The sequence below is a fragment of the Serratia sp. GW822-FHT06D09 genome (genome assembly GCF_058799515.1).
The window spans coordinates 1-113,179 of record NZ_JBXALO010000013.1 but is presented as its reverse complement, the minus strand read 5'-3'; the positions used below and the strand labels follow the sequence as shown (position 1 = coordinate 113,179).

Annotated in this window: 108 protein-coding genes and 1 rRNA gene (1 of these 109 cut by a window edge); 61 read left to right on the top strand and 48 right to left on the bottom strand. The window is 55.4% G+C overall.

Translation table 11 applies throughout. From position 1 onward, the window contains the following. From AC1RKG_RS22800 to AC1RKG_RS22790, 3 genes are all read left to right on the top strand, one after another. A protein-coding gene (locus AC1RKG_RS22800) for a dihydrolipoyl dehydrogenase (protein WP_115060810.1) crosses the window boundary here: on the top strand, positions 1 to 483 show its 3' end. 966 nt of this gene lie to the left of the window's left edge; only the last 483 of its 1,449 coding nucleotides appear in the window; its start codon lies off the left edge, out of view; it ends in the stop codon at positions 481 to 483. A gap of 166 nt (positions 484 to 649) precedes the next feature. Then, complete coding sequence (locus AC1RKG_RS22795; RefSeq protein ID WP_122080447.1) at positions 650 to 910, top strand: toxin HicA; 261 nt, start codon at positions 650 to 652, stop codon at positions 908 to 910. Continuing rightward, entirely contained in the window at positions 897 to 1,223 is a 327-nt protein-coding gene (locus tag AC1RKG_RS22790) for a type II toxin-antitoxin system HicB family antitoxin (RefSeq protein ID WP_128865477.1), read from the top strand. The genes AC1RKG_RS22795 and AC1RKG_RS22790 overlap by 14 nt, the downstream gene beginning before the upstream one ends. A gap of 36 nt (positions 1,224 to 1,259) precedes the next feature. On the opposite strand, the gene argH is transcribed toward AC1RKG_RS22790, so the two are convergent. The 4 genes from argH to argC all read right to left on the bottom strand — a co-directional run bounded on the left by argH (position 1,260) and on the right by argC (position 5,765). Next, the gene (gene argH / locus AC1RKG_RS22785) at positions 1,260 to 2,633 is read right to left on the bottom strand and encodes an argininosuccinate lyase (protein WP_020837524.1); all 1,374 of its coding nucleotides are present in this window, start codon (positions 2,631 to 2,633) and stop codon (positions 1,260 to 1,262) included. A 78-nt stretch (positions 2,634 to 2,711) separates the two neighbouring features. Then, entirely contained in the window at positions 2,712 to 3,932 is a 1,221-nt protein-coding gene (locus AC1RKG_RS22780) for an argininosuccinate synthase (RefSeq protein WP_020837526.1), read from the bottom strand. A gap of 25 nt (positions 3,933 to 3,957) precedes the next feature. Next, positions 3,958 to 4,731, bottom strand: a complete 774-nt coding sequence (gene argB / locus AC1RKG_RS22775; protein WP_020837527.1) for an acetylglutamate kinase — start codon at positions 4,729 to 4,731, stop codon at positions 3,958 to 3,960. A gap of 29 nt (positions 4,732 to 4,760) precedes the next feature. Further along, a complete protein-coding gene (argC, locus tag AC1RKG_RS22770; protein WP_046374891.1) occupies positions 4,761 to 5,765 on the bottom strand; it encodes an N-acetyl-gamma-glutamyl-phosphate reductase in 1,005 nt (334 codons plus the stop codon). 216 nt (positions 5,766 to 5,981) lie between these two features. Between argC and argE the strand changes: the two genes are divergently transcribed. Both argE and ppc read left to right on the top strand, forming a co-directional pair. Then, complete coding sequence (argE, locus tag AC1RKG_RS22765) at positions 5,982 to 7,127, top strand: acetylornithine deacetylase (protein WP_164171170.1); 1,146 nt, start codon at positions 5,982 to 5,984, stop codon at positions 7,125 to 7,127. A gap of 387 nt (positions 7,128 to 7,514) precedes the next feature. Continuing rightward, complete coding sequence (gene ppc / locus AC1RKG_RS22760; RefSeq protein ID WP_046374890.1) at positions 7,515 to 10,151, top strand: phosphoenolpyruvate carboxylase; 2,637 nt, start codon at positions 7,515 to 7,517, stop codon at positions 10,149 to 10,151. 177 nt (positions 10,152 to 10,328) lie between these two features. Here ppc and metF read toward each other — a convergent pair whose 3' ends face one another. The 3 genes from metF to metB form a co-directional block, all read right to left on the bottom strand. Continuing rightward, positions 10,329 to 11,222, bottom strand: a complete 894-nt coding sequence (metF, locus tag AC1RKG_RS22755) for a methylenetetrahydrofolate reductase (protein ID WP_020837531.1) — start codon at positions 11,220 to 11,222, stop codon at positions 10,329 to 10,331. A gap of 226 nt (positions 11,223 to 11,448) precedes the next feature. Then, on the bottom strand, positions 11,449 to 13,884 hold the full coding sequence (locus AC1RKG_RS22750) for a bifunctional aspartate kinase/homoserine dehydrogenase II (RefSeq protein WP_493183750.1): 2,436 nt from the start codon (positions 13,882 to 13,884) through the stop codon (positions 11,449 to 11,451). A gap of 2 nt (positions 13,885 to 13,886) precedes the next feature. Further along, complete coding sequence (gene metB, locus AC1RKG_RS22745; protein ID WP_020837533.1) at positions 13,887 to 15,047, bottom strand: cystathionine gamma-synthase; 1,161 nt, start codon at positions 15,045 to 15,047, stop codon at positions 13,887 to 13,889. 317 nt (positions 15,048 to 15,364) lie between these two features. Between metB and metJ the strand changes: the two genes are divergently transcribed. Next, a complete protein-coding gene (gene metJ / locus AC1RKG_RS22740) occupies positions 15,365 to 15,682 on the top strand; it encodes a met regulon transcriptional regulator MetJ (protein ID WP_012147461.1) in 318 nt (105 codons plus the stop codon). Between the two features lie 77 nt (positions 15,683 to 15,759). Here metJ and rpmE read toward each other — a convergent pair whose 3' ends face one another. After that, the gene (rpmE, locus tag AC1RKG_RS22735) at positions 15,760 to 15,975 is read right to left on the bottom strand and encodes a 50S ribosomal protein L31 (protein ID WP_012147462.1); all 216 of its coding nucleotides are present in this window, start codon (positions 15,973 to 15,975) and stop codon (positions 15,760 to 15,762) included. A gap of 199 nt (positions 15,976 to 16,174) precedes the next feature. On the opposite strand from rpmE, the gene priA reads away from it, so the two are divergent. From priA to rraA, 7 genes are all read left to right on the top strand, one after another. Next, positions 16,175 to 18,370, top strand: coding sequence for a primosomal protein N' (gene priA, locus AC1RKG_RS22730; protein ID WP_020837534.1), 2,196 nt, complete (start codon positions 16,175 to 16,177; stop codon positions 18,368 to 18,370). Between the two features lie 288 nt (positions 18,371 to 18,658). Beyond that, the gene (cytR, locus tag AC1RKG_RS22725; protein ID WP_020837535.1) at positions 18,659 to 19,687 is read left to right on the top strand and encodes a DNA-binding transcriptional regulator CytR; all 1,029 of its coding nucleotides are present in this window, start codon (positions 18,659 to 18,661) and stop codon (positions 19,685 to 19,687) included. Positions 19,688 to 19,752: 65 nt separating this feature from the next. Continuing rightward, positions 19,753 to 20,694, top strand: coding sequence for a cell division protein FtsN (gene ftsN / locus AC1RKG_RS22720; RefSeq protein ID WP_020837536.1), 942 nt, complete (start codon positions 19,753 to 19,755; stop codon positions 20,692 to 20,694). Positions 20,695 to 20,796: 102 nt separating this feature from the next. Then, positions 20,797 to 21,327 (top strand): ATP-dependent protease subunit HslV, encoded by a 531-nt coding sequence (gene hslV / locus AC1RKG_RS22715; protein ID WP_012147466.1) that lies wholly within the window; start codon positions 20,797 to 20,799, stop codon positions 21,325 to 21,327. 12 nt (positions 21,328 to 21,339) lie between these two features. Then, the gene (gene hslU, locus AC1RKG_RS22710; protein ID WP_020837542.1) at positions 21,340 to 22,674 is read left to right on the top strand and encodes an ATP-dependent protease ATPase subunit HslU; all 1,335 of its coding nucleotides are present in this window, start codon (positions 21,340 to 21,342) and stop codon (positions 22,672 to 22,674) included. Between the two features lie 91 nt (positions 22,675 to 22,765). Then, entirely contained in the window at positions 22,766 to 23,683 is a 918-nt protein-coding gene (locus AC1RKG_RS22705; RefSeq protein WP_020837544.1) for a 1,4-dihydroxy-2-naphthoate polyprenyltransferase, read from the top strand. A gap of 80 nt (positions 23,684 to 23,763) precedes the next feature. Continuing rightward, positions 23,764 to 24,249: a ribonuclease E activity regulator RraA gene (rraA, locus tag AC1RKG_RS22700; protein ID WP_020837546.1), complete on the top strand. Its 486-nt coding sequence runs from the start codon at positions 23,764 to 23,766 to the stop codon at positions 24,247 to 24,249. Between the two features lie 56 nt (positions 24,250 to 24,305). Here the strand turns inward: rraA and zapB are convergent, their stop codons facing one another. Continuing rightward, complete coding sequence (zapB, locus tag AC1RKG_RS22695) at positions 24,306 to 24,545, bottom strand: septal ring assembly protein ZapB (protein ID WP_020837547.1); 240 nt, start codon at positions 24,543 to 24,545, stop codon at positions 24,306 to 24,308. Positions 24,546 to 25,084: 539 nt separating this feature from the next. Here zapB and AC1RKG_RS22690 point away from each other — a divergent pair. The 3 genes from AC1RKG_RS22690 to glpX all read left to right on the top strand — a co-directional run bounded on the left by AC1RKG_RS22690 (position 25,085) and on the right by glpX (position 28,624). Next, the gene (locus tag AC1RKG_RS22690; RefSeq protein ID WP_020837548.1) at positions 25,085 to 25,930 is read left to right on the top strand and encodes an MIP/aquaporin family protein; all 846 of its coding nucleotides are present in this window, start codon (positions 25,085 to 25,087) and stop codon (positions 25,928 to 25,930) included. Between the two features lie 43 nt (positions 25,931 to 25,973). Further along, complete coding sequence (gene glpK, locus AC1RKG_RS22685) at positions 25,974 to 27,482, top strand: glycerol kinase GlpK (RefSeq protein ID WP_020837549.1); 1,509 nt, start codon at positions 25,974 to 25,976, stop codon at positions 27,480 to 27,482. A gap of 131 nt (positions 27,483 to 27,613) precedes the next feature. After that, positions 27,614 to 28,624 carry a class II fructose-bisphosphatase gene (gene glpX / locus AC1RKG_RS22680; protein WP_493183749.1) on the top strand — a complete coding sequence of 337 codons (1,011 nt, stop codon included), beginning with the start codon at positions 27,614 to 27,616 and terminating at the stop codon, positions 28,622 to 28,624. 239 nt (positions 28,625 to 28,863) lie between these two features. Here the strand turns inward: glpX and emrD are convergent, their stop codons facing one another. Further along, complete coding sequence (gene emrD / locus AC1RKG_RS22675) at positions 28,864 to 30,048, bottom strand: multidrug efflux MFS transporter EmrD (protein ID WP_493183748.1); 1,185 nt, start codon at positions 30,046 to 30,048, stop codon at positions 28,864 to 28,866. 296 nt (positions 30,049 to 30,344) lie between these two features. Between emrD and AC1RKG_RS22670 the strand changes: the two genes are divergently transcribed. Continuing rightward, the gene (locus AC1RKG_RS22670; RefSeq protein WP_115060813.1) at positions 30,345 to 30,968 is read left to right on the top strand and encodes a helix-turn-helix transcriptional regulator; all 624 of its coding nucleotides are present in this window, start codon (positions 30,345 to 30,347) and stop codon (positions 30,966 to 30,968) included. Between the two features lie 3 nt (positions 30,969 to 30,971). After that, positions 30,972 to 31,718 (top strand): ferredoxin--NADP(+) reductase, encoded by a 747-nt coding sequence (fpr, locus tag AC1RKG_RS22665; protein WP_020837557.1) that lies wholly within the window; start codon positions 30,972 to 30,974, stop codon positions 31,716 to 31,718. A 16-nt stretch (positions 31,719 to 31,734) separates the two neighbouring features. Here the strand turns inward: fpr and AC1RKG_RS22660 are convergent, their stop codons facing one another. Next, on the bottom strand, positions 31,735 to 32,160 hold the full coding sequence (locus AC1RKG_RS22660) for a DUF805 domain-containing protein (RefSeq protein ID WP_041415101.1): 426 nt from the start codon (positions 32,158 to 32,160) through the stop codon (positions 31,735 to 31,737). 199 nt (positions 32,161 to 32,359) lie between these two features. Here AC1RKG_RS22660 and AC1RKG_RS22655 point away from each other — a divergent pair, with 199 nt between their 5' ends. Together AC1RKG_RS22655 and tpiA are read left to right on the top strand one after the other, a co-directional pair. Beyond that, the gene (locus tag AC1RKG_RS22655) at positions 32,360 to 32,950 is read left to right on the top strand and encodes a DUF1454 family protein (protein ID WP_020837562.1); all 591 of its coding nucleotides are present in this window, start codon (positions 32,360 to 32,362) and stop codon (positions 32,948 to 32,950) included. 127 nt (positions 32,951 to 33,077) lie between these two features. Further along, positions 33,078 to 33,845: a triose-phosphate isomerase gene (gene tpiA / locus AC1RKG_RS22650; protein ID WP_041415104.1), complete on the top strand. Its 768-nt coding sequence runs from the start codon at positions 33,078 to 33,080 to the stop codon at positions 33,843 to 33,845. A gap of 68 nt (positions 33,846 to 33,913) precedes the next feature. Here tpiA and AC1RKG_RS22645 read toward each other — a convergent pair whose 3' ends face one another. The 4 genes from AC1RKG_RS22645 to cpxP all read right to left on the bottom strand — a co-directional run bounded on the left by AC1RKG_RS22645 (position 33,914) and on the right by cpxP (position 37,975). Continuing rightward, entirely contained in the window at positions 33,914 to 34,903 is a 990-nt protein-coding gene (locus AC1RKG_RS22645; protein ID WP_493183751.1) for a sulfate ABC transporter substrate-binding protein, read from the bottom strand. Positions 34,904 to 35,095: 192 nt separating this feature from the next. After that, positions 35,096 to 36,058, bottom strand: coding sequence for a 6-phosphofructokinase (gene pfkA / locus AC1RKG_RS22640; RefSeq protein WP_020837567.1), 963 nt, complete (start codon positions 36,056 to 36,058; stop codon positions 35,096 to 35,098). Positions 36,059 to 36,290: 232 nt separating this feature from the next. After that, positions 36,291 to 37,193, bottom strand: coding sequence for a CDF family cation-efflux transporter FieF (gene fieF, locus AC1RKG_RS22635; protein WP_046374885.1), 903 nt, complete (start codon positions 37,191 to 37,193; stop codon positions 36,291 to 36,293). Positions 37,194 to 37,480: 287 nt separating this feature from the next. Then, the gene (gene cpxP, locus AC1RKG_RS22630) at positions 37,481 to 37,975 is read right to left on the bottom strand and encodes a cell-envelope stress modulator CpxP (RefSeq protein ID WP_041415106.1); all 495 of its coding nucleotides are present in this window, start codon (positions 37,973 to 37,975) and stop codon (positions 37,481 to 37,483) included. Positions 37,976 to 38,123: 148 nt separating this feature from the next. Between cpxP and cpxR the strand changes: the two genes are divergently transcribed. The 5 genes from cpxR (at position 38,124) to AC1RKG_RS22605 (ending at position 42,346) form a co-directional block, all read left to right on the top strand. Then, a complete protein-coding gene (cpxR, locus tag AC1RKG_RS22625) occupies positions 38,124 to 38,822 on the top strand; it encodes an envelope stress response regulator transcription factor CpxR (protein WP_004953234.1) in 699 nt (232 codons plus the stop codon). Then, a complete protein-coding gene (gene cpxA, locus AC1RKG_RS22620; RefSeq protein ID WP_020837572.1) occupies positions 38,819 to 40,192 on the top strand; it encodes an envelope stress sensor histidine kinase CpxA in 1,374 nt (457 codons plus the stop codon). Before cpxR ends, cpxA begins: the two co-directional genes overlap by 4 nt. A 63-nt stretch (positions 40,193 to 40,255) precedes the next feature. Then, positions 40,256 to 40,729 carry a tRNA (uridine(34)/cytosine(34)/5-carboxymethylaminomethyluridine(34)-2'-O)-methyltransferase TrmL gene (trmL, locus tag AC1RKG_RS22615; RefSeq protein ID WP_130016869.1) on the top strand — a complete coding sequence of 158 codons (474 nt, stop codon included), beginning with the start codon at positions 40,256 to 40,258 and terminating at the stop codon, positions 40,727 to 40,729. A 62-nt stretch (positions 40,730 to 40,791) separates the two neighbouring features. Then, positions 40,792 to 41,541 (top strand): CHAD domain-containing protein, encoded by a 750-nt coding sequence (locus AC1RKG_RS22610; protein ID WP_130016868.1) that lies wholly within the window; start codon positions 40,792 to 40,794, stop codon positions 41,539 to 41,541. Positions 41,542 to 41,674: 133 nt separating this feature from the next. Continuing rightward, positions 41,675 to 42,346 carry a DUF3313 domain-containing protein gene (locus AC1RKG_RS22605; protein WP_020837576.1) on the top strand — a complete coding sequence of 224 codons (672 nt, stop codon included), beginning with the start codon at positions 41,675 to 41,677 and terminating at the stop codon, positions 42,344 to 42,346. A 63-nt stretch (positions 42,347 to 42,409) separates the two neighbouring features. Here the strand turns inward: AC1RKG_RS22605 and cysE are convergent, their stop codons facing one another. From cysE to AC1RKG_RS22580, 5 genes are all read right to left on the bottom strand, one after another. After that, positions 42,410 to 43,231 carry a serine O-acetyltransferase gene (gene cysE, locus AC1RKG_RS22600; RefSeq protein WP_046374883.1) on the bottom strand — a complete coding sequence of 274 codons (822 nt, stop codon included), beginning with the start codon at positions 43,229 to 43,231 and terminating at the stop codon, positions 42,410 to 42,412. Between the two features lie 106 nt (positions 43,232 to 43,337). Continuing rightward, complete coding sequence (gene gpsA / locus AC1RKG_RS22595) at positions 43,338 to 44,357, bottom strand: NAD(P)H-dependent glycerol-3-phosphate dehydrogenase (protein ID WP_256814474.1); 1,020 nt, start codon at positions 44,355 to 44,357, stop codon at positions 43,338 to 43,340. Further along, positions 44,357 to 44,827 (bottom strand): protein-export chaperone SecB, encoded by a 471-nt coding sequence (gene secB, locus AC1RKG_RS22590; RefSeq protein ID WP_020837579.1) that lies wholly within the window; start codon positions 44,825 to 44,827, stop codon positions 44,357 to 44,359. Before secB ends, gpsA begins: the two co-directional genes overlap by 1 nt. A 59-nt stretch (positions 44,828 to 44,886) precedes the next feature. Continuing rightward, positions 44,887 to 45,135 (bottom strand): glutaredoxin 3, encoded by a 249-nt coding sequence (gene grxC / locus AC1RKG_RS22585; RefSeq protein WP_012147490.1) that lies wholly within the window; start codon positions 45,133 to 45,135, stop codon positions 44,887 to 44,889. 28 nt (positions 45,136 to 45,163) lie between these two features. Beyond that, a complete protein-coding gene (locus AC1RKG_RS22580; protein WP_020837580.1) occupies positions 45,164 to 45,598 on the bottom strand; it encodes a rhodanese-like domain-containing protein in 435 nt (144 codons plus the stop codon). Between the two features lie 298 nt (positions 45,599 to 45,896). Between AC1RKG_RS22580 and gpmM the strand changes: the two genes are divergently transcribed. The 3 genes from gpmM to AC1RKG_RS22565 are packed head-to-tail and all read left to right on the top strand — an operon-like array spanning position 45,897 to position 49,753. Then, positions 45,897 to 47,441: a 2,3-bisphosphoglycerate-independent phosphoglycerate mutase gene (gpmM, locus tag AC1RKG_RS22575; protein ID WP_493183747.1), complete on the top strand. Its 1,545-nt coding sequence runs from the start codon at positions 45,897 to 45,899 to the stop codon at positions 47,439 to 47,441. 9 nt (positions 47,442 to 47,450) lie between these two features. Further along, positions 47,451 to 48,785, top strand: coding sequence for a murein hydrolase activator EnvC (envC, locus tag AC1RKG_RS22570; RefSeq protein ID WP_493183746.1), 1,335 nt, complete (start codon positions 47,451 to 47,453; stop codon positions 48,783 to 48,785). 2 nt (positions 48,786 to 48,787) lie between these two features. Beyond that, entirely contained in the window at positions 48,788 to 49,753 is a 966-nt protein-coding gene (locus tag AC1RKG_RS22565; protein ID WP_493183745.1) for a divergent polysaccharide deacetylase family protein, read from the top strand. Positions 49,754 to 49,785: 32 nt separating this feature from the next. Here AC1RKG_RS22565 and tdh read toward each other — a convergent pair whose 3' ends face one another. Continuing rightward, the gene (gene tdh / locus AC1RKG_RS22560) at positions 49,786 to 50,811 is read right to left on the bottom strand and encodes an L-threonine 3-dehydrogenase (protein ID WP_044554904.1); all 1,026 of its coding nucleotides are present in this window, start codon (positions 50,809 to 50,811) and stop codon (positions 49,786 to 49,788) included. Between the two features lie 9 nt (positions 50,812 to 50,820). Next, the gene (gene kbl, locus AC1RKG_RS22555) at positions 50,821 to 52,017 is read right to left on the bottom strand and encodes a glycine C-acetyltransferase (protein WP_046374879.1); all 1,197 of its coding nucleotides are present in this window, start codon (positions 52,015 to 52,017) and stop codon (positions 50,821 to 50,823) included. A gap of 240 nt (positions 52,018 to 52,257) precedes the next feature. Between kbl and rfaD the strand changes: the two genes are divergently transcribed. The 6 genes from rfaD to AC1RKG_RS22525 are packed head-to-tail and all read left to right on the top strand — an operon-like array spanning position 52,258 to position 58,639. Further along, complete coding sequence (gene rfaD, locus AC1RKG_RS22550; protein WP_128865466.1) at positions 52,258 to 53,187, top strand: ADP-glyceromanno-heptose 6-epimerase; 930 nt, start codon at positions 52,258 to 52,260, stop codon at positions 53,185 to 53,187. 22 nt (positions 53,188 to 53,209) lie between these two features. Further along, positions 53,210 to 54,256: an ADP-heptose--LPS heptosyltransferase RfaF gene (rfaF, locus tag AC1RKG_RS22545; RefSeq protein WP_493183744.1), complete on the top strand. Its 1,047-nt coding sequence runs from the start codon at positions 53,210 to 53,212 to the stop codon at positions 54,254 to 54,256. A 2-nt stretch (positions 54,257 to 54,258) separates the two neighbouring features. Continuing rightward, entirely contained in the window at positions 54,259 to 55,224 is a 966-nt protein-coding gene (rfaC, locus tag AC1RKG_RS22540) for a lipopolysaccharide heptosyltransferase RfaC (RefSeq protein ID WP_020837592.1), read from the top strand. Further along, the gene (locus tag AC1RKG_RS22535; protein WP_130016863.1) at positions 55,221 to 56,384 is read left to right on the top strand and encodes a glycosyltransferase; all 1,164 of its coding nucleotides are present in this window, start codon (positions 55,221 to 55,223) and stop codon (positions 56,382 to 56,384) included. The genes rfaC and AC1RKG_RS22535 overlap by 4 nt, the downstream gene beginning before the upstream one ends. 28 nt (positions 56,385 to 56,412) lie before the next feature. After that, positions 56,413 to 57,651 carry an O-antigen ligase family protein gene (locus AC1RKG_RS22530; RefSeq protein WP_122080462.1) on the top strand — a complete coding sequence of 413 codons (1,239 nt, stop codon included), beginning with the start codon at positions 56,413 to 56,415 and terminating at the stop codon, positions 57,649 to 57,651. Between the two features lie 4 nt (positions 57,652 to 57,655). Further along, positions 57,656 to 58,639, top strand: coding sequence for a glycosyltransferase family 2 protein (locus AC1RKG_RS22525; RefSeq protein ID WP_493183743.1), 984 nt, complete (start codon positions 57,656 to 57,658; stop codon positions 58,637 to 58,639). Between the two features lies 1 nt (position 58,640). Here AC1RKG_RS22525 and AC1RKG_RS22520 read toward each other — a convergent pair whose 3' ends face one another. After that, positions 58,641 to 59,738, bottom strand: coding sequence for a glycosyltransferase family 9 protein (locus tag AC1RKG_RS22520; protein WP_142816212.1), 1,098 nt, complete (start codon positions 59,736 to 59,738; stop codon positions 58,641 to 58,643). 1 nt (position 59,739) lies between these two features. Then, entirely contained in the window at positions 59,740 to 60,696 is a 957-nt protein-coding gene (locus tag AC1RKG_RS22515; protein WP_493183742.1) for a polysaccharide deacetylase family protein, read from the bottom strand. 211 nt (positions 60,697 to 60,907) lie between these two features. Here AC1RKG_RS22515 and rfaQ point away from each other — a divergent pair, with 211 nt between their 5' ends. Genes rfaQ through AC1RKG_RS22500 form a run of 3 tightly spaced genes read left to right on the top strand, consistent with a single transcriptional unit; the run spans position 60,908 to position 64,214 of the window. Then, complete coding sequence (gene rfaQ / locus AC1RKG_RS22510; RefSeq protein ID WP_122080466.1) at positions 60,908 to 61,990, top strand: putative lipopolysaccharide heptosyltransferase III; 1,083 nt, start codon at positions 60,908 to 60,910, stop codon at positions 61,988 to 61,990. Next, positions 61,987 to 63,114, top strand: coding sequence for a glycosyltransferase family 4 protein (locus AC1RKG_RS22505; protein ID WP_122080467.1), 1,128 nt, complete (start codon positions 61,987 to 61,989; stop codon positions 63,112 to 63,114). Before rfaQ ends, AC1RKG_RS22505 begins: the two co-directional genes overlap by 4 nt. Before the next feature lie 2 nt (positions 63,115 to 63,116). After that, entirely contained in the window at positions 63,117 to 64,214 is a 1,098-nt protein-coding gene (locus AC1RKG_RS22500; RefSeq protein ID WP_493183741.1) for a glycosyltransferase, read from the top strand. A 32-nt stretch (positions 64,215 to 64,246) separates the two neighbouring features. On the opposite strand, the gene AC1RKG_RS22495 is transcribed toward AC1RKG_RS22500, so the two are convergent. Then, complete coding sequence (locus tag AC1RKG_RS22495; RefSeq protein ID WP_493183740.1) at positions 64,247 to 65,260, bottom strand: glycosyltransferase family 9 protein; 1,014 nt, start codon at positions 65,258 to 65,260, stop codon at positions 64,247 to 64,249. A 125-nt stretch (positions 65,261 to 65,385) separates the two neighbouring features. Between AC1RKG_RS22495 and waaA the strand changes: the two genes are divergently transcribed. The 3 genes from waaA to coaD are packed head-to-tail and all read left to right on the top strand — an operon-like array spanning position 65,386 to position 67,926. Beyond that, the gene (gene waaA / locus AC1RKG_RS22490) at positions 65,386 to 66,663 is read left to right on the top strand and encodes a lipid IV(A) 3-deoxy-D-manno-octulosonic acid transferase (RefSeq protein WP_048762411.1); all 1,278 of its coding nucleotides are present in this window, start codon (positions 65,386 to 65,388) and stop codon (positions 66,661 to 66,663) included. After that, complete coding sequence (locus tag AC1RKG_RS22485) at positions 66,664 to 67,437, top strand: glycosyltransferase family 2 protein (protein ID WP_020837608.1); 774 nt, start codon at positions 66,664 to 66,666, stop codon at positions 67,435 to 67,437. Positions 67,438 to 67,440: 3 nt separating this feature from the next. Then, positions 67,441 to 67,926 (top strand): pantetheine-phosphate adenylyltransferase, encoded by a 486-nt coding sequence (gene coaD, locus AC1RKG_RS22480; RefSeq protein ID WP_020837609.1) that lies wholly within the window; start codon positions 67,441 to 67,443, stop codon positions 67,924 to 67,926. Here the strand turns inward: coaD and mutM are convergent, their stop codons facing one another. The 4 genes from mutM to radC form a co-directional block, all read right to left on the bottom strand. Then, positions 67,927 to 68,736, bottom strand: coding sequence for a bifunctional DNA-formamidopyrimidine glycosylase/DNA-(apurinic or apyrimidinic site) lyase (gene mutM, locus AC1RKG_RS22475; RefSeq protein WP_122080471.1), 810 nt, complete (start codon positions 68,734 to 68,736; stop codon positions 67,927 to 67,929). A 79-nt stretch (positions 68,737 to 68,815) separates the two neighbouring features. Next, positions 68,816 to 68,983 carry a 50S ribosomal protein L33 gene (gene rpmG, locus AC1RKG_RS22470; RefSeq protein WP_002208990.1) on the bottom strand — a complete coding sequence of 56 codons (168 nt, stop codon included), beginning with the start codon at positions 68,981 to 68,983 and terminating at the stop codon, positions 68,816 to 68,818. Between the two features lie 11 nt (positions 68,984 to 68,994). After that, the gene (gene rpmB, locus AC1RKG_RS22465; RefSeq protein ID WP_004931195.1) at positions 68,995 to 69,231 is read right to left on the bottom strand and encodes a 50S ribosomal protein L28; all 237 of its coding nucleotides are present in this window, start codon (positions 69,229 to 69,231) and stop codon (positions 68,995 to 68,997) included. Between the two features lie 263 nt (positions 69,232 to 69,494). Beyond that, entirely contained in the window at positions 69,495 to 70,178 is a 684-nt protein-coding gene (gene radC, locus AC1RKG_RS22460) for a RadC family protein (RefSeq protein WP_020837632.1), read from the bottom strand. 180 nt (positions 70,179 to 70,358) lie between these two features. On the opposite strand from radC, the gene coaBC reads away from it, so the two are divergent. The 3 genes from coaBC to slmA all read left to right on the top strand — a co-directional run bounded on the left by coaBC (position 70,359) and on the right by slmA (position 72,869). After that, complete coding sequence (coaBC, locus tag AC1RKG_RS22455; RefSeq protein ID WP_493183739.1) at positions 70,359 to 71,576, top strand: bifunctional phosphopantothenoylcysteine decarboxylase/phosphopantothenate--cysteine ligase CoaBC; 1,218 nt, start codon at positions 70,359 to 70,361, stop codon at positions 71,574 to 71,576. Beyond that, positions 71,554 to 72,012, top strand: a complete 459-nt coding sequence (gene dut, locus AC1RKG_RS22450) for a dUTP diphosphatase (RefSeq protein WP_046374864.1) — start codon at positions 71,554 to 71,556, stop codon at positions 72,010 to 72,012. The genes coaBC and dut overlap by 23 nt, the downstream gene beginning before the upstream one ends. 260 nt (positions 72,013 to 72,272) lie before the next feature. Further along, entirely contained in the window at positions 72,273 to 72,869 is a 597-nt protein-coding gene (gene slmA, locus AC1RKG_RS22445) for a nucleoid occlusion factor SlmA (RefSeq protein ID WP_020837638.1), read from the top strand. A 47-nt stretch (positions 72,870 to 72,916) separates the two neighbouring features. Here slmA and pyrE read toward each other — a convergent pair whose 3' ends face one another. Together pyrE and rph are read right to left on the bottom strand one after the other, a co-directional pair. Next, positions 72,917 to 73,558 carry an orotate phosphoribosyltransferase gene (pyrE, locus tag AC1RKG_RS22440; RefSeq protein ID WP_020837639.1) on the bottom strand — a complete coding sequence of 214 codons (642 nt, stop codon included), beginning with the start codon at positions 73,556 to 73,558 and terminating at the stop codon, positions 72,917 to 72,919. Between the two features lie 93 nt (positions 73,559 to 73,651). After that, positions 73,652 to 74,368 carry a ribonuclease PH gene (gene rph / locus AC1RKG_RS22435; RefSeq protein ID WP_493183738.1) on the bottom strand — a complete coding sequence of 239 codons (717 nt, stop codon included), beginning with the start codon at positions 74,366 to 74,368 and terminating at the stop codon, positions 73,652 to 73,654. A 126-nt stretch (positions 74,369 to 74,494) separates the two neighbouring features. On the opposite strand from rph, the gene AC1RKG_RS22430 reads away from it, so the two are divergent. After that, a complete protein-coding gene (locus tag AC1RKG_RS22430) occupies positions 74,495 to 75,358 on the top strand; it encodes a YicC/YloC family endoribonuclease (RefSeq protein ID WP_020837642.1) in 864 nt (287 codons plus the stop codon). A 91-nt stretch (positions 75,359 to 75,449) separates the two neighbouring features. On the opposite strand, the gene AC1RKG_RS22425 is transcribed toward AC1RKG_RS22430, so the two are convergent. Then, positions 75,450 to 76,190 carry an SDR family oxidoreductase gene (locus tag AC1RKG_RS22425; RefSeq protein WP_122080475.1) on the bottom strand — a complete coding sequence of 247 codons (741 nt, stop codon included), beginning with the start codon at positions 76,188 to 76,190 and terminating at the stop codon, positions 75,450 to 75,452. A 336-nt stretch (positions 76,191 to 76,526) separates the two neighbouring features. Between AC1RKG_RS22425 and AC1RKG_RS22420 the strand changes: the two genes are divergently transcribed. After that, the gene (locus tag AC1RKG_RS22420) at positions 76,527 to 77,711 is read left to right on the top strand and encodes a NupC/NupG family nucleoside CNT transporter (RefSeq protein ID WP_020837645.1); all 1,185 of its coding nucleotides are present in this window, start codon (positions 76,527 to 76,529) and stop codon (positions 77,709 to 77,711) included. 31 nt (positions 77,712 to 77,742) lie between these two features. Here AC1RKG_RS22420 and AC1RKG_RS22415 read toward each other — a convergent pair whose 3' ends face one another. Continuing rightward, a complete protein-coding gene (locus tag AC1RKG_RS22415) occupies positions 77,743 to 78,177 on the bottom strand; it encodes a DUF3574 domain-containing protein (protein WP_020837646.1) in 435 nt (144 codons plus the stop codon). Positions 78,178 to 78,471: 294 nt separating this feature from the next. On the opposite strand from AC1RKG_RS22415, the gene AC1RKG_RS22410 reads away from it, so the two are divergent. Continuing rightward, on the top strand, positions 78,472 to 79,089 hold the full coding sequence (locus AC1RKG_RS22410; protein WP_020837649.1) for a trimeric intracellular cation channel family protein: 618 nt from the start codon (positions 78,472 to 78,474) through the stop codon (positions 79,087 to 79,089). 61 nt (positions 79,090 to 79,150) lie between these two features. Here the strand turns inward: AC1RKG_RS22410 and ligB are convergent, their stop codons facing one another. After that, positions 79,151 to 80,854 carry an NAD-dependent DNA ligase LigB gene (gene ligB, locus AC1RKG_RS22405; RefSeq protein ID WP_493183737.1) on the bottom strand — a complete coding sequence of 568 codons (1,704 nt, stop codon included), beginning with the start codon at positions 80,852 to 80,854 and terminating at the stop codon, positions 79,151 to 79,153. Between the two features lie 274 nt (positions 80,855 to 81,128). Between ligB and gmk the strand changes: the two genes are divergently transcribed. From gmk to recG, 5 genes are read left to right on the top strand one after another with little or no spacing between them, the layout of a single operon-like run. Beyond that, positions 81,129 to 81,752 (top strand): guanylate kinase, encoded by a 624-nt coding sequence (gene gmk / locus AC1RKG_RS22400; RefSeq protein WP_041415115.1) that lies wholly within the window; start codon positions 81,129 to 81,131, stop codon positions 81,750 to 81,752. A 54-nt stretch (positions 81,753 to 81,806) separates the two neighbouring features. Next, complete coding sequence (gene rpoZ / locus AC1RKG_RS22395; RefSeq protein WP_004953385.1) at positions 81,807 to 82,082, top strand: DNA-directed RNA polymerase subunit omega; 276 nt, start codon at positions 81,807 to 81,809, stop codon at positions 82,080 to 82,082. 22 nt (positions 82,083 to 82,104) lie between these two features. Further along, positions 82,105 to 84,216, top strand: a complete 2,112-nt coding sequence (gene spoT, locus AC1RKG_RS22390; protein WP_020837653.1) for a bifunctional GTP diphosphokinase/guanosine-3',5'-bis pyrophosphate 3'-pyrophosphohydrolase — start codon at positions 82,105 to 82,107, stop codon at positions 84,214 to 84,216. Positions 84,217 to 84,221: 5 nt separating this feature from the next. Further along, entirely contained in the window at positions 84,222 to 84,917 is a 696-nt protein-coding gene (gene trmH, locus AC1RKG_RS22385; RefSeq protein ID WP_493183736.1) for a tRNA (guanosine(18)-2'-O)-methyltransferase TrmH, read from the top strand. Next, positions 84,914 to 86,995, top strand: a complete 2,082-nt coding sequence (recG, locus tag AC1RKG_RS22380) for an ATP-dependent DNA helicase RecG (RefSeq protein WP_493183735.1) — start codon at positions 84,914 to 84,916, stop codon at positions 86,993 to 86,995. The genes trmH and recG overlap by 4 nt, the downstream gene beginning before the upstream one ends. 58 nt (positions 86,996 to 87,053) lie before the next feature. On the opposite strand, the gene gltS is transcribed toward recG, so the two are convergent. Further along, a complete protein-coding gene (gene gltS / locus AC1RKG_RS22375) occupies positions 87,054 to 88,265 on the bottom strand; it encodes a sodium/glutamate symporter (RefSeq protein ID WP_020837656.1) in 1,212 nt (403 codons plus the stop codon). A 242-nt stretch (positions 88,266 to 88,507) separates the two neighbouring features. Between gltS and AC1RKG_RS22370 the strand changes: the two genes are divergently transcribed. Together AC1RKG_RS22370 and AC1RKG_RS22365 are read left to right on the top strand one after the other, a co-directional pair. Continuing rightward, positions 88,508 to 89,908 (top strand): nucleobase:cation symporter-2 family protein, encoded by a 1,401-nt coding sequence (locus AC1RKG_RS22370; RefSeq protein ID WP_493183734.1) that lies wholly within the window; start codon positions 88,508 to 88,510, stop codon positions 89,906 to 89,908. Positions 89,909 to 90,040: 132 nt separating this feature from the next. Next, complete coding sequence (locus AC1RKG_RS22365) at positions 90,041 to 91,702, top strand: AsmA family protein (protein WP_201895889.1); 1,662 nt, start codon at positions 90,041 to 90,043, stop codon at positions 91,700 to 91,702. A 39-nt stretch (positions 91,703 to 91,741) separates the two neighbouring features. Here the strand turns inward: AC1RKG_RS22365 and fabY are convergent, their stop codons facing one another. The 5 genes from fabY to typA all read right to left on the bottom strand — a co-directional run bounded on the left by fabY (position 91,742) and on the right by typA (position 96,664). Next, positions 91,742 to 92,689: a fatty acid biosynthesis protein FabY gene (gene fabY, locus AC1RKG_RS22360; RefSeq protein WP_020837659.1), complete on the bottom strand. Its 948-nt coding sequence runs from the start codon at positions 92,687 to 92,689 to the stop codon at positions 91,742 to 91,744. Positions 92,690 to 92,712: 23 nt separating this feature from the next. Beyond that, positions 92,713 to 93,150, bottom strand: a complete 438-nt coding sequence (dtd, locus tag AC1RKG_RS22355; RefSeq protein WP_020837661.1) for a D-aminoacyl-tRNA deacylase — start codon at positions 93,148 to 93,150, stop codon at positions 92,713 to 92,715. Then, positions 93,147 to 94,037 (bottom strand): virulence factor BrkB family protein, encoded by an 891-nt coding sequence (locus tag AC1RKG_RS22350; RefSeq protein WP_493183733.1) that lies wholly within the window; start codon positions 94,035 to 94,037, stop codon positions 93,147 to 93,149. The genes dtd and AC1RKG_RS22350 overlap by 4 nt, the downstream gene beginning before the upstream one ends. Before the next feature lie 49 nt (positions 94,038 to 94,086). Further along, positions 94,087 to 94,677 (bottom strand): glucose-1-phosphatase, encoded by a 591-nt coding sequence (gene yihX / locus AC1RKG_RS22345; RefSeq protein WP_020837663.1) that lies wholly within the window; start codon positions 94,675 to 94,677, stop codon positions 94,087 to 94,089. Between the two features lie 163 nt (positions 94,678 to 94,840). Further along, positions 94,841 to 96,664 carry a ribosome-dependent GTPase TypA gene (gene typA / locus AC1RKG_RS22340; RefSeq protein ID WP_020837665.1) on the bottom strand — a complete coding sequence of 608 codons (1,824 nt, stop codon included), beginning with the start codon at positions 96,662 to 96,664 and terminating at the stop codon, positions 94,841 to 94,843. Between the two features lie 370 nt (positions 96,665 to 97,034). Here typA and glnA point away from each other — a divergent pair, with 370 nt between their 5' ends. The 4 genes from glnA to AC1RKG_RS22320 all read left to right on the top strand — a co-directional run bounded on the left by glnA (position 97,035) and on the right by AC1RKG_RS22320 (position 101,459). Beyond that, the gene (gene glnA / locus AC1RKG_RS22335; RefSeq protein ID WP_020837667.1) at positions 97,035 to 98,444 is read left to right on the top strand and encodes a glutamate--ammonia ligase; all 1,410 of its coding nucleotides are present in this window, start codon (positions 97,035 to 97,037) and stop codon (positions 98,442 to 98,444) included. A 309-nt stretch (positions 98,445 to 98,753) separates the two neighbouring features. Beyond that, the gene (gene glnL, locus AC1RKG_RS22330) at positions 98,754 to 99,803 is read left to right on the top strand and encodes a nitrogen regulation protein NR(II) (RefSeq protein ID WP_020837668.1); all 1,050 of its coding nucleotides are present in this window, start codon (positions 98,754 to 98,756) and stop codon (positions 99,801 to 99,803) included. Positions 99,804 to 99,811: 8 nt separating this feature from the next. Then, positions 99,812 to 101,224: a nitrogen regulation protein NR(I) gene (gene glnG / locus AC1RKG_RS22325; protein ID WP_041415118.1), complete on the top strand. Its 1,413-nt coding sequence runs from the start codon at positions 99,812 to 99,814 to the stop codon at positions 101,222 to 101,224. A 112-nt stretch (positions 101,225 to 101,336) separates the two neighbouring features. Continuing rightward, complete coding sequence (locus AC1RKG_RS22320; protein ID WP_139285489.1) at positions 101,337 to 101,459, top strand: YshB family small membrane protein; 123 nt, start codon at positions 101,337 to 101,339, stop codon at positions 101,457 to 101,459. Between the two features lie 35 nt (positions 101,460 to 101,494). Here AC1RKG_RS22320 and hemN read toward each other — a convergent pair whose 3' ends face one another. Both hemN and yihI read right to left on the bottom strand, forming a co-directional pair. Then, on the bottom strand, positions 101,495 to 102,868 hold the full coding sequence (hemN, locus tag AC1RKG_RS22315; protein ID WP_493183732.1) for an oxygen-independent coproporphyrinogen III oxidase: 1,374 nt from the start codon (positions 102,866 to 102,868) through the stop codon (positions 101,495 to 101,497). 182 nt (positions 102,869 to 103,050) lie between these two features. Next, positions 103,051 to 103,602 (bottom strand): Der GTPase-activating protein YihI, encoded by a 552-nt coding sequence (gene yihI, locus AC1RKG_RS22310; RefSeq protein ID WP_493183731.1) that lies wholly within the window; start codon positions 103,600 to 103,602, stop codon positions 103,051 to 103,053. A 752-nt stretch (positions 103,603 to 104,354) separates the two neighbouring features. On the opposite strand from yihI, the gene yihA reads away from it, so the two are divergent. Beyond that, complete coding sequence (gene yihA / locus AC1RKG_RS22305) at positions 104,355 to 105,005, top strand: ribosome biogenesis GTP-binding protein YihA/YsxC (RefSeq protein ID WP_046374857.1); 651 nt, start codon at positions 104,355 to 104,357, stop codon at positions 105,003 to 105,005. A 278-nt stretch (positions 105,006 to 105,283) separates the two neighbouring features. On the opposite strand, the gene spfP is transcribed toward yihA, so the two are convergent. Next, positions 105,284 to 105,331: a small protein SpfP gene (gene spfP, locus AC1RKG_RS22300; protein ID WP_071892919.1), complete on the bottom strand. Its 48-nt coding sequence runs from the start codon at positions 105,329 to 105,331 to the stop codon at positions 105,284 to 105,286. A gap of 207 nt (positions 105,332 to 105,538) precedes the next feature. Beyond that, the gene (polA, locus tag AC1RKG_RS22295; protein WP_493183730.1) at positions 105,539 to 108,331 is read right to left on the bottom strand and encodes a DNA polymerase I; all 2,793 of its coding nucleotides are present in this window, start codon (positions 108,329 to 108,331) and stop codon (positions 105,539 to 105,541) included. A gap of 496 nt (positions 108,332 to 108,827) precedes the next feature. Between polA and yihG the strand changes: the two genes are divergently transcribed. Beyond that, positions 108,828 to 109,718, top strand: coding sequence for a 1-acylglycerol-3-phosphate O-acyltransferase, YihG family (yihG, locus tag AC1RKG_RS22290; RefSeq protein WP_020837680.1), 891 nt, complete (start codon positions 108,828 to 108,830; stop codon positions 109,716 to 109,718). A gap of 48 nt (positions 109,719 to 109,766) precedes the next feature. On the opposite strand, the gene dsbA is transcribed toward yihG, so the two are convergent. The 3 genes from dsbA to AC1RKG_RS22275 all read right to left on the bottom strand — a co-directional run bounded on the left by dsbA (position 109,767) and on the right by AC1RKG_RS22275 (position 111,781). After that, positions 109,767 to 110,390, bottom strand: a complete 624-nt coding sequence (dsbA, locus tag AC1RKG_RS22285) for a thiol:disulfide interchange protein DsbA (RefSeq protein WP_020837681.1) — start codon at positions 110,388 to 110,390, stop codon at positions 109,767 to 109,769. A gap of 29 nt (positions 110,391 to 110,419) precedes the next feature. Continuing rightward, positions 110,420 to 111,406, bottom strand: a complete 987-nt coding sequence (locus tag AC1RKG_RS22280; RefSeq protein WP_020837682.1) for a serine/threonine protein kinase — start codon at positions 111,404 to 111,406, stop codon at positions 110,420 to 110,422. Between the two features lie 105 nt (positions 111,407 to 111,511). Next, complete coding sequence (locus AC1RKG_RS22275; protein ID WP_046375106.1) at positions 111,512 to 111,781, bottom strand: YihD family protein; 270 nt, start codon at positions 111,779 to 111,781, stop codon at positions 111,512 to 111,514. Between the two features lie 151 nt (positions 111,782 to 111,932). On the opposite strand from AC1RKG_RS22275, the gene mobA reads away from it, so the two are divergent. Both mobA and mobB read left to right on the top strand, forming a co-directional pair. Then, positions 111,933 to 112,526, top strand: coding sequence for a molybdenum cofactor guanylyltransferase MobA (mobA, locus tag AC1RKG_RS22270; RefSeq protein WP_048762437.1), 594 nt, complete (start codon positions 111,933 to 111,935; stop codon positions 112,524 to 112,526). Next, entirely contained in the window at positions 112,519 to 113,040 is a 522-nt protein-coding gene (gene mobB / locus AC1RKG_RS22265) for a molybdopterin-guanine dinucleotide biosynthesis protein MobB (RefSeq protein WP_493183729.1), read from the top strand. Before mobA ends, mobB begins: the two co-directional genes overlap by 8 nt. Positions 113,041 to 113,107: 67 nt before the next feature. Here mobB and rrf read toward each other — a convergent pair. After that, positions 113,108 to 113,179 (bottom strand): 5S ribosomal RNA (rrf, locus tag AC1RKG_RS22260); the annotation flags it as partial.

The following is a 113,179-nucleotide window of genomic DNA, read 5'->3' as shown; positions in this document are numbered from 1 at the left end:
AGCGATCAGGCGCGCATTGCCGGAACCAACGCAGGGAGCTTCCCGGAAGTGACCCCGGGCCTGCGCCGCAGTGCGATCTCGGTGGTATTTTCCGATCCGCAAATTGCCATGGTCGGTTCCACCTTCCGCGAGCTGAATGAAAAATTCAGCGCCTGCGGCTGTTTCGAAATCGGTGAAGTGTCATTCGAAAATCAGGGCCGTTCACGGGTGATGCTGCGTAATAAAGGCATCCTGCACGTCTACGGCGAACAAGGTACCGGGCGTTTCCTCGGCGCAGAAATGATGGGGCCGGACGTCGAGCACATTGCTCACCTGTTAGCCTGGGCACATCAGCAGAAAATGACCATCAACCAGATGCTGGACATGCCGTTCTATCACCCGGTGATCGAAGAAGGCCTGCGTACCGCACTGCGTGACTTGCAGTCAAAACTGAAACTGGGCGAAGCCGAGGCGGAACGCTGCCAACGCTGTCCGGGCGAGTAGTTCTTCCCCCTGCTATCTATCCCCACCGGGCCTTCGTGCCCGGTTTTTTTTTGCGCTTCGAATTCCACTCTTGTCGCTTGCTGCTTGCCGCTCAGCGCATGTCAGGTCATTTTTATGTCGCCACATTGAAATGATATCAATAATGATACTAAAATAAGATGCATGCATGAAAGGAATCAGGAGTGCCATTGAAGATCTGCAACAACGGCAGAACAGCATCAGATTCACTGAGTTGGTAACAATTTGTACGCGCTGGTTCGGCCCACCGCGTTTGAACGGCGGCAGTCATCACGTTTACCGCATGCCCTGGCAAGGCGATCCCCGGATTAATATACAACGCGGAAATGGAGGCACGGCAAAGGTATATCAGGTTAAACAGGTCATTGCCGCATTGGTCAAAATGGAGGATGAACATGGAAAAGCATGAGCATTACACTTATCGCATCACCTGGTCGGAAGAGGACAACGAATATGTCGGCCTCTGCACAGAATTTCCTTCCCTGTCGTGGCTGGCCGCAACGCGTACCGCAGCGCTTGAAGGTATTGAAAAACTGGTTAGTGAGATGATCAATGACCTGTTGGCACAGGGTGAAACACCGCCACAGGCGCTAGCCGAGAGAGTTTTCAGCGGCAAACTGGTATTGCGTATGACACCGGAACAACATCGACGTCTGGCGATCAACGCTATAGAGGAAGGTGTCAGCCTGAACCGCTATCTTTGCGCACGGCTGGCGGGATAATCGATAAAGGGCAGCACCGGGCTGCCCTTACGCCACTCAAGCCAAACGCTGTTTCGCTGCGGCGATCGCACTGGCGACCTGCTGAGGAGAAACACCGCCCTTTGCCGAACGTTTATCCAGGCATGATTGAAGTGCCAGAATTGGGTATACGTCGTCGCCAATCACCGCGCTGAATTTCTGCAAATCAGCCAACGGCAGGGCTTCCAACGCCTTACCCTGGCGAATCGCCTCTACGACCGCCTCACCGACGATATGGTGCGCCTCACGGAATGGCACGCCTTTGGCGACCAGATAATCCGCCAGTTCGGTCGAGTTGGCGTAGCCCTGCTCTGCCGCTTCCTTACAACGCGGACGTTTCACCTGGATGCCATCCAGCACCAGCGCCGCCATCTGCAGACAGTCCATCCAGGTATCCAACGCGTCGAACAACCCTTCCTTGTCTTCCTGCATATCTTTGTTGTACGCCAGCGGCAGGCCTTTCAGCGTCATCATCATGCCCGTCAATGCACCCTGTACACGCCCGCATTTACCGCGGATCAGCTCCAGCGCATCCGGGTTTTTCTTCTGCGGCATCAGCGAGGAGCCGGAAGTCACGCGGTCGGACAGATCGACAAAGGCCGCTTCGCCGCTGTTGAAGAAGATCAGGTCTTCGGCAAAGCGCGACAGGTGCACCATGCTGATGGAGGCGTTAGACAACAGTTCCAGCACGTGGTCACGATCCGAAACGCTGTCCAGGCTATTACGGGTTGCCGACGCAAAGCCCAGCCAACCGGCCAATTGCTCACGGTCGATCGGGTACGCAGTACCGGCCAGTGCGCCACTGCCCAGCGGGCTGACGTCCAGGCGTTTCAGCGTATCCTGCAGGCGGCTTTCATCACGCGCCAGCATTTCAACATAGGCCAGACACCAGTGCGCGAAGGTCACCGGCTGCGCACGCTGCAGGTGGGTATAACCCGGCATCACCGCATCCTGGTTGGCTTCGGCGGTTTCCACCAGCGCCTGTTGCAGTTGCACGATGGCCTGATGCAGTTCACCAATTTGGTGTTTGCACCACAATTTCAGATCGGTCGCGACCTGATCGTTACGGCTACGGCCGGTGTGCAGCTTTTTACCGAGATCGCCGACCTTGTCGATCAGCTTTTGCTCCACCCAGCTGTGAATATCTTCCGCATCGCTGCTGACAATCGCCTGCGGATCGGCCTGTACCTCTTCCAACAGCACGCTCAACGCCTGTTCCAGCTGTTGCTGCTCGGTCGCCGTCAATACGTTGACGGTCACCAGCGCTTTCGACCAGGCCACTGACCCTACGATGTCCTGTTCCGCCAGGCGATAATCGAAGCGCAAAGAATCATTTAACTGCTTGAACCGCTGATCTGCCGCCTGACTGAACCGTCCGCCCCAAAGTGCCATACCTTACTCCTGAATTTTATGCGAATAAGGGCGCAGCACGCTGCGCCCTTATCAAGTCACGCCGAATAATCAATAAAGTTACTTGTTCTTTTTCTCGTTCAGCGCACGGATGCGTGAAGAGAGCGAGAACAGGCGGATAAAGCCACCGGCATGGCTGTGATCGTAAACTTCGTCTTCGCCAAAGGTGGCGAACTCTTCAGAGTACAGGCTATTGGCAGATTTCTTCTGAATGGCCGTTACCTGGCCTTTGTACAGCTGCAGCACCACTTCGCCGTTCACTTCTTCGGCCAGTGCCTCAGCAGATGCTTGCAGTGAACGACGCAGCGGCGCGAACCAACGGCCATCGTACACTACGTAAGCCATTTCCAGGCCCAGCTGCTCACGCCATTTGAAGCTATCGCGATCCAGAACCAACTGCTCAACGCCACGCAGTGCCGCCACCATGATGGTGCCGCCCGGGGTTTCGTAGCAACCGCGGGATTTGATACCCACCAAACGGTTTTCCACGATATCGATACGGCCCACACCATGTTTGGCGCCCAGCACGTTCAGGGTTTCCAGGCATTTGTACGGGCTCAACGCTTCGCCGTTTACCGCCACTACCCGACCTTTCTCGACGGTGACAGTCACCTGCTCTGGCTGATCCGGAGCTTCCTGCGGATCGACGGTCCAGACCCAGCAGTCTTTATTCGGTGCATTCCACGGGCTTTCCAGCACGCCGCCTTCGGTAGAGATATGCCAGGCGTTTTCGTCACGGCTGTAGATTTTTTCCAGCGACGCCGTGGTCGGGATGTTGCGCTCTTTCAGGTAGTCCAGCAGCGCTTCACGGGAACGCAGGTTCCACTCGCGCCAAGGGGCTACCACTTTCAGGTGCGGCGCCAGTGCGGTATAGGTGGTTTCGAAACGCACCTGGTCGTTACCTTTACCGGTTGCGCCGTGGCACAGCGCGTCAGCACCGACCTTCAGCGCCAGCTCAACCTGCGCCTTGGCGATGATCGGACGGGCCATTGAGGTCCCCAGCAGGTAGCTGCCTTCATACAGGGCACCGGTTTGCAGCACGGGGTAAACATAATCACTGATGAATTCTTCACGCAGATCAACAACGTGACACTCAGAGGCACCGGATTGCAGGGCTTTTTGCTCCACGCCTTCCAGATCGCTGCGCTCCTGGCCGATATCTGCCACGAACGCCACCACTTCGCAGCCGCCGTAGTTTTCTTTCAGCCAGGGAATGATGGCCGAAGTATCCAGGCCGCCAGAGTACGCCAGAACGATTTTTTTGATGCCTTGGTTTTGCATGGTCTTTTCCTTTTTAATTCTAAATTTAAGCGAGGATCCGGGTGCCAATCGACACGCCGTTAAACAGTGCAGGAAGCTGATCGGCATGGCGCCAACTGGCGATATCTACCGGGCGACCGAGGGTGCGGGCCGCATCGAGCGCCGCATTCACCTTCACCACCATACCATCAGTGATGATGCCCTGGGCAATCAGTTGTTCCGCTTTTTGCGCCGTCATTTCTGCGATGCGCTGCCCTTTTCCGTCGAGGATGCCACTGACATCCGACAGCAGGATCAAATCCGCACCCAGCGTGGCGGCCAACGCGGTCGCCGCCTGATCGGCGTTTACATTCATTAACTTCCCATCGGCGGTAATACCGATAGAGCTGATCACCGGCAGGTAGCCGGCACCCAGTAGGGTATTGAGCAACGCCGGCGACCCCGGCTGCGCGTTGCCTACGTGGCCAAGCGCCGGATCGAGCGGGGTGACGGTGACGCTGCCGCCGTCCGCCAGGCTCAGGCCTACGGCATTAATCTGGTGTTTGATCGCCCATGCCAGCAAGGTTTTGTTGGCCGTACCGGCCAGTGCGCCGGTGATAATGTCGATCTGATCGGCCGGGGTGACCCGCAGCCCATTTTTCTTCACCACCGGCAGGGAAAGCTGCTTCATCAGTTCGTCCACCACGCAACCGCCGCCATGGACGATAACCAGTGGGCGCTGATGCTGCTGGCGGTAGCTGTCCAGCGCGGTAAACAAACGCTCCAGCGCTTCTTCACTGTCTAATAACACGCCACCTAACTTGATAATTAACGGGTTCATCGCTGTTTACATCCCACGCTGGTGATTTATTAAAGTAATGACTGGGTTTCCGGGAACCCAAAACGGATATTCAGGCATTGCACCGCCTGAGCGGCTGCGCCTTTCAACAGGTTGTCTTCCACCGCCACGGCAATCAGGTGTTCGCCCTGCACGGCAAAGCCGATATCGCAAAACGGCAACCCAACCACTGACTTCAGCGCTGGCACGCCTTTGTCGTACAGCCGCACCAGCGGTTTGTCGTCATAGGCAGCGTGATAAACGGCGGCCACGTCCTGCGCGGTCACGCCGGCTTTAAGGCGACAGGTGATGGTTTCGAGAATACCACGCGGGAAGTTACCCAAATGTGGCGTAAAGATGACCGGCACTCCCAGGTGCGCGACGATTTCCGGATGATGGCGGTGGTTGAAAATTCCGTACGGCTGCAGGCTCACTTCACAGAAGCTGGTGGTAACGCTGGCCTTGCGGCCCGCGCCGCTAACGCCGCTGGTGGCGTTGATGACCGGCCACTGGTCGAGGTTCAGCAAACCTTGGTCGATCAGCGGTTTCAGTGCCAGCTGCGCTGCCGTTGGGTAACAGCCTGGCACGGCTATCAGCTGCGCCCGTTTGATTTCGTCGCTCTGCCACTCCGCCAGGCCATATACCGCCTGCTCCAGCAGCTCGGCATGCTGATGTTCAAAACCGTAGTACTGGCTGTAGAAAGCGGTATCTTTTACGCGGAATGCACCGGAAAGATCGAACACCACGCAACCGGCGGCCAGGAACGCCGGCGCGATATCGTGGCTGACCTCATGCGCCGTGGCCAAAAACACCACGTCGATACCTTCAGCCGCTTTCGCAACGTCAACCAGTGGTTGCAACGGCAGATCAACGATGCCTTTTAACTGAGGGTGCAAATCGGAAAGCAATTTTCCTGCATCTGCACTTTGCGCTGAAACCGCTAAAGCGGTTATGTTCATGTGTGGGTGACGATTAAGGTACGCCGTGAGCTCCGCTCCGGCATAACCGCTGGCACCGACAATCAGCGTATTCAACATGGGGCCTTTCACCTTCTTGACTTGCGTTTGGTCGTTTTCGACTCAGGTTTCCAGGCTCACCAGCGTTGTTTCGCCGTTCACCCACGAGGTCGAGCGTTGATGTTTTTATAATCATCCGGGAATCGGGTTCCCTTACGCTCCAGCTTACTGTATTTTTATTCACAATAACTGCATGAATATTGATACCAACCTAACCAAAGGCTGTCAACAGTGAAGATGAAATTACCTCCATTTATTGAGCTGTACCGGGCGTTGATCGCCACTCCGTCGATCAGCGCCACCGATGGTGCCCTCGATCAGAGTAATGAAGCGTTAATCAACTTGCTGGCCGGCTGGTTTGCCGATTTGGGTTTCCGCGTCGACGTGCAGCCGGTGCCGGACAGCCGCAACAAATTCAACCTGCTGGCAAGCATTGGCGAAGGCAGTGGCGGCCTGCTGCTGGCGGGCCACACCGATACCGTGCCTTATGATGAAGGCCGTTGGACACGCGATCCTTTCACCCTGACCGAGCACGACAATAAGCTGTATGGACTGGGTACCGCCGACATGAAGGGCTTCTTTGCCTTTATTTTGGATGCGGTGCGTGACATCGATGCCAGCCAGCTGACCAAGCCGCTGTACATTTTGGCCACCGCAGATGAAGAAACGACGATGGCCGGCGCACGTTACTTCGCCGCCTCGACCAGCATCCGCCCTGACTTCGCGATTATCGGCGAACCGACCTCATTGCAGCCGGTGCGTGCGCACAAAGGCCATATGGCCAACGCCATTCGCATTGTCGGCCAATCTGGCCATTCGAGCGACCCGGCGCGCGGCGTGAACGCCATCGATCTGATGCATGACACCATCGGCCGTTTGATGGAGCTGCGTAAAACGCTGCAGGAGCGCTACAACAACCCGGCATTCGCCGTGCCTTATCCCACCATGAACTTCGGCCATATCAGCGGCGGCGATGCCGCTAACCGCATCTGCGCCTGCTGTGAACTGCATCTGGATATCCGTCCGCTGCCGGGCATGACGCTCGACAATATCAACGAACTGATGCACCAAACGCTGGAACCCATCAGCCAACGCTGGCCGGGCCGCCTGAGCATTGAAGAACTGCATGCCTCGGTACCGGGCTACGAGTGTCCGACCGATCATCAGATGGTGGCGGTGATTGAGAAACTGCTGGGCACCCGTACACAGGTGGTCAACTATTGCACCGAGGCGCCGTTCGTCCAGCAGGTCTGTCCGACCCTGGTGCTGGGCCCCGGCTCTATCGACCAGGCGCATCAGCCGGATGAATACATCGATACCGGCTTTATCGAACCCACGCGCAAACTGCTGGGCCAACTGGTCGATCATTTCTGCCGTCAATAAACCTGATACAAAGTAGGGGTTATGATTTATCATTTCCCCTACCTCAAAATACGTATTAAACCAATGAAATAAGCCAGACTGATAACCGGCGTGCCGTAATTAAATTTCAGAAAATGCGCCGATTTTGATGTTTTTTTGCTAAAAATAGTGTCAATTGACGATTGGACAGGAACGTGGCGAGATGAAACAGGCGCTCTTCGCCTGACATGTGAAACTTACTTACAAGATAAAAATCATCTACCCAATAGATTTCAAGTTGCAGCTAGGCAGCGAACGCTTGAATCCCCGGGAGCTTGGATCAACCAAGTGAACGGGGTGAGAGCGCGCAGCCAACACCGCTGTGGCTTGAAAGATGAAGGGTAAATACAGAACTGGGTCAGGGGTTATATGAACGAACAATATTCGGCAATGCGAAGTAATGTCAGTATGCTCGGCAAATTGCTCGGCGATACCATCAAAGAAGCGCTGGGCGAGCATATTCTCGATCGCGTTGAAACTATCCGTAAGCTTTCCAAATCTTCACGTGCAGGCAATGAAGCGCACCGTCAGGAGCTGCTTTCCACCTTGCAAAACCTGTCCAACGACGAGTTGCTGCCGGTCGCACGCGCCTTCAGTCAGTTTCTCAATCTGACCAATACCGCCGAGCAGTACCACAGCATTTCACCCAACGGTGAAGCCGCCAGCAACCCGGAAGCGCTGGCCCAGTTGTTCACCCGGCTGAAAGACAAAAAGCTCAGCACCAAAGAGCTGCAGAATGCGGTGTCTCAACTTTCTATCGAGCTGGTGCTGACTGCGCACCCGACGGAAATCACCCGCCGCACCCTGATCCACAAACTGGTAGAGGTGAACACCTGCCTCAGCCAGCTCGACCATAACGATCTGGCCGACTACGAGCGCAACAAGATCATGCGCCGCCTGCGTCAGTTGGTGGCTCAATCGTGGCATACCGACGAGATCCGCAAACACCGTCCGTCCCCGGTTGACGAAGCCAAGTGGGGCTTTGCGGTGGTGGAAAACAGCCTGTGGGAAGGGGTGCCTGCCTTCCTGCGCGAATTCAACGAACAGCTGGAAAACTCCATTGATTACAGCCTGCCGGCGGAAGCGGTGCCGGTGCGTTTCACGTCCTGGATGGGCGGTGACCGCGACGGCAACCCGAACGTCACGGCCGAGATCACCCGCCACGTGCTGCTGCTGAGCCGCTGGAAAGCCTGCGATCTGTTCACCCGCGATATTCAGGTGCTGGTGTCCGAACTGTCGATGACCGAATGTACTCCGGAACTGCGCGCACGGGCCGGTGGTGACGAGGTTCAAGAGCCGTACCGCGAAATCATGAAGCAGCTACGCAGCCAGTTGATGAGCTCTCAGGCTTATCTGGAAGGCCGCCTGAAAGGCGAGCGCGTGCTGAAGCCGCACGATCTGCTGGTGAATAACGAACAGCTGTGGGAACCGCTGTTCGCCTGTTACCAGTCGCTGCAGGCCTGCGGTATGAGCATCATCGCCAACGGCCAATTACTGGATACCCTGCGTCGCGTGCGCTGCTTTGGTGTGCCGCTGGTACGCATCGACGTTCGCCAGGAAAGCACGCGCCACACCGAAGCCATCGCCGAACTGACCCGCTACCTGGGCCTTGGCGACTACGAAAGCTGGTCAGAAGCCGACAAGCAGGCGTTCCTGATCCGTGAACTGAATTCCAAACGCCCGCTGGTGCCGTTGAAGTGGGAACCGAGCGCCGACACCCAGGAAGTGCTGGAAACCTGCCGGGTGATCGCCGAGGCGCCAGAAGGCTCGATTGCCGCCTACGTGATCTCCATGGCGCGCACGCCTTCGGACGTGCTGGCGGTTCACCTGCTGCTGAAAGAAGCCGGTTGTCCGTTCCCGCTGCCGGTCGCGCCGCTGTTCGAAACTCTCGACGACCTGAATAACGCCGACGACGTGATGACCCAGTTGCTGAATATTGACTGGTATCGCGGCTTTATCCAGGGCAAACAGATGGTGATGATCGGCTATTCCGACTCGGCGAAAGACGCCGGGGTGATGGCCGCCTCCTGGGCGCAATACCGCGCTCAAGACGCACTGATCAAAACCTGCGAAAAGGCTGGCGTAGCGCTGACTCTGTTCCACGGCCGTGGCGGTTCGATTGGCCGCGGCGGCGCACCTGCGCATGCGGCACTGCTGTCGCAACCGCCGGGCAGCCTGAAAGGCGGCCTGCGCGTGACCGAGCAAGGCGAGATGATCCGCTTCAAATTCGGTTTGCCGGAAGTCACCATCAGCAGCCTGGCGCTGTATGCCGGTGCCATCCTGGAAGCCAACCTGCTGCCGCCGCCAGAGCCGAAAAAAGAGTGGCGTACGCTGATGGATGAGCTGTCAGACACCTCATGCAAAATGTACCGTGGCTACGTGCGCGAAAACCCGGATTTTGTGCCTTATTTCCGCGCCGCCACGCCGGAACTGGAGCTGGGCAAACTGCCGCTGGGCTCCCGCCCTGCCAAGCGCAAGCCAAACGGCGGCGTAGAGAGCCTGCGCGCCATTCCGTGGATCTTCGCCTGGACGCAGAACCGTCTGATGTTACCGGCCTGGCTGGGCGCCGGTGCCGGTTTGCAGGAAGCGGTAAAAGCCGGCAAGCAGGATCAGCTGGAAGCCATGTGCCGCGACTGGCCGTTCTTCTCCACCCGTATTGCGATGCTGGAAATGGTGTTCGCCAAGGCCGACCTGTGGCTGGCGGAATATTACGACCAACGCCTGGTGGACAAATCGCTGTGGCCACTGGGCCAGCAGCTGCGCGATCAGTTGGAAAGCGACATCAAGGTGGTGCTGACCATCGCCAATGACGCGCACCTGATGGAAGACCTGCCGTGGATCGCCGAATCCATTGCGCTGCGTAACGTGTACACCGACCCGTTGAACGTCCTGCAGGCTGAGCTGCTGCACCGTTCGCGCCAGCAGGAGCACCCGGACGCCCGCGTTGAGCAGGCGCTGATGGTCACCATTGCCGGCGTTGCCGCCGGGATGCGCAATACCGGCTAGGTTAAGCGCCAAAAGCACGGCTCCTGCTTGCAGGGGCCTTTTTTTTATCCCCCGCTGACGGATGCTGCATCTCGACGGGTTGCCCAGCAGCGGTAGCGGTATTGGAGGAAATTGCGCCCAACAAAAAGGGCGCTGTATTGACCCAGCGCCCTTCCCGATGATGATGAATAGAGTGAATCAGGCCGCGACCGGACGCACACCCAGCGTATGGCAAATGGCGTAGCTCATCTCGGCACGGTTGAGCGTATAGAAGTGGAAATCCTTTACCCCTTCGCGGCTGAGGATCTTCACCATATCCATCGCGATATTGGCGCCGACCATTTTGCGGGTTTCCGCGTCGTCATCCAGCCCTTCAAACATGCTGGTCATCCAGCTCGGTACGCGTACGTTGGTCATGGTGGCAAAACGCTGCAGCTGCTTGAAGTTGGATACCGGCAGAATGCCCGGGACGATTTCCACATCAATGCCGGTAGCGACGCAACGATCGCGGAAGCGCAGGTAGCTTTCCACATCGAAAAAGAACTGGGTAATCGCCCGGTTGGCGCCGGCATCGATTTTACGTTTCAGGTTAATCAGGTCCGCCTGCGGGCTTTTCGCTTCCGGATGCACTTCAGGGTAAGCGGCAACCGAGATATCGAAATCGCCGACCTCCTTCAGCAAGGCCACCAAATCGGTCGCGTACATATCCGGCTTGCCGCTGCCCGGTGGCAGGTCGCCACGCAGTGCCACAATATGACGGATGCCGCTGTTCCAGTAATCGGTCGCAATCTCACGCAGCTGAGCCGGACTGGCATCGATGCAGGTCAGGTGTGGGGCCGCATCCAGACCGGTGCGATCCTTGATCCCTTTGATGATGCTGTGGGTGCGATCGCGCTCGCCGGAGTTAGCGCCATAGGTCACGGAAACAAATTTTGGCTTCAGGCTGCTCAGGCGGTCAATGGATTGCCACAGGGTGTCTTCCATCTCGCTGGTGCGCGGCGGGAAGAATTCAAATGATACGTTAATCTGGCCGTTTAACTCCGCCAGACTCTGATTCAGCGCTTCCCGCTGGTTTGCGTGGAAAAAACTCATACCCTGCCCGCCTCTTATCGATCGCTGTTCTGCTTGTTTTGATAAGCGTCTATACGTTTAGACGTCTAGATAGAAAATGCCGTATGTTGGCTAAAGAGTCAACAGGAAAGTGAGGGGAATACGATGATTAATCCTCACCCGTTAAGAGAAGGAATTTCATGTTCGCAACACAGAGAATTATGGCAGGAAAAACGAGGGGCGCGACGAATGCGCGCCCACAAGAAAATTAAAGCAGCTGCGCCAAACGGTTAAGGTCTGACTGGATCGCGCCGGCAGTGACGTCGCGCCCGGCCCCGGGTCCACGGATCACCAGCGGATTGTCACGATACCAGCGGCTTTCGATAGCGAATACGTTATCGCAAGGCAGCAACGACGCCAGCGGATGTTCAGGGCGGACCGCTTCAACACCGACCCGCGCCTTGCCGTTGGCATCGAAACGCGCAACATGGCGCAACACCAGCCCCATTTCACTGGCGGCCTCAAAGCGCTGCAACATCTGTTGGTTCAACGCATCACCATTTTCAAAGAACTGATCCACGGAGCCAAGCTCTGCGCCCGCAGGCACCAGCGACTCCACCCGCACCTGATTCGGCTCAATGTCGTAGCCCGCTTCGCGCGCCAGGATCACCAGCTTGCGCATCACATCCTGACCGGAGAGATCGACGCGGGGATCCGGTTCTGTCAGCCCCTGTTGCCAGGCCTGATCCACCAGGTCGGTGAACGGCACCGTGCCGTCGAACTGCAGGAACAGCCAGGACAGCGTACCGGAGAAGATGCCGCTAATGGCCAGAATGCTGTCACCACTGTCGCGCAGATCGCGTACCGTATGGTTGACCGGCAGACCGGCACCGACGGTAGCGTTATACAGCCAGTGGCGGCCGGTCTTGGCAAAGGCATCGCGAATTTGGCGATAGTTGGCGCTGCACGACGCTCCCGCCAGTTTGTTGGCGCTGATCACATGGAAACCGTAGCTGGCGAAGTCCAGATACTGCTCGGCCAGATTTTCACTGGCGGTCACGTCCAGCACCACCAGATCGTCAAACGGGTGCGCGCGCATCCACAAGAACAACGACTCCTCGTCCAGTTCCTGCGCTTCGTCCTCGAAGAAGGCCAATACGCGGCTGGCGTCCAGCCCGTCGTAATTGAGCAGGCTGCGGCGACTGTCCACCACACCTGCCAGGCTGAATTCGAAGCCGCTGCGGGCGGAGATGTTTTTCTGCTCGCGGGCAAACAGCTCCAGCCAGCGTGCGCCGATATTGCCTTTGCCGAACAGCACCAGACCAATACGTTTTTCAGCGCGGAACAGGGTCTGATGCAGGCCCTGGATCAGCAGCGCGGTTGGCCCCTGACGCAGCACCGCCACCATGCTGATGCCGTCTTCAGCCTGCCAGATAAACTCTACCGGCTGGTCTTTCAGTTGCTGATAGAAGCGATGGCTGTGCAGCGGGTTTTTACAAACGCCGGCACCTACCAGCGCCACCAGCGCCAAGCCTTCGCGCAGTTGCAGCTCACCCGGCAGCCCCGCGTTTTGCAGCGTGTGCAGGACGCTGTTCACCACTTCGGAGGTGTAGCACAGCTGAACCAGACTGCGGTCCGGATGAACCCCTACCGCCAACGGTTTGATCTGCGCGCGCTTAAGCACCAAATCCAACTCTTGCTGCGCCAGTTTAAAATCATGCTGACTGGCAACCTGCAGCTCAATCAAACACACGTCGTCATGGCTGGTGACGATCTTCGCACCGGTGCCCGAGGCCAGCACGCGTTCGATACGCGTTGAACCCTGTTCCGGCTGATAACTGCAACGCAGTTGAAGATCGATATCGCTGCCGGATACCGGCTGCAAAGTACGGGTGTGCAGCACCGGAGCCGCCAAACGCGCCAGTTCACTGGCTTCGTCCAGGCGCAGCAGCGGCAGCAGGCAGGCGTCTTTCACCTTGCGGGGATCGGCGCTGTAGACCCCAGCCACGTCGCTCCAGATGGTCACGCGCTCCGCACCGGCCAACGCACCGACCTGCGTGGCGGAGTAGTCACTGCCGTTACGCCCTAACAGCACGGTTTCACCGGCGTCATTGCGTGAAATAAAACCGGTCACCACCAGGCGTTTGCCCGGATGCTGTGCCAGCAATTGTTGCAGCAGAGGATAAGAACGGCCTTCATCAACCTGCGGCTGGGCAGCACGTTCCGCCCGCAGGAAATCGCGCGCGTCCAACCAGGCCGCCTGCATATCCAGTTTGTTCAGTACCGCCGCCATCAGGCGCGCCGACCAGATCTCGCCGTGACCAACCACCTCGGCATAGATGACGTCGTCGAGCTTTTCGTCCAGCAACACGGCCAGACGCTCCAGATCCTGAATAAACTCGGCGATCATGGGTTCAGCGGTTTCCGGCGGTAACAGACCGCTAATCAAATCGCTGTGATAACGACGCAGCGTCTGCTGAACCTGATGCGCAGAAAGGCGATCGCTCTGACTAAGCTTCAACCAGCTAATCAGTTGGTTGGTGGTGCTGCCGGCAGCCGACACCACCATCATGTCGCCTGGCTGGCTGTATTCGGCCATGATCCCGGCCACCCGCAGATAACACTTCACGTCCGCCAGGCTGCTGCCGCCAAACTTGTGCAGTTGACGCCCGCTCACCGGCCCTGCTACCGCAATTGCATTCATGCTTACCTCGTTGCCGCCGCCTGGAAGGCACGTTCCAGATCGGCAATCAAATCTTCACTGTCTTCAATACCCACGGAGATACGCAGCAGGCTCTCGGAAATACCGGCCGCCGCACGGGCTTCTGCCGCCATACCTGCATGGGTCATGGTCGCTGCATGCGAGATCAGGCTTTCTACGCCGCCCAACGATTCTGCCAGAGTAAACAGCTCAAGGGCAGACAGAAAACGGCGCAATAGCGCTTCATCACCGTCCAGTTCAAAGCTGAGCATCGCGCCAAAACCGCGTTGCTGACGACGTGCAATCTCGTGCCCAGGGTTCTGTGGCAGAGAAGGATGATACAGCTTTTTCACCAAGGGTTGCTGCTGTAAATAACTGACAATAGCTTCGGCGTTTTGTTGCGCCGCCTTGATACGCGGCGACAGGGTACGCATGCCGCGCAGCAACAAATAGCTGTCGAACGCGCCGCCGGTCACGCCGATATTATTGGCCCACCACGCCAGCTCCACCGCCAGATCTTTATCTTTGGCGATCACCGCGCCGGCGACCACGTCGGAATGGCCGTTAAGATATTTGGTGCAGGAATGCACCACCAGATCGGCACCCAGCCCGATGGGTTGCTGCAGCGCCGGGCTGAGGAAGGTGTTGTCCACCACCGTCAAGGCCCCCACTGCGTGTGCCGCATCGCATATCGCCGCAATATCCACCACCCGCAGCAGCGGGTTACTTGGACTTTCAATCAGCACCAGCTTGGGCTTTTGCGCCAACGCCTGCTGCAGCGCCTCTTCATTCCCCTGATCGACAAACAGCACGCGGTAAGCGCCACGCTTGCTGAGGCTATCGAACAACCGGTAGCTGCCGCCGTAGCAATCATGCGGCGCCACCAGCAGATCGCCGGGCTGCAGCAATACGGTGGTCACCAGATGGATCGCCGACATTCCGCTGCTGGTCATCACCGCACCGGCACCGCCTTCCAGTTCCGCCAGCGCACGCTGGACCACGTCACGCGTCGGGTTACCGCGGCGCGAGTAGTCATGAGCGCGAGGCTGATTGAAGTCGGTAAAATTATAGGTGCTGGAAAGGTGGATCGGCGGAACAACGCAGCCGTACTGTTCGTCATCGTTCAGGCCGCTACGTACGGCAATCGTGGCAGGTTTACGCGTCATAGGGTCGCTCGGCTCTCGGGATTCGGATGAATGAGGCCTAAAGATTAATCGCAGCGAGGATAGACGTCAATACATCTGGACATCTAAACTTCTTTGCGTATAGATTGAGCAATGCCCTAATACCCGCTAAAATTATGCCGGTTTGATATGACGATACGATGTTAACCCGGAATGCATAGGCGACACCTATTGATCGTCCGCATTCAGTGACCCTGGTCGCGTATAATTGACATTTATTTAGTGAGAACAGTGAAGATCGGGCATAATTGGCCGGTTTTTAGAATTTTGTAATTTTTCTGACAAATTTAAGGTGTCCCATGGCTGAGTGGAACGGCGAGTATGTCAGCCCTTACGCTGAACACGGTAAAAAAAGCGAGCAAGTCAAAAAGATCACGGTATCCATTCCGCTGAAGGTCCTGAAAATCCTCACCGATGAACGGACCCGTCGCCAGGTCAATAACCTGCGCCACGCCACCAACAGCGAATTGCTGTGTGAAGCGTTTCTGCACGCCTTTACCGGCCAGCCGCTGCCGAACGACGAAGACCTGCGCAAAGAACGCAGCGATGAAATCCCGGAAGCCGCGAAGCTGTTGATGCGTGAATTGGGTGTGGATCCCGATACCTGGGAATACTAAGCGCCGGTCTGCGAAAGCAGACGGTAGAAACGAAAAAAGGCGCCGAAGGCGCCTTTTTCATCTGACGATAAGAAATCTTATTTCTTAGCGCCTGGCACGCTGAAACGCTTGTTGAAGCGGTCAACGCGGCCACCGGTAGCAACGTCACGCTGCTTGCCAGTGTAGAACGGGTGGCATTCGCCACAAACGTCCAGGTTCAGATCGTGACCCACGGTAGAGCGGATTTTGATCACGTTACCGCAAGAGCAGTTAGCAGTAACTTCTTCGTATTTTGGGTGGATACCTTGTTTCATGGGAAACCTCAGTTAAGGCCGTGTCGCTATCCAGCCCTGTTTCGCCAGACACCACACGTGGTTGATAATAAAATTTGGTATCGAATTATACCAAAGGCGGCAAATTATACAGAATTAAAAGTACCACGCAATCGGAACCGTACATTTGCCGATGCGCCGTGTAAACTGATGGACTGTTTTTTTACTCTGGATGACCTCAATGCCTGTTGTTCACGTTGCTTTGCCGGTACCCCTCGCCCGCACCTTCGACTATCTGCTGCCGCAAGGCCTGCAGCCTGCGGTCGGCGCGCGCGTAGGCGTTCCCTGGGGCAAGCAGCGGGCGATCGGTATCGTCACCGGCTGCAGCGAAACCAGCGAATTGCCGCTGGATAAGCTCAAACCGATCGACAGCGTGATCGACGACGCCTCCTTATTTTCCTCCAGCCTGTGGCGCATTCTTCGCTGGGCCAGCGACTATTACCATTACCCGATCGGCGAAGTGCTGTTCCACGCGCTGCCCATCCTGCTGCGTCAGGGGAAAGCGGCGGAAACGGCCCCGCTGTGGCAATGGTTCGCGACCGAACAGGGCCGCGCCACGCCGCCGGAAAGCCTGAAGCGCGCCCCCAAACAACAGCAGGCGCTGGCGGCATTGCTGCAACGCCCGGTTTATCGCCACCAGGTCAATGAACTGGCGTTAACCGAGAGCGCTTTGCAGGCCTTGCGCACCAAGGGGCTGGTCGATTTACGGGCCCAGACGGTAGCAACGCAAGACTGGCGGCCCGGCTTTGAAGTGCTGGGCGAACGGTTACGATTGAACACCGAGCAGGCAACCGCCGTGGGTGCCATCCGCAGCGAAGATACTCAGTTCGCCGCCTGGCTGCTGGCCGGGGTCACCGGCTCCGGCAAAACCGAGGTCTATCTCAGCGTGCTGGAAAACATTCTGGCTGCCGGCAAACAGGCGCTGGTGCTGGTGCCGGAAATCGGCCTGACGCCGCAAACCATCGCCCGCTTTCGCGAACGCTTCAATGCGCCGGTAGAGGTGCTGCACTCCGGTCTTAACGACAGCGAACGGCTGTCGGTGTGGTTGCGCGCCCGCAGCGGCGAAGCGGCGATTGTCATCGGCACCCGCTCGGCGCTGTTTACCCCGTTTGCACGCCTGGGCGTGATCATCATCGACGAAGAGCACGACAGCTCTTATAAACAGCAGGAAGGCTGGCGCTACCACGCACGCGATCTGGCGGTGTTTCGCGCCCGCGAGGAAAACATCCCGATGGTGATGGGCTCCGCGACGCCGGCGCTGGAAACGTTGCATAACGTGCAATTGGGCAAATATCGCCAGTTGAAACTCACCCAGCGTGCGGGCAACGCCAAACCGGCGGCTCAGCACCTGATCGATCTGAAAGGCCTGCCGCTGAAGGTGGGGTTGTCGCAGCCGTTGCTGAAAAGCATGCAGCACCATTTGAAGGCCGGTAACCAGGTGATGCTGTTCCTTAACCGTCGTGGCTACGCCCCGGCGTTGCTGTGTCACGAATGCGGCTGGATTGCCGAATGCCAGCGCTGCGATCATTATTACACCTTCCACCAAAACCAACGTCAACTGCGCTGCCACCACTGCGACAGCCAGCGCCCGGTACCGCACCAGTGTCCGCAGTGCGGTTCGACGCACCTGGTGTCGGTGGGCGTCGGCACCGAACAGTTGGAAAACGAACTGGCGCCGCTGTTCCCGGAAACGCCCATCACCCGCATCGATCGCGACACCACCAGCCGCAAGGGCTCGCTGGAACAGCACCTGGCGGATATTCACCGCGGCGGTGCGCGTATTTTGATCGGTACCCAGATGCTGGCAAAAGGGCACCATTTCCCGGATGTCACGCTGGTGGCCTTGCTGGACGTTGACGGTGCGCTGTTCTCGGCCGACTTCCGTTCCGCCGAGCGTTTTGCCCAGTTGTATACCCAGGTTTCCGGTCGTGCCGGCCGGGCAGGTAAAGCCGGCGAAGTGTTGCTGCAAACCCACCATCCGGAACATCCGCTGCTGCAAATTCTGTTGCAACAGGGCTACGACGCCTTTGCCAAACAGACGCTGGCAGAGCGCAACAGCGTATTCCTGCCACCCTATACCAGCCACATCATTGTCCGTTCGGAAGATCACGACAACCAACAGGCTCCGCAATTCCTGCAGCAATTGCGCAATCTGCTGGAAGCCAGCCCGCTGAAGGACGATTCACTGTGGGTGATGGGGCCGGTTCCCGCGCTGCAGTCAAAACGCGGCGGCCGTTTTCGTTGGCAGTTGCTGTTGCAGCACCCTTCACGGCAGGTGTTACAACGGCTGATGAAGAGCACCCTGCCGTTAGTCGGTACCCTGCCGCAGGCACGCAAGGTGAAATGGACGCTGGACATCGACCCGATAGACAGCTGAACCCAGAAAAGTCTGATTCAGTTCCTGCCAGGCAAACGTTTACCCTTGAAATTGCGAGCGAACGCTAAAAAACCTCCTCAGGTCACACTTTTTATGCAAATTAGGTAACAAAGGCAGGACATATTCTGTTTAGAATGTCTGTGAAGGCAATTTTGTCACCGCTGCACTACCGTGACCGAATGTTTAAGCGCGGATGGCGCTAAATCATAACAACTCCACCGCACGCCAGAATTTGTGAGCAAACTGAAGTAGTCGCGTTGGCATGGGGCTAACGCAAGGAGAAAGGCGTTGGAACACAAGAAAGAATTATCCATGGCAACCATGAAAGACGTTGCCGAAATGGCGGGCGTTTCAACGGCAACCGTGTCGCGTGCGTTGATGAATCCGGAAAAGGTGTCAACGCCGACGCGTCAGAAAGTGGAACAGGCCGTGCTGGCCGTAGGCTATTCTCCTCATGCCCTCTCCCGTAATATCAAACGCAACGAATCCCGCACCATCCTGGTGATCGTCCCCGACATTTGCGATCCCTTTTTCGCCGATGTGATCCAGGGGATCGAGCAAACCGCGGCACAACAGGGTTATCTGGTGCTGATTGGCGACTGCGCGCAGCAAAACCAACAGGAACGCACTTTCGTCAATTTGATTATCACCAAGCAAATCGATGGCATGCTGCTGCTCGGCTCCAACCTGCCGTTCGACGCCAGCAAGGAAGAACAACGCAATCTGCCGCCGATGGTGATGGCCAACGAGTTTGCCCCGGAGCTGGAACTGCCGACGGTACACATCGATAACCTGACCGCCGCCTTCGAGGCCGTGCATTATTTACATCAGCTCGGACACAAGCAAATCGCCTGTGTCGCCGGGCCTGAACAGATGCCGTTGAGCCATTATCGGCTGCAAGGTTACATTCAGGCGCTACGTCGTAATGGCATTAGCGTCGAAAGCAGCTATATTACCCGAGGTGATTTCACCTACGAAGCTGGCGCGCAGGCGCTCGCGGCGCTGATGGCGCAACCAAAACCACCGACGGCAGTCTTCTGCCATAGCGACGTAATGGCGATTGGCGTGCTGTCGCAGGCGAAAAAAATGGGGCTGCGGGTACCGCAGGACCTCTCCATCGTCGGCTTTGACGACATTAAACTGGCGCAGTATTGCGATCCGCCGTTAACCACGGTGGCTCAACCGCGCTACCAGATTGGCCAGCAGGCAATGCTGTTGCTGTTGGAGCAGTTGCACGGACAGAACGTGGCCAGCGGCTCCCGGCTTTTGGACAGTGAATTGATTATCAGAGGCAGCACGGCTGCCCCTAAACGCTAGTCAAACATTTTAGGGTTCAGTAACATGACGGACTTATCCCCTCATCAGGACACAGCGGAATAATAGTGGCACAAAAAGACTATGTAAGCCGTGGGCGCGCAGCAGGAGCTAAGCGAAAAACCCCCAGCCGTAAAAAACGCAGTTCTCCGAAGGTCTCCAAAACCGTGTTGGCGCTGGCCGTCGCACTTCTGGTGATATTTGTCGGTGGCCTCTATTTCATTACGCACAACAAGCCGGATGACGTGCCGCTGCTGCCTGCGCACACCAATCGTCCGGGCAATGGCCTACCGCCGAAGCCGGAAGAACGTTGGCGTTATATCAAAGAGCTGGAGAATCGCCAGATTGGCGTACAAACCCCGACCGAACCGACGGCCGGCGGCGAAGCCAACTCCAAGACTCAGCTGACCGCCGAGCAGCGCCAACTGCTGGATCAAATGCAGGCGGATATGCAACAGCGCCCGACGCAGCTCAATGAAGTGCCGTATAACGACCCTTCACAAGCCGCTGCGCGTAACAACCGCCAGCAGCAACAGCAGATGCAACAGCAGCCAATCCAGCAGCAACAGGTCCAACAGCAGCCGCAGGTGACTCAGCCGCGTAATCCATTTAACAACGGTGCGACGACACAGCCGGTGCAGCAACAGCCTAAGCCGCAACCCAAACCGCAGCCGGTCACACCGCCGCCTGCGCAGGTTAAGCATCCTGAGCCAAAACCGCAGCCGAAACCGGAAGTGAAACAGGAAACGGCCAAGCAGGAAACGGAAACCAAGCCAGAATCGAAGCAGAAGTGGATGGTACAGTGCGGCTCGTTCCGCGCCACCGATCAGGCAGAATCCGTACGTGCGCGCCTGGCGTTTGAAGGCATCGAAAGCCGTATCACCGCCGGCGGAGGCTGGAATCGCGTGGTTCTTGGCCCATACAGCAGCCGGGCTGCTGCGGACAAAACCCTGTCGCGCCTGAAGGGCGTAGGCATGTCAAGTTGCATTCCCCTCTCCGTTGGGGGTTGAAAAGCGTCAATCCCCCCCCATCTATACTCTCAATATGCCTCGTAGTGTCTGCGCAAGCAGATGCTACGAGGGCTTCTTTCCGTCTTCAACGAGGGTCTGCTCGTGACAACAATTGTAAGCGTACGCCGCAACGGCCAGGTAGTGATCGGTGGCGATGGCCAGGCCACCTTGGGCAATACGGTAATGAAGGGCAACGTCAAGAAAGTACGTCGCCTGTATAACGATAAAGTGATTGCCGGTTTTGCCGGTGGCACCGCGGATGCCTTCACGCTATTTGAGCTGTTCGAGCGCAAGCTGGAAATGCACCAGGGTCACCTGGTGAAAGCAGCCGTTGAATTGGCGAAAGACTGGCGTACCGACCGCATGCTGCGCAAGCTCGAAGCGCTGCTGGCCGTCGCGGATGAAAACTCATCGCTGATCATCACCGGTAACGGTGACGTGATCCAGCCTGAAAACGATTTGATTGCGATTGGCTCCGGCGGTCCGTACGCCCAGGCAGCCGCTCGTGCGATGTTGGAAAATACCGAACTGAGCGCCCGCGAAATTGTTGATAAATCCCTCAACATCGCCGGCGACATCTGTATTTACACCAACCATTTCCACACCATTGAAGAATTGCCTTCCAAAGCGTAAGGATCGAATACTATGTCTGAAATGACCCCGCGCGAGATCGTCAGCGAACTGGACAGCTACATCATTGGCCAGAACAAAGCCAAACGTGCCGTTGCCATCGCCCTGCGTAACCGCTGGCGCCGGATGCAGCTCAACGAGATGCTGCGCCATGAAGTCACACCAAAGAACATTCTGATGATCGGCCCGACCGGCGTCGGTAAAACCGAAATCGCCCGCCGTCTGGCGAAGCTGGCCAACGCGCCGTTCATCAAGGTTGAAGCCACCAAGTTCACCGAAGTGGGCTACGTCGGTAAAGAAGTGGATTCCATCATCCGCGATCTGACCGATGCCGCGATCAAAATGGTGCGCCTGCAGTCAATCGACAAGAACCGCACCCGTGCCGAAGAGCTGGCCGAAGAGCGTATCCTCGATGTGCTGATCCCGCCGGCCAAGAACAACTGGGGCCAGGCGGAAGAGCATCAAGAGCCTTCTGCTGCACGTCAGGCATTCCGCAAGAAACTGCGTGAAGGCCAGTTGGACGATAAAGAAATCGAGATCGATCTGGCTGCCGCGCCGATGGGCGTGGAGATCATGGCTCCTCCGGGCATGGAAGAGATGACCAACCAGCTGCAGTCGATGTTCCAGAACCTCGGCGGCCAAAAGCAGAAACCACGCAAGCTGAAGATTAAAGAAGCCTTCAAACTGCTGGTGGAAGAAGAAGCGGCCAAACTGGTGAACCCGGAAGAGCTGAAAGAACAGGCGATTGAAGCGGTTGAACAGCACGGCATCGTGTTTATCGACGAGATCGACAAAATCTGTAAGCGCGGTGGCCAGAGCTCCGGCCCGGACGTGTCACGTGAAGGCGTTCAGCGCGATCTGCTGCCACTGGTGGAAGGCTGTACCGTCTCCACCAAGCACGGCATGGTGAAAACCGATCACATTCTGTTTATCGCCTCCGGCGCATTCCAGACCGCCAGCCCGTCAGATTTGATCCCGGAACTGCAGGGCCGCCTGCCGATCCGCGTTGAATTGCAGGCGCTGACCACCGAAGATTTCGAGCGCATCCTGACCGAGCCAAGCGCGTCGCTGACCGAGCAGTACAAAGCGCTAATGGGTACCGAAGGCGTCAATATCGACTTCACCGCCGATGGCATCCGCCGCATCGCAGAAGCCGCATGGCAGGTTAACGAAAGCACCGAAAACATCGGCGCGCGTCGTTTGCACACCGTGCTTGAGCGTCTGATGGAAGATATTTCCTATGATGCGAGTGAAATTAATGGTCAATCCATTACAATTGATGCGGATTACGTACGTAATCATCTGGATGAACTGGTAGCGGATGAAGATTTGAGTCGTTTTATCCTATAATCGCTCAATCATGTCCAGTCAGTCATCTGTGGGAGGCATTGCCTCCCACAATTATTTCTAACGGACACAGCCACTAACTCTGAAGCGAAAAATGAGCTCATCAACTACCACCTCCCCGGCCAGAGCCTGGCTTGAAAGTTTACGACCGCGCACCCTGCCGCTGGCCTTTGCCTCGATCGTCGTCGGTTCCGCCATTGCCGCCTGGCAAGGCAGCCTGAAACCCGGCGTGGCGCTGCTGGCACTCCTGACTGCTGGCCTGCTGCAAATCCTCTCCAACCTGGCGAACGACTATGGCGATGCGGTAAAAGGCAGCGATAAAGAAGATCGCATCGGGCCGTTGCGCGGCATGCAGAAAGGCATGATCACCCAGGCACAAATGAAGCGCGCGCTGGTGGTGACGGTAGTGTTGATCGCGATTGCCGGCTGTTCATTGATCGCCGTGGCCTGCGAACAACCCAGCGACGTGGTGGGCTTCCTGGTGCTGGGCGGGCTGTCTATCGTCGCCGCCATTACCTATACCGTCGGCACCAAACCCTATGGCTATCTGGGGCTGGGTGACATTTCGGTGCTGGTGTTCTTTGGCTGGCTGAGCGTGGCAGGCACCTACTACCTGCAAACCCATGCGTTCGACAGTATCGTGATGTTGCCGGCCACGGCCTGCGGCCTGCTGGCCACCGCGGTGCTGAACATCAATAATTTGCGCGATATCGAAAGCGACCGCGCCAACGGCAAAAATACGCTGGCGGTACGCCTTGGGCCACAGAATGCACGCTATTACCACGTGGCGCTGCTGATCGGCGCAGTAGCCTGCTTCGCGCTGTTCACGCTGCTTAACCTACATAGCCCGTGGGGCTGGCTGTTTGTCCTGGCTATCCCGTTACTGGTGCGCCACGGCCTGCGCGTGTTACGCGATCCAACGCCGGCAGGCATGCGCCCGATGCTGGAACATATGGTCAAAGCGGCGCTGTTGGCCAATGTGTTGTTCGCGATTGGCGTGGTGCTCAGTTAGCCATCGAACTGATGATTTTGCCAACAGGGCGGATAAAGGGATATACTGGTTATTCCAGCGGCAAACAGACGTAAAATCCTATGAAATACGATACTTCCGAACTTTGCGACATCTATCATGAAGAGGTAAACGTTGTTGAACCTCTATTCTCCAATTTTGGCGGGCGTACTTCATTTGGCGGGCAAATCACTACGGTGAAATGCTTTGAGGATAACGGCCTGTTATTCGAGCTGCTTGAAGAAAACGGTCGCGGCCGTGTTCTGGTGATTGATGGCGGTGGTTCGGTTCGCCGTGCCCTGATCAACGCAGAACTGGCGCGCCTGGCTACCCAGAACGAATGGGAAGGCATCGTGGTTTACGGTGCGGTACGCCAGGTGGACGATCTGGAAGAACTGGACATCGGCATTCAGGCGATGGCGGCCATTCCGGTCGGCGCCGCCAGTGAAAGCATCGGCGAAAGCGACATCCGCGTAAACTTTGGCGGCGTGACCTTCTTCTCCGGCGATCATCTGTATGCCGACAACACCGGTATTATTCTGTCCGAAGACCCGCTCGATATCGAGTAATCTTCCGACATGAAAAAGGGCGCCTCAGGCGCCCTTTTCGATCGTGCAATACGGAATCAGACTTCTTCCATTTTGCCCAACAGCGCGCGCAGGCGGTCTTGCCATACGTGCTGCTCTTCTTTCAGTTGCTGGTTCTCGCGTACCAGCGATTCCTGGTTGCCGGAGGCAGCCTGAACTTCCTGAGACAGAGTATTGTTTTTTTCTTTCAGCTCTTCAATTTCCATCTGCAGCAGGGTGATGGTATCGATCGCCTGCTGAACTTTTGATTCCAATTTCTCAAATACTTCAAATGACATTCTTCAGTCCCCTCATGATAGCAAGGCGTACATCTATAGGTAACGGCCGCAACTCAGGTTGCAACTGCTGCGAATATGCATCGCGCCAAGTGACACACGCTTTTATTGAAAATAACGCGCCTGTCTCGATAAAACGCTTCTTTCGATAAAAACGATTGTAAGTAGCCTGTCCCCGGCTGTCTAGCAACATCCGGCTCATCGCGCAGTCTGTTGCAATTTTCCTGCCCCCACCATCAGCAAAAACCGAAAATGCCTCTCGGTCATAAATTGATTTGTTAACAGTCGGGGATAAAAGCACTGGTCAGATCACAGTTTTATGGAGCAGAAAGAACACAAAACGACGCGAATTCGCTCAATTTTATGACGAAGCACACACATTTTGATTTCGCTATTTCTCGTTTATGTTCGTTAACGATAAATTTACATCACGTCCTCAATTAATAATTGGACGAGATGAAAAAAACTGTACCCCTAGGACGGATCGATACACCTTCCGAGCCTATAAACCTATAACCGCCGTTTTGCAGGACAACAACATTATGAGCCAAACCACCAGTCCGACCCTAAAAGGCCAGTGCATCGCTGAGTTCCTCGGCACCGGTCTGTTGATCTTTTTTGGCGTAGGCTGCGTTGCCGCGCTGAAACTGGCAGGCGCCAGCTTCGGCCAATGGGAAATCAGTATCATTTGGGGCCTGGGCGTCGCCATGGCCATCTATCTGACCGCTGCCATCTCCGGCGCGCACCTCAACCCGGCCGTGACCATTGCGCTGTGGTTGTTCGCCTGCTTTGACGGACGCAAAGTACTGCCTTACATTGTCGCGCAGATCGCCGGAGCCTTCTGTGCAGCAGCCCTGGTCTACGGGTTGTACTACAACCTGTTCTTCGATTTCGAAGCGGCCAATCATATGGTACGCGGCAGCGACGAAAGCCTGGCCCTGGCCGGCATCTTCTCTACCTACCCGAATGCGCACATTTCCGTTGGCCAGGCGTTCCTGGTTGAAACGGTCATTACCGCAATCCTGATGTGCCTGATCCTGGCGCTGACCGATGACGGCAACGGCATCCCGCGCGGCCCGCTGGCCCCGCTGTTGATCGGTATTCTGATTGCCGTGATCGGCGCCTCTATGGGACCATTAACCGGCTTTGCGCTGAACCCGGCGCGTGACTTCGGTCCGAAAATGTTCGCTTATCTGGCCGGCTGGGGCAAAGTGGCCTTCACCGGTGCACGTGATATTCCGTACTTCCTGGTGCCAATCTTTGGTCCAATCATCGGTGCCTGCCTGGGTGCCTTCGGCTACCGCATGCTCATTGGCCGCAATCTGCCGTGTGACGTTTGTGTAGACGAAGAACAACCCGCCGCCAAGGCCCAGCAGCGTAAAGCGTGATTGGCACAGTTTTAAAACGGTTAACAACAGCAGGACTAAGATCATGACTGTAGAAAAAAAATACATTGTCGCTCTCGACCAGGGTACCACCAGTTCACGTGCCGTAGTGCTCGACCACGATGCCAACATTGTTGCGGTATCCCAGCGCGAGTTCACGCAGATTTACCCAAAAGCCGGCTGGGTTGAGCATGATCCTATGGAGATCTGGTCATCACAGAGCTCCACGCTGGTGGAAGTGCTAGCGAAAGCCGATATCAATTCCGATCAGATCGCCGGTATCGGCATCACCAACCAGCGTGAAACCACCATCGTCTGGGAAAAAGAGACCGGCAAACCGATTTACAACGCCATCGTCTGGCAATGCCGCCGCACCGCCGACATCTGCGAAAAGCTCAAGCGTGACGGCCTGGAAGAGTACATCCGTCACAACACCGGCCTGGTGGTTGACCCATACTTCTCCGGCACCAAGGTAAAATGGATCCTCGACAACGTTGAAGGCGCCCGCGAACGCGCCAAACGCGGCGAGCTGCTGTTCGGTACCGTCGATACCTGGCTGGTGTGGAAAATGACCCAAGGGCGGGTGCATGTGACCGATTACACCAACGCCTCACGTACCATGATGTTCAACATCCATGAGCTGGATTGGGATGACCGCATGCTGGAAGCGCTGGATATCCCACGCGCCATGCTGCCTAAAGTCCGCCCTTCTTCTGAAGTGTATGGCCAGACCAACATCGGTGGTAAAGGCGGTACGCGTATTCCTATCGCCGGTATCGCCGGTGACCAGCAGGCGGCGCTGTACGGCCAGCTGTGCGTTCAACCGGGCATGGCGAAAAACACCTACGGTACCGGCTGCTTCCTGCTGATGAACACCGGTAAAGAAGCGGTACGCTCAAGCCACGGCCTGTTGACCACCATCGCCTGCGGCCCACGCGGCGAAGTGAATTACGCACTGGAAGGTGCTGTGTTCATCGGCGGTGCTTCTATCCAGTGGTTGCGCGACGAACTGAAACTGATCAGCGATGCGGCCGACTCCGAGTACTTCGCCACCAAGGTGAAAGACAGCAACGGCGTGTATGTGGTCCCGGCCTTCACCGGCCTGGGCGCTCCTTACTGGGACCCGTATGCCCGTGGCGCGATCTTCGGCCTGACCCGCGGAGCGAACAGCAACCACATCATCCGTGCAACGCTGGAATCCATTGCGTATCAGACGCGCGACGTGCTGGATGCCATGCAGGCAGACTCCAATACCCGTCTGCAATCGCTGCGTGTGGACGGTGGCGCGGTCGCCAACAACTTCCTGATGCAGTTCCAGTCAGACATCCTCGGTACCCGTGTCGAGCGCCCTGAAGTGCGTGAATCGACTGCGCTGGGTGCCGCATTCCTGGCAGGCCTGGCTATCGGCTACTGGAATGACCTGGATGAAGTGAAGAGCAAGGCGGTTATCGAACGCGAGTTCCGTCCAAGCATTGAAACTACCGAGCGTAACTTCCGTTATAGCGGCTGGAAAAAAGCGGTTGCCCGCGCACAAGCGTGGGAAGAGCACGACTAACGCTGTTTTGCTTGGTTACCCTGATCACGCGCTGCCTTCGGGCGGCGCGTTTTTTTTGCCCCGCCCCCGCCGTCGCCCGCTGTGATAAACTTTGCCGATATTTTCTTCCTTTCTCACAGACAGGTTTTGCCATGAAACGTGAATTAGCCATCGAATTTTCCCGTGTTACCGAAGCCGCCGCACTGGCGGGCTACAAATGGCTGGGACGCGGCGACAAGAATGCCGCCGACGGCGCCGCGGTCAACGCAATGCGCATTATGCTCAACAAAGTGGATATCGATGGCCGCATCGTGATCGGCGAAGGCGAAATTGATGAAGCACCGATGCTGTATATCGGCGAGCAGGTCGGCAGCGGTCAGGGCGATGCGGTGGATATCGCGGTCGACCCGATTGAAGGTACCCGCATGACCGCCATGGGCCAGCCCAATGCATTGGCGGTGCTGGCGGTCGGCGATCGCGGCACCTTCCTGCACGCGCCGGACATGTATATGGAAAAACTGGTGGTTGGCCCGGCGGCACGCGGCGCTATCGATCTTAACCTGCCGCTGGCGGAAAATCTGAATAGGGTGGCGGCCTGCCTGGGCAAACCGCTGACTCAACTGACCGTGGTCATTCTGGCCAAGCCGCGTCACGACGGCGTTATCGCCCAGATGCAACAACTCGGGGTTCGCGTATTTGCCATTCCTGACGGTGACGTAGCAGCTTCTATTCTGACCTGTATGCCTGACAGCGAAGTCGACGTGATGTACGGCATCGGCGGCGCGCCTGAAGGGGTAATTTCTGCCGCGGTGATCCGCGCATTGGATGGCGATATGCAGGCTCGCCTGCTGCCACGCCATCAGGTGAAAGGCGACAGCGCCGAAAATCGCCGTATTGGCGAAGAAGAGTTGGCACGCTGCAAAGCGATGGGCATCGAAGCCGGCAAAGTGCTGGTGTTGGATGACATGGCGCGCAACGACAACGTTATTTTCTCCGCAACCGGCATCACCAAGGGCGACCTGTTGGAAGGCATCAGCCGCCAGGGAAATATGGCCACCACGGAAACCCTGCTGATCCGCGGTAAATCACGCACTATCCGCCGCATTCGTTCGACCCATTATCTGGATCGCAAAGACCCGGCGCTGCACGAGTTCCTGCTGTAATGAAACAGGGCGCCGATTGGCGCCCTCCGACTGCTGACAAAGCCCGTTATTAGGGAGAGCGTGCCGATGGGGTCGTAGCGGCTTGCCCGCCGACCCATTTGCCGGGAGCAAATGGGAACGACTTCCAGTCGGCCCGTAGGGTGGGACACAGGGATGTGTCCCATAATGGCCCCTCTGGTGCGCTAGGCCCGAGTATCTCGGGTCCACAGACCACTTTGTCATCAAACTCCCTACACGCTTTATGCGGTATGGCCCTGATGCTGCATTCGATTCGACAGCGGCCACCAGCACAGCAATATCAGCAGCGCCATGGCAAACATCAGCAGACCGAGGCTGAACTGCCCGGTTTGCGGCAGCATGGCAGAAAGCCAGGTCGCCAGGCCAGACCCCATATTCTGCATACCACCGACCAATGCCCCCGCCGCGCCGGCCAGATAGGGGAACGGCTCCATCGCACCGGTGGTGGCCAACGGGAACATCATCCCCGCGCCGAAGAAGAACAGCGCAGCCGGCACAATCAGCGTCCAGATGTTCATCACCCCAAACCAGCCCGGGATCCACATCATCAGACCCGCCAACAGGCAGCTGATAACCGAATGCCACACCAGAGTATGGAAGGTTTTACCGTCGCGACCAGCATACCAGGCGCCAAAGAACGCCGCCGGGATCGGCAGAATAAACAGCAGACTGACGGTCAGGCCACTCAGACCCAGCACGCCACCCATCAACACGCCACAGCTGGCTTCAAATACGGCGATCCCCGCCAGCGCACCAATCAGCATGACCAGATAACAACTGAACGTGCCGTCAGCCAGCAGCTTGCGGAAACTTGCCAGCATACGCCGCTTTTCGGTTTGCGGCGGCCGGGTTTCCGGCAGCCAGCGGAACATGGAGAAGGCTACACCGGCGCACAATACCAACAGGAAGGCATAACAGGCGCGCCAACCAAAGACCATCGCCAACGCACCGCCGATGATCGGCGCCAGCAGCGGACTCACCAGGATGCCCATGTTAAGCAGGCTATTGGCATACCGCAGCGAAGTGCCGGCATACAGGTCACGCGGCATGGTACGCGCCATCACCCCCGCCACGCCGGTGCCCATCCCCTGAATGGCGCTGGCAACAACCAGCATCGTCAGGCTGTTGGACAGCAGTGCCCCCAGGGCCCCCATCAGGAAGATCATCATCCCGGCCAGGATCACCGGACGGCGGCCAATGCGGTCCGACAACGGGCCGTAAATCAGCTGCGAGAACCCGTAGGTCATCAGATACGCCGCCATCACGCGCTGCACTGCGCCGGAGCGCACCGACAGATCCTTGGCGATATCAGCAATAACAGGAACATAAATGGTTTGTGCCATCTGACCGACGGCCACCAACAGGATAAGCATCACCAGCAGGTGAAAGTTTTCTATTTTTCTCATTATCTTCGTTAACGTTTTAACTCGTCACAGCGTCCCGGTATGGCCCCACATTCAGCCAGAACGGCGAGCAGCCCTCTATGGCGGCATAAGCTAACAAATCTGATTTTTTTAGCGAGTTTCAGGCAGATATTGATCCACGTCACAGTGGCAGCAAAGGCAACCAGCCTCGTAAATTAAACTGTACGTCTACCGCTTAAGGGTTAAAAAGGGTAAATTTTCAGTAGTTTAGCTTTAGCATTTAATCGATAATTATTTTCATCATCTTGAAATAAAATAACACCATAGGGATTTGGACAATGAAGACACCAGAGCTGATTTTATTGCAGTTAAAAACCCTGGGGCCACACTCCGCCAAAATGCTGGCCGAGCGTTTGGATATCACCCCCATGGGCATTCGTCAGCATCTGCAATCCCTGGAAAAACGTGAGCTGGTTTGTTATGAGGAAGCGCGCACCAAAGTGGGCCGTCCGACGCGCTACTGGTCGCTGACCCATGAGGGACACAGCCGGTTCGCCGATGGTCACGATACTTTGGCGACGACGTTGTTGGATTCCGCCCATCAGCTGTTTGGCACTGAAGCGGTTGAACAGTTACTCAGTGCGCGCGAAGAAAAACTTTATCAGCGCTATGCCGAAGAGCTGTCGGAAGAGACTTGTCATCAGGCGAAACTCGCCCGGTTAGTGCGTCTGCGGCAACACGATGGCTACATGGCCGAACTGCTTGAGCATCCGCAAGGCGTGCTGCTGGTGGAAAACCACTGCCCCATCGGCGTAGCGGCCACCGCCTGCAGCAGCCTGTGCAACTCGGAGCTGCAGCTGTTTCACCGCCTGTTTGGCCACGGCTATCGTATAGAGCGTACTGCGCATGCTATTTCCGGCTCACGACATTGCGCTTATTTGATTCGACCATTGGAGCTTTAGAGTATGGCTGATTGGGTTAATGGCAAGGTTACGCAAGTCAAACAATGGACCGACGGGCTGTTCAGCATTATCGTCGACGCCCCCATAGATCCCTTTATTGCCGGGCAGTTTGCCAAGCTGGCGCTGGAAGTTGACGGCGAACGCGTGCAGCGCGCCTATTCTTACGTCAACGCCCCCAGCGATCCGAATCTGGAGTTTTATCTGGTAACCGTGCCGGAAGGCAAACTGAGCCCACGGCTCAATCAGCTACGGCCGGGTTCGGACGTGATGGTGACCAAAGAGGCCGCCGGATTTTTCGTGCTGGACGAGGTGCCGGAATGCGACACCCTGTGGATGTTGGCCACCGGTACCGCCATCGGCCCTTACCTGTCGATTCTGCAGGAAGGCAAAGGCCTGGAGCGATTCAAAAACCTGGTGCTGGTGCATGCCGCACGCTTTGCGCGCGATCTCAGCTACCTGCCGCTGATGCAGCAGTTGCAACAGCGTTACAATGGCAAACTGCGCATTCAAACCATCGTCAGCCGTGAAGAAGTCCCCGGCTCGCTGACGGGACGCGTACCCGCGCTGATTGAGGACGGCCGGCTGGAAGCGGCGGTAGGCTTGACCCTCGATGCCGAAACTGACCACGTCATGCTGTGCGGTAACCCGCAAATGGTGCGCGATACCCAGCAAACGCTGAAAGATCAGCGCCAGATGCGCAAGCACCTGCGCCGCAAACCGGGCCATATCACCAGCGAACACTATTGGTAATTGATAGCCTCTGGTTTTAATCCGCGCCGAACTTAACGGGTTTGGCCGGCGGACCAAAACGATTATCCTCGGGCGTGCCGACAAACGCGCCCAAATCGATCATCATCATCACAATGATCAACGTCGGGATAAAACGCCCCACGCCCCACTGCCAAACCGGCGCCAGCATTTGCCAGTTACCCGCCGCCAGCAACCAAGCCACAATCAGTAACAACGCCCACCAACCGGCTTTATTGCGGTCATGCAAACGCTTCACCAGCACCGCCGCCGTTGGCCACAGCAGCCCAACGATAAAAAAGGCGATGGTTTGGATATCCACCAGCTTATTGCTGGCGAGTGAAAAAGCCACCGCCATCAGCACTACCCACAGCACCATCCAAATCCAGAAATCACGCCGCCCAATTCGGCCCTTAAACGAAAAACACCACTGTTGTATTGTCATTGAATCCTGCGTTGTTTGCCTGCCCATATTCTGCCGTGCAGTGTAACATAGGCGCTGCCGGGCGAAGATTTCTGCCCTGCATTACGCGGAGTAACGCACAGCTTTCTTGTCAGCGAGCGATAATGGCGCGGGATCTTTGACACCCCCCTCTGTTCTCGCTTTAATCGGAGCCATCTTTGTCATTGATGCCGTGTATACCATGCTGAGAAAAACCATCGCCATTGCCTGCCTGTTGCTGGGCATCGGCAGCGCCTGGGCCGATCCGCCGGATGCCCCCGCCAACGCTTCGCCTACCGCGCCCTACCTGCTGGCCGGAGCGCCAACGTTTGATCTGACGGTGGTGAAGTTCCGCGAAAAATATAACCGCGATAACCCGACGCTACCGATCGGCGAATTCCGCGCTATTGCCACGACCGAAGACGATACGCCGCTGTTGACGCGCGCTGCCAGCAAGCTAAACGAAAATCTCTATGCCTCAACCGCGCTGGAAAAAGGCACCGGAAAAATCAAAACGCTGCAAATTACCCACCTGCCGCTACAGCAGAGCAACGAAGAAAAAGCCGCTCGCACCATTGCCGTCAGCTATATGGCCGCGTTGATGCGCCAGTTTGAACCGACACTGACGGTGGAAAAAAGCCTGAGTAAAGTGGCCAACCTGCTGGAAAAAGGCAAAGGCCAGCGCTTTTACCAACAGCAGGTCGGCGCGATCCGCTATGTAGTGGCAGACAACGGCGATAAAGGAGTAACTTTCGCTGTTGAACCGGTTAAGCTGACGTTATCCGAGCCGTAACGGCAGGCTATTTAATGACAAAAAGCAAAGCCTTCGCGCTTAATCATCTCTATACTGTTGGGCAGGTAAACTGCCGGTCCGGCAGTGGTTATTTCGACTCTCGCGTTCCCTTGTTGGAGGAAAAAACATGCGTCATCCATTAGTTATGGGTAACTGGAAGCTTAACGGCAGCACTCACATGGTTAACGAACTGATCGCCGCTCTGCGCAATGAGCTGAGCAGCGTTGACGGTTGTGGCGTCGCTATCGCACCGCCTGTGATGTACCTGGACCAGGCGAAACACGCACTGGCCGGCAGCCGCATTGCTCTGGGCGCTCAAAACGTAGACGTGAACCTGTCCGGCGCATTCACCGGTGAAGTTTCCGCCGACATGCTGAAAGATATCGGTGCGCAATACATCATCATCGGCCACTCCGAGCGTCGTACTTACCACAAAGAAACCGATGCAGCGATCGCCGAGAAATTTGCCGTGCTGAAAAAAGCCGGCCTGATCCCAGTGCTGTGCATCGGTGAAACCGACGCAGAAAACGAAGCGGGTAAAACCGAAGAAGTTTGTGCACGCCAGATCGACGCCGTGCTGAAAACTCAGGGCGCAGAAGCCTTCAAAGGCGCCGTTATCGCTTATGAGCCAATCTGGGCTATCGGTACCGGTAAATCCGCCACCCCTGCGCAGGCTCAGGCAGTACACAAATTTATCCGCGATCACATCGCCAAACAGGACGCTGCAGTAGCTGCAGAAGTGATCATCCAGTACGGCGGTTCTGTGAACGATAAAAATGCCGCCGAGCTGTTCACCCAGCCGGACATCGACGGCGCGCTGGTTGGCGGCGCATCACTGAAAGCCGATGCTTTCGCTGTGATCGTCAAAGCCGCTGCCGCTGCTAAAAAAGCCTGATTTCTTTCTCTGGCTGCTAAATAAAAAACCCCGGCTTGCCGGGGTTTTTTATTATTGTCATCAAGGCATCAGCGTTTGCTGATTTCGTCGAACACACCGCCGGTGGCGAAGTGTACCTTCTGTGCCTGAGTCCAGCCGCCGAAGGTATCATCCACCGTGAACAGCTTCAGTTTCGGGAATTGCTCGGCAAACTTGGCCGCCACAGCCGCGTCACGCGGACGGTAGTAGTTTTTCGCCGCGATGGTTTGTCCTTCCTGCGTATACAGATATTTCAGGTAAGCCGTCGCCACATCACGGGTACCGCGCTTATCAACCACTTTATCCACCACCGAGACGGTCGGCTCCGCCAAAATCGATTCACTTGGGGTGATAATTTCAAACTTGTCTTTACCCAGCTCTTTCTCCGCCAGCAAAGCTTCGTTTTCCCAGGCGATCAGCACATCGCCAATACCACGCTCAACGAAGGTATTGGTTGAACCGCGTGCGCCGGAATCCAGCACTTCGACGTTCTTATACAGGTTTTTAACGAACTCCTGCGCTTTGGCCTGATCGTTATTGTTCTGGTGTAGTGCGTAACCCCAGGCCGCCAGATAGTTCCAGCGTGCGCCCCCGGAAGTTTTCGGGTTCGGGGTGATCACCGAGACGCCCGGCTTAATCAGATCTGGCCAGTCGTGAATTTGTTTTGGGTTGCCTTTACGCACCAGAAATACAATGGTCGAGGTATAAGGTGCCGAGTTGTCCGGCAGGCGTTTGATCCAATCTTTATCGATCCGTCCGCGTTCGGCAATGGCATCCACGTCATAGGCTAGCGCCAGCGTGACCACATCGGCTTCAATGCCGTTAATCACCGAGGTCGCCTGCTTGCCGGAGCCACCATGTGACTGACGTACCGTCACTTTATCGCCGGTCTGCTGCTGCCAATATTTACCGAATGCGGTGTTATATTCCTGATAGAACTCGCGTGTCGGGTCGTACGAAACGTTCAGCAGTTGGATATCTTTCGCCATGGCGCCGGACGCCAACAGCATTATTGTCAGACCTACACCCCATTTACGCATACGCATCGACTCGCTCTCCCAGGAAAATTAATCACAACCTCAATCGGTTGATTTAGCATCAGAGCCTGCCAGAAACTTTCCCGCCAATTAAAGAATAAAAAATATTGGGCTAGACGATTATGGAATATAACTACCACGGGCATAAAAAAAGCCTCCGCGTGCGGAGGCTTCTCGAGCTGAATTAATGCGGGATCAGTACAGCTTTTTCGCTGTATCCAGCCAGTCGCCCTTGAACGGACGCTTCATGTTTTCGATCGCATCGATGATGTCGTGGTGCACCATCTTCTCGTTCTGGATACCGACGCAACGACCGCCGTAGCCCTGCAGTAGCAACTCAATCGCGTAAGCGCCCATGCGGGAAGCCAGAATACGGTCATAAGCTACCGGCGAGCCGCCGCGCTGAATGTGGCCCAGCACGGTCGCACGGGTTTCACGCTTGGTTTCTTGTTCGATATGGCGAGCCAACTCATCGATATCGCAGATGTGTTCGGTGATCGCCACAATCGCGTGTTTTTTGCCTTTGGCAATACCGGCCTTGATTTCGCAGACCAGGTCTTCGCGGTTGAACTCGGTTTCAGGCAATACGATAAATTCACAACCGCCGGCAATCGCCGCCGCCAGGGTCAGATCGCCACAGTAGCGCCCCATCACTTCAACGATGGAAATACGCTGATGAGAAGATGAGGTATCGCGCAGACGGTCAATAGCTTCCACGACGGTTTCTAGCGCGGTGAAGAAGCCGATGGTGTAGTCGGTACCGGCCACATCGTTATCGATGGTGCCTGGCAGGCCGATACAAGGGAAACCTTCTTCCGTCAGGCGTTTGGCGCCCATATAGGAACCGTCGCCGCCGATCACCACCAGCGCATCAATACCGCGGTTTTTCAGATTCTCAATTGCCTTGGCGCGTACGCTGTCGTCTCTGAACTCAGGGAAGCGGGCTGAACCGAGGAAAGTGCCGCCGCGATTGATCATATCGGACACGCTATAGCGGTCCAATTGTTCCATGCGATCTTCGTACAAGCCAAGGTAGCCATCGTAAATACCAAAAACTTCCAGACCTTCCGAAAGTGCAGCACGCACAACGCCGCGGATTGCAGCGTTCATACCCGGCGAATCACCGCCACTCGTCAGTACACCGATTTTCTTGATCATGACTACCTCTGAACTGTAGATGCAATTTCTTAAGAATTCTGTATTCGCCGATTGTCTTGAAACCTCTCCGGCTGCAGAAAACCAGCTTTACGGCTTTATTGCTGGATATTATAGCAAAAACACCCAGCTGAATTGATTCAAGTCACGCAATATTGCGGTAAAAAAGCGTCATGGCACGCGGAGCTAATGCCATTATCTATCCGCTGTGCGAGTTCCCGTTGTCCTGCATTAATTATAGCTCCCAACGCCCCTGTCGGCCCGCGGGCACTACAGAACAAGGATCCTGATGGATAAGAACATCAGCCCCCGGGAAACGGTGCAACAGCGCCTGTTCCACCTGTTCAGCCAGAATATGCGCCTGCATCAGCGGTAACGCATCGTCCATCTCCAGATGCAGCTGAATAAAACGCGTCGGACCGGACTGGCGAGTGCGTAGATCGTGCGCGCCTTTGACCCCAGGCCATGAGGAGATCACGTCGATAATCGCCTGGCGCTCGTTGTCCGGCAATGCCCGGTCCAGCAGCGATTGCACGGCTTCATAACCCATTCGCAGCGCGCTATAAAGAATGTAGACGCCGATTCCCAGTGCAAACAGCGCATCTGCCCGGTGAAAACCGTACCAGCTTAGCGCAAGCGCTATAAGAATAGCACCATTCATCATGACATCTGACTGATAATGCAGCATATCTGCTCGGACGGCCTGACTGCGAGTTTTTCTTACCACCCAACGCTGATAGGTGACCAACAGCAGGGTGCTGACCAACGCCACTATCGTCACGGCAATACCGATGCCAGGGTCACGCAAGGTTTCCGGTGAGTACAGATGCTGAAAACCGGTGAGAAACAAAAATAGCGCCGAGCCAGAAATGAACATGCTTTGTGCCAGCGCCGCCAACGATTCGGCCTTGCCGTGCCCGAAGGTATGTTCCTCATCGGCCGGCTGCAGCGAGTAACGTACCACCAGCAGGTTGGTCAGCGACGCGGCAATATCCACCAGCGAATCCACCAGCGCGGCCAACAGGCTCACCGAACCGGTGCGGTACCAGGCGACAATTTTGATCAGTAACAGCGTTGAGGCCAAAACGGTGGCCGCTAACGCGGCGGATTTAACCAAACGCGCATATTGCGGTTCCATAACCCATCCCGGTTAAACGTTCAGAGGGCCAGTATAACGGAATGGTGAGCAAAAAAGCCCTTCAGATAACCGTCGCCAACGCAGTGCATATCGCGAAGGGATGTCGCCATATCGATGCAAACAATCCGTGCGACCGGCGCTAAGCGTCGTCATGGTCCATACTCTGTGGTTTAACTTTGCAGAGTTGCCTGGCGGGCTATCAAGCTGTAATTGATGGATAAAAAAAACCCCGCCATCATGGCGGGGGAAGACAGGGATGGTGTCTATGGCAAGGAAAAAACAGGGGACTACTCAGTCGTACTTAACTTCTGGGCAGAAGTTTGCTGCAAACCAGAAATCTGTTGCTCCATCTGCTGCATGCGCTGCTGATGTTTCTGGTCTAAAACGCTTTTTTGCTGTGGCGTCAGCAGGTTATACATTTGGTTGCGTACCCGGGCCATTTCGACCTGACGCTTAACCTGCTGCTGGGCCATCTGTTCCGCCTGGGCATACACGGCGGCTTCATCAAATTTGTCTGCGGTCACCAGCTTATGCATGGCTTCCATTTCAGCTACATTGACACCTGGCAGATCGTGGCGCGCCTGGCGCATTAAATCGCGCATTTGCTGGCGCTGTTGCTCAGTCAGGCTGACACCGTCAAACATGTGGTGTTGGCCAGGTGTTCTGGTGGTCGCATCGTTTCCGGGAGTCGGTGCAGTTTCCGATGTAGTGTCGGCAGCGAACGCAGCGGTAGAACCTATTGCCAGCATTGATGCCATAACTAATGCGGTCACCTTACGCATTTCAACTCCTCGTGCTTTCTCACTTTGCGAATCAACGAGGAGCAGTGTACTGCTGCACCTGCAAACATGCGTCAGTGCATGTAAAACTACGTAAAGTCATGGAATGCCAACAGTTGATGACGTATTTTGCGTCAGGAGGTAAAACATAATGAATAAAATTCTGTTAGTTGACGACGACCGCGAGCTGACCTCGCTGTTAAAAGAACTGCTTGAAATGGAAGGCTTTACCATCGTGGTTGCTTACGATGGCGAACAGGCGTTGTCGCTACTGGACAGCTCCATCGATCTGCTGCTGCTCGATATCATGATGCCGAAGAAAAACGGTATCGATACGTTGAAAGAGCTGCGTCAGCACCACCAGACGCCGGTCATCATGCTGACCGCCCGCGGCAGTGAACTTGACCGCGTATTGGGCCTCGAACTGGGCGCCGATGACTACCTGCCAAAACCCTTTAACGATCGCGAACTGGTGGCACGTATCCGTGCAATTCTGCGCCGTTCCAACTGGAGCGAACAACAGCAGAATGTCGATACCGGCGCACCAACGCTGGACGTAGACGGCCTGCAGCTCAATCCGGGTCGCCAGGAAGCCAGTTTCGACGGCCAAACGCTGGATCTCACCGGCACCGAATTTACCCTGCTGTACCTGCTGGCGCAGCACCTTGGTCAAGTGGTGTCACGCGAACTGCTGAGCCAGGAAGTACTGGGTAAACGGCTGACGCCTTTTGATCGCGCTATCGATATGCACATCTCCAACCTGCGACGTAAGTTGCCGAACCGCAAAGACGGTCATCCGTGGTTCAAAACGCTGCGTGGTCGGGGTTACTTAATGGTATCTGCAACATGATCAACAGTTTGACGGCACGCATCTTCGCCATTTTCTGGTTCACATTGGCTCTGGTGCTGATGTTGGTGTTGATGGTGCCCAAGTTAGACTCCCGCCAAATGACCTCGCTGCTGGACAGCGAACAGCGGCAGGGGCTGATGCTGGAACAACACGTCGAGGCCGAGTTGCAAAACGATCCGGCCAACGATCTGATGTGGTGGCGACGCTTATTCCGCGCCATTGAAAAATGGGCCCCGCCAGGGCAGCGCCTGCTGCTGGTCACCAGCGAAGGCCGGGTGATTGGCAACATGCAGCGCAACGAAATGCAGTTGGTGCGCAATTTTATCGGCCAATCCGATAACGCCGATCATCCGAAGAAGAAGAAATATGGCCGTGTCGAACTGGTCGGCCCTTTCTCGGTGCGGGATGGTGAAGACAACTACCAGCTGTACCTGATCCGCCCTGCCAACAGCCCACAATCCGATTTTATCAACCTGATGTTCGACCGGCCGCTGCTGCTGCTGATCGTCACTATGCTGATCAGCGCCCCCTTGCTGCTATGGCTGGCCTGGAGCCTGGCAAAACCGGCGCGCAAGCTGAAGAATGCGGCGGACGATGTCGCACGTGGCAACCTGAAACAGCATCCTGAGCTGGAGGCCGGGCCACAAGAGTTCCTGGCGACCGGCGCCAGTTTTAACCAAATGGTCAGCGCGTTGGAACGCATGATGACCGCTCAGCAACGGCTGATCTCCGATATTTCGCATGAGTTGCGCACGCCGCTGACCCGCCTGCAGCTGGCCACGGCATTAATGCGCCGTCGTCACGGCGAAGGGCACGAGCTGGCACGCATCGAAACCGAAGCACAGCGCCTGGACTCGATGATTAACGATTTACTGGTGTTGTCGCGTGGGCAACAGAAAAGTGAGTTGGTGCGTGAACGGCTGCTGGCCAACGAACTGTGGGCCGACGTGTTGGACGACGCCAGCTTCGAAGCCGAACAAATGGGCAAACAGCTGGAGATCACCTCCCCTCCCGGCCCGTGGACCCTGTACGGTAACGCCGGTGCGCTGGATAGCGCGCTGGAAAATATCGTGCGTAATGCCCTGCGTTATTCGAACACCCATATTGCCGTGGCGTTCAGCGCAGACAACCAAGGCATCACCATTGTGGTCGACGACGACGGTCCCGGCGTCAGCGCGGAAGATCGCGAGCAAATATTCCGACCGTTCTATCGAACCGATGAAGCACGCGATCGCGCATCCGGCGGGACAGGTCTGGGCCTGGCCATCGTAGAGGCAGCGGTTAACCAGCACCGTGGCTGGGTGAAAGCGGAAGACAGTCCGCTCGGCGGCCTGCGTCTGGTGCTGTGGTTACCGCTCCACCAACGCTGATAGCCTAAGACAGGCCGGTAAGATTTTGCTATTCTGCGCCCCTCGTCATGAGGGGCTTTTTACATGCTGAACATCGTTTTATTCGAACCTGAAATTCCACCCAATACCGGCAATATCATCCGTCTGTGCGCCAATACCGGTTTTCAACTGCATCTGATAGAGCCAATGGGCTTCCCGTGGGACGATAAACGCCTGCGCCGCGCCGGGCTGGACTACCATGAATTCGCCAGTATCCGACGTCATGCCGACTACGCCGCCTTTATCGCCAGCGAAAATCCGCAGCGTCTGTTTGCCCTGACCACCAAAGGCACCCCGGCACACAGCGCAGTCAGCTACCAGGCCGGCGACTACCTGTTGTTCGGACCGGAAACTCGCGGTCTGCCCGCCGGGATCCTTGACGCCTTGCCGGCACAGCAGAAAATCCGCATCCCCATGCAGGCACAAAGCCGCAGCATGAACCTGTCCAATGCTGTCGCGGTAGTCGTGTACGAAGCCTGGCGGCAGTTGGACTACGCGGGCGCGCTGATTAAGTCTTAATCAATGACAACCGCTCCTGCGGAGACGATAATACTGAAAGGTTGCCTCTCCGGGGACATCGCATGGCTTTGGCTAAGAGCATTATTGCGCAGATACGCAGGCTCGAGCGCGCGCTGAATCAGGCGCTGCTGCGTTTGCAGGACACCTCAGACGTTGAGGCCTTGCACGACGTACGCATCAACCTGCAGCGTATCAGAAGTCTGCTGCGACCATTACGCGGTATCCCCGGCGTAACTGGCCTCAGCAGCGCGGCTGCTGACTTGGGAAAAATCACTACGCCGATACGCGATCTGGAAGTGCTGATCGCCGAACTGGAACTGCATCAGTTGGCATGGCAGGCCAATACGCGCAAAACCGAGCTGCACCGCCGCAAACTCGCGCTGATGTCACAGCCGTTGCTGACCCATTTTCCCACTCTGCTACATATCTGGCCAAAAACCTTCCGCCGAACTCAACCCCGACACATCAAACGTCGTGTTGCCCTCCGCCTGCGCCTCCAGGTAAAACAGCTACGCCTGGCATTGGCCGACATACATTACGATCGGCACCAACTGCGCCTGCTGGTTAAGCGTCTGCGTTATGTTGCCGAAGCCTATTCTCAACTCTCCCTCATCACGCCTGAAACCGTCGCCAGCCTGAAAACGGCACAAAGCGCACTCGGAGATTGGCACGATCGTTTTGTCTGGTGCCTGCAGGCCGAAAACCAGCAAGATCTCTGGCCGCTGTTGCCGCAGTGGCAAATGGCGCTGGAGACGACGCGGGAGCAAGCAGAAAAGGCACTGCTTTCACTTTCGCGAACGCTGAGTGCCTAAAACCAGCGGCGTATCACGATACTGTCAAAAGAATGCAGAAACAGGGCACGGCGAGCGCCGAAAACATTCACTGCCCCGGAGGATAATAAGCTATGTTTTGTAAGGGTAATCGACATTCATCATAGGAAATCGTATGAAAAAACAACGTTTGGGCGTTGCCATGGCGGTTTTGGCAGCGGGCCTGTTACTGGCGGGCTGTTCGTCCAAAGTAACCAAAACGGATCAGTACTCGGGATTCCTGTCTGACTACAGCAAACTGCAGGAAACCACATCACCAAGCGGCCACAAAACGCTGCGCTGGATCGACCCAAGCTACAAAGAGTCCAACTACCGCGGCCTGTATTTTGAGCCAGTAGTCTATTTCCCTGCTGAAAAACCGACGACGCGCGTTAGCCAAGATACGCTGAATAAAATAAAGGCTTACGCTTCTCAGCGGATTAAAACCGCGCTTCAAGATCGCTTTACCGTACTCAATAGTCCGGCCGGGTCACGCGTGCTGGTGGCTAAACTCGCCATCACCGCAGTGTCTGCAGAAAACGAAGATATGAAATTCTATGAGGTGGTACCGGTCGCGGCTGTGGTTGCCAGCACCATGGCAGCCAGCGGTCACAGAACCCAAAACACCACGCTGTATATCGAAGGTGAATTGATCGATCAGGACACCGGCAAAACGGTGCTGGAAGTCGCTCGTAAAGCCTATGGTAAAACCGTCAGCAACGACAGCTCACCGGTAACAGCGGAAGACGTCAAAGCAGCGATCGACGACATGGTTAAAGACATCACCAACTTCCCTAAACAGGGTTAACCCTGCGAAGAAACAAATCAGGGGAGCCAAAGCTCCCCCGATTTTATTCGTCAACTCACCGGATTAAATCCCGTCACCGTATTCAAAGCCGTGATTAGTACCGTTGAAGTACTGGTCCATATCCATCGACGGCGTATCGCTTTCTGGCCGGCCGACGAGGCGTGCAGGCACGCCCGCGGCGGTCGTATGCGCAGGTACAGACTGCAGCACCACCGAGCCAGCACCGATTTTAGCGCCTTTACCCACTTCGATATTGCCGAGAATTTTAGCCCCGGCGCCAATCATTACGCCCTCACGGATCTTCGGATGGCGATCGCCGCTGGTCTTTCCGGTACCACCAAGGGTAACCGACTGCAGAATAGACACGTTATTTTCTACTACGGCAGTTTCACCGATCACGATACCAGTAGCGTGGTCAAGCATAATGCCGCAGCCAATCGTGGCCGCCGGGTGGATGTCCACGCCGAAAGCGACCGAAATCTGATTCTGCAGATATATCGCCAATGCCTGCCGCCCCTGCAGCCACAGCCAGTGGCCGATACGGTAGGCCTGCAGCGCATGAAAACCTTTCAGGTACAGCAGCGGCGTTGAATATTTATCTACCGCCGGGTCTCGCAGGCGCACGGCCAGGATGTCACGGGCGGCCGAAGCGATCATTTGCTGGTCGGCTAAGTAGGCGTCTTCCACCACTTCACGCACCGCAATGGCCGGCATAATGGGATTTGCCAGCTTGTTTGCCAGAATATAGCTGAGCGCACCGCCCAGGTTATCGTGCTTGAGCAACGTCGCATGATAAAAGCTAGCCAGCATCGGTTCACACTCAGCCAGCTCTCTCGCCTCTGATTTAATGCTATTCCAGACCTGCTCTAACTCTTCTGACGACATCAGGTTCCTCTCCGCCTTGCAAAACAGGCTGCCTCATCGCATAGCAATCAGGCAGCCCAATTCAGTTGCCGGGGTCAGCATGCCGCCCCGCATTCTATTTTATAGGTCAAGCGTTGTGTTTTTCGTCTTTTCTGGTCCGCCCCAACAGGCTTAGCGCGGCCTCGCGGGCATCTTTATGGCAGTACAGCACCTGGTAAATCTGTTCGGTAATCGGCATTTCAACGCCGTGCCGCTGCGCCAACGCCAATACCTCTTTGGTATTGCGATAGCCTTCGACCACCTGACCTATACTGTCCTGCGCTTCCTGCACGCCTTTTCCCTGCCCCAGCATAATACCGAAGCGGCGGTTGCGCGATTGGTTATCGGTGCAGGTTAACACCAGATCGCCCAGCCCGGCCATGCCCATGAAGGTCGAGGGATCGGCACCCAGCGCAGAGCCAAGGCGTGTCATTTCCGTCAAGCCGCGGGTAATCAATGCGGTACGGGCATTGGCACCAAACCCGATACCGTCTGACATCCCAGCGCCAATGGCAATCACGTTTTTCACCGCCCCGCCCAACTGCACGCCGATAAAATCGGGGTTGCTGTAGACGCGGAAACTTTTTCCGCAGTGCAGCAACTGCTGCAAGTCATCGGCGAACTGCGCATCGGTAGAGGCCAACGCAATGGCGGTAGGCAGCCCGGCAGCCAGCTCTTTGGCGAACGTCGGTCCGGAGACCACCGCCAGCGGAATGGCTTCGCCCAGTGCTTCGCGCGCCACGTCCTGCAACAGCCGACCGGTTTCTGCCTCCAGCCCTTTGGTCGCCCAAACGATACGGGCATCCGACCGCAAGTGCGGTTTCAACTGGCGTAGCACATCACCGAATACATGGCTTGGCACCACCACAAGCACGTCGCGGCTAGCCGCCAGCGCACGGGCCAAATCGGCTTCAAGCAACAGCGTATCGGGGAAGGTGACGTCGGGAAGAAAGGCCTGATTGCAGCGATCGTGCTGCATTTTTTGAATCTGCTCGGGGTTATGGCCCCAGAGCACCACGGAGTGGCCGTTACGCGCCAGCGTAATAGCTAATGCGGTGCCGTACGAGCCGGCACCGATCACTGTCATTGAAGCATTGACGCTGTTCATCAGGCATCCTGATGTGGTGCGGCACCTTCGCCTTCCGCCTGCTGCTGCAGATAGTTCATGAACAGCGCGTCAAAGTTAACCGGTGCCAGGTTCAGCTGCGGGAATGTACCGCGAGAAACCAGGCTGGTGATGCACTCACGCGCATACGGGAACAGAATGTTCGGGCAGTATGCGCCCAGGCAATGCGCCAGCTGCGTGCCGTCGATGCCCGCTACGGAGAAGATGCCCGCCTGCTGCACTTCACACAGGAACGCAGTTTCTTCGCCCAGAGACGCCGTCACGGTTACGCGCAGTACAACCTCATACACTTCGTCAGCCAACTGGCTGGAAGCGGTATCTAGATCCAGTTTAACTTCTGGCTGCCATTCCTGCTGGAAAACCTGCGGCGCTTTTGGCGCTTCGAAGGAGATATCCTTGGTGTAAATGCGCTGAATCTGGAAAGCCATCTCTGTGCTGTTTTGTTCTGACATGTGTGTAATACCCTTGGTTAAACGTCCTTATTGACACTCAGTAACCGGTAGCGGCCCGCTTAAAGCAGCGGATCCAGACCACCACGAGCATCGAGTTCATATAAATCATCGCAGCCGCCGATATGTTGGCCATCGATGAAAATCTGAGGCACGGTGGTGCGCCCACTGCGCGCAATCATCGCTTCGCGTTTTTCATTATCGCCATCGATGGCGATTTCGTTAAACGCGGCGCCCTTGCTGTTCAGCAGCGCTTTAGCGCGATGGCAGAACGGGCAGGTCGCTTTGGTGTAGATATCAATGTTAGCCATGGATTACCACCTCAACTACGTTAAACAATTACTTACCGCGCACTAACGGCAGGTTTTCCCCGCTCCAGCCGGCAATCCCGTCCTTCAGCGTAGTGACGTTTTCAAAGCCCGCCTTGTGCAGGTTTTCTGCCGGCTCACGTGAAGTCGTGCCGTTGGCACACACCACGATGATTGGCTGAGCCTTGTGTTTTTCCAGCTCGCCCAGGCTGCCGCTTTTGATTTCGCTGGCGGTCAGGTTAATCGCGTTGGCCAGGTGGCCTCTGCGGAAATCATCACGGCTGCGGGTATCCACCACAACGGCATCTTCTTTATTAATCAGTCGGGTGGCTTCACCACGGGTGATCTCTTTCACCTTGGAGAAACTGCTCTTGAAGGTCATGACGATCACCGCAACCAGCAGGGCGATCCAAGCCAGGCTCAGTATGGGATGCTTGCTAACGAATTGCATAATTTCTTGCAGCATGGGGTGTAACAACTCCCGTCAGTTTAAGGAAAAAATAACTCAAGGTTCCAGAGTATACCTGCCGAGTGCAGCAAATACAGCCAATAAGCAAGTGCTAGTGCAGAAACTGCGGGCTACGCTGAGAAATTCTCTGCGCCACAGCCTAAAAGCCGCCCTTGTTGACCGCAACTTTGATCTCTCTGGGCTCTTTTTAACCGTCGGCGTTGTAAAATCGGCCGGTTTTTAGGGTGAATAGCCATCACTCCGGCATCGGGCAGATGGCTATTCACAACTTAAAATTCATAATGAGGTTAATGCAATGTCGAGCAACAAAAAACCGATGGTACTGGTGATCCTGGACGGTTACGGCCACCGTGAGGAGCAACAGGACAACGCCATTGTGAACGCCAAAACGCCGGTGATGGATCGCCTGTGGCAACAGCAGCCACACACGCTGATCGCCGCATCCGGGCTGGATGTTGGCCTGCCTGACGGTCAGATGGGCAACTCGGAAGTCGGCCACGTCAACCTGGGGGCCGGGCGCATCGTTTATCAGGATCTGACCCGGTTGGATAAAGAAATCAAAGAAGGCGATTTCTTCGCTAACCCAACGCTGACGGCAGCGGTCGATAAGGCCGTGCAGGCCGGCAAAGCAGTGCATATCATGGGGTTGCTGTCGCCGGGCGGCGTGCACAGCCACGAAGACCATATTCTGGCCATGATTGAACTGGCCGCGCAACGCGGTGCAAAAGCCGTTTATCTGCATGCCTTCCTCGACGGTCGCGATACCCCGCCACGCAGTGCTGAATCCTCCTTGCAACGCTTTAGCGATGCCTTTGCCAGCCTCGGCTGCGGGCGTATCGCATCGCTGATCGGCCGTTACTACGCCATGGACCGCGACAACCGCTGGGATCGCGTTCAACTGGCTTATGATTTACTGACCCAGGCCAAGGGCGACTTTGTCGCCGACAACGCCGTTGCTGCCCTGCAGGCCGCTTACCAGCGCGGCGAGAACGACGAGTTCGTCAAGCCGACCGTTCTCCAGACTGCCGGGGAGGCCACGGCCGAACTGCACGACGGCGACGCACTGATTTTCATGAACTTCCGCGCCGATCGCGCACGCCAGATCGTTCGTGCCTTCGTAAATGCGGATTTCGACGGTTTCCCACGCGCCAAAGTCATCAACTTTGGTGATTTCGTGATGCTGACCGAATACGCGGCCGACATCAAAGTTCCCTGCGCCTATCCGCCGGCATCGTTGAACAACACCTTCGGCGAATGGTTAATGAAGCACGACAAAACCCAGCTGCGCATTTCGGAAACCGAAAAATACGCCCACGTCACCTTCTTCTATAATGGCGGCGTTGAAGAGCCGTTTGCCGGGGAAGAACGTGTGCTGATCAACTCACCGAAGGTCGCGACCTACGATCTGCAGCCAGAAATGAGCGCCGCCGAACTGACCGACAAACTGCTGACCGCCATTAACAGCGGCAAGTACGACGCCATCATCTGCAACTATCCAAATGGCGATATGGTGGGTCATACCGGGGTTTACGACGCGGCAGTGAAAGCGGTGGAAACGCTGGACGGCTGCATCGCCCAGGTCGTCGAAGCGGTGAAAGCCGTCGACGGGCAACTGCTGATCACCGCCGACCACGGTAATGCCGAGCAAATGCGCGATCCGGCGACCGGTCAGGCGCACACCGCCCACACCAGCCTTCCGGTACCGCTGATTTACATCGGCAAGCCTGCCCGCGCAGTCAACGGCGGCAAGCTTTCGGACATCGCGCCGACCATGCTGACGCTGATGGGAATGGAAATCCCGCAAGAGATGACTGGTAAGCCGCTGTTCATCGTGGAATAATCCTTCCCTATGAGGGAAAAGGCGTTTTTTGCACTATCAAGGGTAACCCGAAGCGCAAACCCAGGCAGCCAGCCGCTGCCTGAACGCACCGCGCCAAGGAAGTTAACCACCCTGTGCGCCAGCGTATTTTACGCTGGCGTCTTGTTGTTGCCGTTAGCCAGCCAGGCGGCGGAAGACAATAAATCCCAGCTCAAAGACATCCAGCAAAGCATCGCCGAGAAAGAAAAGGCGGTTAAGCAGCAGCAGCAACAGCGCAGCTCATTGCAGGATCAGCTTAAGCAGCAAGAAAAAACCATCGCGCAGGCCAGCCGCCTGCTGCGTGACACCCAAAGCACATTGAGCCAACTGGGGAAAGATATCTCCGGCCTGAATGCCTCAATCGCCAAGCTGCAAAAGCAGCAATCCACCCAGCAGGAAATCCTCGCCAAACAGCTCGATGCCGCCTTCCGCCAGGGCCAGCACAGCGCCGTGCAATTGATCCTCAGCGGTGAAGAGAGCCAGCGTAGCGAGCGTATTTTGGCTTACTTCGGCTACCTGAACGACGCGCGTCAGCAAACCATTGAAGAACTGAAGCAAACCCGCGCCGAGCTGGCAAAGCAAAAAACCACGCTGGTGGCCAAGCAGGGCCAACAGAAATCGCTGCTAGAGGAACAACAAACGCAGCAGCAGAAGCTGGAGCAGGCACGCGGTGCACGTAAGAAAACGCTGACCGCGCTGGAAGCCTCGCTGGAAAAAGATCAGCAGCGTCTGGTGGAACTGCGCCAGAACGAAACCCGCATGCGCGACAAGATTGCCCGGGCCGAACGAGAAGCCCGTGCCCGAGCGGAACGCGAAGCGCGTGAGGCCGCCAAGGTTCGCGAGCAGGTTCGCGTCAAAGAACAGCAGGCGAAGAAAACCGGCACCAGCTATAAGCCAAGCGAAGCCGACCGCTCATTGATGGCCCGTACCGGCGGCCTTGGCAGACCGAATGGGCAGGCAATATGGCCGGTCCGCGGCCGCACGTTGCATGGTTTCGGTGAACAGCTGCAAGGTGAACTACGCTGGAAAGGCATGGTGATCTCCGCCGCCGAAGGCAGCGAAGTGAAAGCTATCGCCGACGGCCGCGTGCTGCTGGCCGATTGGCTGCAGGGCTATGGCCTGGTTGTCGTCATCGAACACGGTAAGGGTGACATGAGCCTGTACGGCTACAACCAAAGTGCACTGGTCAACGTCGGGGCACAGGTGCGCGCCGGCCAACCGATAGCCCTGGTAGGCACCAGCGGAGGCCAGGGAACGCCATCGCTCTATTTCGAAATTCGTCGCCAGGGTCAGGCCGTTAACCCACTACCGTGGTTGGGAAGATAGATTTGCGCTATAACAAAATCCGTACTGCCGTCTTGATTGGCTGTCTGCTGCAGGTCTGCGCCGCACAGGCAGGGAAACTCTCCATCGTCATCGATGACGTGGGCTATCGCCCGCACGAAGAAGGTGCGGTGCTGCAAATGCCGACGGCCATCTCCGTTGCAGTGCTGCCCAACGCCCCCCATGCCCGCTTAATGGCTACTCGCGCCCACAGTCAGGGCCGGGAAGTACTGATCCATATGCCGATGGCGCCGCTCAGTAAGCAACCGCTGGAGCGTGACACACTACAGCCTTCCATGAGCAGCGAAGAGATCCAGCGCATTATCCGCAATGCGGTCAATAATGTACCCTATGCGGTAGGTATGAATAACCACATGGGCAGCGCCATGACCTCCAGCTTGCCCGGTATGCAGAAAGTCATGCAGGCGCTCGACAGCTATCAGCTCTATTTCCTCGACAGCATGACCATCGGCAACAGCCAGGCCACCCGAGCGGCGGCCGGCACCCATGTGAAGGTGATCAAGCGTAAGGTGTTCCTGGACGATACGGCCAGCGAAGCCGATATTCGCCGCCAGTTCAACCGGGCGGTCGAATTGGCACGGCGCAACGGTTCCGCTATTGCCATTGGCCACCCGCGGCCGGCGACGGTGAAAGTGCTGCAGCAAATGCTGCCTACGCTGCCAAGCGACATCGTGCTGGTGAAACCCAGCTCGCTGCTGAACGAACCACAGGGCGGCGGTAGTGGCGGCAGCTATGTTCCACCACCGATCAAGCCGCAGAAACCGCAGCCGAAGAACCCGTTCAATGGCGGGATCAAACAGTGTAAGGTCAAGTTGCCGAAGGAAAAAGTCAACGCGGGCAAGGTCATGAGTGTGATCGGCGAAAGCGTGACCCAGTCGCCGGCCGTGACCTTCATTAAACGTCAGTGGCAACGCTGGACGGACTCAACGCCAGACAAACCTAAAGCATAAAATCAGGGCCGGAATTCCGGCCCTTTTTACTGTTAATCCCAGCTCAAAATCACTTTCCCGGACTGGCCGGAACGCATGGCATCAAAGCCCTGCTGGAATTGGTCGATCGAGAAACGGTGAGTAATGATAGGCGTCAGATCCAAACCAGACTGAATCAGCGCCGCCATCTTATACCAGGTTTCAAACATCTCACGACCGTAAATCCCTTTGATAAACAGCCCTTTGAAGATCACCTGATTCCAGTCGATCGACATATCCGACGGTGGAATACCCAGCATGGCAATACGCCCACCGTGGTTCATCGCATTGAGCAACGAACGAAACGCCGGTGGCGCACCAGACATTTCCAGCCCAACGTCAAACCCTTCGGTCATGCCCAACTCGGCCATCACGTCGTTCAGGTTTTCTTTGCTGACGTTCACCGCACGGGTCACGCCCATTTTACGCGCCAGATCCAAACGGTATTCATTGACGTCGGTAATCACCACATGGCGAGCGCCAACGTGCTTACATACCGCAGCGGCCATGATGCCAATCGGACCAGCGCCGGAAACCAGCACGTCTTCGCCCACCAAATCAAACGACAGCGCGGTGTGCACCGCATTGCCGAACGGGTCGAAGATTGACGCCAGTTCATCGGAGATATTATCCGGGATCTTGAAGGCATTGAACGCCGGGATCACCAGATACTCAGCAAACGACCCTGGACGGTTCACGCCCACACCGGTGGTGTTGCGACACAGGTGCGTGCGGCCACCCCGGCAGTTGCGGCAATGGCCGCAGGTGATATGGCCTTCGCCTGAAACGCGGTCGCCGACGTTGAACCCTTTGACTTCCTGGCCGATGGCAACCACTTCACCCACGTATTCGTGGCCGACGACCATAGGCACCGGGATGGTTTTCTGTGACCATTCATCCCAGTTATAGATATGAACATCGGTACCGCAGATCGCGGTTTTACGGATTTTAATCATGATGTCGTTATGACCCAGCTCCGGCTGAGGCACATCGGTCATCCAAATCCCTTCTTCCGCTTTCAGTTTTGACAATGCTTTCATGGTTTTACCTTATGCAATAACGCCAAGATCTTTACCGATACGAATGAACGCCGCAACAGCACGCTCAATTTGCTCCGGGGTATGATCGGCAGACATCTGGGTACGGATGCGTGCCTGGCCTTTCGGCACCACCGGATAGAAGAAACCTGTTACATAGATGCCTTCCTTGAGCAACGCATTGGCGAATTCCTGCGCCAGTTTTGCTTCACCCAACATCACCGGGATGATGGCGTGATCGGCCCCGGCCAGCTCAAAGCCCGCCGCGGTCATTTTTTCACGGAACAGGCTCGCATTGGCCCACAGGCGATCGCGCAGTGCATCGCCCTCTTCCAGCAATTCCAATACTTTGATCGACGCTGCGACAATCGCCGGCGCCAGCGAGTTGGAGAACAGATAAGGGCGCGACCGCTGACGCAGCCACTCCACAACCTCTTTCTTCGCCGCGGTATAGCCGCCTGAAGCGCCGCCCAACGCCTTGCCCAAGGTACCGGTAATGATGTCGACGCGCCCCATCACTTCGCAATACTCGTGGGTGCCACGCCCGTTGGCGCCAACGAAACCAACCGCGTGGGAGTCATCCACCATCACCAACGCCTGATATTGGTCCGCCAAATCGCACACGCCTTTCAGGTTGGCGATCACACCGTCCATTGAGAACACGCCGTCGGTGGCGATCATGATGTGCCGTGCGCCATCAGCCTTGGCCTGCTTCAGCTGTGCGGCCAATTCAGTCATATCGTTGTTGGCGTAGCGATAGCGCTTCGCCTTACACAAGCGGACACCGTCGATGATCGAAGCATGGTTCAACGCATCAGAAATAATGGCGTCTTCCGGACCCAGCAGGGTTTCGAACAGCCCCCCGTTGGCGTCAAAACAAGAGGAATACAGGATGGCGTCTTCCATCCCGAGGAAATCGGCCAGCTTTTTTTCCAGCTGTTTATGGCTATCCTGGGTGCCACAAATAAAGCGCACCGACGCCATGCCGAAACCATGGCTGTCCATACCGGCCTTGGCCGCCGCGATCATCGCCGGGTGGTTAGCCAGGCCCAGGTAGTTGTTGGCGCAGAAATTGATCACATGGCTGCCGTCGGCTACGGCGATATCAGCCTGCTGAGCGGTAGTAATAATGCGCTCTTCTTTGAACAATCCCTCGCTACGGGTGGTCTCAAGTTGTTGTTCCAACTGCTGATAAAAAGACGCGGACATTCGGTTATCTCCAGGATTGGGCTGTTTTCAACATATTTTACTGATTTGTAACCAAACTGACGAGAATCAGCGGGAGAGAATATGAAAATTGCAGCAGATATCACGGCAAAGTACTGCAGTGCTCGACATCACGGGATATTCAGAGCCCGTCCGATGTTTGCAGCGGCATGAAATGCTATTATAAGCGGCATTGAGCGTGGGACACCGTGTCCCACCGGGCAGAATAACAGGGGTAACCCAATGATTATCGTCACTGGTGGCGCCGGCATGATCGGCAGCAATATCATTAAAGCGCTGAATGACACAGGGTATCGCGATATCCTGGTGGTAGATAACCTGAAAGACGGCACCAAATTCGCCAACCTGGTCGATCTCGACATCGCCGACTATATCGACAAAGAAGATTTCATCGCCAATATCGTGGCCGGTGACGATCTGGGTGAAATCGACGCGGTTTTCCACGAAGGTGCCTGCTCGTCCACCACCGAGTGGGACGGCAAGTACATGATGGACAACAACTATCAGTACTCTAAAGATCTGCTGCACTACTGCCTGGATCGCGAAATTCCGTTCCTGTACGCCTCTTCTGCAGCCACCTACGGCGGTCGTGAAGAGTTTATCGAAGAGCGCCAGTTTGAAGAGCCGCTGAACGTTTACGGCTACTCGAAATTCCTGTTCGACCAGTACGTACGTGAAATTCTGCCTGAGGCAGACTCGCAGATCTGCGGCTTCCGTTACTTCAACGTCTACGGCCCGCGCGAAGGCCACAAGGGCGGCATGGCCAGCGTGGCATTCCACCTGAACAGCCAGATCAACCGCGGCGAGAACCCGAAACTGTTCGACGGCAGCCAGAACTTCAAGCGTGATTTCATCTACGTCGGCGACGTAGCGGCAGTGAACCTGTGGTTCTGGAAAAGCGGCGTCTCCGGCATCTTCAACTGCGGCACCGGCCGTGCGGAAACCTTCCAGGCGGTGGCCGACGCGGTAGTCGACTTCCATCAGAAAGGCGCAGTGGAAAACATCCCGTTCCCGGAAAAACTCAAAGGTCGTTATCAGGCGTTTACCCAGGCCGACCTGACCAAGCTGCGCGCCGCCGGCTATGACGCACCGTTCAAAACGGTCGCCGAAGGCGTGAAAGAGTACATGGCCTGGTTAAACCGCACCGCCTAAGCTGAAGGAACAAACGTAGGGTATGAAAATACTGGTTATCGGCCCTTCATGGGTTGGCGATATGATGATGTCGCAAAGTCTCTACCGCACCCTGAAGGCCGAGCACCCGACGGCAGAAATTGATGTGATGGCGCCGGCCTGGTGCCGTCCATTGCTGGCGCGTATGCCGGAGGTCAACCAGGCCCTGCCGATGCCGTTAGGCCACGGCGCGTTGGCACTCGGGGAGCGTCGACGTCTCGGGCATGCCCTGCGCGCTAACGTATACGATCGCGCTTATGTGCTGCCGAACTCCTTCAAATCTGCGCTGGTGCCCTTCTTTGCCCAAGTGCCACGGCGCGTTGGTTGGCGCGGAGAAATGCGCTATGGCCTGTTGAATGATATTCGCGTTCTGGACAAGGCCGCCTTCCCGCTGATGGTGCAGCGTTATGTCGCGCTAGCCTATGACAAACAATGCATTCAACGCGCAGAAGATCTGCCGCAGCCGCTACTGTGGCCGCAACTGCAGGTCAGCAACGAAGAGATTGCCGAAACTACCGCCGCCTTCAACCTGACCGATCATCGGCCGATCATCGGCTTTTGCCCCGGCGCCGAGTTCGGTCCGGCCAAACGCTGGCCGCATTATCACTATGCCGCTCTGGCACAGAAGCTGATCGATCAGGGTTATCAAATCGCCCTGTTCGGTTCCGCCAAGGATAACGAAGCGGGCGAACAGATCCGCGCTGCGCTGGATGACGACGCCCGCGGCTTTTGCATGAACCTGGCTGGGGAAACTCAGCTGGAGCAAGCGGTGATCCTGTTGGCCTCCTGTTCGGCCGTGGTCAGTAACGACTCAGGTTTGATGCACGTTGCGGCGGCGTTGAATAAACCGCTGATAGCCTTGTACGGCCCGAGCAGCCCGGACTTCACGCCGCCGCTGTCCGACAAGGCCAAAGTGATCCGCTTAATTAGCGGTTACCATAAGATACGCAAAGGCGATGCCGATCAGGGTTACCATCAAAGCCTGATCGATATTCAGCCACAGCAGGTGTTGGACGCGCTGACGCCGTTACTTACCGCCAGCGAGGAATAAGCATGCAGGTGTTGATTGTAAAAACCTCTTCCATGGGAGATGTACTCCACACGCTACCTGCGCTCACCGACGCCATGCAGGCCATTCCCGGTATTCGCTTTGATTGGGTGGTTGAGGAAAGCTTCAGCCAAATCCCCACCTGGCATCCGGCGGTGGACCGCGTGATCCCAGTGGCGATTCGCCGCTGGCGCAAAAACTGGTTTGGCAGTGAAACTCGCCAGCAACGCTGCGACTTTAAACGCGTGGTGCAGGAGCGAAATTACGACGCGGTGATCGACGCCCAGGGGCTAATCAAAAGCGCCGCGCTGATCACTCGCATCGCCAAAGGCAGCAAACACGGTCAGGACAGCAAAAGCGCCCGTGAGCCCTTCGCCAGCTGGTTCTACAACCACCGCTACGATATCGACAAACAGCAACATGCCGTTGAGCGTACGCGCGAGCTGTTTGCCAAAAGCCTGGGCTATGAAAAACCCGACAGCGTCGGCGATTACGCCATTGCGGCCCGCTTTCTCAGCCATCTGCCGGCCGATGCCGGCCAGTATCTGGTGTTTTTGCATGCTACCACTCGCGATGAGAAACACTGGCCGGAAACACACTGGCGCGATCTGATCGCGTTAACTGAGCCAACCGGTTTGAAGATCAAACTACCGTGGGGCGCAGAGCACGAGCGTCAACGCGCACTGCGTCTGGCGGAAGGTTTCCCGCACGTCGAGGTTTTACCCAAGCTCAGTCTGCAGCAGGTGGCCGAAGTGCTGGCCGGTGCGAAATGCGTGGTCTCGGTTGATACCGGCCTTAGCCACCTGACCGCCGCGCTAGACAGGCCGAATATCACGCTGTTTGGTCCCACCGATCCAGGATTGATCGGTGGTTACGGTCAGAATCAACATTCTCTGATTTCCCCAGAAAAAAGCATGGCGACGCTCTCCGCCGGTTCAGTCTGGGCCGAGTTGCAAAAGGTTATTGGATGAAAAAGCTGCACGTTATCAATTTAGGGAAGATGGGTGGCGTCGAACGCCTGTTCCTGCAGTATATCAACGACACCACCGACGGCAGTAACGAGGTGATTTGCATCAGTAGCGAGGTCGGTGAAGAGATCCGCCGGCAAATGCCTGACCAAAAAGTTACCTTTGCCAACCGGCTGGTGAACGCTTTGCCACTGCGCTGCCCGCAGTTTTTGCGCAAATACCTGCTGAAAAGTAAAATCGAAAAGGCCAATGCCGACGTGGTCATCGTTTGGGATCTGGTACCCGGTCTGGCCGCCAAACCGAAACGCGGTAAGCTGGTTTACTACGATCACGGTTGTTCATGGCGCTACCCGAAGAATCACAAAACCTTGCGTTTTCTCGCCATGCTGGACGGGGTGATATCGGCTTCATTTGCCTCAAAACGGGTGATGGAACTGCGCTTTAATTTGCCCTGTCCGAATCACGTGGTGATCAACCGACTGAAAACGCCCTCCGGTATCAGCGATAGCCTGAAACCACTCAGCAAGCCGATCAGAATAGGCACCGCCTCTCGCCTGGTCAGCCTGAAAGGCATCAGCGTGTCGTTACTGATGATGCAGGAACTGCTGCGCCGCGGGCATGATGTCACTCTGGAAATTGCAGGCAAGGGACCCGACAGGGCAGAATTTGAAGCCTTGGCGGAAAAGCTCGAGCTGGGCGACCGGGTCATCTTCAGCGGTTTTCAGGATAACGTTGCGGATTTCTTCAACCGCACACATATCTATATGAGTACGCCGATCACCGAACCCTTCGGCTTATCCTGTATGGAAGCGTTGTATTTCGGCGTGCCGGTCATATTCCCGCAGGTCGATGGTCAGCCAGAGGTGATCAAAGATGGGCACTGCGGTATTGGCTTGCTCCCCTCGGTAACGATTGAAGAACATCAACGGCTAACGGGTATCAAGGTGGATTTCCCTCACGATGTCTATGATCCGCTCAGCGATACCTTGGTCATGCCGAAACTGCTGTCACATCTTGAGTGCGCAGATGCAGTGGAAAAGCTGATAGTGCCGGAAACATATCAAAGTATGAGTCAAAATGCGCAGCGTTACCCGGTTGAACATTTCAGCTACGCTATGTTCAAAACAGAATTTGACGACGCGCTGAAATCATTTACTGCTTAACATTAATGCGAGCCGGAAACCCAGCCCCATGCAACTACTCAAAGAAACCACACCGCACCCTGTCTTCAGTTATCTGATCTATCTGGGATGCGCTATCGCGTTTTGTACTATCCCCTTCGGTTCCGACACCGGGCGCAATCTTTTTTATGTCGCCAGCTATATCTCATTTATCGCCGTGTGTTTAAACCTGAAGTATTACTTTAAAAACAAAAAAAACCTTATCGTACCCGTTCTGTTTTTCTGCGTAGGCATGGGGAGCATTTTCTGGTTGCAGCACTTTAAACAACCGGGCGATTACATCAATATTTACCGCTCATACATGTCGACCGGCAAGTTGCAGATCGCCACCGCCTTTATTCTGCTGATTGCGTTAAATGAACGCCTTTGCATGCAACGCGCCTTTATTGTTATTGCGTTGGTGACGGGTATTGCGGTCAACGGTTATTCCCTTTATCAGGGCTTGTGGCTGGATATTGGCCGCGTAGAGATTAACTTCGATCGCGCTACCGTTGCCGCCTATTTGATTACCGCCATCAATCTGGTCATGCTGCAGGCAATTCTGATGCTGCGAACGAAATACCGCATTCCGCTCTATATCATCGGCTTTCTGGTCACCTTATCCACGCTGGTGCTGACCGGCACCCGAGCGGCAATGCTGGTCTACCCGGTCGCGGTAGGCCTGTCGATACTGGCGACGAAAAACCTGATTTCCCATAAGCACAAAATCCTGCTGATAGCTTCAGTACCTTTATTGTTGGTCGCCTGCGGGTTCATCTTTAAACCACAAATTGAACAGCGTATTGCCGATTTTAAAACCAACATGCAGCAAGCGAATAATCCAGAAATCGACAATTCCATTATGTCACGCCTTACGATGCAAATAATCGGGGTGCGTACCGGAAACCTGGCCCCGTTGGGACAATCGGCAGAACAGCGCGGAGAGGAAATCAAAGCTATAGTTGCCAAGCAGCCCGAACTGTATGGCGTAATGCCTTATATCAATGTTCATATGCACAATGAGCTGCTGGAAACCTACTCGCTCAAAGGCGTCTGGGGGGCCCTGTTTTTACTGGCGCTGTACATCGGCTTATTTGTTTCCTCATTAAAGCCTCACCGCAATGCACTGTTGCTGGGTGTGACCTTCAGCCTGTTTGTTTATGGGCTCAGTGACGTCATATTCTTTAGCACTGAAGGTACGGCGATTTTTTGCCTGGCGATCGTTGCCAGCGTGCTTTCAGTGAAAAAAACGTCGGTCGCTCAGGATTAACCTCATGAACTCATCGCCGCCTCTGCTCAGCGTTATCGTGCCATTTTACAACAACGAAAATTTCGTCGTTGCCAGCCTGAGCTCGCTGTTTAACCAGATCGGCGATGATATCGAGGTGGTCATCATTGATGACGGCTCGACCGACAATTCCGCCTCGCTGGTGCGCCAACTGTTAGCCGAACGCCGGCATCCCCAGGTGGTCTTTATTTCGCAAGAAAATAGCGGTATCGCCCACGCCCGCAACGTCGGCTTGCAGCTGGCTACCGGGCGCTATGTCACCTTCCTCGACGGCGACGACTTGCTGAGCAGCGACTATCTGGCCATTCTGCGGCCATTGCTGCTGGCAAACGAAGACGACCTGATCGATTTTAATTATCAGAAGTTTGCTGACAGTCCGCCGGTACAGCCTGTTGGCACCGCGATCCGCAGCAGCACTTATGACTTTGCTGGCCAGGGCCTGGCCTGTCTCACCCCGTTATTTTCCCACTCAATGTGGCACCTGTGGAGCCGTGTCTATCGACGCTCATTGTTGGAAGGTGACCGATTCGAAGACGGTCGACGCTATGAAGATGTCATTTTCACGCCTTTTCAATATTTCAAGACGCGCAAAATTGCGCATCTCGACCACGTGCTCTATTTCTATCGAGATAACAGTCAGGGGATCACCCGCAATATCAAACCCAAGGATATTGAGGACATGCTTTTTGCGACGGGGAAAATGTTGAGTTTTGTCGAACAGCACCGAGATGACGAGCCACTGCGCCAGCTGGCGGCTCTGATGCTCGGGAACTGTTTTTCAGAAATCAGAGCGATGTCAAAAGCGCAGTACGGTTACTATCACTATGAGCCGGAAACACTACGTGCCTTCAAACGCCTGACTGAAGTCTGCAGCAACAGCGGCGTACCGCGAAAAAAGATCCGGCAAATGCGGTACGCACGTGTGGACACCTGGCTGTCAAAAATGCGCTGGCAACTGAAAAAGCGCTAACTCACTCTTTATTCAGCGATAAATGATCCACCACCTCAGCGTAAATACGCTGTGGTTGGATCACGCCCATCGGGCTTTCAGCCTCCAGCGGCATAGTATAGCCGGTACGGGAAACCTGAATGATCCGATGCAGCTCCGGATCCTGAATCGGTCCGGTAGAACGCGAATCCGCGGTGACAAACAGGCTGATGGTTTTTACCTTCAGCGCCACGGCTAAATGCAGTGGGCCGGTATCGCCGGTAACCAACACATGGAAGCTGTCGATCAGCGTCAGCAACGTCTGCAGCCCCGTTTTGCCGATGCGGTTGTCTACACACTCCCGGGTTTGAGGGCTAACCTGGCTCAGAAACTGCTGCGCTTTCCCTTCGTCGAAAGGCCCGCCAATCAGTACGATGCGCACATTGGCATGCTTGGCCACCAGCTCATCGGCCAACCGGGCAAAATGCGATACCGGCCAACAGCGCGATTCGGTAGACGCGCCCAACTGAAAGCCTATCGTACAGTGCTCGCTGCTTTTGACGCCCGGTTGATACGGCGCGGGAATTTCCATGGTGGGATCGTCGCTGCGGCAACCCAAAATGGAAATCAGCTCCAACTTGCGGCGAATAAAATGGCCGTAGTAATGGAAGATATAGTTGGTCAACCAAGGTTCCAGCCCACAAATTCCGGAGCTGTAGTTATCCCGGATAATGTATTTAGCCCCGGATAAGACGGCGCTGATAATGTCGTACGGCAGATGTGAGTGCAGGATCAGCGCCAAATCCGGCTGATGTTCGCGCAGCGATTTCAACAGCGGACGTAGACTTTTGATTTTGCTGTCCCAATACACCACGCGATCGTAGTAGCGGCCGTTTTCCACCAGCTCCTGATTCTTCTTGTGAACCACCAGAGTAATATGCGCGTTCGGATAGCGTTCACGCATCGCCCGCAGCGCAGGCGTGTTAAACATAAAGTCGCCCAACGCCGTCGTGGAATAGATGACGATATTGTCAAATTGAAGCCGACTGTCGAAAGTCGCCTTATCCTGGAAACGGCCGGACTTTGCGGTATAACGTCGCAAAAACCAATCCGCGACCTTAATTTTCCATTTTTTCGACATCTCAGTTCACTTTAAGTTGATAATACTCGGCCAGCGTCATGCCAACCGTACGCTGCTGCAGCCAGGCGAACAGCTGCTCTAAATCACGGTACAACACTTCAATATCCTGTTCGGTCTTAAAGGTTGGGCTGCCACCCGGCATAAACTCGGAAGAGTGGAGCATAAATTCCACGTAATCATGCCCCTGCGCCAAACAACGCTCAGCCACAAGCTTCATTTTTTCCAGGTTGCCGCCGCTTGGGCGCAGCCAGTTAACCGACGGCGAACGTTGTTTGCCACGCAGCCGATCGTAACCCTGCTTCAGCGTATTCATCAGCGCAGAATGCTTATATTGAATGCTCATCGGCACTTCCAGCAGCGACGACGCGCCCGCTTTGGCGATATTTTCCGGATCGATAAAATAGGCCTGCGATGGGAAATGGCGATAGTCCGTGCCGCCGTTACCCTGCGGGTTGCCCGGTGAGTACTGCCAGTTAACGCGCGGCGTAACCGAGCAATCCACCTGATAACCATACTCCAGCAGCAAGGCGGCATAGTATTCGTTAAACGCCCAACGCCCGGCGCGATGGCTGAGCATTTTTGTCTGGAAGCTGTCTTCCAACAGTTTGGTCATGTGATCGACCTTGGCGCGGATTTGCTCGGCCGGGTATTCGATCAGATAGGGTTTGTGTCGCCAGTCGTCTTCGGTCAACGGCGTCAGCGGCGGGCTGTTCCAGGCATGCAGATGCATTCCCACTTCGCCGGTACCGCGGGCAATCACATCGCGAGCGAACTCGACATATTCTGCATCCATCGCCATTTCATAGTTGGTGAGGTACACCGGCTTAAAGCCATATTTCTCACACAGCGCCTGAAAGCGCGGCAAAAAGCGCGTGTTATCGGTCGAAATGCGATCGTGGTTTTGCCACAGATTGTCGCCTTCGGTATCAATGGTGATGAGAAATGCCGGTTTGGTCATAAATATCGGGCCTGATATCAACAGAATGCATTATGTTACGCAGGGCGTTTCGCCAGGGCAAACGACTTTAGTGCCTGGTTTTGACAACGTTGAAGGCATTTTGTCACTTCCCAAGGCGATTTTTTCTCTTCACGGCAAGAAAACCGTGCAACAGTAGCCACATGCGATCGGGTCATTTAGAATCAAAGATTGGTTTCCCTGAAAGCGACTCATGATGAACGACGCGCCAGCCCTTGCTCCTGATACCTCGATACAGCGTATTTTGATCGTTAAACTTCGCCACCACGGCGACATGTTGCTGATCACGCCGGTCATCAATACCCTGCAGCAAAACTACCCGCAGGCGCAGATCGACGTACTGCTGTATAAAGAAACCCAGGAAATGCTGGTCAGCCATCCGGCCTTGTCGAACGTCTTCGTGATCGATCGTCAATGGAAAAAACAGGGTACGAAAGCGCACCTGAGTCATGAACTGAATCTGATCCGACAGCTTAAGGCCCGGCATTACGATCTGGTGGTCAACCTGGCCGATCAGTGGCGCAGCGCTATTCTCGCCCGGCTGACCGGTGCACGTATCCGGCTGGGGTTCGATTTCCCGAAGCGTCAGGGCTTCTTATGGCGGCACTGCCACACGCATTTGGTACCGGTCAGCGATCATGCCCGGTTGCACACCGTTGAACAAAACCTGTCGCTGTTACAGCCGCTTGGCCTGCCAGGCGTCAGTCAGCAGGTCACCATGAGCTATCCATCGCAGGACTGGCAAGCCTGCGAGCAACTGTTGCAGCAACAGGGCATTACCGGCGATTACATTGTGGTGCAACCCACTTCCCGCTGGTTCTTCAAATGCTGGAGCGAAGAAAAAATGGCCGCCACCATCAGCGCGTTGCAGGCCGACGGTCACTCATTGGTGATCACCTCTGGCCCGGATCCAAAAGAACGCGAAATGGTGGCGCGCATTCTGGCGCTCTGTCCGCCACAGGGCGTAGTGTCCCTGGCTGGGCAACTGACGCTGCGGCAACTGGCCGCCCTGATCGACCACGCAAAACTGTTTATCGGCGTAGATTCTGTGCCTATGCACATGGCCGCCGCGCTGCAGACCCCTTGCGTCGCGCTGTTTGGCCCTTCCAAGCTGGTGTTCTGGCGTCCATGGCAGGTCATTGGCCATGTGATATGGGCCGGTGATTATGGCACCTTGCCCGATCCAGACGCCATTGATACCGGCACCGATGAACGTTATCTGGACCTTATTCCTACAGACGCGGTGATTGCAGCCGCGCGGAGCACGCTGGCATGAAAGCATTTCGTTTGGCGATCGTTCGCCAAAAATACCGCCCGGACGGTGGAGCTGAGCGTTTCGTCTCACGCGCCCTGGAGGCGCTGGAACAGCAGGACCTGGATCTTAACGTCATCACCCGCGAATGGCAGGGTGATGCCAACCCGAACTGGCACATTCACCTGTGCAATCCGCTGAAATTTGGCCGCATCAGCCGTGAACGCGGCTTTGCCGACGCGGCCAGAGCCCTGTGGCAAAAGGAACGCTTCGATTTGGTGCAAAGCCATGAGCGGATTCCGGGCTGCGATATTTATCGCGCCGGCGATGGCGTGCATCGCCGCTGGTTATTGCAGCGGGCGCGCCTGCTGCCGGAATGGCGCCGCAAGTGGCTGTTCTCCAACCGCTACCACCGCTACGTTATGTGTGCGGAACGGGCGATGTACGCCGCTCCGGAGCTGAAAGCGGTCATCTGCAACGCCGAAATGATTAAACAGGAAATCATCGATGATTTCGGCGTTCCCGCCGATAAAATTACGGTGATCTACAACGCCATTGATAATCAAAAATTTCTGCCCGCCAATGCCGAACAGCGACAGCAGCTACGTCAGCAATACCAGATCCCGCAACAGGCGCACTGCCTGATTTTTGTCGGCTCAGGTTTTGAACGCAAAGGGCTGGCCGCCGCCATTCGCGCCGTCGCAGCCACCGACAGCTATCTGCTGGTGGTAGGCAAGGATAAGGCCGAAAAACGCTATCAGGCGCTGGCGCAGTCGCTCGGTTGCAGCGAACGGGTGCGGTTTATGGGAGTGCAGAAACAAACGCTGCCCTTCTACCAGGCCGCCGATGCGCTGTTATTACCGACGTTGTACGACCCGTTCCCCAATGTGATTCTGGAAGCCATGTCCTGTGGCCTTCCGGTGATCACCAGCACCACCTGTGGCGGTGCCGAGTTTATCACTCAGGGGCAAAATGGGTTTGTGACCGATGCCCTCGACGTACCGGCGCTGATCGAGGCGATCACCGCGTTGCCACGTCAGGCTCAGGGTTCCACCATGGGTGAAGCCGCAAGATTACGTATCATGTCGGCTACCCCGGCACACCTGTCGGAACAGCTGATATCCCTTTATAACCGGCTGCTGGATTAACTATGCGTATTCTGATGATTATCGACGGCCTGCCCGGCGGCGGCGCAGAAAAAGTGGTGCTGACGCTGTGCCAGGGCATGCAGCAAATGGGCAATGACGTCAGCCTGATTTCATTGCGCGATGTCTGTAACTACCCTATCCCTACCGGCATTCACTACCAGGTGGTGGCGGACAGCAGCCGTTCGCCATGGCGTAAACTGACCGAGCTGTCTCGCCGCGCCGCCGCGTTGGACAAGGCCATCGCAGATAACGAACGCCAACAGGGCACCTATGATCTGGTGTTCTCCAACCTGCATAAAACCGATCGCATCGTCAGCCGCAGCAAACTGCTCTCGTCAGATCGCCTGTGGTTTTGCATTCACGGCATCCTTTCAACCTCTTATCTGGGCCACCGCAAGGGGCTGGATCGCTGGTTGAAACAGCGAAAAATCGCGGCGGTTTACCAAGGCAGAAATATCGTTGCGGTATCAAAGGCCGTCGGGGACGATTTACAGCGGAACCTGCCGATCCAGCCAAGCAGACTGGAAGTGATCAATAATCCGTTCGACATTGCCAGCATCGAGCAGCAGGCGGCAGAGCCCTGCGAGTTGGCGGGCAAAGATTACCTGGTGCACGTTGGGCGTTTTCATCCGCACAAACGGCACGATCGCCTGCTGAAAGCCTATGCCCAATCGGGTATACAGGCGCCGTTGGCGCTGATCGGCACCGGCAGCGAATCCCATATCGCACAGGTGAAGCAACTGGCGAACCAGTTGGGCATTGCCGAGCGCGTGCTGTTTCTCGGCTTCCAGGCCAATCCCTACCCGTTTATTCGCCACGCATCCCTGCTGGTGCTGAGCTCCGACAGTGAGGGCTTTGGCAACGTACTGGTTGAAGCGCTGCTGTGCGATACGCCGGTGGTCAGCACCCGTTGCCCGGGCGGTCCTGCGGAAATTCTGGAAAAAGCGGGAATGGAAAACGCATTGGCGGAGCTCAATGAAAAATCGCTGGCGGAAAAAATGGCGGAAATGTATGCCTCGCCCCCGGAGATTAATCACCAACAGCTGCTGAGCTATGGGTTACAGCCTATTTGTCAGCAATATTTATCGCTCAAAAAATAATTAAGGCAGGGGAAACCCTGCCTTATTTTTAATTAATTGAACGCCTGTATTTTTTCCCACACATCATCAACGGGCACATCAATACAGTCACCCGATTCGGTCTGCAAAATGTGATAGCGGCCGGACCATGGGTGCCAGGATTCTTTATCCGTATCGCCAAAGAACACCACCATATCTTTATTCAACGCGGCAGCCAGATGCATCTGCCCACCATCGCTGCACAACACCCTGTCGCATAAATCAAAACCGGCCAGTAATTCCCGCACCGACGCCGTTGGGTACAGCGCCACACGCTCGTTCTGGCACAGCGCCAACAGTTGCTCGGCCCGTTTCTGATCGCCAATATCATCCGGCGTCAGCGTGCCCTGAGGCGACCAAAAAATCAGGACTCCCGTGTTGGGTTCAGCAAGTAAGCGATTGATAATTTCAGCATAGCGTTCGATCGGCCAGCGCCGCTTAGGACTGCGGCTGCTGATATGAACGGCACAAATCCGCTCGACCGACGGTAAGCTGGCTTGCAACCGCTGCGCTGCCTGTTGACGCTCTTCCGCGGTCAGAAACACCCGCACCGGCGGGATAGGGATGGATTGTTCGGTAATAGCCGAGAGGTAGCTGAAGGTATGTTCTACCTGATGTTTTCCGCTGAAATTCGCCTTGCGGAAAGGATGATGAATATCAGGCGTGCCTAAATCTGCACCAATGATATTGCTGGCCCCGGCCATTTTTGCCAATCGCAGGCTGTACTTGCAGGGTACCGGATTGGCCAGGATGGCCGCGTCGAATTTTATTTTACGCAGCTGAAGAAAAATCATCAGCCGTTCGAAATAAACCCCCAGCGTGGTTTCATTTTTCGCCTTATGCTTTGCTTTTTTATAGACAAAGACTTTTTCCAGATGCGGGTTATTTTTAACGACATCCTGGCTAACTTTATTGATTAACAGATAAAGTTTGGCGTCCGGATAGGCAATTTTCACCCCTTCGATCAACGGGGTTGTACAAACAAGATCGCCAATATTGTCACGGCGAATAATTAAAATATTCTTCATTCCAAGCCTATCAGCGAAATCTCTCGCCTGTTGTCTGAAACTGACACCCAAGGTTACCAAATTAGCGCCTTTCCCTTCCAGTTATGGTACTATTCTGAATAACCCATATAAATGAAATTGATAGAATGTTGCTGCGTTTATATCAGGTACTACTCTACCTTATCCAACCCCTGATCTGGCTCCGCTTACTGTTGCGCAGCCGCAAAGCTCCAGCCTACCGTAAACGCTGGGCAGAACGCTATGGCTTCTGCGCCGGTAAAGTCGTGCCGGGCGGGATCATGCTGCATTCCGTCTCCGTGGGTGAAACGCTGGCCGCCATCCCCTTGGTCCGCGCGCTACGCCACCGCTACCCCTATTTACCGATTACTGTGACCACGATGACCCCGACAGGTTCAGAACGCGTGCAGTCCGCCTTCGGTAAAGACGTTCACCACGTTTATCTGCCTTACGATCTGCCTGGCTCGATGCGCCGCTTCCTGGATCAAGTGAATCCCAAGCTGGTCATCATCATGGAAACCGAGCTGTGGCCCAACCTGATTAACGCATTGCATCAGCGCCAAATTCCGCTGGTGATCGCCAACGCCCGCCTCTCTGCCCGCTCAGCCGCCGGTTATAAAAAAATCGGCGGTTTTGTCCGCGATATGCTGCGCCGTATTACGCTGATCGCCGCGCAAAATCAGGAAGATGGCGAGCGCTTTATCGAGCTTGGCCTGAAACGCTCACAGCTTACCGTTACCGGTAGCCTGAAATTCGATATTTCCGTTACTCCGGAACTGGCCGCACGCGCGGTCACATTACGCCGTCAATGGGCGCCGCGTCGCCCGGTGTGGATCGCCACCAGCACCCATGAAGGCGAAGAAAGCATTCTGCTGGCTGCACACCGAAAACTGCTGGAGAAACACCCTGACCTGCTGTTGATCCTGGTGCCTCGCCACCCGGAACGCTTCGCGACGGCCAAAGATCTGGTACAAAAAGCTGGTTTCAGTTACACCCTTCGCAGCAGCGGTGAAATCCCTTCCGGCGGCACTCAGGTGGTGATCGGCGATACCATGGGCGAGCTGATGCTGCTGTATGGCATTGCCGATCTGGCCTTCGTTGGCGGCAGCCTGGTGGAACGCGGCGGGCATAACCCGCTGGAAGCCGCGGCACACGCCATTCCGGTGCTGATGGGGCCACATACCTTCAACTTCAAGGACATTTGCGCCAAACTGTCGCAAGCGGAAGGGTTGATCACCGTGACCGACGAGGAATCGCTGGTCAAGGAAGTGGCTACATTGCTCACCGATGAAGACTATCGTCGCTATTACGGCCGCCACGCGGTGGAAGTGCTGTATCAAAACCAGGGAGCGCTGCAACGCCTGCTGCAACTGTTGGAACCGCACCTGCCGCCTCGGAGCCATTAAATGAGCGACCGTAAAAGCCTGTCGGTGGTGATTATCGCCAAGAACGAGGCCGGGCTGCTGCCGGATTGCCTGCACTCCGTTGCCTGGGCAGACGAAATCATCATGCTCGACTCTGGCAGCCAGGATGACAGCGTCGCCGTTGCCAAAAGCCTGGGTGCCAAAGTATTCACCCATACCGACTGGCAGGGCTTCGGCAAACAGCGCCAACTGGCTCAAAGTTACGCCAGCCACGACTATATTTTGATGATTGACGCCGACGAACGCGTTACGCCGGAATTGCGCCAGTCGATTGAACAAGCGCTGGCCGCGCCAGATGAGAATAAGGTCTACAGCTGCGCACGCCGCAACCTGTTCCTGGGGCGCTTTATGCGCCACAGCGGCTGGTATCCCGATCGCGTCAACCGCCTGTATGCCAATCGGCGTTATCGCTATAACGACAATCTGGTGCACGAGTCGCTCAATACTGACGGGGCGAAAGTGGTGCCCCTTAGCGGCGACCTGCTGCACCTGACCTGCCGTGACTTCTTTGCCTTTCAACGCAAACAGCTGCGTTATGCCGAAGAGTGGGCCATTCAACGCCACCAGGCCGGCAAGCGCTGCAGCTATCTGTCGATACTGACCCACACCCTTGGCGCCTTTTGCAAAACCTGGCTGCTGCGTGCCGGCTTCCTGGACGGTAAACAGGGGTTGCTGTTAGCCGTGGTCAACGCGCAATATACCTTCAATAAATATGCCGCACTCTGGGCATTGGGCCGCAACTATTCAGAGAAGTGAATCATGACCCGTAAAGCCATTTATCCCGGTACTTTCGATCCCATGACTAACGGCCACCTGGATTTGGTGACACGCGCATCTTTGATGTTCGATCACGTCATCCTGGCCATCGCCGCCAGCCCGAGCAAAAAGCCGCTGTTCACGCTGGATGAGCGCGTAGCCTTGGCCAGCCAGGTGACGTCGCACCTGGATAACGTGGAAGTGCTGGGGTTCAGTGAACTGATGGCACACTTTGCCGCCCATCAGAATGCCAATATTCTGGTACGCGGCTTGCGTGCGGTCTCTGATTTTGAATATGAATTGCAGTTGGCGAACATGAACCGCCATTTAATGCCGACATTGGAAAGCGTGTTTCTGATGCCTTCCGAAGAGTGGTCGTTCATCTCCTCCACCCTGGTGAAGGAAGTCGCACGGCACGGCGGCGATATCTCACCTTTCCTGCCGGCCGTAGTCACTCAGGCACTGTTCGAAAAGCTCGCCGAACACTAATCAGCGCTGGCAGCGACGGCAGAAAAATGTGCTGCGCTGCCCGTGTTTGGCAGACTCAATCGGCGTGCCGCATGCGCGACAAGGCTCCCCCGCACGGCCGTACACCTGCAACTCCTGCGCGAAATAACCCGGTTTACCGTCTGACTGCAGGAAATCGCGCAGCGTGGTGCCCCCCTGTTCGATTGAACGCAGCAACACCGCCTTGATGGTCTCCGCCAATAACTCCGCCTCCGCTTTGCTCAGCGAGCCCGCTGGACGGTCTGGCAAGATCCCGGCGGTAAACAGCGATTCACTGGCGTAGATGTTGCCTACCCCGACCACCAACTTGTTATCCATCAACCAGGGTTTGATCAGCGTGCGCTTGCTGCGTGACTTTTCGTACAGGTAAGCGCCGTTAAAGGCTTCGCTTAGCGGTTCCGGCCCCAGGTGCGCCAGCACGTTGCTGGCCGCCAGATCCTCGCACCATAACCAGGCGCCAAAACGGCGGGGATCGGTATAGCGCAGTGTCATGCCATTGCTGATCACCAGATCGACGTGGTCGTGCTTGCCGGCTTCGGTTTCCTCTGCCAGCATGCGCAGGCTGCCGGACATGCCCAGGTGAACGATAATCCAACCGTGGTCCAGTTCAATCAGCAGATACTTGGCACGGCGTTGCACGCTGCGCACCGGTTGGTCGCTCAGCGCCAGAATTTGCTCGGAAACCGGCCAGCGCAGACGGGCATTCCGCACCACCGCATATTGAATGCTGTGACCGACGAGATAAGGTTCAATCCCGCGTCGGCTGGTTTCAACTTCTGGTAATTCAGGCATCTGGCGCTCTCCCGTTGATTTCCTACCTTTATAAAACAAAAAACCCGGCCGAGGCCGGGTTTTTATTAATCCACTAAAATTATTTAATTTTAGCTTCTTTGTACAGTACGTGTTGACGGACAACTGGATCGAATTTCTTCAGTTCCAATTTTTCCGGCTTAGTACGCTTGTTCTTCGTGGTGGTATAGAAGTGACCAGTACCAGCAGAAGAAACCAGCTTGATCTTCTCGCGAACACCTTTAGCCATGATTCAGTTCCTTAATACTTCTCACCACGGGCACGCAGATCGGCCAAGACCGTCTCAATACCCTTCTTATCGATAACACGCATACCTTTAGCAGATACACGCAGAGTTACAAAGCGCTTCTCAGCCTCAACCCAAAAACGGTGTGAGTGCAGGTTCGGCAGAAAACGGCGTTTGGTCGCGTTCATTGCGTGGGAACGGTTGTTACCGCTCACCGGGCGCTTGCCAGTAACTTGGCAGACTCGGGACATGTCTATTCTCCAAAAATCAAATCAGCTCGAGCTTCGTATAGGGTATGGCCGCCTCGTCAGGCTTTTAGAGCCCATCTCAGCAAACTTCATACTGAGGAGACTCTCGTCATCAGGTCAGAAACCACACATCAGGTTAGAAACCTGCTGAGATAGGCTCTTGCGCCAAACCCAAGATTCTCAAAGGTGGCGTAGTATACGCTCTGAAGCGTAAGTGCTCAAGTCCCGAACAGCTAAAGATCCCATAAGGATCGCGAAAAAATCGCTTAAAGCCATCCGCGTTCGGCAAAAGAGACGCATTCACCCCGACCTATAACCAAATGATCGAGCACTCGGATCTCCAATAACAGGCAGGCATTAACCACTTGCTCAGTTATCAAACGGTCGGCGTGGCTGGGTTCAGCCTTACCCGAAGGATGATTATGCGCCAGAATAATGGCGGCCGCATTAGCCTTCAACGCTTCACGCACAATTTCTCTCGGGTGTACGACGACGCTGCTGATGGTACCAGCAAACATCTCCTGATGGCGAATAACACGGTGCTGATTGTCTAAAAACAATACCAAAAACACTTCCCGCTCATGGTGCGCCAGCAAACTTTGCAGATAATGCTGGGTCATCCTGGGGTTGAGCATGGCATTTTCCTGTGCCAGATGACTGGAAAAGAAGCGGAACGCCAGCTCCGAAATCGCCTGCAGTTGGGCATAACTGGAATTACCCAGCCCCTTGTGACTGCAAAAAACCGAATGGTCTGCCGACATCAGGTGATACAGCGAGCCAAACTGCGCCAATAATTGCTCTGCCAGTTGCATAACGTGCACGCCGGGAAAGCCGGTGCGCAGGAAAATGGCCAGCAGCTCCGCATCGGACAATGCCGACGCCCCGTAACGCAACAATTTTTCCCGTGGCGCCAATGTATCCTGCCACAGGGTGATTACCTGACTGCTCATTAACACCCTCCCGAAAACGCCACAGCATGCCACGCAGCGAAGCAGCTCACGACAGGTGTTTGATAACATTGCGAAGTGCTGCGCAAAGCACAATGTAACGCGTTGCAGGCGCAGCGGAATCACTCACCTGTCGGACGGTTATGCTAAAATGGCACATCTTTCGGATTCAATCGGACAATCATGATGACGGGACTTTCCGGCAAACATATTGTGCTTGGCATCAGTGGCGGTATCGCCGCATACAAATGCCCAGAACTGGTACGCCGCCTGCGTGACAGAGGCGCGGAAGTGCGTGTGATAATGACAGGCGCGGCGAAAGCCTTTATCACGCCGCTGACGCTGCAGGCCGTTTCCGGCTACCCGGTCTCGGACGATCTGCTAGATCCCGCCGCCGAAGCTGCAATGGGCCATATTGAGCTCGGCAAATGGGCGGACCTGGTGATTCTGGCGCCGGCTACCGCCGATCTGCTGGCGCGCGTCGCCGCCGGAATGGCCAACGATCTGCTGACCACCGTCTGCCTGGCCACGGCGGCACCGATCGCTGCCGCACCCGCCATGAACCAGCAGATGTACCGCGCCGTCGCCACCCAGGCCAATCTGCAGACGCTACAAGCGCGCGGTATGCTGCTCTGGGGACCTGACAGCGGTAGCCAAGCCTGTGGCGACGTTGGTCCTGGCCGAATGCTTGATCCGCTGGAAATCGTAGAACTGGCGAACAGCCATTTCTCCGCACCGCAAGATCTGAAACATTTAAAGATTATGCTCACCGCCGGCCCAACGCGCGAAGCGCTGGATCCGGTTCGTTTCATCAGCAACCACAGCTCCGGCAAGATGGGCTTTGCCATCGCCGCCGCTGCTGCCGCACGCGGTGCACAGGTCACGCTGATCGCAGGGCCGGTCAACCTGTCGACGCCGCCGTGGGTCACCCGTGTAGATGTGATCAGCGCATTGGAAATGGAGCAGGCGGTCCAGCAAAGTGCTGGCCAACAGGATGTTTTTATATCTTGCGCTGCCGTGGCCGATTACCGCGCCGAGCAGATTTCCGATGAAAAAATAAAAAAACAGGGTGATGAAATCATCCTCAAAATGGTAAAAAACCCCGATATCGTTGCCGGCGTCGCCGCGATGACCAAAAATCGGCCTTTTGTCGTGGGGTTTGCTGCCGAAACCCAGAATGTGGAAGAATACGCGCGACAAAAACTGGCGCGTAAGAAACTGGATTTAATTTGCGCTAACGATGTATCGCTTGCAGAGCATGGGTTTAACAGTGACACCAATGCCTTGCACCTTTTTTGGCAGAATGGAGAAAAGCGCCTGCCGCTGAGCGACAAGGCACTCCTTGGCCAACGTTTAATAGACGAGATAGTCAGCCGTTATGATGAAAAAAATCGACGTTAAAATCCTCGACCCGCGTATCGGGAAGGACTTCCCTTTACCGACCTACGCCACCCCAGGTTCCGCAGGCCTTGATCTACGTGCCTGCCTGGACAGCGCTGTCGAGTTGGCGCCGGGTGAAACCACGCTGCTGCCAACGGGCCTGGCTATTCATATTGCCGACACCGATCTTGCCGCAGTGATCCTGCCGCGTTCCGGTCTGGGCCATAAACACGGTGTGGTACTGGGCAATCTGGTCGGCCTGATCGACTCCGACTACCAGGGCCAGCTGATGGTTTCCGTCTGGAACCGTGGTCAGAAATCCTTCACTATTGAGCCAGGTGAACGTATCGCGCAGATGGTGTTCGTGCCGGTAGTTCAGGCTGAATTCAATCTGGTAGAAGAGTTCGACAGCAGCGAACGCGGTGCCGGTGGCTTTGGCCACTCCGGCCGCCACTAAGCGCTGCCTGATACCTGACCGACGACAAGGAATTGTCGCCTTAAATCTTGCTACCCCGGAGAGAAGGACGGCTCCATGGCAAGATTTGGCCGACTACGATTACAGCGCACACCAGGGCGCACGGAGAATACAGGTCGTTAAGGCCGCTGACCCCAGCATCGTAAAAAAGCTATCACATAAGCCGCACAGAGCTTTCTCTGCAACGGCCGGTGCCCGGGTTTCCGAAAGTCTAAGCAGTTTTAGCAAGGGTCTAATCAGACATGGCAGAAAAAGAAAATATCAAAAGGAATCGGCGCGAGGAAATACTGCAGGCATTAGCCCAGATGCTGGAGTCCAGCGACGGTAGCCAGCGTATTACCACCGCTAAACTTGCCGCTAACGTCGGAGTCTCCGAAGCTGCACTGTACCGGCACTTTCCCAGCAAAACACGGATGTTCGACAGCCTGATCGAGTTTATTGAAGACAGCCTGATAACGCGCATCAACCTGATTTTGCAGGATGAAAAAGAGACCTTTAACCGTCTGCGCCTGATTTTGCTGCTGGTATTGGGGTTCGCCGAACGCAACCCTGGCCTGACGCGAATCATGACCGGCCATGCGCTGATGTTTGAACAGGATCGACTGCAAGGCCGCATCAACCAGCTGTTTGAACGCATTGAAGCGCAATTGCGTCAGGTGCTGAAAGAGCGAAAACTGCGGGAAGGCAAAGGCTTTATCGTGGACGAAACGCTGCTGGCAAGCCAGCTGCTGGCGTTCTGCGAGGGGATGCTGTCGCGCTACGTGCGATCTGAATTCCGCTATCGCCCAACCCAAGAGTTCGATGGCCGCTGGCCACTGCTGGCGGCACAGCTGCAATAAACCCGTTACCGGGCGCATTCTACGCGCCCGGTAACGTAGATACTGAGTTAGACCCCGTACTGCTCACGATAGGCGCGCACCGCCGCCAGGTGATCCGCCATTTCTGGCTTTTCTTCGAGATAAACAATCAAATCCTTCAGCGTCACGATGGAAATCACCTTGCAGTGATAGTCACGCTCAACTTCCTGAATGGCCGAAATATCCGCACGACCTCGTTCCTGACGATCGAGTGAAATCAGCACGCCGGCCAACGTTGCGCCGCTGGCACCGATGATTTCCATGGATTCACGGATAGCCGTACCGGCAGTGATCACATCGTCCACCAGCATCACGCGGCCCTGTAGCGGGCTGCCTACCAGCGTGCCACCTTCGCCATGGGTCTTGGCTTCCTTACGGTTAAAGCAGTAAGGCACGTCGCGCTCATGGTGCTCTGCCAAAGCCACCGCCGTGGTGGTGGCAATCGGGATACCTTTGTAAGCAGGACCAAACAGCAGATCAAACTCAATACCGGAATCCATCAGAGCTTCAGCGTAGAAACGCCCGAGTAGCGCAAGATCACGCCCGGTATTAAACAGGCCGGCATTAAAGAAATATGGGCTGGTGCGGCCGGATTTCAGGGTGAACTCGCCGAATTTCAATACCTGCTTGTTAAGCGCGAACTCGATAAACTGGCGCTGATAGGCTTTCATTACTGCTTCTCCTCGTCTGGTCGGTTAGATCTGTTAATACTGCCGCCCGATCGCCGGGCGTAAAAAAGGCGACTCTTGAGTCGCCTTAAAAAATTAGTCTGCCAGCGCCGCTTTCTGCGCCTGGAAGATGGTATCGATGCCCCCTCGAGCCAGCGCCAATAACGCCAACAGTTCATCATGGCTGAACGGCTCGCCCTCGGCGGTGCCCTGCACCTCGATCATACGGCCATCTTCCATCATCACCACGTTCATGTCGGTTTCTGCTGCAGAGTCTTCAACGTACTCCAAATCGCACAGCGCTTCGCCGTTAACGATACCGACGGAAACCGCCGCCACCAGCCCTTTCATCGGGTTGGCTTTCAGCTTGCCGTTGACCACCAGCGCATTCAACGCATCGGCCAGCGCAACGCAGGCGCCGGAAATGGACGCGGTACGGGTACCGCCATCGGCCTGCAATACGTCACAGTCGAGAGTGATGGTGAACTCACCGAGTTTTTTCAGATCTACCGCGGCACGGAGCGAACGGGCGATCAGGCGCTGGATCTCCAGCGTGCGGCCACCCTGCTTGCCTTTTGCGGCCTCGCGGGCGTTACGGCTGTGGGTGGAACGCGGCAACATGCCGTACTCAGCGGTGATCCAACCCTGGCCCTGACCTTTCAGGAAGCGCGGCACACCCTCTTCTACCGTGGCGGTGCACAAAACTTTGGTATCGCCAAACTCAACCAGCACTGAGCCTTCTGCGTGTTTGGTATAATGACGGGTCAGTGTCAGTGGGCGAACTTGTTGTGGTGCTCTGCCTGCAGGACGCATGGGCTCTCTCCGGCTTCTTATCAACGATTGGCTGCGCATTATACGGGCTTCGTGACGTAATGCCTATCCTGCCCGAAGGTCCAACGCTATAATCGCTCCATCTTTTCCTATTACGGGTACGCATCAATGATCCGCAGCATGACAGCCTACGCTCGGCGAGAAATCAAGGGTGAATGGGGCAGCGCAGCTTGGGAGCTGCGTTCCGTTAACCAACGCTATCTGGAAACCTACATCCGTCTGCCGGAACAATTCCGCAGCCTGGAACCGGTGATCCGCGAACGCATTCGTGGTCGTTTGACCCGCGGCAAAGTGGAGTGCAACCTGCGCTTTGAGCTGGATCCGAGCGCGCAAAGCTCGATGATCCTGAACGAAAAACTGGCCAAGCAGCTGGTTGAAGCCGCCAACTGGGTAAAAATGCAGAGCGACGAAGGCGAAATCGATCCTATTGACGTCCTGCGTTGGCCTGGCGTGATGTCTGCTCAAGAGCAGGATCTGGACGCCATCAGCGCACAGCTGATGCAAGCGCTGGATGGTGCACTGGATGACTTCATTGTTGCTCGCGAAAGCGAAGGCACCGCACTGAAAGCGCTGATCGAACAGCGTCTGGAAGGCGTGAGCGCTGAAGTAATCAAGGTTCGCGCCCAAATGCCCAACATTCTGCAATGGCAGCGTGAGCGTCTGGTCAGTAAACTGGAAGAAGCCCAGGTGCAGTTGGAAAACACCCGCCTGGAGCAGGAGCTGGTGCTGATGGCGCAGCGTATTGACGTTGCCGAAGAGCTGGATCGCCTGGAAGCTCACGTAAAAGAAACGCACAACATCCTGAAGAAGAAAGAAGCCGTGGGCCGTCGCCTCGACTTTATGATGCAGGAGTTCAACCGCGAATCCAACACGCTGGCATCCAAGTCCATCAATGCCGAAGTGACCACTTCAGCCATCGAGCTGAAAGTGTTGATCGAGCAGATGCGCGAACAGATCCAGAATATCGAGTAATACATTGCTTCATTCGTTTAAGCCCGCACCCGCGGGCTTTTTTTATGGCGCAGAAGACCGCACCTGAAAAGGCGCGGCGGTGGTATGCGGCTTAATACAGCTCTTGGGTTGGCCGCAAAACAATTTCGTTGATATCCACCTCCGCCGGTTGCTCGATGGCATAGGCGATGGCACGCGCTACGGAATCCGCCGGGATGGCCTGTTGATAAAACTCCTCAACGAACTTCACGCTTTCCCGGTCCGAGGTGCCAAGCTTCAGTTCGGAATCCACGGCTCCCGGACAGATAATGGTGGTGCGAATATGTGCCCCCACCTCATAACGCAAGCCTTCGGAGATAGCGCGTACCGCAAACTTGGTGCCGCTGTAAACGGCGCCGCCCGGGCTAAGTACCTTCAGACCGGCGACGGAGGCGACATTGATAAAGTGACCGCTCTGCTGTTGCTCAAACACCGGTAGCGCAGCGGCAATGCCATACAGCACGCCTTTGAGGTTAATATCGATCATCCGTTCCCATTCGTCGACCCGGGTGGCGCTCAGCGGGGCTATCGCCATTAACCCTGCGTTGTTCACCAACACATCAACGCGCCCAAATTCCGTTATTGCGGCATCGACCATTGCCTCCACGTCGTTACGGTGAGTGACATCTACCGCTACCGCGAGCGCTTTACCCCCGGCCGCGATGATTTCATTCGCCAATGCATCAAGACGCGTTTTGCGACGCGCTGCCAATACCAACGTTGCGCCCCGAGCGGCGAGATGGCGAGCTGTCGCCTCGCCCAATCCGCTACTGGCGCCGGTAATAATTACAACCTTGCCTGAAATCTGGCTCATACAGTTCTCCTCAGCAAAAAGGCCATAAAGCCTCCTTTATAGAACCGGATGTCGCGATGTGTCGTGAAGCCCAAAATAACCCTGCGATTTATAAGCCATCGCAAAGGCTGAAGTATAGTACAGCCGTAAAAATCCGGCTCACAAGCGACTCTCGCCGTGAAATTCGCGTTGAATTTATTTATGAAAAACTGCCGATAAGTAAGAGAGGATGACAATCGGCAACTTACCCGGCTTACCGAAAGTATTTTGTTCTAATTATCACGTAATGTAATGAAAGGCCGGGAGAGCTGTGGCTAAATGTGTTTTTTCCTGCCCGTTAAGCCGTACGGACTCTTTATGCCGCAAATTCTGCAATTTATTTTTGCCCTGGTGGTGATCATCGCCCTGGCACTACTGGTCAGTAATGACCGCAAGAAAATCCGCCTGCGTTATATAATTCAGCTTTTAGTCATTGAAGGCGCACTCGCCTATTTCTTCCTGCATTCAGAAAGCGGCCTGAGCGTCATCAAGCACGTTGCCGGTTTCTTTGAAACGCTGCTGACCTACGCCGCACAGGGTTCCGACTTTGTGTTTGGTGGCATGAGTAAAGACGGGCTGGCGTTTATCTTCCTGGGCGTGTTATGCCCGATTATCTTTATTTCCGCGCTGATCGGTATTTTGCAGCATTTCCGCATTCTGCCGCTGATTATCCGTCTGGTCGGCACCCTGCTGTCCAAGGTTAACGGCATGGGCAAACTGGAATCTTTCAACGCCGTCAGCACGCTGGTGCTCGGCCAGTCTGAAAACTTTATCGCCTACAAGGGCATCATCGGCGATATCTCGCCGCGTCGCATGTACACCATGGCAGCCACCGCCATGTCGACGGTATCCATGTCCATCGTCGGTGCCTACATGTCGATGATCGATGCGCAATACGTGGTAGCCGCGCTGATCCTCAATATGTTCAGCACCTTTATCATATTGTCGATCATCAACCCTTATCAGTTGGACGATGAACCCGAACTGAAACTGAGCAAGCTGCATGAAGACCAGAGCTTCTTTGAAATGCTGGGCGAGTACATCCTGGCGGGCTTCAAAATCGCGATGATTATCGCCGCCATGCTGATTGGCTTTATTGCGCTGATTTCAGCGGTAAACGCTCTGTTCTCCGCCGTGTTTGGCATCAGCTTCCAGCAAATCCTGGGCTATGTATTCTATCCACTGGCCTGGCTGATCGGTATCCCGGCACCGGATGCGCTACGAGCAGGCAGCATTATGGCGACCAAACTGGTGGCCAATGAGTTTGTGGCAATGATCGAACTGAAGAAAATCGCTACGGAGCTGTCACCGCGCGGCCTGGGCATTCTGTCGGTATTCCTGGTGTCTTTCGCCAACTTTGCCTCTATCGGCATCGTCGCCGGGGCAATCAAAGGGCTTAACGAGCGACAAGGTAACGTGGTTTCTCGTTTTGGTTTGAAGCTGGTCTATGGTTCCACGCTGGTCAGCCTGCTTTCGGCAGCCATCGCCGGACTGGTACTGTAAACACTATCCCGGCCTGCGGGCCGGGAGCTTATCAGAACGCGACGCACACGGGCGCATCAACCCGCATCACGGAATCCTGTGCAAACTGTTGTTTATAGCTGCTGCGCAATGCCTCAATATGGGTTTCACTTTCCTTGCCCGGCGCATGAATCAGCATCAGCGCTTTGCTGTTTTCGCGCGCCAGCTTGCCGTCATTACCCAACCACTGTCCTTTGGCATCAAATACCGATAACCCATCTTTAAAACGCGGCGTCACTTGCCGATCGACAAAACTCTGCCATTCGGCAGCACCGATCGCTGGCCCCGCAGGGCGATTAAGGCCAAAATAAAGCGTAGTTTGGACCATAGGATCGCCAACCTGGCAGGTCGCCGATTTTTGCGGCCCGGTGTTCTGAACCGGCGCAACGCAACCGCTCAACAGGATGGTCACAGCGGCAGCCGCCGCCAGTAGGGAAGTAGCTTTCATTTATCTTCATGTTCCTCAGTAAACGCCATCATCAGCCAGAGATCCCTCACCGCCAAGCGGCCTCGGGATCGCATGCAAAAAGCATAGTCAGCAATAGAAACCAATGCGAAATATCTAATGCTTTCTTGAATAAAATAAGGTTACAAAAGGCAATGGATAAGCAAATAAAACAAAAAATGGATTAACTAAAGTAATCCGAATTGCCATCGGTTAGAAAAACTCAGTGGTGCTATGTCCTCGCGGCTATTACCCTGCCACCATGACACTCATTCCCGCCCACCCTGTGAATATCTTATGTTATTGAGCATTCTTTATATCATCGGTATTACTGCCGAAGCCATGACTGGCGCATTGGCTGCCGGCCGCCGCCAAATGGACATGTTTGGCGTCATTATTATTGCCTCTGCCACGGCAATCGGTGGCGGTTCGGTACGCGACATGTTGCTCGGGCATTTCCCCCTGGGGTGGGTCAAACATCCTGAATATATCGTTATCGTTGCCATTGCCGCGATCGTCACCACCTGGCTGGCCCCCTTGATGCGTCACCTGCGCCGTCTTTTTCTGGTGTTGGATGCCGTTGGGCTGATTGTATTTTCAATCATCGGCGCACAGGTCGCGCTGGACATGGGCCACGGTGCCATCATTGCCGCGATTGCCGCGGTGATCACCGGCGTATTCGGCGGCGTTCTGCGCGATATGCTCTGCAACCGCATTCCCTTGGTATTCCAGAAAGAAATCTACGCCGGTATCTCCTTCGCCGCCGCCTGGCTGTACATCGGTCTGCAACACTTCAGCCTGCCACATAATATGGTGGTGATCATCACTTTGGTAGCCGGCCTCAGCGCCCGACTGATTGCTCTGCGCTTTCGGCTGGGTCTGCCGGTGTTTAACTATCAGCATCCGGATCATTAATAAGGGCACCATAACAGCATAGGCAATCCCGTTGTTGATGGACTCCAAGAGGAACATCACATCAAGGCGCGCCGGCAAAACCCACAATCCCTTGTGAGCCCAGGGTGCTGACCAGCGCCAAGACTGGCTGGTGCTGGAGAAAATCGGCAATCTGTTGTGCCCTTTTTGCACCAATACCGACGATTTGCCGCCACGCCACGGGGGACATTTGCTGGACCTGATACCAGTTTGTCAGCGCCATCGTTTGCTGCGGGGAGAGCGGTATACCTAAAGCGAGCAGCCAACGCGCGAACGGTTGTTGTCGCGCCTGCTGAAATTGCCGGTGAATGCTTTGCCCTCGCTTACCGCCGATCCCGGGCGCGGCCATCAGTTGTTCCGGCGTCAGCAACAGCCAATCCAGCAAATTCCGCACTAACCCCTGATCGATCAGCGTCTGCCAGGTGGATTCACTGACGCCGCGCAAACTTAACCCCTGCGGGCCGCTCAACCACACCAGTCGGGCAAGAAACTGCTGACGGCAATCCGGTTGCCAACTGAAACAACTCAACGCGTGGTAACGTTCAGCAGACGGCGCACTGGGCAGCGACCGGTCCGTTCCACGCCAGACCACATTATTGAGATGTGGAATGCCGTGTCCCATCAGGCTGATGGTTACCTGATCTCCGGGCACAACCGCCCATTTTCGCCAACGTGGTAGCGAGCCGAGGTTAACTCTTGTCACCCATTTATCGTCCATCCTGACGGGTTCAAGCCGCAGTACCACGGCGATTTTTCCGGTGCGACCAATATTGAAATCAATACCATTGACCCTCGCCACTTGCTGCACGGGCGGATATTTCCAGGCAACGGCCCAATCACCGGGCCTGGCTTGCCAGTAGAGCCCCTGGGGTGAGTGTGCCTGATGGATCACCACACCATCGGTGACGAAAGGCAGAGCGGTTTTATGCCAATGCTCTCGCCATTGTTGCACCTCCGCCGAGGAGTTCACCGGCTGCGAAAAAGTCAGGGCAAGAGGAAAACCCATTTCAGCAAGCTGGCGTAAACGCTGCGCCATCTCCTGCGGACCGTTCGGCCAGGCCCAGACAAACAGCCCGATCTGCTGGAGTAGCGGCGAAGGCTTATTTTTCATCAGCGCGCCGGCGACCTTGGCACGGGCGTTGATGCCGCCGCTGACCTTTTGTTGATGACCGTTCACCATCAGAAACAGCTCGCCCTGCAGAATCAACGTTGGCGGGGCCCCCTTAATACTGACCGGCACCGCAGGAATAGTCCGCACTTTTTCCAGCCAGTTCTCGCCTTTCAGCCCGTTCCCTCGGCTGATCGCCGACGTCAGTTTTCCGTCGTGATAAACCAGCGTGATGGCGACACCGTCCACTTTGGGTTGAACCCAGAGATCACTGCGCCCCTTTAACCATTGGTCGACGGCGGCAAGATCCGGCAATTTCCGCAATCCGGTATGCGCCACCGGGTGCGGCACCTTGCCTTCGGGTAAAAGCGGGCCAGCCCCCTCCTCCGGCGCTGCCCCGGCGCAACGCTGCCATAACCGCAGCTTTTCGCGCAGGCTGTCGTAGACTTCATCTTCAATTAAACTGCTGCCCTGCTGGTAATAAGCTACGTCCCAGCGTTCAAGCTGGTTTTTTAAGGCGGTTATCTCCAGTTGCATCCGCACCGGGCGCCACGCCGGACAGGCTTGCGCCCGAACAGTCTCACTGCACAGCAAACCGAACAGCAGCATCATCCCTATTCTCATGACACTTTTGCGCATCTTTCACCTCCCTGATAACCGGCAGTAAAACCGGAAGAGGAAAGCACGACAATGGCCCATGTGGCGTTCTGCGCAGCGGCTCGAGAAAGCCCGCTCGCATTGCAGAAAACCGTCAAAATTTGGCGATACGCTGCGCAAACCACCCTGTTTGAGGTTTTTTCAGCATAAAGCGGCGGGCAAAATGCGAGCTAACGCTGCATCCGGCACGTTAGCCGTGTATACTGTGCGGAGAAAATACACATCCGCTGTTATTGGCATATCAACGAATATCATCATGGCTCAAGGCACGCTTTATATTGTCTCTGCCCCTAGTGGCGCAGGGAAATCAAGTCTGATTCAGGCTTTGTTAAAGACGCAACCGCTGTACGACACGCAGGTTTCGGTTTCGCACACCACGCGCGACAGCCGCCCGGGTGAACAGCATGGCGATCATTATTTCTTCGTCTCAAAAGAAGAATTCTGCCGAATGATTGAGCAGGATGCGTTTCTTGAGCACGCCGAAGTGTTCGGCAACTATTACGGTACCTCACGCGCTGCCATTGAGCAGGTGCTGTCGACCGGGGTAGACGTTTTCCTGGATATCGACTGGCAGGGCGCGCAACAAATTCGTGCCAAAATGCCCCAGGCGCGCAGCATCTTTATTTTGCCGCCGTCGAAGGAAGAACTTGGTCGCCGCCTTCGTGGACGCGGACAAGACTCTGATGAAGTGATCGCCAAACGCATGGCGCAAGCCGTGGCGGAAATGACGCACTACGCGGAGTATGACTATTTAATCGTGAACGATGATTTCGATCTGGCCCTGTCCGATCTGAAAACCATTATTCGCGCCGAACGCCTGCGTTTAGGCCGCCAATTACTGCGGCATGACGCTTTAATCAGCAAACTATTGGCAGACTGAAGACAGTTTCAGTATTATGCCCAGTCTTTTCGTCACCTGTGGAGTAGCACAAATATGGCACGCGTAACTGTTCAAGACGCTGTAGAGAAAATTGGTAACCGTTTTGACCTGGTGTTGGTCGCTGCTCGTCGGGCACGTCAAATCCAGACTGGCGGTAAAGATGCACTTGTTCCGGAAGAAAACGACAAGTACACCGTTATCGCGCTGCGCGAAATCGAAGAAGGCCTGATCACCAGCCAGATCCTCGATGTTCGCGATCGTCAGGAGCAGCAAGAGCAGGAAGCCGCAGAAATTCAAGCGGTTACCGCGATTGCTGAAGGTCGTCGTTAATTAATTAGACTGCGAGCCTGCCTTGTACCTGTTTGAAAGCCTGAATCTGCTGATTCAACGTTACCTGCCTGAGGAGCAGATTAAGCGCCTCAAACAGGCATACCTCGTTGCACGTGATGCTCACGAGGGACAGACACGCTCCAGCGGTGAGCCCTACATTACTCACCCGGTTGCTGTGGCCTGTATTCTGGCGGAAATGCGTCTCGATCATGAGACGCTGATGGCAGCCCTGCTGCACGACGTCATCGAAGACACCCCAGCCACCTATCAGGATATGGAACAGCTGTTCGGCAAAAGCGTCGCCGAATTGGTTGAGGGCGTATCCAAGCTCGACAAACTGAAATTCCAGGACAAAAAAGAAGCCCAGGCGGAAAACTTCCGCAAGATGATCATGGCGATGGTGCAGGATATCCGCGTCGTGTTGATCAAGCTGGCCGACCGCACGCACAACATGCGTACCTTAGGTTCGCTGCGCCCCGACAAACGGCGGCGTATTGCGCGTGAAACCCTGGAAATCTACAGCCCACTGGCCCATCGTCTGGGTATTCACCACCTGAAAACCGAGCTGGAAGAGCTGGGTTTCGAGGCGTTGTATCCGAACCGTTATCGCGTAATCAAAGAAGTGGTGAAAGCCGCACGCGGTAATCGTAAAGAGATGATCCAGAAGATTCTCGCCGAAATCGAGGGGCGATTGACCGAAGCCGGCATCCCCTGCCGCGTCAGCGGGCGAGAAAAACATCTGTATTCCATTTACCTCAAGATGCACCTGAAAGAACAGCGCTTCCATTCGATTATGGATATCTATGCGTTCCGGGTGATCGTGAAAGAGGTGGATACCTGCTACCGCGTGCTGGGTCAGGCTCACAGCCTGTATAAACCGCGCCCTGGCAGGGTCAAAGACTATATCGCTATTCCCAAGGCCAACGGCTATCAATCGCTGCACACTTCACTTATCGGCCCGCATGGCGTTCCGGTAGAGGTGCAGATCCGTACCGAAGATATGGATCAGATGGCCGAAATGGGGGTCGCCGCGCACTGGGCTTATAAAGAAAAAGAACAGGGTGAAACCGGCACCACCGCGCAAATCCGAGCACAGCGCTGGATGCAGAGCCTGCTGGAGCTGCAACAGAGCGCCGGTAGCTCGTTTGAATTTATTGAGAGCGTCAAATCCGATCTGTTCCCGGATGAGATTTACGTTTTCACCCCGGAAGGCCGCATCGTTGAATTGCCTGCGGGCGCCACCCCGGTCGATTTCGCCTACGCGGTGCATACCGATATCGGCCACGCTTGCGTTGGCGCACGGGTTGATCGTCAGCCATACCCGCTGTCGCAGTCACTGACCAGCGGCCAGACGGTCGAAATCATCACCGCTCCGGGCGCACGACCAAACGCCGCCTGGCTGAACTTTGTCGTCAGTTCCAAAGCGCGCGCTAAAATTCGCCAGATGTTGAAAAACCTCAAGCGCGATGATTCGGTTGGCCTCGGCCGCCGTTTGTTAAACCATGCGTTGGGCGGCAGTCGCAAACTGGCCGAGATCCCGCCGGAAAATATCCAACACGAGTTGGATCGCATGAAGCTGGCGACGCTGGACGATCTGCTGGCTGAAATCGGCCTGGGCAATGCCATGAGCGTCGTGGTCGCGAAAAACCTGCAGGGCGATCAGTCCAATCTGGGCACCTCTTCCGGCGTTCGTAATCTGGCGATCAAGGGTGCAGACGGCGTGCTGATCACCTTTGCCAAATGCTGCCGACCTATTCCGGGTGACCCGATTATCGCCCACGTCAGCCCAGGTAAAGGCCTGGTGATCCACCATGAATCCTGTCGCAATATCCGCGGCTACCAGAAAGAGCCTGAAAAGTTCATGGCGGTAGAGTGGGATAAAGACATCGAGCAGGAATTCATTGCCGAGATCAAAGTGGACATGTTTAACCATCAGGGGGCGCTGGCCAACCTGACGGCAGCCATCAATGCGGCTGAGTCCAATATTCAAAGCCTGAATACCGAAGAGAAAGACGGCCGGGTTTATAGCGCCTTTATCCGCTTGACCACCCGCGATCGCATCCATCTGGCAAATATTATGCGTAAAATCCGTATCATGCCGGATGTCATTAAAGTTAACCGTAACCGAAATTAGCGCTTATGAGCCCTGAACGCTATGCGCGGATTTGTGAAATGCTGGCCACCCGGCAGCCGGATTTAACCGTCTGCCTGGAACAGGTTCACAAACCGCATAACGTCTCCGCCATTATCCGCACCGCCGACGCTGTCGGCGTGCATCAGGTGCATGCCGTGTGGCCAACTACACGCATGCGAACCCTGGTTTCCTCCGCCGCCGGCAGCAACAGCTGGGTCAATGTTCAAACCCATCGCACTATCGGCGACGCCGTAACTCATCTGAAAGGCCAGGGCATGCAGATCCTGGCGACTAACCTTTCCGCCCGGGCGGTAGACTTTCGCGAAGTGGATTACACTCGCCCTACCTGCGTCCTGCTGGGCCAGGAAAAAACCGGCATTACCGAAGAAGCGCTGGCGCTTGCCGATCAGGACATCATTATTCCGATGATCGGTATGGTGCAGTCACTCAACGTGTCGGTTGCCTCAGCCTTGATCCTGTACGAAGCGCAACGCCAGCGGCAAAATGCCGGCCTGTATCGCCGTGAGCACAGTATGCTCGACGCAGAAGAGCAACAACGTCTGCTGTTTGAAGGCGGCTACCCGGTGCTGGCCAACGTGGCCAAGCGTAAAAAGCTGCCGCGTCCTCATATCGATCAACAGGGCCAGGTGGTCGCCGATGCCGAATGGTGGGCGACCATGCAGGCGACGGTACGCAAATGAAAGGCCGTCTGCTGGATGCTGTCCCACTCACTACGCTTTCCGGGGTTGGCGCCAGCCAGGCGGGCAAACTGGCCAAGATTGGTCTGGAAACCATTCAAGATCTGCTGCTGCACCTGCCGCTGCGCTATGAAGACCGCACCCGCCTCTACCCGATAAACGATCTGCAGCCTGGCATTTTTGCCACGGTGGAAGGTGAAGTGCTGCGTACCGACATCAGTTTTGGACGCAGGCGCATGCTAACCTGCCAGATCAGCGACGGTACCGGCCTGCTCACCCTGCGTTTCTTCAATTTCAACGCTGCGATGAAAAACAGCCTGGCCACCGGCCGTCGCGTGACCGCCTACGGTGAAGTCAAACGCGGTAACCACGGCGCCGAAATTATTCACCCTGAATATCGCATTCAAGGGGAAAGCAGCGAAGTTGAGCTGCAAGAGTCATTGACACCGGTTTATCCCACCACCGAAGGCATACGCCAGGCCACGCTGCGCAAGCTGACCGATCAGGCGCTGGAGTTGCTGGATACCTGCGCTATTGCCGAACTGCTGCCGCCGGAACTGAGCGGCGGTCTGATGAGCCTGCCACAGGCGCTGCATACACTGCACCGCCCGCCGCCGGATATCCAATTGGCGGATTTGGAACAGGGCAAGCATCCGGCGCAAAAACGCCTGATCCTGGAAGAGCTGTTGGCGCATAACCTCAGCATGCTGGCGGTACGAGCCGGTGCGCAGAGCTATCAGGCCCTGCCGTTAATGCCCGACGACCGGCTTAAAAAGCAATTCCTCGCCCAGTTGCCCTTTGCCCCCACCGGCGCGCAAGATCGCGTAGTGGCCGATATCGAAGCCGATATGCAAAAAGGCTTCCCGATGATGCGCCTGGTGCAAGGCGACGTTGGCTCCGGCAAAACGCTGGTGGCCGCGCTGGCAGCGCTGCGCGCTATCGCTCACGGCAAGCAGGTGGCGTTAATGGCCCCAACGGAACTGCTGGCCGAACAGCACGCCAATAACTTCCGTCAGTGGTTTGAACCGCTGGGGTTAGAGGTTGGCTGGCTGGCTGGCAAGCAAAAAGGCAAGGCGCGTATCGCACAGCAAGAGGCAATTGCCAGCGGGCAGGTCTCCATGGTGGTCGGTACCCACGCCATCTTCCAGGAACAGGTGCAATTTTCCGGTCTGGCGCTGGTGATCATCGATGAACAGCACCGTTTTGGCGTACACCAGCGGCTGGCACTGTGGGAGAAAGGCGAAGAACAAGGCTTCCATGCCCATCAGTTGATCATGACCGCAACGCCAATCCCACGCACGCTGGCAATGACCGCCTATGCCGATCTCGACACCTCGGTGATCGACGAACTGCCACCGGGCAGAACGCCCGTCACTACCGTTGCCATTCCAGACACCCGGCGCACCGATATTATTCAGCGGGTGAAAAACGCCTGCATGGAAGAAGGCCGCCAGGCGTACTGGGTTTGTACGCTGATCGAAGAATCCGAACTGCTGGAAGCCCAGGCAGCCGAAGCCACCTGGGAAGAATTGAAAACCGCGCTGCCAGAGCTGAAAGTGGCGCTGGTGCACGGTCGCATGAAAGCACAAGAGAAACAGGCGGTAATGCAGGCCTTTAAACAGGGTGAGCTGCAGTTGTTGGTGGCGACGACGGTGATCGAGGTGGGGGTCGACGTGCCCAACGCCAGCCTGATGATCATCGAAAACCCCGAGCGACTGGGGCTGGCTCAGCTGCATCAGTTGCGGGGGCGCGTGGGTCGTGGCGCCGTAGCGTCTCACTGCGTGTTGTTGTACAAAACCCCGTTGAGCAAAACGGCGCAAAAGCGCCTGCAGGTGCTGCGCGACAGTAATGACGGTTTCGTTATTGCCCAGCGCGATCTGGAGATCCGCGGTCCCGGTGAACTGTTGGGCACCCGCCAAACCGGCAGTGCGGAGTTCAAAGTGGCGGATTTGCTGCGCGATCAGGCGATGATCCCGGAAGTACAACGCGTCGCCCGCCATATACACCAGCAGTACCCGGAGCATGCCAGAGCCCTGATTGAACGCTGGCTACCGGAGAAAGCACGTTACTCCAACGCCTGATTTTCAGGCAGAGAAAAGGCGCCAGATAGGCGCCTTTTTCGTTATTACGACCGCTTAATCAGCCAATCGCCGGAAACACCGGCAACAGCAGATACAGCTTAATCACAATCGCGTTGGCGATATCGATAAAGAACGCCCCGACCATAGGCACCACCAGAAACGCCAGGTGCGATGGACCGAAGCGATCGGTAATCGCCTGCATGTTGGCGATCGCCGTAGGCGTGGCCCCCATGCCGAAACCGCAGTGGCCCGCAGCCAACACCGCTGCATCGTAATTTTTACCCATCACCCGGTAGGTAACGAAAATTGCGTACAGTGCCATCACCAGCGTCTGTACGGCCAGGATCGCCAGCATTGGCAGCGCCAGAGAAGCCAGCTCCCACAAACGCAGGCTCATCAACGCCATCGCCAGGAACAGCGACAGGCTAACGTTGCCCAGCACCGACACCGCACGCTCAAACACGGTATAGAACCCGGTGAAGGCCAGGGTGTTGCTGAGGATCACCCCAACGAACAGCACGCAAACAAAGTTGGGTAATTCAAATACCGTACCGCTCAGCAAGCCGGAGATAAACTGCCCCAGGCTCAGGCAGATGGCGATCATCGCGATGGTTTCAATCATGATCAGCGAGGTGATCAAACGGCCGCTCTCCGGTTTTTCAAAACCGCTTGGCTGGACGCTGTCATCCGGCGAGCCTTCCGGGGTGGAAGAGTGCTTCACCAGGTAACGCGCCACCGGACCGCCGATCAGGCCACCCAGAACCAGACCGAAGGTGGCACAGGCCATCGCCACTTCCGTGGCGTTTTCAAAGCCGTAGCGTTCGATAAACAGCTTGCTCCAGGCCGCCCCGGTACCGTGACCGCCGGACAGGGTAATCGAGCCGGCGATCAGGCCCATCAACGGGTCCAGACCCAGCATTTTCGCCATGCCGATGCCGATAGCGTTCTGCACCAGCAGCAGGCCCAGCACCACAAACAGGAATACCATTAATGCCTTGCCACCCGCGCGCAACCGCGACAGGTTGGCGTTCAAACCGATGGTGGCGAAGAAGGCCAACATTAACGGGTCTTTCAGCGACATATCGAAGCTGATTTCCCAGTTAACGAACTTTTTCAGGGCTAACAACAGGAGTGCCACCAGTAAACCACCGGCGACAGGAGCGGGAATGGTGTATTTCCTCAACAGGGGGATGCTGGTGACGCATTTGCCCCCAAGGAGCAGAACCAATGTTGCTGCGACTAACGTGCCATAAGTATCAAGATGAAACATCCAGTTACTCCATGTAAGGGAAAAGATCCAATTAATAAATAATAAGTTAGAGAAAACCGCTTAGTTTTTAAAACTTGATGAGTGCAGGATTAGAAGTAAAAAACGCTGATAACACAAGAAAAAATGAACGAAAATGCGACATAAGTGACGATACTGCTAACAAAGCATTAACGCGCAACCGTTTGCTTTTATGGGCCAAATCATTAAAATGCCTGCTTTGCCGTTTCTGGAAATGCCACACCATGACCCAGCCATCCGCCGAGTTCGATGCTGCGCAAAAAGCATCCGCCACTCCCCGCAACAGTGAACTGATTTATCGCCTGGAAGATCGCCCACCGCTGCCGCAAACGCTGTTCGCCGCCGGTCAGCACCTGCTGGCGATGTTCGTTGCCGTGATCACACCGGCCCTGTTGATTTGTCAGGCACTGGGTCTGCCGGCGCAGGACACTCAGCACATTATCAGCATGTCGCTGTTCGCCTCCGGCCTGGCCTCTATTTTACAAATCAAAACCTGGGGACCCGTCGGCTCGGGCTTGCTGTCTATTCAGGGCACCAGCTTTAACTTTGTTTCGCCGCTGATCATGGGCGGGCTGGCGCTGAAAAATGGCGGCACGGACGTTCCCACCATGATGGCTGCGCTGTTTGGTACGCTGATGGTCGCCTCCTGCACCGAGATCCTGCTGTCACGCGTGTTGCACTTGGCACGGCGCATCATCACCCCGCTGGTCTCCGGCATTGTGGTGATGATTATCGGTTTGTCTCTGATTCAGGTCGGTTTGACTTCCATCGGCGGCGGCTATGCTGCGATGAATGGAGGTACCTTCGGCGCCCCCAAAAATCTGCTGCTGGCCGGCGCGGTATTACTGGTCATTATCCTGCTTAACCGTCAGCGCAATCCCTACCTGCGCGTCGCCTCACTGGTGATTGCCATGGCGGTGGGTTATCTGCTGGCCTGGGCCATGGGCATGCTGCCAGAAAGCCAGCCCACCCCCGAGACGGCGGCGATCATCATCCCGACCCCGCTGTATTACGGTCTGGGTTTTGACTGGAATCTGCTGCTGCCGCTGATGTTGATATTTATGGTCACCTCGTTGGAAACTATCGGCGATATCACCGCGACCTCTGACGTGTCGGAACAACCTGTCAGTGGCCCACTGTATATGAAGCGCCTTAAGGGCGGCGTACTGGCCAACGGCCTGAACTCCATGCTGTCGGCGGTGTTTAATACCTTCCCTAACTCCTGCTTCGGTCAAAACAATGGCGTGATCCAACTGACCGGCGTCGCCAGCCGCTACGTCGGCTTCGTGGTGGCACTGATGCTGATCGCGCTGGGGCTGTTCCCGGCGGTGGCCGGCTTCGTACAACACATTCCTGAGCCGGTATTGGGCGGCGCCACCCTGGTGATGTTCGGCACCATCGCCGCATCCGGTGTGCGCATCGTGTCGCGAGAGCGTCTGAACCGCCGTGCAATCATGATCATGGCGCTGTCGTTGGCCGTGGGGATGGGCGTTTCCCAGCAACCGTTGATCTTGCAGTTCGCACCGGACTGGCTGAAAACATTACTCTCCTCAGGCATTGCTGCCGGCGGCATCACTGCCATCGTGCTGAACCTGCTGTTCCCGCAGGAACACGAGAAACAATAATCCATCGAACTGCCTTGTGACAAACGGCCGCTTGCGGCCGTTTTTTATTGCCTATCAGACCATTGCACTTGAGATGCCCGGCCAATTGCGGCATAAACAGGGTATCTTTTTTGACCGACGCGGATGTAGACGATGAAATTTATCGGAAAACTGTTGCTGACGTTGCTGCTGCTGGTCGTGCTGGCCGTTGCACTGTTGTACGTCATAGGGCAAACCCGTTGGGCCGCGGGCTGGGTCAGCCGCTGGGTCAGCGATAACAGCGACTACCGCCTGTCGGTGGCGGCAATCTCGCACTCATGGAACCAGCCGGGCCAAATCAGCCTGGAAGACGTTCAGTTGGCCAAAAAAAATCAGCCTCAATCACTGGTGGCCAAACGTCTGGACCTCGGTCTCAGCCTGCGCCAAATTACCGAACCTCGTCATTTCCATAGCGTCACGCTGCGTGACGGCACGCTGAATCTGCAGCAGCAGGACGCAGCAATGCCAATACAGGCCGACGTGCTGCAACTGAGCAATATGGCGCTGCAATCCAACGATGAAACCTGGCAGCTCAACGCGCAGCAGGTCAACGCCGGCATCACGCCATGGCAACCCAAAGCCGGCCATCCGCTGGGTGATAACAATCAGTTCCAGTTCAGCGCTGGCTCGATGACGCTCAATGGCATCCCGGCCTCTCAGGTCCTGGTTCAGGGCGAGCTGAAACAAAATCAGCTGCTGCTCAGCAATTTCGGCGCCGACCTGGCGCAGGGGGATTTGACCGGCGTAGCCACTCGCGCCGCCGACGGCAGTTGGCAGGTAGAGCGACTGAGGCTCAGCGGCGTGCGCATGCAAACTCCCCTGACACTGGAACAGTTCTGGCAACGTTTTACCGCTCTGCCCCCCGTCACGCTCAAACGTTTTGATCTGATAGATGCACGGCTGGAAGGCAAGGAGTGGGCATTTAACGATCTCGACCTGTCACTGCAAAATGTCACCTTCCAACAGGGCGGCTGGAGCAGCCAGGACGGTTCGCTGAACTTTAACGCCAGCGACCTGATCAATGGCAGTTTCCATCTGATTGATCCGATCATGAATATGCGACTCTCGCCGGCCGGCATCGCCATTCAGCAGTTCACCACCCGCTGGGAAGGTGGGTTATTGCGCACCTCGGGCAACTGGCTGCGTGCCAACAACCGCCTGCAGCTGGATGAGGTCGCGGTCGCTGCGTTGGAATATACGTTGCCTATAGACTGGCGCGCATTGTGGTTACAACCGCTGCCGAACTGGCTGGCGGAGGTGTATGTCAATAAACTGACCACCAACCGTAACCTGATCATCGATATCAACCCGGCCTTCCCTTTCCAGATCACCGCACTGGACGGTTATGGCAGCAACCTGCTGCTGGCGCGCGACCACCAGTGGGGCATCTGGTCCGGCACGCTGAATTTGAACGGCAGTGAAGCTACCTTCAACAAAATTGACGTGCGCCGACCATCGCTGGCGCTGAACGCCAATGACGGGCAGATCAACGTCACCGAGCTCAGCGCCTTTATGCCGCAGGGGTTGTTGGATGCAAAAGCCACCGTCGAGCAACTGCCGGGCAAGCCTTTTACGCTGTCGTTGAATGGGCGTTCGGTACCGCTGAATACGCTACAACAATGGGGATGGCAAGCAGTACCGCTGGAAGGCGACGGTAATCTGCAATTACAGTTGAAAGGTTTGTTGAACAGCGATGGGCCATTTAAGGCTTCATTGCAGGGCAGGTTGCAGGCCACTGCCGCCGATGGCCAAACGGTCAACCAGCAACTGCCTTAATTCTGGATAGGCCCTCTCCGCATAGAGAGGGCCTGGGTATTAACTGTCTATCGCCTCACAGCCGCCCTGATCCAGGGGCACTTCCGGCTCGGCCGGCAACACCATATAAGTGCCTTCAAATACCGCACCTTTGTCATCGTCACCGAACAGATGGACTTCCGCCTGCACGCGAGCGCGGCGGCCACGGGCCAAACGAGCCAGATCGCCGCTCAACGAGCTGAGATCCGCCACTGCACGCGGTCGGCCTGTGATGGGTTTGCTGTAACGAATATGGGCATCGGCCAAAATGATGGTGCCACCGAGATGGCGCTCACGCAGCAATAGCCAGATCAGGCCCCAGGCGGTCAAGGTGGCCAGAGAGAACAGGCTGCCGGCAAACAACGTGTGGTGCGGGTTCTGGTTGCCAATTTCCGGCATGGTGGTGACAAAGCGCTGGCCGGTGTATTGGCTGATGCGCACCCCCATCTTCTCGCTGAGCGGAATGTGATCGTACCAGGCCTGCTGCAGCTGACCGCACCAGTCGGGCCGATGCAGGATGTCGTCCAGCGTCGCCACCGGTTTGATCATCAGGAAATGGCGAATCGGCGTGGTTTGCGGCGCGGTGATCTCACCCTGATTAATGAAACCCAGCTTGGCAAAGAAATCTACCGCGTCTTCACGGGCGCTACAGACTACGCGCTTCACGCCCTCCTGGCGCGCCACGGATTCCAGCGTCATGGCTACCAGCGTCCCCAGGCCTTTGTCCTGCACCGTCGGGTCTACCGCCAGAAAACGAATCGCGGCTTCGTTATCGGCATTGATGTACAGCCGCCCAATGGCGACAATTTTTCCGCTCTCGTCCACCACCATCTGGTGATGTGCCATGGCGTCGTAGGCATCCTTTTCCGACCCCACCGGCTGGTGCAACGGCTTGCGCAGCATTTCCCAGCGGAACTGGTAATACTCTTTCAGTTCTTGCTCTGTTACCGGTACTCGTAGGTGATACATAGACGCCTTCTCTCTCAGAATTCTTAGACTTGAAGCCAAAACGTCACCGGCCCGTCGTTCACCAGCGCGACTTTCATGTCGGCCGCAAACTCACCGGTTTGGGTTTCGATACCGCGTTCGCGGCATTGGCCAACAAAATATTGGTATAACCGATCGGCCTCTTGCGGTACCGCGCCACGGGAGAAACTCGGACGCATCCCCTTTTGCGTATCGGCCACCAGCGTGAATTGCGAGACCACCAGCAAACTGCCCCCTGCCTGTTGGACGTTGAGATTCATTTTGTCGTTCTCATCGCCAAAGATGCGGTAGCCCAATACGCGCTCACACAGGCGCTCGGCCTTCTGTTCGTTATCGTCCTGCTCCACGCCCAATAACACTAACAAACCGGGGCCTATGTTGCCTACCGTCTGGCCTTCCACCGTGACGCTGGCATTTAATACCCGTTGAATTAACGCAATCATAACTGCCCTTCTGATGACTGTTCCTGTTGTTGTGCCTTTTGCTGTCGGTAGTCGCGGTATTCCCCAATGGTAACCGTGATTTCCGCACCGAGTAACACGATACACCAGCTCCAGTAGACCCAAAGGAATAAAATGGGGATCACCGCCAACACGCCGTAAATCAGCTGATAAGACGGGAACATGGTGATATACAGCGCAAACCCCTTCTTGCCCAGCTCAAACAGCAAACCGGCCACCAGCGCGCCAATCAACGCATCCTTTGGTGGCACCCTAACCGTCGGCACGATGCAATACAGCAGCCAGAACGATATCCACGACAGGATCAGCGGGAAAATACGCAGCACCTGATCCACCAGGCTGTTGACGCCGGTCTGCGCCAGCCAGTTAAGCGACAGCAGATAGGAACTGATCGCCATACTGGCCCCCACCAACAGCGGCCCCAGGGTCAGCACCATCCAGTACACGGCGAAAGAAAACACGATAGGACGCTGATTCTTGCTGCGCCAGATGGTGTTGAGCACGCTGTCCACCGACGAGATCAGCAACAGCGCAGTGACTATCAGGCCGCAGGTCCCGACGGCGGTCATCTTGTTGGAGTTGGCGACAAACTGCTCCAGATAACTTTGGATCACGTTGCCGGCGGCCGGCATGAAGTTGGAAAAGATAAAGCTTTTCAGTTGAACGCTGATGTCGGAGAACATCGGGAACGCGGCAAACAGCGCAAACACCACGGTCACAAGAGGTACCAGTGACAGCAGTGAGACGTAGGCCAGGTGGCCCGCCAACATGGTCAGGCCATCGCTGTCGACGCGTTTAATCAGCAGTCGTAAAAAGGTGACGCTGGGTTTGATCGAAGCGGGCAGCTTCTTGCGGCGGAAAAACGACATGGCCACTCCTTGATGTCAGTTTGTACGCCTTAAGCTTAACCCTTTGCGGTCATTGGGCAAAATAAGCCGGTACTACGTCGCGGTCGGTCACGTGAACCGTTTTGATGCCAAGTGCCTGGGCGGCAGCGACGTTATCCGGGTGATCGTCAAAGAACACCGCGTCGTCCGGCGAAGTATTTTCTGCATCCAGTACGTGCAGATAAATGTTGGCGTCCGGCTTACGCATGCCAAGATCCTGCGACAAATAGAGATGATCGGCGGCTTCGGCCACCTGCGGGTAGTGCTGCGGCCAGTAATTGCAGTGCAAGCGGTTGGTGTTCGATAACACCACCACCCGGTGACCTTCGCTGCGCAGGCGCTTCATGATGTCGATCACTTCTGGACGCAGGGCGACAAACACCGCCTGCCAGCCGGTAGCGAACTGCTCGAAACTGAGGGCAATCCCCATTTCGGCACTCAGCCCTTCGGCAAAGTCTTCATCGCTGATTTCACCGCGCTCGTGCTGCTGAAACAATTCGCCCATAGCAAAACGTTCGGACAAGACCGCCAATGGCGTACCGCTCAAACTGCTCCATACACCCAGTACACGTTTGAAATCGATATCGACGATCACATTACCTAAATCAAAGATATACAGCATAGTCCTCTCCTGATGGGCCGGTGAGATTTTACTGTAGCGGGAAAAGCAGAGGCTGAATAGAGAGCGGATGGAAAAGCGTATAGCACGCGGCAGAAATGAGAAAAGACAGAGGAAAAAACTCAGGGCGCTGGCGCGCCCTAAGTGTTGCAGACTAAATCGGCGATTAAGCTTCTTTAGGACCGCGGCTTGCACGCTTACGATCGTTTTCCGTCAGGTGACGCTTACGGATACGGATCGAGGTTGGCGTGACTTCTACCAGTTCGTCATCATCGATGAATTCCAGAGCTTGCTCCAGAGTCATTTTGATAGCCGGAACCAGGGTAGTGGCTTCGTCAGTACCGGAAGCACGCATGTTGGTCAGCTTCTTACCGGTCAGGCAGTTCACGGTCAGGTCGTTGGAACGTGAGTGAATACCGATGATCTGGCCTTCATACACTTCCGCACCGTGCCCCAGGAACAGCTTGCCGCGATCTTGCAGACCGAACAGGGCGAACGCTACCGCTTTACCCTGGCCGTTAGAGATCAGCACGCCGTTCTGGCGCTGGCCAACTTCACCCGGACGCACGTCGTCGTAGTGGCTGAAGGTGGAGTACAGCAGACCGGTACCGGAAGTCATGGTCATGAACTCGTTACGGAAGCCAATCAAGCCGCGGCTTGGGATCACGTAGTCGAGACGCACACGGCCTTTACCGTCTGGATCCATGTTTTTCAGGTCAGCTTTACGCTCACCCATGGCTTGCATGACTGAACCCTGGTGCTGTTCTTCGATGTCCAAGGTCACGTTTTCGAACGGCTCTTGTTTACGACCATCGATTTCACGGAAGATTACTTTCGGACGGGATACCGCCAGTTCGAAACCTTCACGACGCATGTTTTCGATCAGAACCGACAGGTGAAGTTCACCACGGCCAGATACGCGGAATGCATCAGCATCTTCAGTTTCTTCAACGCGCAGTGCCACGTTGTGCACCAGTTCCTTGTTCAGACGCTCAAGGATTTGACGCGAAGTCACAAACTTACCTTCTTTACCGCAGAAAGGTGAGGTGTTGACGTTGAAGAACATGGTTACGGTCGGCTCATCTACAGACAGCGCCGGCAGTGCTTCCACTGCAGAGGTGTCACAGATGGTGTCGGAAATGTTCAGCTCGCCCAGACCGGTGATAGCGATGATGTCGCCCGCTTCAGCCAGGGTAGACTCGATACGCTCCAGACCCATGTGGCCCAGCACTTTGCCCACTTTACCGTTGCGAGTTTTACCTTCGCTATCGATGATGGTGACCTGCTGGTTTGGCTTCACTTTACCGCGCTTGATACGGCCGATACCGATCACGCCCAGGTAGTTGTTGTAGTCCAACTGGGAGATTTGCATCTGGAATGGCGCTTCGAGCTCAACCTGCGGTGCAGACACGTGGTCTACGATCGCTTGATACAGCGGGGTCATGTCTTCCGCCATCTCGTTGTGGTCAGTACCGGCGATCCCCATCAATGCAGAAGCATAGATGATTGGGAAGTCGAGCTGCTCGTCGGTCGCGTCGAGGTTAACGAACAGGTCGAAGACCTGATCAACAACCCAATCAGGACGTGCGCCCGGACGGTCAACCTTGTTGATTACCACGATCGGCTTCAGACCATTAGCGAAGGCTTTTTTGGTCACGAAGCGGGTTTGCGGCATTGGGCCATCCATTGCATCCACAACCAGCAGCACCGAGTCAACCATTGACATCACACGCTCAACCTCACCGCCGAAGTCGGCGTGTCCTGGGGTATCCACGATGTTGATGCGGTAGTCTTTCCAATTAATGGCGGTGTTTTTTGCGAGGATGGTAATCCCACGCTCTTTCTCCAAATCGTTGGAGTCCATTACGCGTTCGGTGGCTTCTACACGCTCTCCGAAAGTACCGGATTGTTGCAGCAGCTTATCAACCAGGGTGGTCTTACCATGGTCAACGTGGGCAATAATGGCGATGTTACGCAAATTTTCGATCACAGCTTTGCCTCAGGCATTAGAAATAGCGCGCTATTGTACACGTATTAAGCGAGGGACTAAACAAGATCACAACAGTCTCTTATAAACAACTGTGTACAGGTCAGTATGTGATCCCTTTCACGGTGCAAAAAGCAGCATCCGGTGCACTTTTGCACCATTACAGTGCCCCACCCCGCACCGATTGCACCATTTAAGTGCAAAACGTCACTGATGGTGCATACTGATTCTGTGCAAAACCCACGCAGAAAGGCGATTAAAGCGCTTTAGCAAAGTTGGCACAGTTTTCGCTTTAGTCTTTTCAAGGCAAAAAAAGCCAGTTTCACAGATTCGTTCCACGACGACGACAATGATAAATCCGGGAGAGTTAAGTATGTCCGCTGAACACGTTTTGACGATGCTGAATGAGCATGAAGTGAAATTCGTAGACCTGCGTTTCACTGACACCAAGGGTAAAGAACAACACGTCACCATCCCTGCTCATCAGGTAAATGCCGACTTCTTCGAAGAAGGTAAAATGTTTGACGGTTCCTCGATCGGCGGTTGGAAGGGCATCAACGAATCTGACATGGTGCTGATGCCAGACGCCAGCACTGCGGTACTGGATCCGTTCTTCGAAGAATCTACCCTGATCATTCGCTGCGACATCCTCGAGCCAGGCACCATGCAGGGCTACGATCGTGACCCGCGCTCAATCTCCAAGCGTGCAGAAGATTTCCTGCGCTCTTCCGGCATCGCAGACACCGTTCTGTTCGGACCAGAGCCAGAATTCTTCCTGTTTGACGACATTCGTTTCGGCAGCAGCATCCGCGGTTCCCACGTGGCCATCGACGATATCGAAGGCGCATGGAACTCCGGCACCCAATACGATGGCGGCAACAAAGGCCACCGTCCGGCAGTCAAAGGCGGTTACTTCCCGGTTCCTCCGGTCGATTCTTCACAGGACATCCGTTCTACCATGTGTCTGACCATGGAAGAAATGGGCCTGGTCGTTGAAGCGCACCACCACGAAGTGGCAACCGCAGGTCAGAACGAAGTGGCAACCCGCTTCAACACCATGACCAAGAAAGCCGACGAAATCCAAATCTACAAATACGTGGTTCACAACGTGGCTCACGCATTTGGCAAAACCGCGACCTTCATGCCGAAGCCAATGTTCGGTGATAACGGTTCCGGCATGCACTGCCACATGTCGCTGTCCAAGAATGGGACTAACCTGTTCGCCGGCGACAAATACGGCGGCCTGTCTGAGACTGCCCTGTTCTACATCGGCGGTATCATCAAGCACGCTAAAGCGATCAACGCCCTGGCCAACCCGACCACCAACTCTTACAAGCGTCTGGTCCCAGGCTACGAAGCTCCGGTCATGCTGGCTTATTCTGCCCGTAACCGTTCCGCTTCCATCCGTATCCCAGTGGTTGCCAGCCCGAAAGCGCGCCGTATCGAAGCCCGTTTCCCGGATCCAGCAGCTAACCCGTACCTGTGCTTCGCGGCCCTGCTGATGGCAGGCCTGGACGGTGTGATTAACAAAATCCACCCTGGCGACGCCATGGACAAAAACCTGTATGACCTGCCACCGGAAGAAGAAGCTGAAATTCCAAAAGTTGCAGGCTCTCTGGATGAAGCGCTGGCAGCACTGAGCGAAGACCGCGAGTTCCTGACCCGTGGCGGCGTATTCACTGACGACGCTATCGATGCTTACATCGATCTGCGCAAAGAAGAGATGGACCGCGTTCGCATGACGCCACACCCGGTTGAATTCGAACTGTACTACAGCGTTTAAGTTTTACCGCGCCGTCTGCGGGCGGCGCCCAGATTTAGTTGTCTTTTTTTGTTGCCGTGGAAACTTTCAGCCCATCTTCGGATGGGTTTTTTTCTCCACCGTATTTTCTGCAAAACTATTCCATACCGCGTGCATAACGGATGGAGTAGGATAAATGCACTAAAAAGGTGCAGTCGTCTGCTATGCCCAAGAGATTTCACGGTGCAGCTAGGCGGCAACCGAGCGAACCGACAGGAGCTTGGTCTGCCAAGTGACTGGTGTGAGTAAGAGCAGCCAACAACGCTGCGTCTTGAAAGATAAAGGGCATATATGGCAACTGGCAAGCTGCCCGACGCAGGGCAGATCCTCAATTCTCTCATCAACAGTATCCTGCTGTTGGATGACTCGCTGGCGGTTCATTACGCCAATCCGGCAGCACAACAACTGCTGGCACAAAGTTCTCGTAAACTTTTCGGTACACCGTTACCCGATTTGCTCGGTTATTTCTCACTGAACGTCGATCTGATGCGTGAGAGCCTGCATGCCGGTCAGGGCTTTACCGATAACGAAGTGACCCTGGTGGTTGACGGGCGTGCGCATATCCTCTCCCTGACCGCTCAGGCGTTGCCTGATGGCTATATCCTGATCGAGCTGGCGCCAATGGATAACCAACGCCGTTTGAGCCAGGAACAACTTCAGCACGCCCAGCAGGTGGCAGCCCGCGATCTGGTCCGTGGCCTGGCGCATGAAATTAAAAACCCGCTTGGCGGGTTGCGCGGTGCGGCTCAATTGCTGGCCAAGGCGCTACCCGATCCGTCGCTGACCGAATACACCAAGGTGATCATTGAGCAGGCCGATCGCCTGCGCAACCTGGTCGATCGCCTGCTCGGCCCGCAGCGACCGGGCCAACACATAACCCAAAGCATTCATCAGGTGGCAGAGCGTGTGTGCCAACTGGTGTCGCTTGAGAAGCCGGATAACGTGACGCTGGTGCGGGACTACGACCCGAGCCTGCCTGAAATGGCGCACGACCCGGATCAAATCGAACAGGTATTGCTGAACATCACCCGCAATGCGCTGCAGGCGCTGGGAGAAACGGGCGGCACCATCACGCTGCGCACTCGTACCGCTTTCCAGATCACCCTGCACGGCACCCGCTACCGGTTAGCGGCACGTATCGACGTAGAAGATGACGGCCCCGGTGTGCCGGCGCAGTTGCAGGACACGCTATTTTACCCGATGGTCAGCGGCCGCGAAGGCGGGACCGGTCTGGGGTTATCCATCGCCCGTAATCTTATCGATCAGCATTGCGGAAAAATTGAATTTAACAGTTGGCCAGGACATACCGAATTCTCGGTTTACCTGCCTATTCGCCAGTGAGGTTTTCTATGCAACGAGGGATAGTCTGGATCGTCGATGACGATAGCTCCATCCGCTGGGTGCTTGAACGTGCGCTCACTGGAGCCGGTGTGAGCTGCGTGACCTTCGACAGTGGCAATGCGGTGCTCGAAGCCCTGGCCACGCAAACTCCTGACGTGTTGCTGTCTGACATCCGCATGCCGGGTATGGATGGCCTTGCGTTGCTCAAGCAGATCAAACAGCGTCATCCGATGCTTCCGGTCATCATAATGACCGCACATTCGGATCTCGACGCCGCCGTCAGCGCCTACCAGCAAGGGGCGTTCGATTACCTGCCGAAACCCTTTGATATCGATGAAGCCGTAGCGCTGGTAGAACGCGCCATCAGCCATTATCAGGAGCAGCAGCAGCCTGCACGCAGCCAACCGGCCAACGATCCAGTGGCAGACATCATCGGTGAAGCCCCGGCGATGCAGGACGTGTTCCGCATCATCGGGCGCCTGTCGCGTTCGTCGATCAGCGTACTGATCAACGGCGAATCAGGTACCGGTAAAGAGCTGGTTGCCCATGCCCTGCACCGTCACAGTCCGCGCGCCAAATCGCCTTTTATCGCGCTGAATATGGCGGCGATCCCCAAAGACCTGATCGAGTCCGAACTTTTCGGACATGAAAAAGGGGCCTTTACCGGCGCCAACCAGATCCGTCAGGGTCGCTTTGAGCAGGCCGACGGCGGGACCTTGTTCCTGGATGAAATCGGCGATATGCCGCTGGATGTGCAAACCCGCTTGCTGCGGGTGCTGGCAGATGGCCAATTCTATCGGGTCGGTGGTTATGCCCCGGTGAAGGTTGACGTACGCATCATCGCCGCCACCCACCAGAACCTGGAAATGCGGGTACAGGAAGGTAAATTCCGTGAGGATTTGTTCCACCGCCTGAACGTGATCCGCGTGCACCTTCCGCCGTTGCGTGAACGTCGTGAGGATATTCCGCGTCTGGCGCGTTACTTCCTGCAGGTGGCGGCAAAGGAACTGGGTGTGGAAGCGAAAAACCTGCACCCGGAGACTGAAACTGCACTGACGCGCCTGCCATGGCCAGGTAACGTTCGCCAGTTGGAGAACACCTGCCGTTGGTTAACCGTGATGGCCGCTGGTCAGGAGGTACTGATTCAGGATCTACCGAGTGAGCTGTTTGAAACCTCTGCGCCGGAAACGACCGGGCATAGCCTGCCCGACAGTTGGGCCACGCTGCTGGCACAGTGGGCAGACCGCGCGCTGCGTTCCGGTCATCAAAACCTGCTGTCGGAAGCGCAACCGGAGATGGAGCGCACCTTGCTCACCACTGCACTGCGTCATACCCAGGGGCATAAGCAGGAAGCCGCCCGTTTGCTGGGGTGGGGGCGCAATACGTTAACGCGTAAGTTGAAAGAATTGGGAATGGAATAGTTTGCGGCATTGATTATAGAAAATACAATCAAGCGCACAAAAAAACGGCTATTTCAGGCTTTACAGCCGAAGAGGCCGCAGTATGATCGGGGCGCACACCCTGGAGGCTTCCATGCTGGATTCGTTAATCGCATTCATTTCTCAAGGCGCAGAACTTGGTTCTGCCGCCAGCCACACGCCGCAGGCAGCCGTTGCTGCGGTATTGTGTGCCGCACTGATTAATTTCTTCAGTTAAAACAACGGCCGCGAAAGCGGCCGATGTTTTACTCATTAAATAACCCGAGAGAATTGCTGAGTGCGGGCCTGTTGACGCAGGTAGATATCAAAGCACATGCAAATATTGCGGATCAGTAACCGGCCACGCGGCGTAACCTGAATGCCCTGCTCGTCACGCTCCACCAGCCCATCGCGTTCAAACGGCGCCAACAATTGCAAATCCTCAGCAAAATAATCGGCAAAGTTGATGTCGAACTGACGTTCTATGGCCAGATAGTCCAGTTTGAAATTGCAGATCAGCGTTTTGATCACCTCACGCCGCAAGCAGTCGTCTTCGGTCATCGCCAGGCCGCGCCACAGTGCATGACCTTGCGCTTCGACGCTGCTGTAATAAACCTTCAGCTCTTTCTGGTTCTGCGCATAGCTGTCCCCCAGCATGCTGATGGCGGAGACACCCAGCCCCAGCAAATCACTGTCGCCCTGGGTGGTATACCCCTGGAAATTACGGTGAAGTTTTCCTTCGCGCTGCGCCACCGCCAACTCATCGTCCGGTCGTGCGAAATGATCCATGCCGATAAACTGATAACCCGATTCGGTCAGGGAGGCTATGGTGTGCTGCAAGATATCCAGTTTCTGCTGCGCGCTCGGCAGATCTGCGTCTTTGATTTTGCGCTGGGCAGCAAACAGGTTCGGCATATGGGCATAGTTAAATACGCTCAGGCGATCGGGGCTTAGCTCTGCCACACGCTGCAGAGTGTAGGCAAAGCTCTCCGGCGTTTGCTTTGGCAAGCCGTAGATTAGATCGATATTGGTGGAATTAAAGCCAAGCGCTTTAGCGCGAGCAATCAGGGCAAAGATAAAGGCTTCATCCTGCTCGCGGTTCACCAGCCGCTGCACCTCTTTATTGAAGTCCTGCACCCCCATGCTCAGGCGATTAAAACCTTCGCTGCGTAAATGATCGAGCACATCCAGCTCAATCTCACGCGGATCGACTTCGATCGACATTTCGGCATCGGGAAGGAAATCAAAGTGTTGGCGCAGCATCGTTACCAGCTGGCTGATTTGTGCCTTGCTCAGATAGGTTGGCGTACCGCCGCCCCAGTGCATCTGGCCGACCTTACGCCCGGCAAACAACGGTGCACGTTGAGCAATCTCTTGCGCCAGCACCGCCAGATATTCATCGGCCTTGTGTTTTTGACGCGTCACCAGCTTGTTGCAACCACAGAAATAGCAGAGCTTGTGGCAGAAAGGAATATGCACGTACAGCGATAAAGGGCGCTCAGGATAACGCGCCGCGGCGCGTTGAAACGCCGCTTCGTCGTAGCTCTGGTTGAATTCCAGCGCTGTGGGGTATGAGGTGTAACGCGGCCCTGAATAGTTATATTTCTGGATCAGGGCCAGATCCCAGACAATTGCCTGCTCTGACATGCTCACTCCTTCCGATATTTTTTCCTACCGGGCCGGGAGATGGGCAGTTGTCTACGCTGTCTGGCCGCGGAAGCGCTGCGAAAACGCTTTTTGCGTTTAGACAGCCGCCATAGTTTACCGAATAACCACAGCAGATAACACATCAAGAGTAGGGCTATTGACGGGATCAGCCACATGACGCGTTAAATTACGTCTTTCGGGTTACCGCCTTTCAGCAGTTTCAGGATATCTTCCTTTTTTTTCTCTTCTTCTTCGTCGTCTTCATCGTCGCCCAGCTCAATGCCCAGTTGCTCCATCAGGGCATCAATGCGATCCAGAGTCTGGTCAACATAATTCTGATCTTCTGCGCTCAGCGTCTCGCCGTCGTCAATACGATCCAGCAGTGCGTCCAGACGCTCATCATTTTCCAGCTTCGCCAGCTCTTCTTCCGGGGACAGACGTGGTTTGGCTTCGGCCTTAGGTTTTGGCTGCGGCTTGGCTTTTGGCTTGGCTTCAACCACCAGCGCTACCGGCACTTTGCTGCCAATGCGCGGATCTTTGGTCTGCGCGTCGGCCTTGTTCTTTTGATTGGCAGACTCAACCTGGGTGCGAGAACCGGAAGCAAGACCACGGCGCTTTTTCAGACGCTTGCGCTCACGGGCTTCCTGATCGAGCTCCACACGGCTTTTCTTTTTGGTTTTCGACGTCGCCGCGCTGCTGCGTGGGGCGCGAGGTGCTTTTGATGGCTGGTTCATAGCGTATGCTCTTAGGTATGTAGATTCAGTATAGAGATAGATGCTATACGATTGCGGCGGAATCTAGCAGAAAGCGAACAAAGAAAAAAGGCGGCAGGTTAAACCCGCCGCCTTTTTGCACCCTCTTTCGAAGGATATTCCTGCTACGCATTCCGTGCGCACACTCAACATCCAGGTTTTTCCTTTTGCTATAAGCGCATTCCCTGCCGCACTACTTCCTTCATCCTGAAGGGAAAATCGTCCATGGTGAAATCCGTTCGTGTCCACTCTTCCTGAGTTTGCTTCCTGCGGGCATCCCAATTGCGGTAACTTCACCATCCCTGTGCTATTTGCAAATTCCGATGCAAATAGACCCATTCCTTCGGTTATTCGTCCTGGCACTCATTAGCACGTCCCGTGCTCTCCCTGAGATTTATCACCCTTCCCGGATGTTCCTTAATCCTGCACACCCCTGTGCTGCAACTTACTTTACGCTATCAGGGGTCAGGCTCAAGGCACCTGCCCTGTAATAGGCTGATAAAAATACGCATCGGAGAATTAAATACATGTTTTATAAAAAAAAGAATAAAAACAACTTTCGAATAAAAGCGACATTACCCCCTATTCGAATGGCAAATGTCTCACAAGCCTGCCCCACATAAATTGCCACACCCAACTGGCCCGGCGCTTAAAAACAGAGAAACACACCATTTTTAGCGCTGATGCAGTTATAATCGCCAACCAGTTAGCCATCCTCACGGAGACGAAAAATTTTGACCAGCAAGAATTACAATTATCATGTGACCCATTTCGTCACCAGTGCGCCCGATATTCGCCATCTGCCGGGGGATGAAGGTATTGAAGTTGCGTTCGCCGGCCGTTCTAACGCCGGTAAGTCCAGCGCGTTAAATACCCTGACCAACCAGAAAAGCCTGGCGCGTACCAGTAAAACGCCGGGCCGTACCCAGCTTATCAACCTGTTTGAAGTGGAAGAAGGTATTCGCCTGGTCGACCTGCCGGGTTATGGCTACGCCGAAGTGCCTGAAGAGATGAAACGCAAATGGCAGCGGGCGCTGGGTGAATACCTGCAAATGCGCAACTGCCTGAAAGGCCTGGTGGTGCTGATGGACATCCGCCATCCGTTGAAAGATCTCGACCAGCAGATGATCCAATGGGCTGTCGATGTCGGCACGCCGGTTCTGGTTCTGCTGACCAAAGCGGACAAACTGGCATCCGGCGCACGTAAGGCGCAACTGAATATGGTGCGTGAAGCGGTAGTGCCGTTTATGGGTGATATCCAGGTTGAGGCCTTCTCCTCACCGAAAAAGATGGGCGTCGACAAACTGAGCCAGAAACTGAACACCTGGTTTAACGAGATCCCGCCGGAAGTGCTACCGGAAGATGATGAAGCCGCCGGCGAATAAAAAGCCGCAGCGCTGCAACAGAGCCGATGTGGAAACGCATCGGCTTTTTTATGCGCGTTATTCGGGCGCCAGGCTATTTTCGTTATCTAATTACAGTTCTGACTGAAATCCATCACAAATACTTATGATGACTTGGTATTGAGAATCCGTTGAGCAGGCCATTTCGGGGGAAAATCTGAAGGAAAGAGGTCGCGGGACGAATAAGAAGAACCTATGGTTTGGCTTTGTTTTTACAATAAAAAACGCCCCAGTCAATACTGACTGGGGCGGCTAAATATTCAGCCAAATCCGATTACGTGAAGTAAAAGGTCTGAAAGATAGAACATCTTACCTCTGTACCCTACGCCAGTAACTCTACATGATTTTTTCGCAGTGCAAAAGAATTTTTTGTAGTTTACTTACACAGTTTGGCGCGTAATAACGGCGAGGTTGGGGAAACAATCGCCGTATCCTGTAGCTTAATTACAAAAACTGCTTAGGTTATCGCCAGTTAGCCCATCCTTTAAGAACGAGGCCAGCGAACGGCCGCGCAATCAGTGGGCTTCGTCCCAGTTGGCCCCCACGCCGACATCCACTTTCAGTGGGACAGCCAGCGTCATGCTGTTTTCCATCAGCTCGCGAATGCGTTGGTTGGAGGTTTCCAGCACCGATTCATGCACCTCGAACACCAATTCATCGTGTACCTGCATGATCATACGCACCAGCGGCTCTTCCTGAGCTTGCAACCAGGCGTCCACCTCGATCATCGCACGTTTGATGATATCGGCGGCAGTCCCTTGCATAGGGGCGTTAATCGCCGCGCGCTCGGCCGCCTTGCGACGCATGCCATTACTGGAGCTGACATCCGGCAGATAGAGACGGCGGCCGTCCAGCGTGCTTACATAGCCCTGACTGGCAGCCTGCTGGCGGGTACGCTCCATATATTCCAATACGCCCGGGTAGCGCTCGAAGTAGAGATCCATGTAGCGCTGCGCTTCACCACGCGGAATGCCCAATTGGCGTGCCAGACCAAACGCGCTCATGCCATAAATCAGGCCAAAGTTAATTGCCTTGGCGCTGCGACGCTGTTCGTTGGTCACTTTATCAAGCGGCAGGCCAAATACCTCGGCTGCGGTGGCACGGTGGATATCCTCACCGGCCGCAAAGGCCTTCAGTAACCCTTCATCCTGTGACAGATGGGCCATAATGCGCAGTTCGATTTGCGAATAGTCGGCCGCAACGATGCGGTAACCCTCAGGAGCAATAAAGGCCTGGCGGATCCGGCGCCCTTCGTCGTTACGCACCGGGATATTCTGCAGGTTAGGATCGCTCGAGGAGAGACGTCCAGTAGCCGTCACCGCCTGATGATAAGAGGTATGCACCCGGCCACTGACCGGATTGATCATCAGCGGCAGCTTGTCGGTGTAGGTCGTCTTCAGCTTCGCCAAGCCACGGTATTCCAGGATCACCTTAGGCAACGGGTAATCCAACGCCAGTTCGGCCAACACTTCTTCGTTAGTAGATGGGGCACCACCCGGTGTTTTCTTCAGTACCGGCAGCTTCTGCTTTTCGTAGAGGATCGCCTGCAGCTGTTTGGTTGACGCCAGATTGAAAGGCTCTTCCGCCAGTTCATGGGCCTGAATTTCCAGCTCGGCCAAGCGTTTGGTCAATTCGATGGAGTGCGTGGCCAGAATGCTTTGATCAATCAGCACCCCGGTTCGTTCGATGTGCGACAACACCGGTAACAGCGGCATTTCAATCTCATTGAATACTTTCAGCAGCTCGGCGCTTTCCTTCAATTGCGGCCACATCGCCAAATGCAATTGCAAGGTAACGTCGGCATCTTCGGCAGCGTAAGGAGCCGCCTGCTCCAGTGCAATCTGGTTGAAGGTGAGCTGTTTTTTCCCCTTGCCGGCGATCTCTTCGAAGGTCACGGTTTTATGGCCGAGGTAACGATCGGACAAGCTGTCCATATCGTGACGACCGCCCACGCTGTCCAGCACATAAGATTCCAGCATGGTGTCGAAGGCAATGCCGCGCAGGGTAATGTCGTAACGCGCCAGCAGGCCCATATCGAACTTCAGATTTTGCCCGACCTTGAGCGCTTTCTCGTCTTCCAGCAGCGGCTTCAAGGTGGCCAGCACATAATCGCGATCCAGCTGTGCCGGGGCATCGAGATAGTCATGCGCTACCGGCAAATAGGCGGCTTCGCCCGGTGCAATGGCAAACGACAGGCCGATCAAATTGGCGGTCAGGGTGTCCAAACCGTCGGTTTCGGTATCAAACGCAAATACCTCGGCTTTTTTCAGCTTTTCCAGCCACTGCGCGAAAGTATCTTCATCCAGGATGGTGACATAACCTTCTTGCGATAACGTCGCTTCGGCAGGTGTTTTGTCTGCTACCGCCGTAGCCTTTGGCGCACTGGCAGCTTTCACGCCGGTACCCTTTTTACCTTCCAGCCAAATACCGGCTTCAACATCCGCCAGCCAGCGTTTAAATTCGTATTGTTTAAACAACTGCTGCAGCACATCGACATCCAGCGCTGATACTTCGAGATCGGCGCAGGTAAGATCCAGTTCGACGTCGGTTTTGATGGTCGCCAGCTTGTAGGAGAGGTAAGCCACCTCTTTGTTCTGTTCCAGCTTGGCCGCCATGGTCTTGGCGCCGCGGAAGCTGAGCGTGGCGATGCTATCAAGGTTGGCATAGAGCGCATCCAGCCCCCCAAGCCCCTGTAGCAGCGCCTGCGCGGTTTTCTCGCCCACACCGGGTACGCCAGGGATGTTATCCGAGGAATCACCCATCAACGCCAGGAAGTCGATAATCAGCTCCGGCGGAATGCCGTACTTGTCGCACACTTCCTGTGGACCAAGGATGGTGTTGTTCATGGTGTTGATCAGGGTGACGTTCGGTGTGACCAACTGCGCCATGTCTTTATCGCCGGTGCTGATCAGCACCGCATGGCCGGCTTTTTCTGCCTCCAGTGCCAAAGTGCCAATCACATCGTCGGCTTCTACACCGGGCGTGACCAGCAGCGGCAACCCCATCGCCTTGACCATTTTGTGCAACGGTTCGATTTGCGCGCGCAGGTCGTCCGGCATCGGCGGCCGGTGCGATTTGTATTCTGCGAACAGCTCATCGCGGAAGGTTTTTCCTTTGGCATCAAACACCACCGCAACATGGCTTGGCTGGTACTGCAGCAATAGACTGCGCAGCATGTTCAGCACGCCATACATTGCCCCGGTAGGTTCACCCGCAGAGTTGGTCAGCGGAGGGAAGGCGTGGTAAGCGCGGTAGAGGTACGAGGAACCGTCAACCAGGATTAATGGGTTTTCTGCAATCTGGGCCATAGCGTTTCTTTATCGTGATCGGACATGACGGTAAGCATGCCATAGCTGGCCGCCTGAGACGAACCTTAGCGTGCATTAAGGGCGAAAATCATGTGATTCTGCAAAGCGATCCGCAAGATCCTGCCTGTGGATAACTTTGTGCATAGAAAAGACAACAAATTATAACGATGAGTTTATCGTTATAATGGGAAATAAAAATCCTATTGAAATCACTGCGTTAAACAGTGCTATTTTAACTGAAGGTTATTATCGACTTTTACACAATTTGTGGATATAACTTGCGCCAGATTTTAATCGCACTATTAATCAAATTTGGCGCCTCAATTACCATAGCACAAGATGAGCAAGTTGCACGAAAACGCAGCAAATGCCCATTTTTTCCGCTTTAAAACAGCTACTGCTGGCAGGCATTTTCCCCCTATAATGTCGCTAAAATATTTTTTGTTCATGCATACTGGCATGTAACGCTGTTCTCACCAACCGTCAGCCTATAACCATGCCAAGATTGCTATCCCCTGTTATTTTTATTGTTTCCAGCCTGCTCGCCATTTTGGTCACCGTACTGTGTTCGATCCCCATTACGATCGCCGGCGTCATTAAGTTACTGGTGCCCTTTCCTGCCGTATGGCGACGTATCTCCGCCTTCGCCGACTTTATGATGTGGTGCTGGTGCCTGGGGTTATCGCTGCTATTACGTATTAACGGCCAACTGCGCTGGGATATAGAAGGGTTGGAAGGCCTGGATCGAAAAAACTGGTATCTGCTGATCAGTAATCACGAAAGCTGGTCGGATATTGTGGTGCTGTGCGTATTGTTCCGTAACCATATTCCAATGAATAAGTACTTTCTTAAACAGCAATTGGCCTGGGTCCCTTTTGTCGGTCTGGCCTGCTGGGCGCTGGATATGCCCTTCATGAAACGCTATTCGCGCGCCTATTTGCTCAAACACCCGGAAAAGCGCGGTAATGATATCGAGACCACACGCCGTTCCTGCGAGAAGTTTCGTAAACGCCCGACCACCATCGTTAATTTTGTAGAGGGCTCGCGTTTTACCGAAGCCAAGAAAATTAAAACTCGTTCGCCCTACCGTAATTTATTAGCCCCTAAAGCTGCCGGTATTGCTTTTACACTCAGTGCATTAGGTAAGCAGTTCGATAAGGTGTTAAACGTCACCCTGCTTTATCCAGATAATACTGAGCGGCCTTTTATGGATATGCTGTGCGGCCGGTTAAAACGCATTGTGGTAAGGGTTGAATTGCTGCCAATCGACGAAAGCATGCATGGCGATTACTTTAACGATAAGCAGTTCAAGCGACGTTTCCAGCTTTGGCTGAACACGCTGTGGCAGGATAAAGACAGATTGCTGGATAGATTGAAACGGCAATAGAAGTTAAAAAAAAGCCGGCTAAGCCGGCTTTTTTACTTTAAATTTCGGTTACTTCTGCTCGCTGAGGAATTTAACCACGTCGGCGAATTGCTTCACGTAAGCATCCATCGAACTGGTGTCCAGGCCGTCATTTTTGACCATGTATTTGCCGTTAACAAATACCGCCGGTACGCCACGCAGTTGCAGATCTTCTGCAGCTTTCTCCTGTTGAACCACCAGGGATTTAACTACGAAGCTGTTCAGAGCCCCGTCATAATCAGCCGCGCTCACGCCTGCTTTCACAAACACGTTGCGGATATCATCAGGCGTTTGTACGGTCTGGGTTTTCTGCACCGCTTCGAACATCAGCGGGCTGACTTTATCTTCCACACCCAGCGCCATTGCAACAGCCCATGCCTGAGTCAGTTGCTTACCCAACGGCCCCAGGAACTCAACGTGGTACTTGGTCATTTTAGTGCCCGCAGGCAGCGCTTTTTTCACATTTTCGGAAACGTGATAAACCTGCTCGAACTGATAGCAGTGTGGGCAATAAAAGGAGAAGAACTCCAGTACCTGAGGTTCACCCGTCACTGGCTTGTCCAGGGTGACATACTGGGTACCATCGCTAAACTGCGCAGCCGAGGCACTGAATGCCATTACCATGCCAACGAGCGCCAACCAAATTTTCTTCATAAGACTAAACTCTCCATTGTGTTAAAGCTTCAATACATTGGCATCAGCTGCAGAGGGGGCTCCTGCAACAGCTTAACCTGTTCGGTGAATGCCGCCGTCTGAGACAACCAAAAATCAGACTCCGCCATCCACGGAAAACTTTTAGGGAACGCAGGATCTTGCCAGCGGCGAGCAACCCATGCCAGGTAGTAAACCATACGCATAGCACGCAGCGGCTCGATCAACGCCAACTCACTTTGATCAAACTCAGCAAACTCTGAGTACGCTTCCAACAAAATATCTAACTGCATCAAACGATCGCGACGCTCACCGTGCAACAACATCCACAGATCCTGTATCGCCGGCCCGTTACGCGCGTCATCAAGATCAACAAACAGTGGGCCATCACGCCACAGAATATTGCCCGGATGGCAGTCACCGTGCAAACGCCGCGGCTGCCAATCCTGATGCCAATGCTGTTTGATTGCCTCAATCAGCTTGTCAGTCGCTGCAAGAAAGCTGTCACGCTGCGCTTTGGGCAACAGCGCGCAGCCCGCCAAAACCTGACGCGGTAAAGTGAGGTACTCCTCGATGCCCATCGTCGGACGTTCAACAAACAGGCTTTCGCTGCCCACCTGATGAATGCGCCCCAGGAAACGGCCAACCCACTCCAGTTGATCGAGATTGTCGATCTCATACTGCCGCCCGCCAACGCTGGGAAAAACCGTAAAAAAGAAACCGTTGTGCGTATGCAGCGTATTGCCCTGCAGAACTAATGGGGCAACTGCAGGGATCTCCGCCAGAGCAAGATCATGGGAGAACTGGTGTTCTTCACCAATTTGTTTCGCGCTCCAACGTTCTGGCCGATAAAACTTCACCACATAACGCTTACGATCCTCGTCCATAAACTGATAGACGCGGTTTTCATAACTGTTAAGCGCCGTTAGCCCGGAGTCTACACGCAGGCCAACCCCTTCCAGCGCGTCCATAATCAGGTCGGGCGACAGGGTCTGAAAATTAAAAGCTGAGTTGTTCATAACAACATTCGGTTTCGTTTGGGCGACATCACAATGCCGGGATTGAGAAATAGTAGCATTAATGACGGGCTGCACGAGCAACGGCTTCACCCCGGCGCACGAATGCTAATCTTTGATCACGCCACGGGCGCGTAGCAGTGCCGTTTTGAAATCTTCCTCATAATCCTTTTTCAGACCAGGGATCTGTTCGTTGCCGGCGCTGCCGCGCATTTTCAAATGGTAGATCAGGATATCATCGCTCAGTTCAGTCAGATTGCCCTGAAAGCCAGCTTCTTGCGCCAACTTCTGTAAAAACTGGATCAGATTAAGATCCGGATCTTCCTGCCAGGCCGGGTGCAGAAGCTCAATCAGCTCGTTTACGCGGTGCGTTTTCATCGCAATATTGTCCAATAGAATCAATAAACACACAAAGTAACAGGCTTGCCAACGCAGTGAAAGAAGCAGCTTGTCAATAAAGGTAAATCCTGATGCCACACCGGCTTTAGCGCTACAATCATGGCGTTAGTCACAATGTGGAATTTGAAATATGCATGAAGAGATTACCGGCATTATTCTGGCCGGAGGGCGTGCCACTCGCATGGGTGGGGAAGATAAAGGTCTGGTTCCCATTGCCGACATCCCCCTGTATCAGTATGTGCTTGCCCGGCTACGGCCGCAGGTCGGGCCGATAGCCATCAACGCCAATCGCAATCAAGCACGGTATAGGGAAAGTGGCCTGCCGATAATTGGCGATCTGATCCCTGACTTTTCAGGCCCGCTCGCCGGTATGCTGGCCGGCCTGAAATACGCAACGACCGAGTGGGTGGCCTTTGTCCCCTGTGATGTTCCTGACTTTCCTGCAACGCTTATCGAGAAACTCTGGCAACAAAAAGGAAGTGCGATAGCCGCCTATGCCAGTGATGGGGAACGGGCTCACCCAACGCTAGCGCTATTGCACACCAGTCTGGCGACTCCGTTGGAGGATTATCTGGCCCGCGGGGAACGCAAGCTGATGCTGTTCCTGGACGCTGCGCGTGCACAGCAGGTGGAGTTCAAAGGGCAGCAATCGGCCTTCCACAATCTTAATACCCTTGAGGACTGCCAACGTTGGGTAAAAGAAAAAGGAATTATCCATGAATAGCCCTTCCCAACCCCCTCTACTGGCCATTGCTGCCTATAGCGGCACGGGCAAAACCACCCTGCTTAAACAATTGATTCCTTTATTAAAGCAGCGGCAAATCCGCGTAGGGCTGATCAAACATACTCACCATGATATGGATGTCGATACCCCCGGCAAAGACAGTTATGAACTGCGCAAAGCCGGTGCCGACCAAACGTTGGTCGCCAGCAATAACCGCTGGGCATTAATGACAGAAACGCCGGAACAACCCCCACTGGATCTGCAATATTTGGCGAGTCGTTTTGATACTGGCAAGGTGGATATCATTTTAGTCGAAGGGTTCAAGCATGAGCCCATCAGTAAAATCATTCTCTATCGTGAAGAGGTGGGTAAACCACTGGAGGATATGCTGGACGAGTTTGTGATCGCCATTGCCAGCGATCGATCAATCACTGGCAATGCCCCACTGTTGGATCTTAATGACCCAGAGTGCATCGCTGACTTTATCAGGGACTGGTTAAAAAGCGCAGCCTAGCTGCGCCTTTTTCTTTCGCGCACAGCAAAAAGGCCATCCTTGCGGATGGCCTCTTGGCTTAATTGATGCCTGGCAGTGTCCTACTCTCGCATGGGGAGACCCCACACTACCATCGGCGCTACGGCGTTTCACTTCTGAG

What these genes read in the sequence shown, in the direction of transcription:
- AC1RKG_RS22795 (WP_122080447.1), top strand. Translation starts at nt 650, where the DNA reads ATGAAAGGAATCAGGAGTGCCATTGAAGATCTGCAACAACGGCAGAAC.
- AC1RKG_RS22790 (WP_128865477.1), top strand. Translation starts at nt 897, where the DNA reads ATGGAAAAGCATGAGCATTACACTTATCGCATCACCTGGTCGGAAGAG.
- argH (WP_020837524.1), bottom strand. Translation starts at nt 2,633, where the DNA reads ATGGCACTTTGGGGCGGACGGTTCAGTCAGGCGGCAGATCAGCGGTTC.
- AC1RKG_RS22780 (WP_020837526.1), bottom strand. Translation starts at nt 3,932, where the DNA reads ATGCAAAACCAAGGCATCAAAAAAATCGTTCTGGCGTACTCTGGCGGC.
- argB (WP_020837527.1), bottom strand. Translation starts at nt 4,731, where the DNA reads ATGAACCCGTTAATTATCAAGTTAGGTGGCGTGTTATTAGACAGTGAA.
- argC (WP_046374891.1), bottom strand. Translation starts at nt 5,765, where the DNA reads ATGTTGAATACGCTGATTGTCGGTGCCAGCGGTTATGCCGGAGCGGAG.
- argE (WP_164171170.1), top strand. Translation starts at nt 5,982, where the DNA reads ATGAAATTACCTCCATTTATTGAGCTGTACCGGGCGTTGATCGCCACT.
- ppc (WP_046374890.1), top strand. Translation starts at nt 7,515, where the DNA reads ATGAACGAACAATATTCGGCAATGCGAAGTAATGTCAGTATGCTCGGC.
- metF (WP_020837531.1), bottom strand. Translation starts at nt 11,222, where the DNA reads ATGAGTTTTTTCCACGCAAACCAGCGGGAAGCGCTGAATCAGAGTCTG.
- AC1RKG_RS22750 (WP_493183750.1), bottom strand. Translation starts at nt 13,884, where the DNA reads ATGAATGCAATTGCGGTAGCAGGGCCGGTGAGCGGGCGTCAACTGCAC.
- metB (WP_020837533.1), bottom strand. Translation starts at nt 15,047, where the DNA reads ATGACGCGTAAACCTGCCACGATTGCCGTACGTAGCGGCCTGAACGAT.
- metJ (WP_012147461.1), top strand. Translation starts at nt 15,365, where the DNA reads ATGGCTGAGTGGAACGGCGAGTATGTCAGCCCTTACGCTGAACACGGT.
- rpmE (WP_012147462.1), bottom strand. Translation starts at nt 15,975, where the DNA reads ATGAAACAAGGTATCCACCCAAAATACGAAGAAGTTACTGCTAACTGC.
- priA (WP_020837534.1), top strand. Translation starts at nt 16,175, where the DNA reads ATGCCTGTTGTTCACGTTGCTTTGCCGGTACCCCTCGCCCGCACCTTC.
- hslU (WP_020837542.1), top strand. Translation starts at nt 21,340, where the DNA reads ATGTCTGAAATGACCCCGCGCGAGATCGTCAGCGAACTGGACAGCTAC.
- AC1RKG_RS22705 (WP_020837544.1), top strand. Translation starts at nt 22,766, where the DNA reads ATGAGCTCATCAACTACCACCTCCCCGGCCAGAGCCTGGCTTGAAAGT.
- rraA (WP_020837546.1), top strand. Translation starts at nt 23,764, where the DNA reads ATGAAATACGATACTTCCGAACTTTGCGACATCTATCATGAAGAGGTA.
- zapB (WP_020837547.1), bottom strand. Translation starts at nt 24,545, where the DNA reads ATGTCATTTGAAGTATTTGAGAAATTGGAATCAAAAGTTCAGCAGGCG.
- AC1RKG_RS22690 (WP_020837548.1), top strand. Translation starts at nt 25,085, where the DNA reads ATGAGCCAAACCACCAGTCCGACCCTAAAAGGCCAGTGCATCGCTGAG.
- glpK (WP_020837549.1), top strand. Translation starts at nt 25,974, where the DNA reads ATGACTGTAGAAAAAAAATACATTGTCGCTCTCGACCAGGGTACCACC.
- glpX (WP_493183749.1), top strand. Translation starts at nt 27,614, where the DNA reads ATGAAACGTGAATTAGCCATCGAATTTTCCCGTGTTACCGAAGCCGCC.
- emrD (WP_493183748.1), bottom strand. Translation starts at nt 30,048, where the DNA reads ATGAGAAAAATAGAAAACTTTCACCTGCTGGTGATGCTTATCCTGTTG.
- AC1RKG_RS22670 (WP_115060813.1), top strand. Translation starts at nt 30,345, where the DNA reads ATGAAGACACCAGAGCTGATTTTATTGCAGTTAAAAACCCTGGGGCCA.
- fpr (WP_020837557.1), top strand. Translation starts at nt 30,972, where the DNA reads ATGGCTGATTGGGTTAATGGCAAGGTTACGCAAGTCAAACAATGGACC.
- AC1RKG_RS22660 (WP_041415101.1), bottom strand. Translation starts at nt 32,160, where the DNA reads ATGACAATACAACAGTGGTGTTTTTCGTTTAAGGGCCGAATTGGGCGG.
- AC1RKG_RS22655 (WP_020837562.1), top strand. Translation starts at nt 32,360, where the DNA reads ATGCTGAGAAAAACCATCGCCATTGCCTGCCTGTTGCTGGGCATCGGC.
- tpiA (WP_041415104.1), top strand. Translation starts at nt 33,078, where the DNA reads ATGCGTCATCCATTAGTTATGGGTAACTGGAAGCTTAACGGCAGCACT.
- AC1RKG_RS22645 (WP_493183751.1), bottom strand. Translation starts at nt 34,903, where the DNA reads ATGCGTAAATGGGGTGTAGGTCTGACAATAATGCTGTTGGCGTCCGGC.
- pfkA (WP_020837567.1), bottom strand. Translation starts at nt 36,058, where the DNA reads ATGATCAAGAAAATCGGTGTACTGACGAGTGGCGGTGATTCGCCGGGT.
- fieF (WP_046374885.1), bottom strand. Translation starts at nt 37,193, where the DNA reads ATGGAACCGCAATATGCGCGTTTGGTTAAATCCGCCGCGTTAGCGGCC.
- cpxP (WP_041415106.1), bottom strand. Translation starts at nt 37,975, where the DNA reads ATGCGTAAGGTGACCGCATTAGTTATGGCATCAATGCTGGCAATAGGT.
- cpxR (WP_004953234.1), top strand. Translation starts at nt 38,124, where the DNA reads ATGAATAAAATTCTGTTAGTTGACGACGACCGCGAGCTGACCTCGCTG.
- cpxA (WP_020837572.1), top strand. Translation starts at nt 38,819, where the DNA reads ATGATCAACAGTTTGACGGCACGCATCTTCGCCATTTTCTGGTTCACA.
- trmL (WP_130016869.1), top strand. Translation starts at nt 40,256, where the DNA reads ATGCTGAACATCGTTTTATTCGAACCTGAAATTCCACCCAATACCGGC.
- AC1RKG_RS22610 (WP_130016868.1), top strand. Translation starts at nt 40,792, where the DNA reads ATGGCTTTGGCTAAGAGCATTATTGCGCAGATACGCAGGCTCGAGCGC.
- AC1RKG_RS22605 (WP_020837576.1), top strand. Translation starts at nt 41,675, where the DNA reads ATGAAAAAACAACGTTTGGGCGTTGCCATGGCGGTTTTGGCAGCGGGC.
- cysE (WP_046374883.1), bottom strand. Translation starts at nt 43,231, where the DNA reads ATGTCGTCAGAAGAGTTAGAGCAGGTCTGGAATAGCATTAAATCAGAG.
- gpsA (WP_256814474.1), bottom strand. Translation starts at nt 44,357, where the DNA reads ATGAACAGCGTCAATGCTTCAATGACAGTGATCGGTGCCGGCTCGTAC.
- secB (WP_020837579.1), bottom strand. Translation starts at nt 44,827, where the DNA reads ATGTCAGAACAAAACAGCACAGAGATGGCTTTCCAGATTCAGCGCATT.
- grxC (WP_012147490.1), bottom strand. Translation starts at nt 45,135, where the DNA reads ATGGCTAACATTGATATCTACACCAAAGCGACCTGCCCGTTCTGCCAT.
- AC1RKG_RS22580 (WP_020837580.1), bottom strand. Translation starts at nt 45,598, where the DNA reads ATGCTGCAAGAAATTATGCAATTCGTTAGCAAGCATCCCATACTGAGC.
- gpmM (WP_493183747.1), top strand. Translation starts at nt 45,897, where the DNA reads ATGTCGAGCAACAAAAAACCGATGGTACTGGTGATCCTGGACGGTTAC.
- envC (WP_493183746.1), top strand. Translation starts at nt 47,451, where the DNA reads ATGAGGGAAAAGGCGTTTTTTGCACTATCAAGGGTAACCCGAAGCGCA.
- tdh (WP_044554904.1), bottom strand. Translation starts at nt 50,811, where the DNA reads ATGAAAGCATTGTCAAAACTGAAAGCGGAAGAAGGGATTTGGATGACC.
- kbl (WP_046374879.1), bottom strand. Translation starts at nt 52,017, where the DNA reads ATGTCCGCGTCTTTTTATCAGCAGTTGGAACAACAACTTGAGACCACC.
- rfaD (WP_128865466.1), top strand. Translation starts at nt 52,258, where the DNA reads ATGATTATCGTCACTGGTGGCGCCGGCATGATCGGCAGCAATATCATT.
- rfaF (WP_493183744.1), top strand. Translation starts at nt 53,210, where the DNA reads ATGAAAATACTGGTTATCGGCCCTTCATGGGTTGGCGATATGATGATG.
- rfaC (WP_020837592.1), top strand. Translation starts at nt 54,259, where the DNA reads ATGCAGGTGTTGATTGTAAAAACCTCTTCCATGGGAGATGTACTCCAC.
- AC1RKG_RS22535 (WP_130016863.1), top strand. Translation starts at nt 55,221, where the DNA reads ATGAAAAAGCTGCACGTTATCAATTTAGGGAAGATGGGTGGCGTCGAA.
- AC1RKG_RS22530 (WP_122080462.1), top strand. Translation starts at nt 56,413, where the DNA reads ATGCAACTACTCAAAGAAACCACACCGCACCCTGTCTTCAGTTATCTG.
- AC1RKG_RS22525 (WP_493183743.1), top strand. Translation starts at nt 57,656, where the DNA reads ATGAACTCATCGCCGCCTCTGCTCAGCGTTATCGTGCCATTTTACAAC.
- AC1RKG_RS22520 (WP_142816212.1), bottom strand. Translation starts at nt 59,738, where the DNA reads ATGTCGAAAAAATGGAAAATTAAGGTCGCGGATTGGTTTTTGCGACGT.
- AC1RKG_RS22515 (WP_493183742.1), bottom strand. Translation starts at nt 60,696, where the DNA reads ATGACCAAACCGGCATTTCTCATCACCATTGATACCGAAGGCGACAAT.
- rfaQ (WP_122080466.1), top strand. Translation starts at nt 60,908, where the DNA reads ATGATGAACGACGCGCCAGCCCTTGCTCCTGATACCTCGATACAGCGT.
- AC1RKG_RS22505 (WP_122080467.1), top strand. Translation starts at nt 61,987, where the DNA reads ATGAAAGCATTTCGTTTGGCGATCGTTCGCCAAAAATACCGCCCGGAC.
- AC1RKG_RS22500 (WP_493183741.1), top strand. Translation starts at nt 63,117, where the DNA reads ATGCGTATTCTGATGATTATCGACGGCCTGCCCGGCGGCGGCGCAGAA.
- AC1RKG_RS22495 (WP_493183740.1), bottom strand. Translation starts at nt 65,260, where the DNA reads ATGAAGAATATTTTAATTATTCGCCGTGACAATATTGGCGATCTTGTT.
- waaA (WP_048762411.1), top strand. Translation starts at nt 65,386, where the DNA reads ATGTTGCTGCGTTTATATCAGGTACTACTCTACCTTATCCAACCCCTG.
- AC1RKG_RS22485 (WP_020837608.1), top strand. Translation starts at nt 66,664, where the DNA reads ATGAGCGACCGTAAAAGCCTGTCGGTGGTGATTATCGCCAAGAACGAG.
- coaD (WP_020837609.1), top strand. Translation starts at nt 67,441, where the DNA reads ATGACCCGTAAAGCCATTTATCCCGGTACTTTCGATCCCATGACTAAC.
- mutM (WP_122080471.1), bottom strand. Translation starts at nt 68,736, where the DNA reads ATGCCTGAATTACCAGAAGTTGAAACCAGCCGACGCGGGATTGAACCT.
- rpmG (WP_002208990.1), bottom strand. Translation starts at nt 68,983, where the DNA reads ATGGCTAAAGGTGTTCGCGAGAAGATCAAGCTGGTTTCTTCTGCTGGT.
- rpmB (WP_004931195.1), bottom strand. Translation starts at nt 69,231, where the DNA reads ATGTCCCGAGTCTGCCAAGTTACTGGCAAGCGCCCGGTGAGCGGTAAC.
- radC (WP_020837632.1), bottom strand. Translation starts at nt 70,178, where the DNA reads ATGAGCAGTCAGGTAATCACCCTGTGGCAGGATACATTGGCGCCACGG.
- coaBC (WP_493183739.1), top strand. Translation starts at nt 70,359, where the DNA reads ATGATGACGGGACTTTCCGGCAAACATATTGTGCTTGGCATCAGTGGC.
- dut (WP_046374864.1), top strand. Translation starts at nt 71,554, where the DNA reads ATGATGAAAAAAATCGACGTTAAAATCCTCGACCCGCGTATCGGGAAG.
- slmA (WP_020837638.1), top strand. Translation starts at nt 72,273, where the DNA reads ATGGCAGAAAAAGAAAATATCAAAAGGAATCGGCGCGAGGAAATACTG.
- pyrE (WP_020837639.1), bottom strand. Translation starts at nt 73,558, where the DNA reads ATGAAAGCCTATCAGCGCCAGTTTATCGAGTTCGCGCTTAACAAGCAG.
- rph (WP_493183738.1), bottom strand. Translation starts at nt 74,368, where the DNA reads ATGCGTCCTGCAGGCAGAGCACCACAACAAGTTCGCCCACTGACACTG.
- AC1RKG_RS22430 (WP_020837642.1), top strand. Translation starts at nt 74,495, where the DNA reads ATGATCCGCAGCATGACAGCCTACGCTCGGCGAGAAATCAAGGGTGAA.
- AC1RKG_RS22425 (WP_122080475.1), bottom strand. Translation starts at nt 76,190, where the DNA reads ATGAGCCAGATTTCAGGCAAGGTTGTAATTATTACCGGCGCCAGTAGC.
- AC1RKG_RS22420 (WP_020837645.1), top strand. Translation starts at nt 76,527, where the DNA reads ATGCCGCAAATTCTGCAATTTATTTTTGCCCTGGTGGTGATCATCGCC.
- AC1RKG_RS22415 (WP_020837646.1), bottom strand. Translation starts at nt 78,177, where the DNA reads ATGAAAGCTACTTCCCTACTGGCGGCGGCTGCCGCTGTGACCATCCTG.
- AC1RKG_RS22410 (WP_020837649.1), top strand. Translation starts at nt 78,472, where the DNA reads ATGTTATTGAGCATTCTTTATATCATCGGTATTACTGCCGAAGCCATG.
- ligB (WP_493183737.1), bottom strand. Translation starts at nt 80,854, where the DNA reads ATGCGCAAAAGTGTCATGAGAATAGGGATGATGCTGCTGTTCGGTTTG.
- gmk (WP_041415115.1), top strand. Translation starts at nt 81,129, where the DNA reads ATGGCTCAAGGCACGCTTTATATTGTCTCTGCCCCTAGTGGCGCAGGG.
- rpoZ (WP_004953385.1), top strand. Translation starts at nt 81,807, where the DNA reads ATGGCACGCGTAACTGTTCAAGACGCTGTAGAGAAAATTGGTAACCGT.
- trmH (WP_493183736.1), top strand. Translation starts at nt 84,222, where the DNA reads ATGAGCCCTGAACGCTATGCGCGGATTTGTGAAATGCTGGCCACCCGG.
- recG (WP_493183735.1), top strand. Translation starts at nt 84,914, where the DNA reads ATGAAAGGCCGTCTGCTGGATGCTGTCCCACTCACTACGCTTTCCGGG.
- gltS (WP_020837656.1), bottom strand. Translation starts at nt 88,265, where the DNA reads ATGTTTCATCTTGATACTTATGGCACGTTAGTCGCAGCAACATTGGTT.
- AC1RKG_RS22370 (WP_493183734.1), top strand. Translation starts at nt 88,508, where the DNA reads ATGACCCAGCCATCCGCCGAGTTCGATGCTGCGCAAAAAGCATCCGCC.
- AC1RKG_RS22365 (WP_201895889.1), top strand. Translation starts at nt 90,041, where the DNA reads ATGAAATTTATCGGAAAACTGTTGCTGACGTTGCTGCTGCTGGTCGTG.
- fabY (WP_020837659.1), bottom strand. Translation starts at nt 92,689, where the DNA reads ATGTATCACCTACGAGTACCGGTAACAGAGCAAGAACTGAAAGAGTAT.
- dtd (WP_020837661.1), bottom strand. Translation starts at nt 93,150, where the DNA reads ATGATTGCGTTAATTCAACGGGTATTAAATGCCAGCGTCACGGTGGAA.
- AC1RKG_RS22350 (WP_493183733.1), bottom strand. Translation starts at nt 94,037, where the DNA reads ATGTCGTTTTTCCGCCGCAAGAAGCTGCCCGCTTCGATCAAACCCAGC.
- yihX (WP_020837663.1), bottom strand. Translation starts at nt 94,677, where the DNA reads ATGCTGTATATCTTTGATTTAGGTAATGTGATCGTCGATATCGATTTC.
- glnA (WP_020837667.1), top strand. Translation starts at nt 97,035, where the DNA reads ATGTCCGCTGAACACGTTTTGACGATGCTGAATGAGCATGAAGTGAAA.
- glnL (WP_020837668.1), top strand. Translation starts at nt 98,754, where the DNA reads ATGGCAACTGGCAAGCTGCCCGACGCAGGGCAGATCCTCAATTCTCTC.
- glnG (WP_041415118.1), top strand. Translation starts at nt 99,812, where the DNA reads ATGCAACGAGGGATAGTCTGGATCGTCGATGACGATAGCTCCATCCGC.
- AC1RKG_RS22320 (WP_139285489.1), top strand. Translation starts at nt 101,337, where the DNA reads ATGCTGGATTCGTTAATCGCATTCATTTCTCAAGGCGCAGAACTTGGT.
- hemN (WP_493183732.1), bottom strand. Translation starts at nt 102,868, where the DNA reads ATGTCAGAGCAGGCAATTGTCTGGGATCTGGCCCTGATCCAGAAATAT.
- yihI (WP_493183731.1), bottom strand. Translation starts at nt 103,602, where the DNA reads ATGAACCAGCCATCAAAAGCACCTCGCGCCCCACGCAGCAGCGCGGCG.
- polA (WP_493183730.1), bottom strand. Translation starts at nt 108,331, where the DNA reads ATGGCCCAGATTGCAGAAAACCCATTAATCCTGGTTGACGGTTCCTCG.
- yihG (WP_020837680.1), top strand. Translation starts at nt 108,828, where the DNA reads ATGCCAAGATTGCTATCCCCTGTTATTTTTATTGTTTCCAGCCTGCTC.
- dsbA (WP_020837681.1), bottom strand. Translation starts at nt 110,390, where the DNA reads ATGAAGAAAATTTGGTTGGCGCTCGTTGGCATGGTAATGGCATTCAGT.
- AC1RKG_RS22280 (WP_020837682.1), bottom strand. Translation starts at nt 111,406, where the DNA reads ATGAACAACTCAGCTTTTAATTTTCAGACCCTGTCGCCCGACCTGATT.
- AC1RKG_RS22275 (WP_046375106.1), bottom strand. Translation starts at nt 111,781, where the DNA reads ATGAAAACGCACCGCGTAAACGAGCTGATTGAGCTTCTGCACCCGGCC.
- mobA (WP_048762437.1), top strand. Translation starts at nt 111,933, where the DNA reads ATGCATGAAGAGATTACCGGCATTATTCTGGCCGGAGGGCGTGCCACT.
- mobB (WP_493183729.1), top strand. Translation starts at nt 112,519, where the DNA reads ATGAATAGCCCTTCCCAACCCCCTCTACTGGCCATTGCTGCCTATAGC.